The sequence below is a fragment of the Pedobacter sp. V48 genome, assembly GCF_000523515.1.
GTDB lineage: Bacteria > Bacteroidota > Bacteroidia > Sphingobacteriales > Sphingobacteriaceae > Pedobacter.
Genome location: NZ_AWRU01000002.1, coordinates 173,015 through 288,357 on the forward strand (window position 1 = coordinate 173,015; position 115,343 = coordinate 288,357).

The following is a 115,343-nucleotide window of genomic DNA, read 5'->3' on the forward strand; positions in this document are numbered from 1 at the left end:
ATAAACATTTAGCGGCGCCTCAGGCAGAGGTGCCGGTTTCGGGGCCACATAAGGTTTTATCACCGTTTGGGCTGTGTCTCTTGTAAAATCTATATTTTCTTTTTGAGGAGATGAACTCACTTTTACGCCTTTCTTGTTCAAGCCAAGTAAGGTCACCCTATTCTTAAACTCTTCAACTTCTGTGGCAGGCATTCCTTTTTGGATCATCAGCTTATAGGCTTCGCTTTCCGGAACCCCTGTTTCCTGTAGCTTTTTCCAGGCTTGTCCAATTTGCTCGTCCGACAACTGGCTTACTTTTACATTCTGAATATCACTCATGGATATAGACTGTGCGTTACTTCGGAAAGAAGTAGCCAGGAAGAAAATGAAAAGAATATAAAAGGGTAATTTATTGTTCATGTAGATATTATGATAAATGACAAATATAAGTATTCAGGGTTAAAAGCCATAAGATACGCCGAACTTAAACTCGTTTGGAACAGCGGATGTTTGCAGAGCAGGTCTTATTACCCCATCCTGGTGCATGAAAGAAGTTTTAACATATAATTTATTAAGCAATTGGTAATTTACCTGAAGTAAATATTGTTTTTGAGTTTCTACCGGGCCCTCGCTTAAGAATTTTGGCTGTGGTTCAGCAAAGTATTGATCATAAAGGTTTCCTTCCTGCCCTTTTCTAATGGCTGTGAACTGGAAACTGGCAATCATACGGGGGATAGGGGTGTAATTAACCCATGCAGTAACCCTGTCGGCATTTTGTCCAATCCAGTCGCCCATTAAATAACTCTGGTTGGTATAGGTTTGTGCAGGGATCAGGTTGTTGTAGGCATATGGGTTTATGCGACTGTATTCTCCTCCCAATGTTAAATACGGTACCAGTACATCTGTAACAGAGGCACCAATGCTGTAGCCAATCTGATTTCTGCTTTTTGAAGCATTAAAAATTGCCCCTGTTCTGATCTCGTCAATAAAAAGGGATCCGTATAAATGTGTTTTGGGTAAATGATTTCTGGAACTTACAGAAAAGAAGAACTGGCTGTTTGCTCCGGTCGAAAGCTTATAGCGGCTTTGGTATTGATCATATGCTTTAAAGAACATTACCGGGATTAGGTATCCTACGTCCAGATTATCACTATAAACTACCGATTCACCCACACTAAGGTCTAGGCCTTTAACCGGGATAAAACTTAGGGTATGTGAAGCCAGGAATTTAGGGATGTAAATTTCCCTGTTATTGCCAAAATGCGGATTACCCTTATCGTAAGATCTTGCTGAATCAACCAATGCTGAATTTAACCAGGCATGGATGTAATTAAAGCGAAGCCATTTAAGTGGCTGGTAATCAATCCTGATGTTTGGATAGGCTGGCGATTTGTCGGATAAGACCAATCGGCCACCTTGTCCATAGCCCCACAGCATTTGGTCTTTGCCAAAGCTGATTGCCCCATTTTCCCAAGCGTAAGTAATGTTTCCCCTGAAATCGCTGTAATTTACAGTCTTTGCATTTGGGTTTATGTTTGCCGTTCTTATGATCCCGGTTTCAGGAGTAAATATTCGGGTGCTGTCAATTCCTTTCCCGCGATCAGTAATGTCCTGAAAATAGAACTGAAAGCTAATGTGCTTTCCCGCATGGCCCCAAAAAGTTAAGCCGGTTCCTACACGAGCAACGCTTTTATTTTTTCCCTGAAAGGTTTCAAAAGTCAGCGCCGGATCTCCTCTTAATAGAAAATCGTCTTTGGTAACAGATAAGAACCGCCACCTGCCGGCAGGGTCTTTTTTAAAAAAGGTAGTGGTGTCTTTAACATTGGTGCTAAATTCACTGAACTCCTGTAAATAAAAAGCAAGTTCTTTTTGCTCGGTTGTGGTCAGTTTAGTTGATGAATCCTGTAAACTGGTCAATAACGATGCAATTTGTTTCCTGCTCACCGGTTGGATCAGGTCATTAAACTCGACATTTCCTTTTTGGGCCTGACGCGAAAGGTATTTATAAACAGGGTTTGTTGGGTTTTCGTATACAACCTGAGCATCACTCTTTAAAGCGATAAAGGAAAATCCAATAACAAGGACAGAAAAGAGGGCTATGATTTTCTTGAGATGTAAGCTATTCATTTTTAGATGATAGTTTTATGAAAGATATAATTGTAAATATGATTATAGAGAAGGAATAAGCGTTTGTAATCCTGTAAAATGTTTTTCGGTGTTGATAAGACCGCGAATATGTTTTTCTGCATTTGCTCCCATTTGCAATAACAGGTTCTTATTGTTGTAAAGCTCATTTATCTTTTCAGAAAGTTGCGAATAATTACCCGGTTCAAATAAGAATCCGGTATGCCCATCAATCACCATTTCAGGGATCGCACCAATTTTCGAGCCAATTACAGGTTTGCCCATGGCCATGGCTTCCACAACGGTAAAGCCAAGCACTTCGTACCATTCCGAGGGGCAGATTAAAAAGTCGGCTCTTCCAATCAGTTCCAGGGTTTCTTTTTTACTTTTTTTACCCATAAATTCCACGTTGTTCAGGTTGTTATTCGCAGCAAAGTCCATGAGCTCGGCCTGCTGTGTCCCTGTTCCAATAACTTTTAACCGGATCTCCGGTTGATCTTTCATGGCCGCCAATATCGTATGCGCTCCTTTTATCTTTTCCAGCCGCCCTACAAATACAATATAGCGTTCATCTGACGCTACTGCCATCTGTGCTTTTGCCGCTTCAATCTCTTCGTAATCATAGCCATGGTAAAGCTGCACAAGTTTCTCTTCAAAGAAGTTAAAGGATTTAAATTTCTCATACAGAAAAACAGAAGGGCACACATAGTGATCTACATAAGCATAGTAATTCAGATATTTATGAACATAGTTCTCAAGAGCAGCGACTATACTTGCCGGATAAGAGCCTTTTTTGCACTTATTGGTTACGCAATGGTGAAAGGCACCGCCAAAGCATTTTTCGCAGATCTTTCCATGGCTGATAAAGGTACTTTCAGGACAAATCGGTGTGTATTCATGAAGCGTCCAGATGATGGGGATTCCCCGGTCCTTTAGTGTTTTTAAAATCGCGGGAGTGATGTAGTGATGGATCACATTGATGTGTGCGAAGTCGATCTTAACCGTATCCAATAACTTTTCCAGCTGCTGCTGCGCTTCGGTAGAGAAAATGCTTTTCTTTACTACCTTAATCCCATCACTCAGGCTCTTTTTGTTTACTTTTTTATAATCTATGTGTTCAATAAAATATTCAGTATAGTCAGAAGGGAAATTTCTTGGATCCTTCATAGAAAAGGGGATTACCTGGTGTCCTTTTTCCTGATAAAGCTTCGTGACGTTATCAACATAGGTCCAATCTCCACCACTCGGATACCAGGTCCAGTTTGCAACAAGAATATTCATTTGTTTCTTCTAAATTAACACTTATAATAAACTGGCATAATTTTTATACACCATACGTTGTTAAACGTAATTTGCGCTCAAAGATGCTTGTATTAAATGAAATTTTACCAAAATGAACTCATTTTTGGTCATTTTTCAATTTTTTTAATGCAAAGTGCTGCTCTGCCAGGCAAGTTAAAATTGGACAGAATTAAAAAAGGTTGTACTGGTAATAAAAAAAAGTTAATTTTGGCGTCAACATCAAACCATTTAATCTCTTGCCATACAACTCTTTTAAAAGATTGAAAAATATGGCGTTAAAGTCTCTAATGAAGAAGAAAATTTATATTGCCGGTGCTGGCGGAATGCTTGGTGAAGCCTTTCACTCTGTTTTTAAAGAAGAATACGAACTTAAATGTACTGATAAGGACGTCAATGAAAATTGGCTTAGTTTTCTTGATTTCCGTGAGTTCGAACAATATAAAAAGGACGTAACCGACTTTAACCCCGACTATCTTTTTCACCTTGGTGCCTATACAGATCTGGAGTATTGTGAACTGAATCAGGACGATACCTATCTGACCAATACTACTTCGGTAGAAAATGCAGTATATATCGCAAATCAATTGAATATCCCTTTGTTGTACATCAGCACCGCAGGTATTTTTGATGGAAAGAAAGAATTCTATGATGATTGGGACGAACCTAATCCACTTGGTCACTATGCCCGCTCAAAATACATGGGCGAGCGTTATGTAAGGGAAAATGCCAAACGTTACATCATTTGCCGTGCAGGCTGGATGATGGGCGGCGGTCCAAAGAAAGATAAAAAGTTCATCAATAAACTCATCAAGCAGCTGGTTAAAGGTACCAGAGAGCTTCATGTGGTAAATGATAAAGATGGAACACCAACATTCACAGTTGATTTTGCAAAAAATGTAAAGCTGTTATTTGAAAAGGAATATTGGGGGCTATATAATTTAGTATGTAACGGCGAGACCAGCAGACGTGAAGTTGCTGAGGAGCTGGTAAATATTCTGGGCTTATCAGAAGAAGTAACTTTTAAAGAAGTCTCGTCAGATTACTTTAAAGACACTTATTTTGCGCCGAGACCTACCTCAGAGCGCCTGATCAATAAAAAACTGACTTTAAGGGATTTGAACATCATGCGTGATTGGAAGGTTGCTTTAAGAGAGTATATCGATAACTATTACGCTGAATACCTGGAAGAGAACCTTCCTGCTACAAAGGAAACCATCAGTCTTTAATTATGCGTATTGCGGCTTTTGGCTTCAGGTCGATGCCTCCCGCAAAAGGAGCGGCTGGTGCAGATAAATTTGCCATGGAGCTGTTTCCAAGGCTTGTTAAGCGTGGACACAGCGTTGTAGCTTATAACAGACAATACCCTGATGTTTTTGTAGACGTTAAAGAATACGAGGGCGTAAAAATAAAAACCTTCAAAACAACTTCAAGAACAGGTTTTGATACTTTACTGCATTCCTTTAAGTGTACCTGGGATATTATTGTAAACAATACTGCAGATATCGTTCACATCCAAAACGGGGGGAACAGTATCTGGGCATTGCCATTACGTATTTTTGGGAAAAAGGTATTTATCAGTCAGGATGGGGTAGACTGGAAGCGCGACAAATGGCCCTGGTATGGTAAGCTGTACCTTAAGCTTTCGGCCTATTTAACCGCTCACCTGCCTAATGAGGTGATCTTCGACAATGTGATTGCCAAAAAACTATTTGAAGAACGCTTTAAAAAGGAGTACACTTTCATCCCCTTTGGGAGCGAAGTGGCACCATGGGTAGATGTGCCTGAAATATTGACAAAGAATAACCTCGAAAAACAGGAGTATTATCTTTTTATCGGCCGGTTTATTCCTGACAAAGGCCTGCATTATTTAATACCGGCATTTAAAAATTCCAATTCCAACAAAAAACTGGTCCTTATCGGCGGATCGCCAAATCCTTCTCCTTATGAACAGCAAATTATGGATATGGGAGATGAAAGGGTGTTGTTCCCCGGATTTGTATATGGTGACGAGGTAAATACACTCATCAGAAATGCCTATTGCTATATCCAGCCTTCAGATGTAGAGGGCTTGTCGCCCGTTGTGCTGAGCGTAATGGGTTTAAATGTCCCGATGATTGTAAGCGATATTGAAGAGAATGAATATGCCGTACAGGATACCGTAAGGATGTTTAAAAAAGGAAATATCCTGTCTTTAACGGAACAAATCAATTATTGTGAAGATAATTATTCCGAAATGCTGACATTAGCTAAAAGAGCTCAGGAGCGTGCATTAAGTGTCTTTAATTGGGAGAATGTAGCCGACGAGCATGTAGAAGTGTTTTTAAATAAATAGCAGAAAAGCCTATGTTATTTAATTCTGTCCAGTTCATATTCTTCTTTATAACTGTAACCACCTTATTTTACGTATTGCCTCATAAATTCCGCTGGATGTTGCTTTTGCTATCCAGCTGTTATTTTTATATGGCCTTTGTGCCGATATATATATTGATACTCGGCTTCACAATTGTCATCGATTATTTTGCAGGAATTTACATCGAAAATAGTTCAGGGCACAAAAGAAAGGTATTCCTGATCGTCAGCCTGATCGCCAATATCAGTGTCTTGTGTGTGTTTAAATATTACAATTTTATAAATGACAACATAGGATCAGTATTTCCTTATTTAGCCATTTTGCTACCCATAGGGCTTTCCTTTCATACCTTTCAGGCCATGAGTTATACCATAGAGGTTTACCGTGGTAATCAGAAAGCCGAAAGAAACTTTGGGATTTATGCCTTGTTTGTAATGTTTTACCCCCAATTGGTGGCAGGGCCTATAGAGAGACCGCAGAACCTCCTGCATCAGTTCCATGAAAAGCATGAATTTAGCCTGGAAAGAGTGAGCTCCGGACTAAAGCAAATGCTGATCGGATTCTTAAAAAAGCTGGTCATTGCCGATAGAATTGGGATTTATGTAGATACCATTTATAACAACTCCGCTACCCAATCCGGCCAGTCGCTGGCATGTGCAACCGTTTTTTTTGCCTTTCAGATCTATTGTGATTTTTCTGCCTATTCCGATATTGCTATTGGGGCGGCGCGGGTGATGGGGTTTGATTTAATGAAGAATTTTAACAGACCGTATTTGGCTACCTCTGTCTCTCAATTCTGGCGCAGGTGGCACATTTCCTTGTCCACCTGGTTTAAAGACTATGTGTATATCCCGTTGGGCGGGAGCAAGGTCAAAAGTAAGGTTTTGGTATATCGTAATCTGTTAATCGTATTTTTAATCAGCGGGCTATGGCATGGTGCCAACTGGACCTATGTGGTATGGGGTGCTTTGAATGGGGTATTGCTGATTATCGAATCCATGATCCCTAAGTCATCAAAAAGAGATAACCTGATCAAAACAGGACTCAAAACCATATTTACCTTTTCTTTGATTTGCATTACCTGGGTATTCTTCCGCGCATCCAATATCTCCGATGCCATTTCTATATTGGGTAAGATCATCAGATTTGAAGGGCCGTTCTATCCCGGAAACCCTAAAGATCATTTCTACTATGCCTGTGTAGCCATCATGGCATTGATGTTTTTCGAGTTTATAACGGAATACAAGCCGCATTTATATAAATTATTGCCAAATAATCTGGTAACCAGATATTGTTATTATACCCTTATCGCAATGATCATTATGCTGTTCGGGGTATTTAGTGAGGGACAGTTTATCTATTTCCAGTTCTAAATCAAGGGAGATGAGCAAAAAAGTAAAAACACTTTTAGTTAAGTTATTGGTTTTAGCCTTTGCCTTGATAGTTGCGGATTTAGCGGGAGGGCAGGTGCTAAAGTACTTGTTTAATAAACAACGCAGCGGGAAATATTTTACCACTTCACATGCCATAAAGGACGGTAAAGAGCAGGTCCTTATTTTTGGTAACTCTCATGCCGCACAACATTTTGATGCGCCGTTAATGGCAAAAACCTTGTCGAAATCCGTTTTCAATTTTGGGAACCAGGGGCAAAGCCTTTTGTATACCTATCCATTAGTTAAGACCATTTTATCACGATATCAACCTGAACTCATTATCCTGAATTTAGATTACAATGAATTGCGTTATGATCCTACGGATTATGAAAGGCTCGCGATCTTATTGCCTTATTATCACGCTAATTCTGTAATTGATTCCACCATTTCCTTAATTCCGGATAGGGCAGCTTTAAAAGCCAAATCTCATTTATATAGGTTCAATTCCACCCTAGGCTATATCTTTTTAAATACCTATGGTCATTCCTATGGCAAAAGCATGAAGAGCTTGGGTTATGACCCGGTAGAAGGAGACATGTGTACAGGAACTGCTAATCATGAAGAAGCGGATAGGGGAAAAATCGCCTTTGATAAAAATAAGATCGATTACCTGATAAAACTGATCAGTTATATACAGTCAAAACAAGTGAAGCTATTGATTACGACAACTCCTTTAATAGAAGCGCATGAGAATGAGAAAAATGACTATAAAGAAAAGCTCACCCAGCTGCTGACAAAAATGAATGTTAATTATCTTGATTATGGAAGCAGTGCAGCATTTAAGGGTAAATGCAAGCTTTTTCACGACACCTCACATTTAAATGCTACGGGTGCCGCATTGTGGACAAAAACCTTATTAAACGACCTTTCTAAATACTTCGATCAATTCTAAGGCTGCCTTTTCCCAGGAGAAACCGGCCAAACGCTGCCGTCCTTTGTCCGCCATTTCCTTCCGGAGATGTTCATCATCTAGTACAGATTTTATCTTCAACGACATATCGGCGATATCAAAGGGATTAAATTGCAGCACCGCATCGCCACCCACTTCAGGAAGGCTGGTATTATTGGATACAAGCACGGGCAAATTATATTTAAAAGCCTCTAGTATCGGAATCCCAAAGCCTTCATTTATAGAAGGGAAAACATACATTAAAGCATTTTTATAAATCGAGGCCAGTTCCCCGTCCGACAAATAACCAGTAAGCACAACCTGGTCGCTGAGTCCGGAATTTTCAATGGTATCTACAATTAAGCCTTGATCACTTTCCTGGCTATTTGCCGGGAAGGAACCTGCCAGTACTAGCTTCAGCTCCGGATAGCCCGCTGCTTTAATCTGTTTAAAGGCATTGATCAGGGCAGGAATGTTCTTCCTTTTGAATAGGGTACCAACATGCAGCAAATAAGGGCAGTCAAGAGGAATGATATTGGTGTTTGATTTGGAGCCATGATCTTCAAGAAACTTTGGTCCCTCGTAAATCACGACCAGTTTTTTTTCAGCAATACCGGTATAACGGGCGATCTGATCTTTGGCGTATTTTGTTGGGGTAACTATAAAAGGAGAACGTTTGGCAGCAGGAATGGCCGTTTTTTTGTAGAGCGAAAGCCATAGGCGCCCATAATTCTCAGGATTTTCAAAAAAGAAGGCATCATGAAAAACAGGTATGGTCTTGTAACCCAAATGAATCAGCGGCACAAAGTTGTCGGTGCAGAAAACAACATTGCAATTTTTTGAGAATGCCTTTATCGGTAAGATCAGTTGTTTCCAGAGCTGATACCGGGTATGTTCAATAAGTTTGAATATCTTTTTATTGCCCATATAAACCGGAAAATCAGTGTCCAGGAAATGAAACTGAACCCCATTGCCATTCATTTTTTTAAATTCCTTGACCAATTCTTCCAGATAGGTACGGGTACCTGTTCTGGCTAATCTTAAGTCGCGGACATCTACTCCTATGATCAATGGCTTCGGCATCTTACACTCTGCTTTTAATAACCTTAGCCGGTACGCCTGCCACAATGGAATTTGCCGCTACAGATTTGGTAACCACACTCCCTGCAGCAATTACGCAACCATCACCAATGTGTACACCGGCAAGAATCGTGGCGCCACCACCTATCCAGCAATTGTTCCCGATCACTACCGGGTCCTTAATTACACCTTGTTCTTTTATCGTCAGGGTGGGGTCGGCAAAAGCATGATTTTCGGAAAAAACCTGCACATTTGGTCCCATGATCACGTCATTGCCAATGGTAATGCCACCCTGCCCGGCAAAGTAAGCACGGGCACTTATGCCTGTTCTGTCGCCAATGGTAATACCGGTACCTTTTTGGGCAATAATTCCGGTACAAAACAAGATGGAATTACGCGCAATAGAAACATGATCGCCCAGTATGATGCCCTGTTCAGATAAGGCATTGATGCTCACTCCATCCTCAAGAATCAGGTTTTTCCCTGCCGTAAGCTGATAAGCATGGCGTACTTTTACATTACTGCCAATAAAGATCAGGCCCGATGATTTCTTTAGTAAAGGTTTTAGGAATATTCCTCTAACTACCTGTACAAATCTGTGAAAACTCACATTGAATAGGTCTCTCGTAGAATAAGGGCTTTCCCATTTATAGTTAGGGTCTCCTTTTAATGTTCTTATCAATTTCTCAATGATCATCAGCAGGTTTAGTTTGGGTTATCACTGGTTTCATGATCATATTGATCAGCAAACCGGTTAAGAACCAGTTAATGTAAGAAATGTATGCTGAACCTTCAAATTCCGAGGTCAGTGATGGAATGATGAAACCGATTTTGATCAGTAACACGGTTAAACACACCTGTCTTTCTTTACCTTTCAGTTTAGGTAGCCATTTTATACCCGTTCTGATCACCATTACATATATGCACAGGTATAACAATAAAGCAATGATGCCGGCTTGGACACCAATGATGATGTATTGATTTTCGCCACCAACGTTTTCACCCAGGGTTCCCGCCACCCTTCCGGATGAACCTAAACCAAGTCCCATGGGGTTGTTGATTATCGCCAATACACCTTCTACCCATTGCTGAAGGTGTCCGATACTGGAAGGGTCACTAAAATCAATGGTGTTAATCAGAATTTGAATAATACCCTCATGATTTTGTTCAAATTGCCAGAATAAATAAGCCACATAAATGGCCACTACGCAAAAGCCAAGGTGAATAATGTGGGTTATTGCTTTTCTTTTGGTGAGCAGTGCGTATACATAAATCACCACAAAATAACTGGCCAATGGTGCTCTTGATAAGGCGAAAAGTATGGCTAAAAAGGAAGCGCCTAATCCCAGCATTCCTACGCTATTGATCCTCAATTTATTGTTGTCAGTAGTGTATAAGCCAGCTATAACAGCCAACGAAATTATGGAAGCCGCTGCAAGTTCAAGCGGGTTGGTGAAAAAGCTGGCGAAACGCCTGTAGCCACTGTCAGAATCAAAAGTTGTACTGATCCCATACTGTCCGCTGGGCTCAGCGTTAAAAAAATAATAATTGTATTCGGCATAGCCGGTGCGCAATTGCAATTGCTGGTACATCAGGAGTTCTACAACCAGTACCGCTCCGGCGGCGATGGTGAGCAGCACCAGATAATTGAAATATTTATTGATGTAGATCTCTTTTGCATCTATGGTGCGCCCAACAAAGTATACCATGATGTAAAAGGCCGTACTTTTAAGTGCAATTAGTCGGTCGAAAAGCCCCTGTTCACCTATCGGCAGCAATGCATACAGGATCAGATACAGCAAGAAGGCCATTATGGTGTAATCGATCAGGTGAAACCGGGGTCGATATTTTAAGTTGGCCAGATTTAAAAGGAGTACACCAAATATCAATGCCTCTTTAAAAAACTGCATGGTAGGAATAATGCTTTTCAGGCCCAGCATAAACGTAACCGACATGGTGGTGGTGTAGATGGAGAGGCCGAAGATCATGAACAGCAGCAAGCCGCTTGAATTTCCCCTTAAGATCTCTCTTACTGCCATTACAAAAGAACAAATAAAGATCAGGGGAAAAATAAACATAGTTAGCTCTTTGTTGAATTTACGGTTTCGGTGGCCAAATTAAGTTTTTCGGAGTGAAAAATCCATCTTTCAATCCTTTAAATAAATATTCAGCTTTTTTATTTCTTCCCCTTAGCTTAAAATAAGAATATAAGGCAAGGTAGTAGGGTGCATTGTACAAAAATACCAGGGGATAGAATAATGGTTTGCCATATCCGCGCAAAAACCAGATCTTGTTTCTATTTACGTAGTAATGAATAACAGGGCTTAAAGTGCCCTCATTGTTTTGTTTCGACTTTCCGGAAGCGCCCGCTTCGTGGTACATTTTACAGGAAGGAAGATAATGCAGTTCATAACTTTGTGCACGGAGCCGGAAAGAGAGTTCCACATCTTCATAGTATAAAAAGAACTGCTTGTTAAAGCCTCCTGTTTGTTTTAATACCTCGTTTCTTATCAGGCAACTGCAGCCCGTAACCCATTCTACCTTTTTATAGTCCTGCTCACCCGACGATTCAGGAGTATTCTTTTTGTTATAGGTAAACCCAAGTACAAAGTTTACATACGAATCGCCATTCCAGATCTTGTTTCTGTCGTGCATCCAATAAATAGCAGGCTGAACCGCGGCAGCTTCGGGATGGCTTTGGAGGTGCAGCAGCATTTTGCTGATGATATCGCTATCAACCAGCGTATCCGTATTCATGATCAGCGAGTAGGTATAGCCCTTACTGATGCTGTAATCAATTGCACGGTTGTTTCCTTCTGCAAAACCCAGATTTTCTTTATTGTCGAGATAAACGAGCTCGGGAAATTGACTTTGCAAAAGTTCCAGAGAACCATCTGTAGATCCATTATCGGTTACAATGATGTCAAAATGATCAGGATTGCAATATTCAAGTACAGATTTTATGCAATCAGCGGTGTACTCCGGAGTATTCCAGTTGAGCAGGATCAGGGCTACAGGTTTAGACATTTTGGATGGCGGGTTTCTTTACCACATATTGATACATAAACAAAGCGCAAAGTTCAATAATTACTGTAAATGAACCAAACCATTTATAATTGGCATAATGTAAGAGCAGGAATGCAAGAGCCACAGAAAATGCAAACATGATCATTGCGATCCTGAAAATGTAAACACTATTATTTTTGAGCAGTTGATCTAGTACATTTAATACGTTTAAAGCAGAAATAGCAGGGAATAATGCCATTGTCCTTAAATAGATAATGGCTGTTTCATTTTCCTCTCCTGAAAGAACCCGAACAGCAAAACCCGCAAAGAAAAAGAGAAGAACAGACCCGACAAAGAAAATCCCTGCGAGAATGAATTGCATTCGTTGTCGGTATACTTTCCATAATCTGGTACTTTCCTTATATAGCTGGGCAGATTTTGGATAAACGGCATTGGATACAGTAATGAGCAGAATCCTGGAAGAGCCGACTACTTTATCGCAAAGTGTATATGCTCCAAGCCAGGAGGCATTGCCCCATTTAGCAAGGGCAAAAATAATAATAGATTGTTGCAGGTTAGTAGAGATGTTATTTATTGTCAGGTAAAAATTGTCTCGGGTAATTCTCCAAATATCAGTCTTTACCGGAAGTTGAAAGGAGAGCCTAAACTTCGGGATTGCATTGAGCAGGAGGTATGAAAAAGTAACCACCGTGGCCATTCCCATAATAAAATTTACCCATTCCGCATCCTGGGCATCTTTTATAAAGAAGATGAGCAAAATAATAGACAATACTTTCGAAGCTAGATTTGAAATATTGTAAAACTTTAATTTTTCAATTCCTATGAAGAAAAAGAGAGGATTCAGTACCTCTGAGAGTACCAATGGAATGGCGTAAAGTATAAATAAATAATACTTGATGTTGAACCATTGCATTATATAAACAACCAGGATATATGCAATAAAGAATAATAATCTTATCCATAAGGTATTATAGAATACCGCTCTTAGTTTTTCAGGGTCTTTGAGATTTCCTGCGATGTCCCTTATTCCTGTTTGATTTGTGCCATAATTGACAATGATTCCAGCTAATGAAGAAAATGAATTGGCAAGCATTACAAAACCAAAGGCCTCGATACCAATTTTATGGGTAATGATCGGAAAGATAATAATTAACAACAGTATATTCGAAAGCTGAATGCTACTCAGATTCGCAAAATTTGATAAGATATTGGTGTCTTTTATACGGTTGTATGAACCTGTTAAAAATTGTTTCAAGTCTGATAGATGAATCGTCAAATTTAGCATATTTAAATCATAATCTAAATTTATGACTAAGTTTGCACTTATATATGAATGAACAGTACCGGACTTATTATAAAGTAATAAGTATATTGATTGATTTGTTTCTGATCAACCTGGCGGGTTATATTGGTTATGTGATGACCTATCAAAGCGTTAGCTTTACAGATCTTCAGCGTATCAATCTACTGAATGTCCTCCTCATCAATTTTGTATGGTTTAATGTAACACAGCTCACACGCTTGTATAGCGATATTTTTGTTAAGGATGCCATTCCAACCATTAAGCAGGCTTTAGGGTCCTTGCTTTTGTTTGCAGCCTTCATGGGCATATTGATCTATACAATCAAAGACCTAAACCAATCTTATCAATTGCTGTCATTTACTTTTGTCGTGTTTTCGGGCCTATTCCTTGTCGGAAAGATTGGGTTTTTGCTGTTTCGTCGTTCTAGGAGAGAAAGTTTAATCAATTACAAGAAGGTGGTTATTGTAGGAGCAGGCCCATTGGGTTTGGCGCTTAAAAAGCATATGGAGTTTGATACGCATCTGGGCTATAAGGTAGTTGGTTTTTTTGACGACCATATTGAGGATGATGATGAGGACTTTAATATTTTGGGTAAGGTAAGTGACTGTATGGATTTCGTTAAGGGGAGCAGTGTCAGAGAGATCTTTTGTGCATTGCCCGATAGTTCGCTCGATAAAATAAATTCCCTGATGCGGGAGGCGGATAAGGAAATGATCCGTTTTAAGCTTGTACCCGATATAAAACACTATTTTAAGAAGAATGTAAAAGTACAGGTTTATGGCCATATACCCATATTAAGTCAGCGGATGGAGCCTTTGGAGATCATGATTAACCAGGTGGTTAAAAGGATTTTTGATGTAGTGTTTTCGCTTATTGTCATTGTTTTTGTGATGAGCTGGATGCTGCCACTTATGGCAATTTTGATCAAATTGGAATCGAAAGGCCCTGTATTTTTTAAGCAGCTGCGATCGGGAAAGGATAACCAGCCCTTTTATTGCCTCAAATTCAGAAGCATGAAGGTGAATTCGGATGCAGATTGTAAGCAGGCAACTAAACACGATGACCGGATTACTAAAATTGGTGCGTTTATGCGTAAGAACAGCATTGATGAGTTGCCTCAGTTTTTTAATGTGTTGATGGGGGAGATGTCTGTGGTAGGACCCAGGCCGCACATGTTGCAGCATACTGCCGAATATTCAGCCATTATAGATCAATTTATGGTCAGGCATTTTTTGTTGCCGGGGATTACCGGTTGGGCACAGGTTAAGGGATTCAGAGGGGAAACTAAAATTGATGATTCTATGGCCGCCAGGGTTGAAGCCGATATCTGGTATTTGGAAAACTGGTCCTTTCTGCTGGATTTAAAGATTGTATTCTTAACGGCATGGCAAGTGCTTACTGGCCATGAGAATGCAAGGTAGTATTCTTTAGTAAGCCGCTTTCTATCAAACGGGCAAAGTGTTTACTGCCTGGAACTCTTTTTAAACCTTCCAGATGTCTAACATGATGGATATCTGTTCCAATAAAATCAATCATGTCTTTTTCGATTAACTTTTCCGCAATTGATTTGATGTGTTTACCATAATGTTCTGTTAGGGATAGTGCATTGACTTGTAATTCAACGCCCATCTCTTTAATTCGTTTATAGTAATCGAATTGCTTGTGAAAGAACAAATATCGTTCTGGATGTGCAAGGATAATCTGATAACCTTTGATGCCAAGATCAAAAAATACTTCTTCCAAATCATGGGGTCTTGAGATCTGGCTGAATTCAACCAATAGACGGTTGCCTGCTAATGGCATTAAATTGCCTGCATTTAGCTGATTTTGAAATTGTTCGTCAAGATAATATTCAGAAGAAAGGTTTAAGGTAATCCCATCAGGTAGCTTGCCCTCTAGTTTAGAATGTCCATCTCTTAACGTTTTGGTGGTGTTAGGATGGATGTCTTGTAAAGTATGCGGTGTGGTAATTAGATGATGAAAACCTAATTCTTTTAATCCGGAAATTAATTGAATACTGTCTTCTATATCCTTAGCACCATCATCCACTCCCGGAATTAGGTGAGAATGCATGTCAATGCCGATTGAGCTAAAATCAGCGTACTTAGATTTACTGGAACGATTGAAAAAAAACATGGGATCTTCTTTTATAATAATTAATCAATACGAAGCTAAGTATAAAATTTAAAACTTTATGGTATGGAATTTGTGAATGGGGCTGTGAATTGCAACTAAGGATAATTTGTACAGTATTGGATTCTAATTAATGATTATTTATCATCCACGAGTAAATCTTAAGTATTATCTTTGGGAAATTTAATAAATATGCTATACAAGCCTATGAGAAAATTCTTTTACTTGATTGTCGCTGTGCTCTTTATGAGCTCTTGTGGCGTGAAATATAAATCTGTTCCTTATTTTACAGATCTTCCGATAGATAGTACTTTGCAGGAGAAAATTTTGAATCAAACTATTTTGACGATTCAAAAGAACGATATTCTTGCTATTACTGTAAGTAGTTTAAATCCGGAAGCCTCTGCTATTTTTAATATGGGCAATACGAGTTCGTTACAAGGTCCGACGCCAACAGCAAATATAAATCCCGCAAATACAGCTAATGGATTTTTAGTTGATAACGAAGGCGCAATTCAGTTGCCTTTGGTAGGATCTGTGAAACTTGAGGGCCTATCTATAACAGAAGCAAGAAAATCAATACAAGCTAAATTAGTAACATACTTAAAAGAGCCAGTGGTTAGTTTACGATTAGTAAACTTTCGTGTCTCCGTTTTAGGAGATGTTGCAAGACCTGGGGTTTTCCCAATTACTAGCGAAAGAGCAACTGTCACTGAAGCATTGGGGATGGCAGGTGATTTAAGTATAACGGCAGTTAGAAATAACGTTCTACTGATTCGTGAGCAAAATGGCCAAAGGCAATACGCACGGTTAAATATGCAGAGTAAAGACTTATTAAATTCACCTTATTATTATCTTCAAAACAATGATGTTCTGTATGTGCAGCCAGGTAATGCAAAGTATGCCAGTGTAGATTCAAGTTATAGGAATGTTAGTATAGTTCTGTCTGCATTGTCAGTAATTGCCTTAATCATTAGTCGCTTTTAAAAGTATAAAATTTATGAGTATTGAAGTAAAAGAAAATAATAGCAATGGGATTGCGGAAGAAGATAATATAAGCGTTAGAGAGCTGGTGGGAAAATATTTTTATCATTGGCCTGTTTTCATTTTAGGGATTATTATCGCTCTTTTTTTTGCTTTTATATATTTACGGTATGCTAAACCAGTATACCAAATAAGCAGCACTTTATTGATTAAAGATGAGAAAAAGGGCCCTTCAGATGATATACTAGGGCAATTAGACCTTTTTGGAGCATCTAAAGTAGTTGATAATGAAATAGAAATTTTGCAGTCAAAAACCTTAATGGCCAGTGTCGTAAAACGCCTAAACCTTAATGTGAATCTGAGTGCTGAAGGACGAGTTATAGTTAAAGATATTTATGAAGAACGTCCAGTTAAAGTTTCAACATTCGATATCGATGAAGATTTTTTTGGTATAGAATGGAAACTTTCCTTTCCCAATAGGACGCACTATACCTTGGAAGACGTAGAGAGCGGGAAAAAAATTACGGGACTATTAGATAAAATTCAGCGTACTGAATTGGGTACATATAAAATAGATAAGACCGCTTATTTTAACAAAGAACAGAAAAACTCTTTCCTGATTGTTTTTAGTAATCCTGTCGCAGTTGTAAATAATTGTCTCTCTAATCTAACAGTTGAGGTTACTACTAAACAATCTACCGTATTACGTCTTAGCTATGAAAGCGTTGTTCCAGAAATGGGGACGGATATTCTAAATACCCTAATTCAAGTATATAATGAAGCTGCTTTGTCAGATAAAAATAGAACTACACAGAGTACTATTAATTTTATAGACGAAAGATTGGCATTAATATCTGGAGAACTAATTGAGGTGGAAAAAGATGTTGAAGGTTTTAAAAGTAGTCAGGGCTTGACTGACATAAGCAGTGAGGCATCTTTATTCTTGGAGAATGTAAAAGCAAATGATGCAAAGTTAAATGAATTTAATTTGAAACTCGGTGTAATAAAGAGCATCCGTAATTATGTTGATTCAGAAGGGAAAGAAGAGAAATTTCCAAGTACACTAGGAATCGATGACCCAATACTCTTGGCTCAAATTAAACAACTTGGCGATTTACAGCAAAAGAAAATTGCATTACTCGCTACAACCCAGCCAGATAACCCGATGTTTGAGCCAATTAATCAGCAAATTAATGCGACTAGATCAGATATAAAAGCTAGTATTAGAAATATTGAAGCTTCATTAGAAAGTACTTTAGCGGGATTAAATTCATACAATTCAAAATATGAAGGATCAATTAAAAGAATCCCTGGACAGGAGAGACAATTTATAAGCATAAAAAGACAACAAAGTATAAAAGAAAATCTCTATTTGTATCTTTTGCAAAAAAAGGAGGAAGCAGCTTTGTCTTATGCTTCTGCAGTCGCTGACAGTAGAGTTGTAGACGGGGCTTATTCGTCTTCATCTCCTATTAAGCCAAAAAGGACTTTGACATATCTTTTCGCTATTGTAATGGGTATTATTATGCCGATTGGATATGTATATAGTAAAGACCTTATGAATAACAAGGTGCAATCTTCTTCCGACATCTCTAAAGCAACAGCCGCCCCAATCCTAGGTGAATTAGTCTATGAAGAAAGTAATGAAGCTATTGTTGTTCATGCTAATAGTCGAAAAGCAATTGCAGAGCAATTTAGAGCTATAAGGACTAACTTGCAATTTGTGCAAGGGAAATCAAGATCAGAGGGATTTATTACTTTATTAACCTCAAGCATGTCTGGTGAAGGGAAAAGTTTTGTAGGAAGTAATATTGCTACTGCAATGGCTATTAGTGGAAAAAAGACTATCCTTTTGGAACTCGACCTTAGGAAGCCAAAAGTAAGTAAATATTTGAATCTGAGTAATAAGTCGGGCTTAAGTAATTACTTAATAGGTAAAGCTGAAATAGATAATATTATTCAACCTTCCGGAATAAATGATAATTTGTTTGTAATAGGCTCGGGGCCAATTCCACCTAATCCTTCTGAATTGTTGATTGGAAAAGAGATAGAAGATTTGTTTTCTTATTTAAGAAGAAATTTCGACGAAATAATTATAGATACACCTCCTATTGGTCTCGTCACAGACGCTCAAATACTTTCACGTTTGACAGATGCGAGTCTATATATTGTAAGGCATGGGGTTACTTTCAAACAGCAAATTGTTCAATTAGACAACTTATACAAAGCAAATAAATTTCCAAAACTTAATATTATACTCAACGGTGTCGCTATTGGCGGAAGTTATGGATATGGATATGGTTATGGATACGGTTATGGTTATGGATACTATTCTGATGATGTAAATCATCATAAAACTAATATTAAAACTATTTTCAAGAATATATTTAAGCGATTGTAATTAATAAATTATGCAGTTAAACATTAGCAATTCAAAAATTGCAGTTATTGGTCTTGGTTACGTTGGTTTACCATTAGCAATTGAGTTTGGTAAAAAGTACGATGTCCTGGGATTTGATATTAATCGAGATAGAGTTAAGGAATTGAGTAATAGCCAAGATAGAACTCAAGAGGCTAATTTGGAGGATTTAAAGAAAGTAATTAGTTTAAAAATTGAATCGGAAAAAATAGGTTTAAAGTTTTCATCAAATGTGGAGGATTTAAAGGGGTACAATACGTTTATTGTTACGGTGCCTACTCCTATTGACCAATTTAAGGCACCAGATTTGGGACCATTGTTGAATGCCTCAAAAATGTTGGGGTCTATCCTCAAAGAAGGTGATATAGTTATATACGAGTCAACGGTTTATCCAGGGTGTACTGAGGAAGACTGTGTCCCAGTTCTAGAGAAAGTCTCGGGATTAAAATTTAATACAAACTTTTTTGCGGGGTATTCACCAGAACGCATTAATCCAGGCGATAAGGTTAATACATTGACTAAAATTCGAAAGGTAACTTCCGGATCAACTCCAGAGGTTGCTGATTTGATTGATAACCTATATAAATCTATTATTACTGCAGGGACTCATAAAGCGCCTAGTATCAAAGTAGCTGAGGCGTCAAAAGCGATTGAGAATGCTCAAAGAGATGTAAATATTTCTTTTGTTAACGAGCTTTCTTTAATCTTTGATCGTATTGGAATTGATACAAATGATGTTATTGAGGCTGCAGGCACAAAATGGAATTTTTTAAAATATCAACCGGGTTTGGTTGGGGGTCACTGTATCGGAGTCGATCCATATTATCTCGCTCATAAGGCGCAATCTTTAGGGTATCATCCTCAAGTTATATTGTCTGGACGTCGTGTTAATGATAACATGGGCCCATTTGTAGCCGATAAGGTGGTTAAGCTAATGATCCAGAAGGATCATAAAATAAAAGGGTCTAAAGCCCTAATCATGGGCATAACTTTTAAAGAAAATTGCCCGGATGTACGTAATACGCGGGTTGTTGATATTTATCACGAGTTAGTTAATTTTGGGCTAGACGTAGATGTTTTTGACCCTTGGGCCGATGCAACGGAAGTTCTACATGAATATGGTATTAGCATACTTAATAAGCTCGAAGAGAGTATAGTTTATGATGCAGTAATTGTTGCTGTAGCACATAAAGAATTTTTAGAAATTGATTTTCAAAAGATCAAACGGAACAATGGGGTTATATTCGATACAAAAGCTTGTTTAGATAGAAGCTTAGTAGACGGAAGATTATAGAATCAAATTCTTTTATGAACATTTTAAATCTAATTGGTAGGGATCAAGAACTTTTCAAAGAGGATATTGGCAGTCACGAAGAGGAACTCATTACAATTGTTAGTCGGTCAAGGTTTCTGGTGATTGGAGGAGCAGGATCTATAGGTCAAGCTGTAACAAAGGAAATTTTCAAAAGAAATCCCAAAAAACTTCATGTTGTAGATATTAGCGAGAATAATATGGTTGAGCTGGTTAGGGATATTCGCAGTTCTTACGGATATATTGACGGAGATTTTCAAACCTTTGCTTTAGATATTGGCTCTTTCCAATACGATGCTTTTATAGAAGCCGATGGCGAATATGATTATGTGCTTAATCTTTCTGCTTTAAAACATGTAAGAAGTGAAAAGGATCCTTATACCTTAATGAGGATGATTGAGGTAAATGTCTTTAATACTGATAAAACTATTCAACAATCAATAGATAAGGGTGTCAAGAAGTACTTCTGTGTATCGACTGATAAAGCTGCAAATCCAGTAAACATGATGGGGGCATCTAAACGCATTATGGAGATGTTTTTGATGCGTAAAAGTAAGAATATTGACATTTCTACAGCACGTTTTGCAAACGTCGCTTTTTCAGATGGTTCTTTACTACATGGTTTCAATCAACGCATTCAAAAACGTCAACCGATCGTAGCACCGAACGATATTAAACGATATTTCGTTGTGCCAAAAGAATCGGGAGAACTGTGTTTGATGTCGTGTATTTTTGGCGAGAACCGAGATGTCTTCTTCCCGAAGCTTAGTGAAAGTTTGCACTTAATCACTTTCGCAGATATTGCTGTTAAATACCTAAAAGAACTTGGATATGAGCCTTATTTATGCGAGAGTGAAGATCAAGCCAGAGAACTCATAAAAACCTTGCCTCAGCAAGGAAAATGGCCTTGTTTATTTACCAGCAGTGATACAACTGGAGAAAAAGATTTTGAAGAATTCTTTACCGAAAATGAAGTGTTGGATATGCAGAGGTTCGATAATCTAGGGGTAATAAAGAATGAATTTAAGGTTAATGATGAACTGTTAGACTTGTTTTCTTCACGGATTAAAGAGCTGAAATTAAATAAGGCGTGGTCTAAACAAGATATTGTTGAATTATTTTTTAAAATGATCCCGGATTTTGGACATAGGGAGACCGGTAAATACCTGGACGCAAAAATGTAATATGAAAGACCTGAAAAATATTGTTTCATTTATTCAAAATTCATATAATACAAAAGAGTTTATTCCATTGCATGAACCCAGGTTTAGAGGCAATGAAAAGAAATATTTGCTCGATACGATTGATTCTACTTTTGTTTCTTCAGTCGGTGCATACGTGGATCGTTTCGAAGAAATGATGCAAGTTGCGACTGGTACCCAGAAAGCAATTGCTGTTGTGAACGGGACAGCAGCTTTGCAGGTTGCCCTGCGACTTGCAGGTGTTGAATCGGGAGATGAAGTCATTACTCAAGCGTTAACTTTTGTCGCTACTGCTAATRMKATYGNKWAKARYGNNGTGYARKRMMAGTTTTTGTTGACGTTGACCTTGATACGATGGGCTTATCTCCAAAAGCAATTGATGCATTTTTAGATGAATATGCAGAACTTAGAGAGGATATCTGTTATAATAAAAAAAGTGGCAGAAAGATTTCTGCGTGTTTGCCTATGCATACATTCGGTTTTCCTGTTCATTTGGACGAATTGATAACAGTGTGCGATAAATGGAACATTCCATTGGTAGAAGACGCTGCTGAATCCCTTGGAAGTGAATATAAAGGGAAAAGTACCGGAAGCTTCGGTAAGTTAGGAATATTCTCTTTTAATGGGAATAAAACAATAACCTGTGGTGGCGGTGGTGCCATTGTGTCCAATGATCTTGAGATTGGAAAAAGAGCAAAGCATTTAACAACTACTGCTAAGAGACCTCATCCTTATGAGTTCTATCATGATGAATTAGGGTATAACTATAGAATGCCCAATCTAAATGCTTCTTTGGCATGTGCACAATTGGAACAGCTCCCATTCATGTTGGGAAGTAAAAGAGAATTGGCAAACATATATCGCGATTTTTTTGCGGAACAGGGCGTGAATTTCAGAACAGAGCTTCCGGATACGAAAGTCAATTACTGGCTTATGTGTGTAGAACTGGAAAGTAAAGCAGAAAGAGATCTTTTCTTGAAAGTCACTAATGAAAATAAAGTAATGACCCGTCCTATTTGGCAATTAATGTATCGCCTGCCGATGTACAATCATTGTCAGCGTGATGATCAGAAAAATGCGGAGTTTTTAGAAGAGCGAATTGTAAATATACCAAGCAGTGTTCGATAAAATTCACATCATAAGAGTGTCGGGTCAAGGGTTTCTTATAGCTGATTTAGTTCATTTCATGTATGCTAATCATAAAAATTGTTTGTAATACGGGTAGAATGATATGAAAAAGGAAAATGTAATAATTATTGCAGAAGCAGGAGTAAATCATAATGGAAGTTTGGAAAATGCCTTTCGCCTTGTTGATGCAGCAGTTGATGCTGGTGTGGATTATATTAAATTTCAAACCTTTAAAGCAACTAATTTAGTTTCTATAAAGGCAAAGAAGGCTGAATATCAAATAGAAAATACTAAAAATAGTACAGAATCGCAACTGCAGATGCTTCAGAAGCTTGAGCTTTCCGAAGATGATCACGAAAAAATCATTGAATATTGCAATTCTAAGGATATTAAATTCTTTTCCACTGCATTTGATTTAGATTCTCTGGAATATCTGTCAAAAATAGGTATGGATATGGTTAAAATACCATCGGGAGAAATCACAAATCTTCCTTACCTGAGAAAGGCTGGCAATTTATTTAAGAAAGTCATTATTTCAACAGGGATGGCTACATTGAGTGAAATTGAAGATGCCGTTGCTGTTTTTGTCAAAGGTGAAATTAGAAAAGAGGATATTACAATATTACACTGTAATACTGAATATCCTACACCAATGAAGGATGTGAACCTGTTGGCGATGTTACATATTGGAAAGGAATTTAAAACTTCCATTGGTTATTCTGATCATACGCTGGGAATTGAAGTACCAATTGCTGCGGTTGCTTTGGGAGCTGTAATGATTGAGAAACATTTTACATTGAATAAAAATATGGAGGGACCTGATCATAAAGCCTCTCTTGAACCCGCAGAACTTAAAGCCATGACTTTGGCAATTCGTAATATTGAAATGGCTATTTCTGGCTCAGGATTAAAAGAGCCTTCAGAATCGGAGATGAAAAATATCGCTGTGGCAAGAAAAAGTATAGTGGCAAAAATAGATATAAACAAGGGAGATGTGTTTTCAGAGAATAATCTAACAGTTAAGCGCCCAGGTGACGGTATTTCTCCAATGAAGTGGGATGATCTCATGGGTAAGATTGCGATGGAAAATTTTGAAGCTGATGATTTAATTCGATAGGTATGAAAATCGGTGTATTAACAAGTTCAAGAGCTGATTATGGTATTTATCTACCCCTATTGAGACAAATAAAAGAGAGCCCCGATTATACACTCGAGATCATTGCATTTGGTACTCATTTATCTAAATTTCATGGATATACCCTAGATAACATTAAGTTAGATGGCTTTGAAAATATCTATGAAATTTCTTCTCTTCTTACAAATGATGATGAAACTTCAATTTCTACCGCTTATGGCTTAACTGCATTAAAGTTTGCAGATTTTTGGAGGAATCATCAGTTTGACTGGGTATTTTGCCTGGGCGACAGATACGAAATGTCTGCCGCTGTTCAGGCAGGGATACCTTACGGTGTGAATTTTGCGCATATTCACGGCGGGGAGACTACATTAGGGGCAATAGATAATATTTATCGTCACCAAATATCTTTGGCTTCTAAAAAGCACTTTCCTGCTACAGAGGCGTTCGCCAAAAGAATTGAAGAGCTAATTGGAACCCCCCGAAACATCTTTTCTGTTGGGTCTCTATCCATTGATGAGCTAGATGAGATGCCGATACCTGCAGAATTTGATTTCCGGGAAAAATATCAGATCAAAGGTAAGTTTGCATTATTAACTTTTCACCCTGAAACGGTTTCTCCGGAGAAGAATGTTGAGTATGCGACTGAAATGCTGAATGCCCTAAAGGAAATCTCTAAGGAAATTTTGCTGGTAATCACTATGCCAAACGCTGATACATTTGGAACAATTTATCGTGATGCGTTATTCAAGCTAAAAGAGTCGGCGACAAAACGTGTAATTCTGGTAGAAAACTTTGGCAAGTTAAATTATTTCGCTGCGATGCGTTATTGTACACTGATGATTGGAAATACTTCGAGCGGAATTATTGAAGCGGCTTCATTTGGTAAATATGTATTGAACGTAGGTGACAGACAAAAAGGGAGAGCACAAAGCGATAATATAATAAATGTTCCATTCTCTACCAGGGAGATGGTTGAGGCATTTTTATTTGCTTCAGAAAAGAAAGGTTTTAAAGGAGATAATATTTACCACCGTTCCGGTACAGTGAACTTAATACTTAATAATCTGAGAAGTTAGCAATATGAGAAATTATAAAGATCATTTAATTCCATTTAATAGCAAAATAATGCAAGCGCTTGTCCAGTTGGACTTTCTTGCTAAAGATGCAATATTATTTGTAGTAGATGAAGAAGATAAGCTAATTGGTTCGCTAACAGACGGCGATGTTAGGCGTGGTTTAATAAAAGGCATGGTAACATCCGACTCTGTGAGTAATATAATACAGACTAACCCGCGCTATCTTCGAAAAGGAGAAATGGATATAGATAAGGTTATTGAGTATCGGGAAGGCAATTTTCGGATTTTACCAATCCTTGATAAAGATAATAAGGTGGTTAATGTAATTAATTTTAGAGAAACCAGATCTTATCTTCCTGTTGATGCGGTGATTATGGCTGGAGGCAGAGGTCAAAGACTTAAACCCTTAACGGATACAACACCTAAGCCTCTTCTAAAAATTGGTAATAAACCGATCATGGAACACAATGTGGATCGCCTAGTGCTATATGGAATTGATGATTTTTGGTTTTCTGTTAAATATTTGGGAGAACAGATTGAAAATTATTTTGGCAGTGGAGAGAATAAGAATGTTCAGATCAGATATGTGTGGGAGGATGAGCCATTGGGTACAATAGGCGCTGTCTCAAAAATTAATGATTTTGAGCATGATTATGTACTAGTTACAAACTCCGATGTTTTAACAAACCTGGATTACGAACACTTTTTTTTAGATTTTATAAAGAAAGGTGTTGATTTTGCAGTAGTGACAATTCCATATGAAGTAAACATACCTTATGCTGTTCTTGAAACAACAGATGGACATGTACAAAGTTTTAAAGAAAAACCCACTTATACTTACTATTCTAATGGGGGGATCTACCTGATGAAAAAAGAAGTTCTAAAGTATTTACCTAAAGAGTCGTATTTTGATACAACAGATCTCATGGAAAAGCTGTTGTCTGAAGGTTGTAAAGTTCTATCTTATCCGCTAGCAGGTTATTGGTTGGATGTCGGAAAGCATGAGGATTTTGAAAAAGCTCAAAAAGACATTTTACAAATTAAATTTTAAAACGTTCATAATGTTAGCTATTATCCCAGCTAGAGCTGGCTCAAAGGGGCTGCCTGGCAAAAATATTAAATTGCTTCATGGAAAACCTCTTATCGCTTATACCATTCAAGCTGCGGTCTCATCAGAGAATATTTCAAGAATAATAATCAGTACAGATAGTAAAGAAATAGCGGAGGTTGCAGTTTCTTATGGAGCTGAATGCCCGTTTATGCGCCCTCAATATCTAGCCGATGATAATTCCCGCTCAATAGATGTGTATCAACATGTAATAGAAGAGCTGGAAAAAAGAGATGGCATCTTTATTAATGAATTTATTGTACTACAACCAACAAGTCCCTTCAGGACGGCAGAAGATATTGATAATGCGATCAATTTATTCAAGAATAAAAATGCAGATTCGGTTATAAGTTACTGCGAGGAACATCATCCTATTAAATGGCACAAATACATTGATAAAAATGGGAGGTTTGAAAATCTCTTCGAGAATGTTGCAAGTAATCGTCAATTAGAACGAACTTCTTACTTTCCTAATGGGGCTATTTATATCCTTAAAAGGAATTTAATTGAGAGTAATAATTATTACACAGAGAATTCATTTGCATATATGATGGATAAAACAAAGTCAGTTGATATAGACACGATTGATGATTTCAACTTTGCAGAATTTTTACTAGCAACAAAATGAAAAAAATTATTATAAAAATTTTTCGCGTAATAAAACGTTGGGAAGAAAATGATCGACAAAAAAACCTTCGAGTGAAATATCGATTACCTGATTCATTTAGGTTTAACGGTTTGCATATTGCCATTTATGGGTCTGGGAATTTAATTGTCGGAGATAACTCTTACATAGGGAGCTTTTCTACAATCCAATTACATCCAGAACACACTGTAAAGATAGGCGTCGGGTGCAGTATTAGCCATAATGTAAGATTATACACTTCGTCTAAAGTTCCTGATGGGAATTTCGAAAATWWWKYRGYYSTACWKSWAWWMWNGGGWRATATRNTAWTAKSWNATTNAWRYRKRRAYYSRTRMRWWYGYYKYYAKRMMCMYYWATRTTRWMMWKGRCKYKWRTTCAGTTATTGGAGCAAATTCAGTTGTGACCAAAGATATAGAACCGTTCTCAATTTATGGTGGCGTGCCTGCAAGATTAATCAGAATGAAAAAGGATGCTTAAAAAACTATTTTCTCATACTGCAATTTATGGATTGGCACCGCAGATTCCCAAAATTGCTAGTATTGTGGCCTTGCCAATAATAACAAAATACTTAACCGAGGTGGATTTTGGGGTTTATGGAGTTATTACGGCTATTGCTGGAAGCATAGCGGTTCTATCTAACTTAGGATTAAATGTAATTTTGTCCAATGTTTTTTACAAAAGTCCTGGACAATATAAATGGGCCTGGCGGCAAATTTATGGGTTTTTAATGCTTTGGAATATTCCTTTTTCAATTTTACTTTCAATTATTCTTTATTTTTTTATTCCCCCTGAAGCGATACATGATGCTGGATATATAATCTTACTTAATGTCTTACCCGTGGTTTTTTTTGGTCCTACATCTATTCTTGGTAATATGTATTATCAATTGAAACAGAAACCCATGCAAATAGCGATAAGATCAATTATTTTTGGCTTTTTATCAGTGGGATTGAACGTGTTATTTATTGCAGGGTTAAAGATGGGATACATGGGTTGGTTTTTATCTATATGTATTTCCGGAATGCTTAGCCAAATCTCATATTGGTGGCCTTTGAATCGTAAACTTGGACTAAGACCGATTTTTAATTTTAAAAGAAGGTATATTAGAAATTCATTGAAAGTCTCATTGCCAACTGTTCCACATTATTATTCGGCTTATTTGTTGGATGCTTCAGATCGAGCGGTGATGAAGATACTCAATGTAAGTACTGGAGATATAGGGAAATACAATGCTGCCTATATAGTTGCTAATATTATTCAAAAACTAGGGATTGCAGCAGGTCAAGCAGTTGCGCCAATGCTTAATCAATCCTACAAGAACAATAAGGAGATCGAGGCTAGAAGTCTAATTTTTGTATTACAGATCGCTTTTCTTTGCTTGACATTTATTTTGTCTATTTGGCTCAAAGAGATATTTGTGCTACTTATTAAGAATAAGGATCTTGCAAGTGTTTATCCATTGGGTATTATAATAGTGATGTCTTATAATTATAGACCGATGTATTTAGGGGCTAATGGCAAATTATTTTTCTATGAAAAAACAAAGGTGTTATTGAAAGTGACATTTTCTGCAGGTATCATTAATTTAATACTTAACTTTATTTTGATTAAATATTTCGGCTACAAAGCCGCCGCTTTTACCACCTTTTTTGCCCTTATGTACATGGGATACGCTGGATATTTTTCAAAAGAATACAAAGAAACCAAGAAAATTGAGTATTATCCACTTATTTGGCTTGTTTGTACAATCTTATTGACTTGTGTGGCATACTTTTCTGTTGAACTAAGTATTGGCTTCAAAGTCTTGATGTCGTTCTTGTTAATGTCGATAGCTTTAATTGCCCTAAAGAAAATTGTTTTAAATGAAAAGAGATGAGGTTATAAGGATCCTGGAGGAAATTGAATTAAGTATTCCTGTGGATCAATGGACATTTGGAGATATATCTGTTTGGCCAATCCTAAAAATGGATATTTTCTTCCAATGGATAAGAACTAACAGCGTGGATTCAGAGACTGCACATACAGCGGTTCGTACAGGGTTTGGTAACAGAATTCGTAATTTACTATCTGCAATTTATAACTACGGCAGATTATATTTTGGAAAAAAGAAGAAAATAGATGTGGTTTATTGTGGAACATCTTCACATAGAGTAGACTATGAGGGACTTTTCATAAATAGATATTTTCAACCATGGATCCAAAGTGAATCTAATAATTATGTCCAATTTGAATTTGAAAAGCCACTTGAAAAGGAATATGCTAATAAGCGTAATATTATTTACATTGATGAGATAAAATTACCTTACAGTGTTGTTAAGCCTTTTTTGAAGACTAATAGTTTGAACTTGCCAGAATGGAATAAGTTTCTTTTATTAATTGATGATTTAAAATTGCCTACAGCGGATTTGAAAAACAGATTATTGAAACGATTGGAATCGATCGTATCGTACACTTGCTTGTTCAAAATGTTGTTGAAGAAATATAGGCCAAATAAAATATTTGGCTTATGTTACTATAGTGCGCCAATGTTTGCCCTAAACTATGCAGCTAATATATTGGATATACCGACTTATGATATGCAACATGGTGGACAGGGGAAATTACATCCGATGTATAATTTTAAAAAAGTTCCCTCTTTAGGGTATAATACCCTACCTAAAACTTTTTTATGTTGGGATAATACGTCCAGTAATAATCTTCAACTATGGTTAAAAAATCAAAAATATCATAGCACTGAAATTTCAGGTAATCCATGGATAGATTTTCAACTCGCAAAGAATAACATTGATGGCCCTTCCTTTTCGCAGAAGAAAATTATCTTATTTACCCTTCAGGAAAGCAATTTAGAGCCATATATATTAGAGAGTATTAGCAATACACCAGACGGTTATGAATGGTGGTTGCGAGTTCATCCTCGTATGAAAAATGCTAGATCAAACATAACAAACCAATTGATGGAAAAAGGAATTTTACATAGAGTAGAATTTGATAAAGCCTTTGAAAGTCCTCTTCCAATTCTGTTGAAAAAAAGTTCTGTTCATATTTCTAAATTTTCGGGATCAATTATTGAGAGTGCACTAGTAAGAACCCCAAGTATTATAATTGATGAGATTGGGGTTGAGATTTTTGGTGACTATATAGTCGATGGCTTAGCAGTTTCGATTCTATCCAAAGAACCGGAAGATCTTTTAAAAGCAATATTAAACTTCAAATAGATTTTTATGATGAGTATTTTTCAAAAGATTAAAAACAGAATAGGACTGAAGCGCTGGATTCAGAATCAAAATTATATAGGCTCTAAGGTAATAATTGGAAAAAATACGATTGTAAAAGCGAGTTTCTTATCTGGTGAAATTTCAATTGGTAATAACTGTAAGATATATGGGGCTAGCTTAAATGGTAGAATTCAAATTGGAGATTTCACTTCGATTTGGGGGCCGAACATCGATATAAATTCTTCAATCAACTCTATTCGAATTGGGAAATTTTGTTCAATTGCAAAAAACGTTACTTTTCAAGAATTTAATCATGATCACACAAAATTTACAACTTTTTTTATTCATAAAAATATATTGAAAGATGAAAGTTTTGGAGCAGACATCGTATCGAAAGGAGAGATTATAATTGAAAATGATGTATGGATTGGTGCCCATTCTGTTATCTTAAGTGGAGCACATGTGTCTACTGGATCTGTGATAGCTGCTAACAGTGTAGTTACGGGATTTGTCCCTCCATATTCGATCGTTGGTGGAACACCTGCAAAAATTATAAAATCTCGATTTTCTCCGGATGTTTGCGAGAAACTATTGGAGTCTAAATGGTGGGATTTGTCATTCGATGAATTAAAAAGTAATATAGCACATTTGGAGAAAATTGTAGGTAATTGAAAACTAGATTTATGAAAGAACAATTTAAATTTGCAATAATAATTCCTCTTTTCAACAAGGAAGCATATATAGAAGAAACTATAAATTCAGTAAAACTTCAGACTTATAAAGATTGGCAGTTAATTATTGTAGATGACAATTCAACCGATAACTCTTACGAAATTGCTTCTTCATGTTTAGATGGCGATGACGCAAATAAATTTAAACTTATAAGAAGAAGTGAATACAGCGAGAACAAGAGAGGTGGTTCGGTTTGTAGAAATATTGGAATAAATCAATCAAACGCACAATATTTGCTCTTTTTAGATGCAGATGACATTTTATTGCCGTTTTGCTTAGAGCAGAGAGTTAAATATGTGGATACAAATCCGGGGTCGGACATGTTTATCTTTAACGTTGCCTACTGCAAGGGAGAAAAAAAAGAAGTCGTTGCAAAACAGAGACCAAAATATCTTTATATGCTGAGATACTTGCTGGCAGTTAATAAGAGGGATTTTTTCTTAAATGAGTTTCTCAAAACAAATATTCCCTGGCATACATCTGGCCCAGTGTGGAATACAGATTTTATAAAGCTCTTAGGTGGATTTAATGAGGATTTCGAAAGATTGCAGGATCCAGAGATTCATACCAGAGCTCTTATGCAGAATAAAATTAATATTGAATATTTAATGAATAAAACGGCCTTCGACACTCTGCATAGGACAGATGAAGATCGAATTGTTTGGGATGAAATGATATTTTATAGGAATAGGATCAATGCTATCAGGAAATATTTGAACTATTTTTCTGATAGTTTGATAAGAGAAGATAAAAAGAAAGCCGTCAAGAAATTACGAGGATATCTGATTTTGGCTGAAACGATGTATTATAGAAGCATTAGAGATTCAAAAGATATAAAAAGAATAGAAATTTTTCGATCCTTAACGGAAGAAGTTTATAATGTCAATCACATTGAGATGATAAACACGACATCATTTAAGAGATTTATCAACTTATTTAAGTCTTCAATGAGTAGTGCGATTTTGGTCAAATTTAAACTGCCTGGTGTTTTATTGTTAACTTACAAACGGAGCATTTAGATGAAAAAACGAGGTCTTTTTTCCAATTTATTTGACTCATTTTTGATTTTCATCTTTATTTACGGCTTAGTATTTAATGGTTTAGGTTTTGCAACGTCTAAAATAGCTTTATTTTACGTTGTTCTAGTGGTTAATAAGAAAGAGTTGATAATTCAAATTTCAAAAAATAAGTTTTTGAAATATTGTCTTGTAATTTGGATTCTGTTTAGCGTGTATTTCTTCGGTGTTACGGTGTTTTCTGGACGGTATCATTTTGGCTTTCTTCAACAGACATTTTGGTTTTTTTGGGAAGGGGTACTTGGATCTTTTATTTTTGCATTCTATTTACTTAAAAGATATGAAATTAAGCAAGTGCTTTATTTAGTATCTCTCGCAATTGCGATTCAAAGTGCCTTTGTTCTGTTGAGTTTTTTGAGCGGAGGATTTAGAGAATTTATAGATACAATACTTGTTAGTCAGGAGCGGGCGATATCTGCGGTGAGACTTAGGGGGATTTCTAATGGTGGAGGCGCGGGTTTATCCTATTTGCAATCGCTTGGTGTTTTTACATTTGGATATCTTTATTTGTCTAATTTTCGGGATGGTAGAAGCAATAAAATAATTATAGTATCTATTTTGTTAATTTTTGTTTCCCAAATATTTATTGCACGTACGGGAATGCTTTTTTCTGGTCTTTTCATTGCGGCATTAGTATTCCAGAATGCATTAAATAAGGGATCTTTAAAGCCCCTAATTATACAAGTGTTCTCACTAATATTTGTTTCGGCTCTTGTTTATAATTTCTATTCTTTGTTTATACCTAGAGATAAGATCGCAGTTTTTAATGAAAGAATTGTTTCTCGAGCATTTGAATTTATTGATAGCTATAATGAGACAGGCAACTTGAAGACTCAATCGACAACAGCCTTAAATAATATGTACTTTTTACCTAAAAGTGAGGCAGGGATACTGTTAGGAGAAGGTATTTGGGATAGTAACGAAAATAGAAAAGAGACGGGTAGAATAGTCAGTTCCGATGTTGGATATGTGAGAATTGTATTTGCTGTAGGGGTAATAGGGGCGCTGATTTTTTATTCTATATACTGTAGTTACATCAACGTATTATTAAAAACTAATATAACTACTGTTTTTAAATTAGGTATTTTTGCTCTTATCATAGTTTTTGCTTTAGGTGAACTTAAAGAGCCGTTTTTGGTTCGATCATCTGGTATAATAAAAATATTATGCCTTTGCATATTCGTCTTTATTCCTATTAAGAAAAACATCATTAGAAATTCTTTATGAGTTCTGTAATTATTTGCTTTACTGCTTCCTATCCATATGGAACAAAAGAAACCTATTTTGAAAATGAATTAATAAGCTTAGCTAGTGCATTTGACACCGTTCATATAGTTCCTACTTATAATCCATACGGGACAAAAATCTTGAGATCTACGCCAGATAATGTTGTTGTGCATAAACCAGTTGTAAATCAGGGGATAGGACGATTGTTCCGCGGATTATTTAATTTAAGCCCGTTCGTTGTTTATTTAAGAGATTTTTTTAGTAAAAAAGTTTATTTAAGTGGTAATAATAGCAAGAAATGGTTTAATTCCTTGTTGGTATATAGAATTTCATACGCTAATTTTTCTAAACTAAAGAAAAACCTCCCTACTGATGCAATAATGTATTCATACTGGGCAGAGGCTCCTATATTTGTTAATAACATTGCTAAAGACCATCTAAGAGTAGTTAGAATGCATGGCGGAGATTTCTACTTAAACAGGAATAATGGTTATTTGCCTGTAAGAAATAACATATATGAAGCTTCAGATTTGCTTTTGCCGATTTCTATCGATATCAAAGAAATTTTAAAGTCAGATTATAACATCTCTTCTCAAAAAATTTTCGTTAGTTATTTGGGGACATATAATAATTTTTTGGCCTCTGCTTTACCTGGTGACGATATAATTAGAATTGTATCGTGTAGTAACGTTTATGGTCTAAAGAGAGTTCATCTTATTGCCAACATATTAATGTTATTTAAATCGGATGTTAGGCTAGAGTGGCATCATTTTGGTGACGGTGAAGGTATGGGATTATTAAGAAGTCAAATAACAGAAATTAACAATCCAAATTTAAAAGTTGTATTACATGGGAATGTATTACAAGACCAACTTTTTGATTTTTATTCTAGAAATTATATTCATTGGTTTATTAATACAAGTAGGTTTGAAGGATTGCCCGTAAGTATCATGGAAAGTTTTTCATTTGGGATACCCGCTATAGCAACAGACGTCGGTGCTACAGGTGAAATAGTCAATTCGGAAAATGGTTTTCTTATTCCTGTTGACTTTAACCCGATAGACATTGAGAAAATAATCCTGTCAGCTAACGACGAACTGACTTATAAAAAGAAGAGAATTAATGCATATATGACTTGGTCTTTGAAATTTAATGCAGTAAATAATTATGGGCAATTGGTCGATGAATTAAAAAAAAATAGTTTAAACAGAAGAAAATGAAATTTAGAATTTTCGCATATGCAATATTATCATTTGCTTTTATCAACGCGAATGGTCAGTCAAGTTTTTTTAAATCAAGATTTAACAATACATTAAATTCAGGGAATTCTTATAATTCTAAAATAAGGATTAAGAAGTATTCTACTGATGGCAATACCTATAATTTTCTTTTACTCGGGTATTATTTGAATGCTAATAATATGATGTATAAGAGTACGAATGACATTAGTTATTTAGAAAATAATGCTGACGTTATAAAGGGTATTAGAGAGTCTGGTCTTCAAAATCCTAAGAATGGTAATTCAGCCTCTTATAGATGGACTGCGAAGATTAAGTCTAATCAGTCTAATTATTCAAAGAATAACCAGGAGTTTATTTTATATGAAGGTTATGTTTTTAGGTACATTGCAGAATACTACTATCTTGTGTCTAAATTACCCAACAAAAGTGGCCTGGAGGTCGATGTTGATTTTATAAAAGCCGATTTTTTTAAATGGTATAAATTATCTATGTCAAGTTTTGGAGATGATTCATTATTGCAATCCCTTCGTACGCATATGGGATCACATTGGGCTACTTTGGCTATGTATCTCTATATCTTAGATAATAATGACGCAGATAAGATAATTTATAAGAAAGTATATTCAAAATATAGTAATTCACTAAGAGCAAATTTAAAGGTGGTCGATCTCGATGGTAAGAAAGGATATATTTGGAATTCTACCTGGGATAAACCTTTCACCAAATATTTAGTCGATAAGAGTAAAAAAACAAAAAGTGAAATCCAAGATGTTAGCCATGGTAATCACATAGTGCAATTTGTTCTTGATTCATACGAGCTTCATTTAAATGATTGGTCATTAACAGATATCCAATATTTTGCGAATACACTCAAATATAGGATATGGGATGATAACTTAAATAAGTTTTCTGATAACGTGGATGGTACCTCCCTAGTTGGGAAATATAAAGGGTCAGGTTGGAAACAGTCGGATGGTTGGATGAAATTAATGATGTATGACAGAACTTTATACCCAATTTATAAAAAGTTTTATTTGAAAAATGCTAGTATAATTGATAGTTCGTCTCTTAATTTGCAGTTTTATTCAAACTTTACTAAATATGAAAACAAATTTGGAAAATAAAGGAAGTGCCACAAAATAGACAAAGTAAGTAGTGAAAAATAGAATTTTGCACTTAGCAAACGACTTTTCAGGGTCAACTGTATATAAGAATTTATTTCAAGAACTAGATTTTTTAGGCTTTAGCCAATCTATCTATACTGCAGTAAGATCAACGGAGCAATTTGATAGGAACCGGATAGATTTTAAGATTGATAGTTCAAAAATACTATATAGAGATATTTTAAGTAATTATACCCGAATTAATTATAATGCTAAAATAAAGAGGGTAGTGTCTGACGTTAATAAGTCATTAAGTCTCATCGATTTTGATTTAATTCATGCCCATACTTGGTATAGCGATGGAGGGGTTGCTTATGAACTACATAAGTTATATGATATTCCATATGTTATAACTATTAGAAATACTGATCTAAATTTATTTTTTAGATATATGCTGCATCTTAGGTCCTACGGGATCAAAATACTGCTTAATGCAAAGAGCATTATATTTATTTCACCTGTATATAGGGAACGATTCTATAGACACCCTTATATCAAGAATCATCTCTCTATTTTGAGTTCTAAGAGTATGGTAATACCTAATGGAATTGATAAATTTTGGTTGAAACAATTTGGTGTTCAAAAGCATTTGGACGAACATGCCGTTCAAATCCTTTACATAGGTAAATTTACTAAGGGTAAAAATGTCGAGGCATTAATTAGAGCTGTCGAGGTGGTTAGAGCTGGCGGAAAGAATTGCGTGCTAAACCTTATTGGAAAGGGGGGAAGTCAATTTGATAATGTTATGAAGCTTTGCAAAGCGAGAAGTTCTTGGATAACTTATCACGGGGAGATTCTGGAAAAAGAAGTTCTTCTTAACCATTATAAGCAAAATCATATTTTTGCAATGCCTTCTAAGAACGAAACTTTTGGGCTTGTTTATATTGAAGCCTTGACACAAGGACTTCCTGTATTATATACAAAAGGTGAGGGCATAGATGGTTTGTATGATAGTCATATTGGAGAAGCCATTAATGCAAGTAAGATAGATAGTATTGCGATGGGAATTGAAAACATCATAAGCAATTATCAAAAGTATCGATTTAGCCCAGAACATATTGGAGAAAATCATAATTGGTCGACGATCGCGTTAAAAATGCAAAAGGTATATAGTTAGGTAGTTTATGAGAATTTTATACATCCATCAGTATTTCAAAACACCAGCTGAGCCTGGAGGAACTAGATCTTATTGGGTAGCAAAAGAGCTTGTAAATGCGGGGCATCATGTGACGATGCTAACCACAAGTTCATCTATAATTTCAAAGAAAGAGACCAAAATCATAGATGAAATTGAAGTTGTATATCTTAAAGTTCCTTATGATCAAAAAATGAGTATTTTGGGAAGGATGAAATCTTTTTTAAGCTTTATGTATAAGGCTTCTGTGACTGCTTTGAAGACTAAAGATATCAATTTGGTAATAGCTACTTCAACTCCATTAACGATAGGATTTCCAGCTTTATTGATGAAAAAAATAAAGAATATTCCTTATGTTTTCGAAGTGCGAGATTTATGGCCTGAAGTTCCAATTCAGATGGGGGGGCTAAAAAATTCATTTTTAATAAGGATTGCAAAATGGTTCGAACGTACCATTTACTTAAACGCTGAGCATGTTATTGCACTATCTCCTGGCATGGCTGATGGTATAATCTCTAATGGAGGAGATAAACAAAATACTACAATGATTCCGAACATGGCAAAGATTAATGAATTTTGGCCAAGAGCAAAAAATTACGAATTGCTTAAAGACTTAGGCCTGCGCGTCGATAGCTTTAAGATAGTACATTTTGGATCTCTCGGCTTAGCAAATGGGGCGAACACTATTATTGAAAGCGCCAAACTTCTAAAAGGAATCAACGTAGAGTTTATTTTTTTAGGCGGTGGGTCAACTGAAGAATCATTAATAAAGCTGTGTGAGGAATACCAAATTGTAAATGTTCACTTTTTAGGTAAGTTCCCGATGGCTAAAACTTCAGAAATTGTTAATTTTTGTGATGTCTCAATAGTAAGCTTTTTAGACATTCCAATTTTATATACAAATTCACCAAATAAGCTTTTTGATTCTTTATCCGCGGGCAAGCCAATTATTGTAAATTCTGCAGGATGGACCAAGAACTTAGTAGAAGAAGAAGGCTGTGGATATTATGTGAATCCGAATAATCCGGAAGAGTTAGCAGATAAAATTGTTTTTTTGCAAAATAATCCAGAGATAGTGCAAAGACTAGGAGAAGAATCCAGAAAACTTGCAGAGCATAAATTTGATAAGTCAATTTTGTGCCGTGAGTTTAGTAATGTAATAAACAATTTAAATATTAATCAGATCAACTAGTGATGTATAAAAATATTATAAAACCAATTTTAGACTTCATTTTAGCTTTGATTGGATTCTTACTATTATCTCCTGTATTTATAATTGTTACACTTTTATTGTGTATAACGAATTCTGGAGCTCCGTTTTTTTTTCAAGAGCGCCCGGGTAAGCATGGTCGCATCTTTAAAGTTATAAAGTTTAAAACGATGAATGACAGAAAAGACAGAGAGGGTAAATTGCTTTCTGATTCTGATCGTTTAACAGGTATAGGAAGATTCATTCGTAAAACATCCCTGGATGAAATTACACAATTAATCAACGTAATAAAGGGAGATATGAGTTTAATTGGTCCAAGACCTCTTCTGCCAGAATATTTGCCATTATATAGCGAAATACAGTTACGCAGACATGAAGTTAAGCCGGGTATAACTGGTTGGGCGCAGGTAAATGGGCGCAATGCAATCTCTTGGGAACAGAAGTTTATATATGATGTTTGGTATGTGGATAATATATCTTTAATTTTGGATGCAAAGATATTTTGGTTAACTATACTTAAAGTTGTTAAAAGTGAGGGTATTAGTCAGGAGGGACATGTAACAGCTCAAAAATTTAGGGGTAATATTTAATGATATATTTAATTGGTGCGAGCGGCCACGCTAAAGTTATTTTAGAGATTTTGGAATTGCAAAATCGCCAAATTTTAGGATTGGTTGATAGCAATCAAACTATCGAAAAGCTTCTAGACTATAGTGTTTATCATGAGTTTCCAAAATCTTTTAATCAAACTGATAATGTTATCATAGCTATTGGAAATAATAAGATTAGAAAAAATATTGTTGCTAATAATTCTTATAATTACACATCAGCAGTGCATCCTAAGTCGAATATTTCTTCCAGATCGTATATTGGAATAGGGTCAATTATAATGGCTGGTGCAACTATTAATTGCGACGTTAAGATAGGTGACCACGCTATAATTAATACAAATTCTAGTATTGATCATGATTGCTTCATCGAGGATTATGTTCATATTTCACCTAATGTAGCCTTGGCTGGGAATGTATCAATCGGAGAAGGAAGCCATATAGGTATCGGCGCTTCTATAATTCAGGGTATAACTATTGGAAAGTGGTGCATTATTGGAGCCGGTTCAGTGATTATAAAAGATGTTCCAGATGGGTGTACTGTTGTTGGAAATCCAGGCAGGATTATTAAACAATAATTAGTCATTTGGAATGATTTTTGGTGATAGGGGCGAGAAAGATAATTTATATCGATAAGCAATAAATAGTCTTAAGCTTTAAAATTAAATATAATTAAATGATCATTAAAAAAATATGTTGTATAGGGGCTGGCTATGTAGGCGGACCCACAATGTCGGTTATTGCAAATCAATGTCCAGATATTAAGGTAACTGTTGTTGACTTGAACGAAGCAAGAATTGCTGCATGGAATGATGCTGATATCAACAATATACCCGTTTACGAACCTGGCTTAGGCGATATAGTTAATGAAGCCAGAGGCCGTAATTTATTCTTTTCAACTGACGTGGAAAAGGCAATTGATGAGGCTGACGCAATTTTTATTTCAGTAAATACTCCAACTAAAACTTATGGAGCTGGCAAGGGCCAAGCCGCCGATCTTAAGTGGATCGAACTCTGTGCCCGTCAGATTGCACGTGTTAGCACGAGTGACAAAATAATTATCGAGAAGTCAACACTCCCAGTTAGAACTGCAAGTACATTAAAAGAAATTCTTAAACACACAGGGAACGGAGTTAAATTTCATATTCTTTCTAACCCTGAGTTTTTAGCTGAGGGTACTGCAGTTCAAGATCTATTAGCCCCTGATCGTGTATTGATTGGGGGAGAACAAACGGATGAAGGGATTAAATCCATCAATGCACTGGTTGAGGTTTATGCGAGATGGGTGCCATTAGAAAAAATCCTTACAACTAATATTTGGTCCTCAGAGTTGTCAAAATTGACTGCAAATGCATTTCTGGCCCAAAGAGTATCTTCTATTAATTCTTTGTCGGAATTATGTGAGTACACTGAAGCGGACATTAATGAAGTGGCAAAAGCAATTGGTACCGATAGTCGAATTGGTTCGAAATTTCTGAAGGCGTCAGTCGGATTTGGAGGTTCATGTTTTCAAAAAGATATTTTAAATCTTGTTTATATTGCTCGTTCTTATGGATTGAATCAGGTAGCGGACTATTGGGAACAAGTGATTATTATGAATGATCATCAGAAACTCCGTTTCGCTAATAAGATCATAAAGAATTTGTACAACACAGTAAATGGCAAAAAAATTGCTTTTTTAGGTTGGGCATTTAAAAAAGATACGAATGATACCCGTGAATCAGCAGCTATTTATGTTGCAGATCACCTTTTATATGAGCAAGCCGAGATTTCGGTTTATGATCCTAAAGTTCCAGAGCAACAGATTTATGTTGATTTGGACTATTTAGCTACCCGAAGTAGCAGCGAAAATAAACAATTGTTGAAAATTGAAAATGATCCATATGACACGTGTAAAAACGCACACGCAATTGCGGTTCTTACGGAATGGGACGAATTTAATGACTATGATTGGCAACGAATATTTGATAACATGTTAAAACCTGCCCATGTTTTTGATGGCCGAAATATTTTAGATAAGACCAAATTAAAACAAATTGGCTTCTTAGTTAATGGTGTTGGCTCATAATTTGAGTTTATTTAATAAATAGTTATAATACAGGAAAATGAACAATAAAATATGGCTTTCTTCTCCTCATATGGGAGACAATGAACTTAAATATGTTACTGAGGCCTTCGAAACTAATTGGATTGCTCCTCTTGGCCCTCATGTAGATGGCTTTGAGGACGACCTCGTAACTTATACTGGTTCAAAATATGCGGCTGCCTTAAGTTCTGGAACTTCTGCTATTCATCTTGCTTTAATTATGCTTGATGTAAAACCAGGTGATGAGGTGATTTGTCAATCTATGACTTTTTCGGCAAGTGCGAATCCAATTGCATATGTAGGAGCAACACCAGTTTTTATAGATAGCGAAAAGGAAACCTGGAATATGTGCCCGGATTTGTTACGCGAAGCGATCATAGACCGAATTGCAAAAGGCCGCAAGCCTAAAGCGATCATCCCTGTACATTTGTATGGGATGCCCGCGCAAATGGATAAAATTATGGCGATTGCCAATGAATTTGAAATTCCAGTTATCGAAGATGCTGCGGAGGCTCTTGGTTCAAGTATCAATGGAAAAGCCATGGGCACCTTTGGCCTAATGGGGATTCTCTCATTTAATGGCAATAAAATTATCACTACCTCTGGTGGGGGCGCTTTAATTTCTGATCAGGATGATTATATTAAGCAAGCCCGGTTTTTAGCAACGCAAGCAAGAGATAAGGCACATCACTATGAGCATAGTGTTATTGGTTATAACTATAGAATGAGCAATGTTTCTGCTGGAATTGGGAGAGGGCAAATGGAAGTTTTGCAGGATCGCGTAGATAAAAGAAGATCAAATTTTGAATTTTATAAAAAAGAATTAACTGCCTTTGAAGGTATAAGTGTTTTGGAAGAGCCCGAAGGTTATTTTTCAAACAGATGGTTGAGTACAATTCATGTGAATCCTGCTAAAACTAATGGGATTAACAAAAAGAGCCTCTACAATATACTTTTAGAAGACAACATTGAAAGTAGACCACTTTGGAAACCGATGCATATGCAGCCTGTTTTTGCAAATAGTCCTTTTTATGGCAATGGAGTCTCTGAGGAGTTGTTCCGTAATGGTTTGTGTCTTCCTTCAGGATCTAATTTAACTGAAGAAGATTTGCAGAGAGTAATAAAAGGAATCTCAAGAGTATTTTAAATATTCTATTAAGTCTAAAAGCCTTAATTACTAGTTAATTAAGGCTTTTTGTTTTGCATTATTTATGGTTTAATAAATACCTATTTATGGGTATTTAAAATTTGGTTTAATTATTGTTAGTTTGCTTTTGGATAAAAATCGCCCAATGAATGTTCACTAAACTAGAAATTGTACCGCGCTGGATTATATTCACAATAGATATTTGCTTGAGTATATTTGCACTCGTGCTTGCAAAAGTTCTGAAGAATAACTTTATAATAGAAAATATAAATTTATTAGCATTATATAAATCGGTATTACTTGTTGTTGTTGTAAATACCCTTGTTTTTTTCAATATTAAGACTTTTGCTGGTATTGTTCGGTATACAAGTGCACAGGATTCGTTCAGAATTCTATTTGCGGTAGTGTTAAGTTCTCTAACAATTTTCTTTTCAAATGCAATAATTATCGTATTGGGAGGGGACCGGATTCTCAGCAATGTTACTATAATCATATACTCCTTATTTAGTTTTCTGTTCTTAATAACCTACAGAGTGATTGTAAAGTACTTTTTTATGTACATCAAAAACGCGAAACTGGATAAGATCAGAATAATTATTTATGGCGCCGGCGAGGCAGGCGTTGCAACCAAAAGAACTTTTGATCATGATGCCAAAGTAAACAAAACAATCATTGCTTATGTAGACGATGATTTGCGAAAAGTTGGAAAAACCATTGACGGAGTTAAAATCCTTGATGCGGCTACACTTGAAACCTTAATCATCAAACATGAAGTGGATGAAGTGATATTTGCTTCATATACCATCCCATCGGATAGAAAAGAGCAAATCGTTGATGTTTGTTTGGAGAATGATGTTAAGATTCTTAATATCCCACCACCGGATGTTTGGGCCCGTGGTGACGTAAGTACAGCACAGATTCAGAACCTGAACATTGAGGATTTACTAAACAGAAAACCAATTCAAATCGATACTGAAGGGATAAAAAAACAACTACAAGACAAAAGAATTCTAATTACTGGCGCTGCGGGATCTATTGGTAGCGAAATAGTAAGACAGGTCTTGAAGTTTGAATCTGGCCTGATCATTCTATGTGACCATAGTGAGACTGCGCTTCACCACCTATATCTTGAGCTTGAGGAAACCCATAAAGACATTAATTTCCACGCGTTTATAGGAGATGTGAAAGACGAGAAACGCATGAATTTCTTGTTTGATACCTTTAAGCCCCACTATGTATATCATGCGGCGGCATACAAACATGTGCCTATGATGGAAGATAATCCGGCAGAGGCAATTAAAACGAATGTATTGGGCACAAAAACAATTGCTGACCTATCGGTAAAACATGGTGTTCAAAAATTTGTTATGATCTCTACCGATAAAGCAGTTAACCCAACCAATATAATGGGTGCTTCTAAACGCATTGCTGAGATCTATGTGCAGTCATTAAATAACTCATTAACCACTAATGATTTTGTATTCTCAAATGGATTGGGGTACATTAATGATTTAAACGTAAAACCGATCACCAGGTTTATTACTACTCGTTTTGGAAATGTTTTAGGATCTAATGGGTCAGTAATTCCAAGGTTTAAACAACAAATAGAAAAGGGTGGACCCGTAACGGTTACTCATCCGGAAATTACCCGCTATTTTATGACCATCCCTGAAGCGTGTAGGTTAGTGCTTGAAGCAGGTTGCATGGGTAAAGGAGGTGAAATCTTCGTTTTCGATATGGGTAAGTCAGTTAAAATTGTAGAACTGGCAAAGAAAATGATTCGCCTTGCAGGTTTGGTGCCTAATGAAGATATAAAAATTACCTACTCTGGTTTAAGACCAGGTGAGAAATTATACGAAGAGCTTTTGAACGATAATGAAAACACCATGCCTACGCATCATGAAAAGATCATGATTGGCAAAGTGCGCGAATATGTTTTCAATGAAATAGAAGCCCAAATCTATAAATTGGTGGACCACGCTGTAATCAATGATAACAGAAAAGTAGTTATACAAATGAAAACTATTGTTCCGGAATTTAAAAGCAAGAACTCTAAGTTTGAAGAGTTTGATGTCGTTTCCTAATAATTCTTATGAATTAATTACCGGTATTTTATGTTTTTGAAGCACCGGAAATTAGCCTAAATATCTGCCGGGCCGAAAAAATGCTCAGTTTTAACTGCTGCGTTTCGGATACCCTTTTCAAAAATGATTGCTTAAAAGCATGCAAACGTTTGATTTTGCCATTAGAGCCCGATTTTTAGAAAAAATCATTATTAAATTTGAGTTTAAAGCCTTAAGTTTGACAAATTTTATTAACGTTTTTTTATTTATTTACCTATTGAAAAAATATGTGTGGAATAGTTGGTTACATAGGCCATAGAGAAGCCTGGCCTTTAGTTATTAAAGGATTAAAGCGGTTAGAATATCGCGGTTACGATAGCGCTGGTATAGCACTAATCAATAATGACGGCTTGAATATATACAAGAAAGCCGGAAAAGTACAGGAACTTGAAAATTTTGCTGAAGGCAAAAACCTTTCTGGAACCATTGGTATTGGACATACAAGATGGGCAACACATGGTGCTCCTTCTGACAGAAATTCGCACCCGCACACTTCGCATAGTGGCGATTTATCCATCATCCATAACGGAATCATTGAAAATTATGCTACCCTTAAAGAAATGCTGATCAGCAAAGGGCATGAGTTTAACAGTGATACGGATACCGAAGTATTGATTCACCTGATTGAAGAAATCTATAAAGAAGAAAACATTGATCTGCTGGAAGCAGTAAGGCTTGCCCTTCATGAAGTGAGCGGAGCTTATGCGATCGTAGTAATGGACGAAGCAAAGCCTGATCAGCTGATTGCGGCAAGAAAAGGTAGCCCTATGGTTATAGGTGTTGGCCAGGGCGAATATTTTATCGCTTCTGATGCTACACCAATTGTAGAATATACTAAAAACGTGATCTACCTGAACGATAATGAAATCGCATTTTTAAAACGCGATGAGTTAATGATCAAAAGGTTAGATAACGTGGTGCAGACTCCTTATATCCAGGAGCTGAATCTGAAACTGGAAATGCTTGAAAAAGGTGGTTACGATCACTTTATGCTTAAAGAGATTTATGAGCAGCCACGTTCTGTCAGAGATTGTTTAAGAGGTCGCATCTATCCTAACGAAGGAAGAGTACAGCTTGGTGGAATCAGTGAGTTCGCGCATAAACTGAAAAATGTAGACCGCATTATCATTGTGGCCTGCGGTACTTCTTGGCATGCCGGATTAGTTGGTGAGTACCTAATTGAAGAATACTCAAGAATTCCGGTTGAAGTTGAATATGCTTCGGAATTCAGATATAGAAACCCAATCATTACCGAAAAAGATGTAGTAATTGCCATCTCTCAATCGGGAGAAACTGCTGATACCATGGCTGCTATTGAAATGGCCAAAGAAAAAGGGGCAACTATTTTCGGGGTATGTAATGTGGTTGGTGCATCTATTCCACGTCTTACCCATGCTGGTGCATATACGCATGCCGGTCCTGAAATTGGTGTGGCTTCAACTAAAGCCTTTACTGCTCAGGTTACCGTGTTAACTTTGATCGCTTTCCACCTTGCACAGCAAAAAGGAACCTTAACAAGCTCAAAATTAACAGAGTTGTTAACCGAATTGGATAACATCCCTCAGAAAATTGAAAAAGCATTGCAATCAGAAAGCCTGATCAAAGAAATCTCCGCTAAATTTAAGGATTCACGGAACTGCTTATTCTTAGGTAGAGGAAGTGGTTTCCCTGTAGCACTGGAAGGCGCATTAAAGCTTAAGGAGATCTCATACATCCATGCCGAAGGTTATCCTGCTGCAGAAATGAAACACGGTCCTATCGCCTTAATTGACGAGGAGATGCCGGTTGTGGTTATTGCAACCAAAAACTCATCTTACGAAAAAGTAATCAGCAACATCCAGGAAGTTAAAGCCAGAAAAGGAATTGTTTTGGCAATCGTAACAGAAGGTGATACTGAAGTTAGAAAAATGGCAGATTACTGCATCGAGATTCCTGATGCCAGCGAAGCTTTCTTGCCATTGTTAGCGACCATACCATTGCAATTATTGTCTTACCACATTGCGGTAATGAGAGGCTGTAACGTAGATCAACCAAGAAATCTGGCCAAATCGGTTACTGTAGAATAACATAAAACATTTCAATGATGTTAAAGGGTCCCAATTGGGACCCTTTTTGTTTATATATATTTTTTATGTGGTTTATTTTAAGTTTTTTATGTTAATTTATGGTTGTTTTAATGTTAATTATGACTTTTATTAATGATTTTTCTTAATTTTTTGTAATAATCTCAGTATATTTGGTCAATCATTCCTCTTTTTATTGCAATTATTGTGCTTTTTGGGATGATTACGTAGTAATTACTTATGATTGCATGTGAAATGAAGATAAACTATGTATTAAGTTTCTGTTATGTTTGGATTTTTTTAATATTCATTCCTTTTTTCGTTTTTATTTTCATTTTTCTTCAAGATTTTGTAATTGCTTGCTCAAATAAATTACGCACCTCTTTTTGTCGGAACACTTTTTTAGAATCTACCTATTATAGACTATTGCTACCTACCTATGAGAAAAAGAAAACCCAGTATCCCTTTAAAGAATTTAGCAGGATTGCTAATTACATTGTTTATTACTTCCTGCGTCAGCACCAAGAACGTCCCGTACTTTCAGGACATTTCCCTCGCAGATAAATCTGCAATGGAAAAGACGGCTCAATTTACAGACCCTGTAATTCAGCCCGACGACATACTTGCTGTGTCTATTTTTACAATAGATCCCCTAAGCTCGGCAGTGGTTAATCAAACTACCACCGGACAGGCCTTGGGAGCAAGTTCCGCATCTACCATTGGTCAGCAGCAGGTTAGCGGTTATCTGGTTGATAAGAACGGAGAGATTGAACTGGCGGTTATTGGAAAAATCAAGCTGGTTGGATTGACTACTTTCGAAGCAAGAGATCTTATCAGAAAAAAAGCTGCCGAACTTTATAACAACCCCAGTGTTCAGGTACGCTTCGCAAATTTCAAAATTACCATATTAGGAGAGGTGGTAAGACCCGCAGCCTATACCTTGCCTAATGAAAAGGTTAACATTTTAGATGCGATTGGTCTTGCAGGCGATCTCACCATTTATGGTAAACGAGAGAATGTATTGCTTATCCGCGACAACAACGGGAAGAAAGAATTCGCCCGCTTTAGCCTGAATTCCTCAGAATTATTTAACAGCCCATATTTTTATTTGAAACAGAACGATGTGATTTACGTAGAGCCAAATAAGGCACGTATAGCTGCGAACAACGCATCGAGAACCCAGACTTTTGCAATACTCGGATCAGCGCTCTCCGTTTTAATTATTTTAATTACAAGGCTTTAATCATTTTTTCATTAGTAATCATCCCCTATGAGTACAAGATCAAATCAACTTCCAAAAGATGAAGGCCTGGATATTAGTAAGCTACTGCCCAAGATTATCAGAAAATGGCCATTAATATTGTTGTCGGTAATATTTTGTTTAGGCCTGGCCTATTTATACCTGCGATACACCACACCTATGTTCCGGATCTCGGCAAGGGTTTTAGTAAACGATGAAAAAAAGGGAGGTAGCGCGCTTGGTGCCGCTGCCGATGCTCTCGGTGATCTTGGCGGCCTGCTTGGCACCAAAAGCACCGTAGACAATGAAGCAGAAATTCTGCAGACCAGGTACCTGATGGAACAGGTGGTAAAGGACATGCACCTTAATATTACCTATATTAAAAAGGGTCGTGTTAACGACATAGAAATTTATAAAAGCCCGTTTACAGTTCAATTTGTTGTACCGGAAGATACCATTAAGGCAACAGGTTTTGATTTGGAACTGCTGAAAAATGGCAAAATCTCGCTAAAATCTGGCCTGTTAGATACTGTAGTAGAGTTTAACGGTAAAATCACTTTCCCTAAAGTCGGGACATTTATCATTACCAAAACACCCGGACAGCTTTTTGTTCAAGATGAGCGCTATAAGTTCTCTATTGTTTCCATAGATGAGAAGGTAGCCGGATTAATGAACGACCTGACCGTGTCAGTTGGAAATAAGCTGATCACGGTAATTGACCTGACCATTAATCACCCCATTCCTAAAAAAGGTGAGGATATTTTAACGGAGCTCATTCATAAGTACGTTCAGGGAAATATTGACGACAAAAATGAAGTTGCCGACAGTACCATTAAATTTATAAGGAACAGGCTGGCCTTTATCAGCTCGGAACTGGGTGATCTGGAAGGGAACATTCAGGGTTTTAAGCAGAAAAACAACCTTGCCGACATGACCGAGCAATCTAAATTGCTGGTGCAAAATACGAGCTCGTTTATGAATGAGTTGTCGAAGGTAGAAACGCAGCTGAGTATCTTATCGAATCTGCAGGATTACTTAAAAGATGAAAGCGGAAATCGTGTACTACCCAGTTCAATTTTGCCGGGAGATATGGTTTTTACTGGATTAATAGATAAGTATAATGCCTTACTTTTAGACCGCGACAGGAGATTGCTTGGTGTAACGGAAACGAACCCGGTGATTACCAATCTGGATAAGCAGATCAAAAATATGCGCACAGATATGCTGGCCAATTTGATCTCTACTAAAAACGGACTGGAGATTACCAAAGCGCAGTTACAAGGACAGATGAAGTCGGTTGAAGGACAAGTTCAGCAGATACCTGCTACTGAAAGAAATTATTTAAACCTGGCCAGACAACAACAGATTAAGCAGGAGCTATACATCTACCTGATGCAAAAGAGCGAGGAAACTGCGATTTCCAAAACCTCTAATATCGCGAATTCGCGGACTATTGATCCGCCAAAATCTGAATTTAAGCCTTTTAGTCCAAAGAAATCTGTAGTGGCGCTGGTTGGTTTGTTTATGGGTTTAGCCATCCCAATTGGAATCATCTATCTGCTGGATGTATTAAATAATAAAATTAATACCAAGGAGGACATCACTGAAGCCACAGAGGTTCCGATTTTGGGAGAAATTAGCCATAGTGATGATTCGGCTAACCTGGCCGTTTCCGACAATTCAAGGTCTGCCATTTCCGAACAGTTCAGGGCATTGAGAACCAATTTGTCTTTTTACCATAACGACAACGAAAAAACCAAGGTTATCTTGCTTACCTCCAGTATGTCTGGAGAGGGCAAGTCCTTTGTGGCAATTAACCTGGGGAATGTGTTGGCCATTACCGGAAAGCGTGTGTTGCTGATGGAGCTGGATTTACGAAAACCGGGTATGTCTGGTAAATTAAATACATCTAACGGTGTTGGTTTTACCAATTACATTGTCGACAAAAGCCTTACCGCTAAAGATATTGTAAAACCTCTGGATATCCACGAAGATCTGTTTATTGTAAGTTCGGGCCCTATCCCGCCGAACCCTGCGGAAACGTTGTTGAATCCGCGTACCAAAGAGTTAATAGATGAGCTTAGAACGCAGTTTGACTATATAATTATTGATGCCCCGCCAATAGGTATAATTACCGATGCCCAGTTGCTTGAGCCCCATGCTGATGTTTGCCTGTATTTAGTGCGGCATAAGTTTACGCTTAAAAACCAGCTGCATATTGTAGATGATCTGTTCCGCACTAAAAAAATGAAAAAAGTAGGAATAGTGATAAACGATATCGTGCTGTCTGATTCTTATGCTTATGGATATGGTTACGGCTATGGCAGTTATGGAGAGGAAATAGCGAAAAAAGGTTTCTGGAAACGAATTTTTAAAGGGTAATATGAAAGCCGCTAAAAAAGTTTTTTACAACACCGGTTTCCTTTACGGAAAAGTGGTGATTACCATGTTTATCGCATTGTTTTCGACCCGTTTGATATTGAAATCTCTGGGAACAGAGGACTTTGGTATCTTTAATTTGCTGGCCGGGGTTATTCTGATGCTTTCTTTTTTGAACGGTGCGATGACAGTAACCACACAGCGCTATCTCTCGTTTTTCCTTGGAAAGGGAGAGGTAGACAAAAACAAAGAGGTATTTAAAACCAGCATCACCCTGCACTTAATTATTGGTTTGCTGGTTGTTGCCCTGTTGGAAATTGCCGGACTGTTTCTTTTTGATGGTGTGCTGAACATACCCCACGGCAGGATTGAAACGGCAAAGTATGTTTTTCATTTTATGGTGGTGAGTACATTTTTTACCATAAACGCGGTGCCGTACGATGCGGCAATTAATGCAAATGAGGATCTTTTATTCGATTCGTTAAGTGGTATCCTGGAGGCGGTATTGAAACTGGGTATTGCTTATTACCTGTTGTATACGCATTTTGATAAGCTGATCACTTACGGGATTCTGATTGCAGCGGTAACCATCCTGATCAGGATGATCAAGACGATCTGGTGTTCGGTGAAATATGCAGAATGTAAGTTTAGTTTCGGTTTTTCGGCCAATTATACACTGCTGAAAGAAATGGCCTCTTATGCAGGATGGAATTTGTTTGGCGCCTTGTGTTATGTGGCCAGCTCTCAGGGGTTGAGCATCATATTGAACAGGTTCTATGGTGCCAAGATCAATGCATCTTATGCGGTTGCCAATCAGGTTAACTCACAAATGCAATCTTTTTCTGTAATGATGGTAAGGGCCTTTAATCCGCAGATCGTTAAAAGTGAAGGCGGTGGCGACAGGGAAAGGATGATCAGACTGGCTACTCAATCCAGTAAGTTTTCTGTTTTTCTGCTGTTGTTCATGGTTATTCCCATGCTCATTGAGATGCCCTTTATTTTGAAGTTCTGGTTATCTAATGTGCCTCAGTATACTGCTGCCTTTTGTACGATTGTGCTGATGACCAGTGTGGTTAGTCAGATGTCGACCGGATTGAAAACAGCGGTTCAGGCTACTGGCAAGATTAAGCTTTATCAGTCCGTTGTGGGCTCTACCGTTTTACTCACTTTGCCACTCTCGTATTTTCTGCTTAGGTCCGGTTATCCTGCTTACTCGGTTTTAATAGGTGGTTTGTGCCTGGAAGCGATTTCGCTGGTGATCAGGTTAAGGATTGTTCACACCTTAACCGGCTTGTCTATAAATGCTTTTTTCAAGAATATAATTTTAAAGGTTGCGGTGATTACTGCAGTAGGAATAGGGGTGTCATTTTTACCTGGACTTTTTATGCCGGAGGGCTTTATTAGGTTGGGTGTGGTACTGGCACTGAGCTTCTGCTCTACCTCGTTATTGATATGGAACCACGGCTTTGTGCAAGCTGAACGTGATATGGTGGCCGGAATTGCAAAAGGCCTTACAAAAAAGTTATCCGGAATTCAGGTGAAATTCGCCGGAAAATAAATAAGATAATAAAATTTAATTATATGTCTTTCATAAAAAAAATCGTCCCGAAAAAAGTTAAAATTATAGCCAAGTTGTCGAAACTTTATGCTTACGATTTTAATCGATTTATTAAGAATTCGAATGTTTATCAAACCTTCGATACTGAAAACAAACTTAAAGGTAAGCTAACCATCTATTACCATGTTTTGGAGAAGGGGCTGACTATGCCCGATACCAGGCTTGGATTTGGGGAGCCTGTTGTGCTTGAACTGATAGATATGATGAATATGTATTTGGATAAAAAATACAATTTGTCTAGTCTGGAGTTTGTTCATTCCATGAATGTGCTGGAAGAATATGTTGACTTCCACGACAAAAAAAGCTTTGCGTTAAAGCAGGCCATTACCGATCAGGTAGCCAAATTAAGGCTGAGAATTACCGCCTACCAGACGCCAAAACAATTCGAATTTGACAGAGACGTTTATTTTGCGCACAGGGAATCTTCGTTCGATAAGTTCTGCCTTTCGAGATACAGCTCCAGAAATTACAGCAACGTGGAGATCCCGGAAGAGGTGTTGATGAAGTGCGTAAGGCTGGCGCTAAAATCTCCTACTTCCTGTAACAGGCAGGTGAACCGGATTTATATGGTTAGGTCTGCTGAGATGAAACAGGAGGTGCTGAAACTGCAATATGGCAACAGGGGATTTGGACATTTGGCCGACACGCTATTTGTGATTACAGCTGATATTTCAGTTTTCCAGGGCCCAAATGATAGAAATGAATCTTTTGTGAATTCAGGAATGTTTGCGATGTCGCTATTGTATGCGCTGCACAGATATGACATAGGGGCCTGCCCTTTGAACTGGAGTGTGGAGGTGCACAGGGATTTAAAATTAAGACAGCTGCTGGGCATCCCGAACAATGAAAGAGTGGGTCTTGTGGTTTCCTGCGGATACCTGCCTGAGAAAATTAAAATAGCATCCTCGCCAAGGCTGGAAGCAGAAGAAGTGGTTAAAATTTTATAATATATGAAAGACCAACAAGCAAAGAATATTGGGTTAGTCACCTTCCATAATGTGTACAATTACGGAGGCGTTTTACAGGCTTATGGCTTATGCAGGGCGCTGGAAACACATAATATAGAGTGTATCGATTATCAACAGCAGGATCTTGATCTGAAATACAATCATAAACTGTACGACGGCAGAAGATCACTAAAGCAGAATGCGAAACATTTTGTAAAGCACTTTATTTTAAAAAAAGGTGTTAAAAAAGAAAATAAGATCAAAGAGTTTATTACCGAGTATATTCCATTGAGTAAGGGTTCTTATAAGAACCTTACCGAGGTGGATGTGAACAGTAAGCAATATGATGTGCTGATCAGTGGCAGCGACCAGATCTGGAACCCTCAGTTTACCGGAGGCAAACTGGATCCTGTGTACTTGCTGGCCTTTGGAAACGATAGGGTAAAAAGATTGTCGTACGCCTCCAGTGCGGGTGCGCATAAGTTCGCCAATGGCGACAGGAAGACTTTAACTGCATCTTTAGGTGCCTATAAGAACATCTCGGTAAGGGAGCAGTTTTTAAAGGATCAGATTTCAACCTTTATGGATAAAGATGTGCAGGTGGTGGTGGATCCGACATTATTGCTGACCGGTGAGCAGTGGAGGACGATTGCCAAACCGCTGTCGCGCGAAATGCCAAAGGACTATGTGCTGATCTATACCTTTGACAACAATAGTGTTTGCATTAACCTGGCGAAAGACATTGCTAAAAAATTAGGCTGCAAGGTGGTGTTCATCAGCAGTAAAAAACAGAAAGCCGATCTGGTGGATGTGTGCTTAGAGGATGTTGGGCCTAATGAATTCATCTGGTTGTTTGATAATGCCAGGTTTGTGGTAACCAATTCTTTCCACGGAACTACTTTCTCCCTTATTTTCAAAAAGAACTTTTACAGCATTTATAAGAATTCTAACCCTTACAGGGTATTGAACTTATTGGATGTGCTGGGGCTGAAGGATCGGTTGATCAAAAATGCGGACGATCTGGCTGATGTAACTGCGCCTATTGACTATACCATCCCGTCGAAATTATTAAGTGAACGTAGGGAAGACTCAATTAAATTTCTATTTGACTCCCTGTAATACATATTAAATGACAGTTACTGAAGAACTTTTACCCGAGCAGCAGATAGAAAACGAAGAGCAGATAGAGAAAAAGGCGAAACTCATCTCATTCATTCTGATCTTTAATCTTTCTTACTTCTTTTTTTTCAGGCCATTAAATTTAAATGATGACCTGTTAAAGGCATTCTATTATGTGCTGTTAGCCGGGATGATCTTCTATTCGAGAAATTACATATTCGGGTCGTACAGGGACAGGTTCTCTTATGTCATAAGGACGATGTCGTTGTTTACTTTCATCTCCGTATTTTGTGCAACGCTGTTCTGGAAACAGGGATTCCTGGATACCTTCATTTCGACTATACCTAATTTTTCGTTCCTGTTTTACTTCTATTTAGCAAAGAAGCGGCCTGAAATGAATGAGGTGGAGCGCTTTATCTGGGTGTTTGTGGCCATTTACCTGGTTTGCTTTTATGTGGGTCTGGCGGTTTCTCCGTTCAGGCTGTTTAAAGGCTATGGTGAGTTGGATAAGGAGATTGATACGAGTCGCGGGATTTCGAGAATAAGGCTCACCTTGATTGGGGCAGGTCCGCTTTACCTTGCCTATTTTCTGTCCATTTCGAAAATAAAGTATGCTTTTAATAAGAAATGGGTGGTGGTATGTGTGGTATTGTTTGTGACCATTGTGCTTCACCTGGGCAGACAGGCGATTATTTTCAGCTTCATTTTAGGCTTGCTGTATTTTCTGGATAACCTGAGTCTGATGAAAAGGCTTTTGGTTGTTTTTGGCTTTGTTGCAGCCTTTTGGGTGCTTTTGATCGTGAGTCCGGTGATCTCCGCTTTAATTGAAAAAAGTGAGACGGAGTATTCCGGTCAGAAGGAAGGAGATGAGAACCCAAGGGTAGGGGCTTACCGGTTTTATTTTACAGAGGTATCTCCAAATGTGATCACCGATCTGCTTGGCAATGGCAGGTACTCGCTTGGCAAATCAAAATATGGAGATTTTATAGATAAGTATGGCCGCTCTCAGGGCTATGTGGCTGCTGATGTGGGCTACGCGTCCATATTTTTATATTTTGGTTTTGTAGGGCTGTTCCTGTTTTTCAAACTCCTGATCTCTACTTTGAGAACCCGGGTGCCGAATGAATTTGCCTACGCAAAATATTACATTTTTTTCCTGTTCCTGGGCAATATTGCAGGGAGCACATTATTAGGAACTGTCCCCGTTTTATGCGTCGCTTTATATGTAATCAATATTTCCAGAGAGCTGGTTTATAAGTAATAAGTTTTAAACAATAAAATTAACGTATATGTGTAAAGTTAAAGTTGTCCACGTTGTCCATGATTTCCTTTTTGGCGGAATTGAAGCCTTTCTCTTTTATTTAACCCAGGCGCAGGCAAAAAATCCGGAGCTTGATGTGAGTATACTTTGCTGTCAGGATAAAGATGCGGTTGCCAATAAACGGATCGTTAATACCGGAATCCCGATTTTTTATGTGAAGTTAAATCCTTTTGACTATAACATAAGGACGTATAAAAAGATCCTGAAGATCACCAATACACACGACATTGTTCACCTGCATATTTTTAAACCGTTAATGGCCGAGGCGCTACGGTTTTCTAAGGCGAAGATCATCTATACCAATCATAGTGCGGGAGTAGACGGCCGGCCCGATACCATTTCTTTTAAAGCGAAAACCAGATTGCTGGTGCGCTTTCTGAATTCTATTTGCGATTCGGTGACCAATAATTCACTCTACACAAAAGATTTTTGGATTAAGATGGGAGTTAAAAACCCGTATAATTCGGTGATCTATAACGGGGTTTTGTTTAAGGACAGCTGGAATGAAAAACGGGCGTTGGAGGAATTCCCATCATTAAATGAAAAGTTCATTATCGGTACAACCTCCAGATTTATCAGCTGGAAGCGTGTGGAGTATTTGATTGAAGCGTTTTTTGAAATGCAAAAGAATAACGACGATGTGATGTTATTGCTGGTGGGAGATGGGGAGACCAGGGAAAAGCTGGAGGCTTATGTAGAAGAGTTGGGGATAACCAAAAAAGTAATATTTGCAGGCTTCCAAACCAATGTGATCGATTACCAGGCGGTAATGGATTTATGCGTGTTTGCATCGAGCTCTGAGCCTTTTGGTTTGGTTGCTGTTGAATGTTTGCATCTGGGTAAGCCAACTATTGTGTTTAAAGATGGTGGTGGCATAACAGAGATCATTGAAGGCATTGAAAAGGATTTTATTGTAGATGATATCCCGCAGCTTACCAACTTATTGCAGACAAAATATACGGAGTTTGTGGAAGGTGAGGTTGATGATTCGGCCCAAAAACGAATTGAATATGCGGAAAGGTTTAATGTTGTGGAGATCGAAAAGGAGTTTTATGATTTATACAAACAAACGGTAAATTTTTAGTTATGAAGAGCTTTATATATCCTTCGAGAATAAAGGATTCTAACCTGGGTGATGTTTTGATCAATGCCTTGCTGATACGCGAAATATCAAAATTCGGAAAGGTTTTTATAGATGGTAAAGTGCCTTCATTGTATGACCTGGTAACCTTAAATAATCCCTTTGCTGAAAACATCGTTATTGTTGAGGGAATTAAGGCTTTTGAGGGTAAACCGGTGCTGAGGTGGGTGAATTTAGCTTCGGTTATTGGTAAGGTTGACTTCGTTTTTGACCCTCCGGGTGCTTATTTTGAAGGCAAGGATGCGGCTAAGGCGAAGTTTAAGTTTTATAAGTATTTTTTGAGAGCGGTAGTATTAAAGACCGCCAAAATAGGCGTGCTGAGGTGGGGGGTTAGTTTAGGCCCGTACTCTGATGGCGGCTATGCTGATCAAAGGAAGCTTTCGAACGTTTATGCTGATATCGCAGTTAGGGATTCTAATAATTATGACCATTTGAAAGAGAAGGGTTTTAAGAATCTTTCTTTGATTGATGACCTGGCGTTTTTATATGATATAGGTGATTTTCAATCTGTAATTGACAGCGTTGAGCTGGATTATAAGGGCGATAATTATGTAGTAGTTTCAATAAGGGGCGACATTGAGGGCAAGGAGCTAAACAAGACTTACCTGGATCAGATTGCGGTGAACCTGGTGCGGATGTTTGCAGATACAATTGTAAAAAATGAAGAGATTGTTCTGGCCTACCAGGTGGTAGAAGACCTGGAGTCTTTACGGTACCTGAAAGACATTCTGGAAAGGAACAATTATACCTGTAAGCTGCTGGATAAGCAACTGAGCTTTGCGCAGGCTATTGGCCTGTATGCGGGTGCAAGATTTCTATATACAAACCGCTTGCATGTAGCCTTATTGTCTATTTTAAACAATACGGTACCTATTATTCTGACGGATCTGAAATTGCACCATAAGCTGGTAAACGTGTTTAAGGACCTGGATCTTGAAGCGTTGCTGATCGATACCAAGCCGGATACCGAGATTAAGTTTAGCATAGATGCTGAGCATTCTTATCTGGAAAAATTCAGTCATTTTAAAAAACAAAAAGCCAAGACGATTACCGATCACTTTGGCCGGCTTTTCCTGAACTAACGCTGCTCTACAGTTTACGTTAATAGGATACAATTTGAAATATTAATTATGAAAAGTATGAGGTTATTGGTTTTTTTTCTTCTCTGTTCATTCAATATTTTCGCTCAAAATAATGATAAGATTTTTTATGTTGCTCCTGGTGGAAACGATCAGTCGGCCGGAAGCATCGATCAGCCTTTGCGCAGCTTAAATGGCGCATTGCAAAAGGCTGCTTCAGTAAAAGGTGGAACCGTTTCCATCCTGATCAGGGGTGGCACTTATTTTACGGATAAAACGATAAGCATTGGCAATAACAGCAATGTGCAGCAACTGACCATTGCCAATTATAAAGGCGAAAAGGTGTTGCTTAGCGGAGGAGTTAAAATTGATAAATCTGCCGTGAAGAAAACTGCTGCAAACATTTATCAGATTGACCTGAAGAAAGCAGGCATCACCGATTATGGCGAGTTGCAGCAGCATGGCCACAGAAATGCCGTTACCGCGCCGCTGGAGCTGTTTTATAAAGGTCAGGCGCTGGAGCTGGCCAGGTGGCCAAATAAAGACTTTTTGCCTATTGGAAAAGTGACCAATCCGGGAATAAAGGATAAAAGTGTGACAGGTGACCAGGCGGGAGCGGTGTTCGCTTACAGTGGAGACCGGGCTGCAAAATGGAAGAAAACAGACCAGGTATGGGTGAGTGGTTTTCTGGCCAATGGGTTTGCGAACGATAATGTGCCGGTTAAATCTATCGATGGAAATGAAATTACTTTAGATGCTACTACAAGTTATGGGGTAAAAAGTACGGATGCTTCATCTCCTTTCAGGAGGTTTTTCCTTTACAATATCCCCGAAGAACTGGACAGTTCAGGCGAGTATTATTTAGACAGGGCAACCGGAATCCTTTCTTTTTACAATTCGGGTGATCTGGCAGATGAGCTCTTTGTTTCTATGTGCAGTACACCGATCATTTCCTTAATCAATTCGGACAATGTAACATTGAGCGGATTGGAAATTGGATATGGCAGGGATATGGGTATTTATGCGCAGGGCACCAAAAACATTAACATCAAGAACTGTACGGTGATGAACCTGGGTACGGTGGGTATCGGAATTGGAAAGAACACTGCTGATAAATCCTTGTATAAGAGTTATGAAGAGCTGATCTCTTTTGATAAGACTTCGGCCTTTGCCATAAAATCGTGCAAGATTTACAATACCGGAACCGGGGGTATCTTCATGACGGGAGGTGATAGACAAAATCTATTGCCGGCAGGGAACATAATAGATAATACCGAGATCTACAATTATGCAAGAAGGAATTGGGTAAGTTCTCCTGCTGTATTTTTGGGTGGGGTAGGCAATACCATAAAGAACTGCTTTATTCATGATAGCCAGGGGCAGGCCATTATGTACTGGGGAAACAATCATGACATTTCTTACAATAAAATTCAAGATGTGGTGCAGGAAATAAATGATCAGGGCGCAGTGTATACGGGCCGCGACAGATCATCCACAGGGACACGGATACATAACAACCTTTTTGAGGATTTGGTGAGCCCTCGAGGCTATATGGTTGCTGCGGTATACATAGATGATGGCAGTGGAGGAATTAAGGTGGACAGTAATGTTTTTAAGAACTGTGGATCTGTACAGGGAAAGCAGAAGTTTGGTGCGGTTCATATAAATGGTGGAGGGGACAATACCTTTGCCGACAATAACTTTGTAAACTGCGGACTGGCGGTTTCGATGACTTCCTGGACCGATGAGAAATGGAAGACCCTGATGGGTACAAAAGAGATGAGCAAGAAGTTGAAGAGTGATGTGAACACTAACTCGGCACTTTTTCTAAAGCGGTATCCCTATTTAAAGAAGCTGGCTTCAAATGATTACAGGCCGGGGCCAAATAAATTTAAAAATAGTTTATGTATTAATGTTGGCCGCTTTTCTTCGAATAAATCGGTATTAGACAGCAATACGGTTTCCCTTAGTAAGGACCCGGGGGCTGCGCGCTTAAAAGGATTAAAACAAATTAATGTTTCGAACATCGGATTGAGAAAATGAAAACTCATATCCGCAAAAAAATAATCAAACCCTATCTAAAAAAATGAACATAGCTCCAATTTTATTATTTACCTACAAGCGATTAGATACCCTGAAAACTACGGTTGAAGCGCTTGCAAAAAATGAACTCGCAGCGGATAGCGAGCTCTTTATATTCTCTGATGCTGCCAAATTTGAAAAGGATGAAGTGATTGTAAAACAGGTTAGAGATTTTATCAAAACGATAACCGGATTTAAGGCGATTACAGTAGTGGAGGCAGAGAAAAACAAAGGTTTGGCAAAGTCGATCATTGATGGCGTTACTGCTGTCTTTCAAAAATTTGATACAGTTATTGTGCTCGAAGATGACCTGAGTACCACCAGTAATTTTCTTACGTTCATGAACACCTGCCTGGACAAATACAAGTCGGATCCGGCAGCATTTTCTATTTCGGGTTATGCTTTTAACCTGGGGCAGTCTAAGGATGATCATGATGATGCTTATTTCTTAAAGCGTGGGTGGTCCTGGGGCTGGGCTACCTGGAAAGATCGCTGGGCAGATGTGGATTGGGCGGTTAAAGACTATGCGCTTTTCAAAAAGGATTCCAGAGCGCAAAGAGAATTTGCTGTTGGCGGTTCGGATTTAAATAAGATGCTGGCCGAGCAAATGGAAGGTCGCCTGGATTCCTGGGCGATACGTTGGTTCTACCATCAGTTCAGAAAGGGCGGGTTAACCATTTACCCGGTTTTCTCGAAGGTATTTAACAATGGCTTTGACCAGTTCGCTACGCATACCAATGGTTCCGGCAGAAGGTATTTGCCTGCATTGGATACCGAAGAACGGATGAGCTTTTCGTTGCCGCATAAAGTTCAGGTAAATCAATTTTATCAAAATAAGTTTATCCTTAAAATGGGATTGGTATCGAGGGTCATCTCGAAAGTTGAAACAATTTTTCAAAGGGTGTTCAAATGAGTGTAGTTGGCTTAATAAAGGATTTGAGGGATTTGTATCTGGCCAAAGTGAAATGGGCGAAATACGATATTGCTGAGGGTTTCCATGCGGGTGTAAGGGTAAGGTTGTGGGCGAAAAATCAGATTAAGATCGGTAAGCATTTTTACATCGGGAGAGATTCGTTAATAGAGACCGACTGTGTGATTGGCGATTACGTGATCTTTGGAAACAGGGTAGGGATTGTTGGACGATATGATCATCATTTTCAGCAGATAGGCACTCCGATAAGAATAGCTTCATCTATTCGTGAAGAAAGTTATGATTGGAAGGGGAAGGGGCTGGTGACCAGGATTGGCAATGATGTTTGGGTGGGTTATGGCGCAACGATAATGCAGGGGGTAGTGATAAATGATGGGGCAATTATAGCCGCGGGATCTGTAGTGACAAGGGATGTGGAGCCATATAGTATTTATGGGGGCAACCCGGCCAGAAAAATCAAGGACAGGTTTGATTCGGCAGAAGATTTGGAAAGGCATTTGAAGGGGATTAGCGGATCGTAATGCAAAAAAAAGAGGACGCCCAATGTGGTGCGTCCTCTCAGCTTAGGGAGGTTAGGTATTAATAGGGACTTAATTCCAATTCATTTCTTTTACTTCGTTGTATACTTTTTTGATTCCTTCTTCGAGGGATACTTTTGCTTTCCAGCCTTGTGCATTTAATTTACTTACGTCCATTAATTTTCTTGGTGTGCCGTCGGGTTTGGAAAGGTCTTTGATGACTTCGCCCTGGTAGCCCACAACCTTTACCACAAGATCGGCTAAGTCTTTAATCGAGATGTCTTCTCCAACACCAATGTTAACCAGGCCTGGTTCATTGTAGGTTTCCATCAGGTGGATACAGGCATCCGCAAGATCGTCTACGTATAGAAACTCTCTTTTTGGTGTTCCTGTGCCCCAGATGGTTACAGAAGGTTCTGCGTTGTTTTTTGCGGCAATTACCTTTCTGATCAAGGCAGGTAAAACATGTGAGTTATTCAGGTCGTAATTGTCGTTAGGGCCATACAAATTGGTAGGCATAACGGAGATGTAATTACAGCCATATTGTGACCGGTAAGCGTCGCACAGTTTAATGCCGGCGATTTTTGCGATGGCATAAGGTTCGTTGGTTTGCTCCAGTTCGCCTGTAAGCAGATATTCTTCTTTTAATGGCTGTGGTGCCATTCTAGGATAGATGCAGGACGAACCCAGGAACATCAGTTTGGTAACGTCATTTAAGTAGGAGGCATGGATCACATTGTTCTGGATCATTAAATTCTCATATAGAAATTCGCCCCTGAAAATGTTGTTTGCCATAATGCCGCCCACTTTAGCTGCGGCCAGGAATACGTATTCTGGTTTTTCGGTTGCGAAAAAGTCATTTACTTCCTGTTGATTCCTTAAATCTAATTCTTTTGAACTGCGTGTGATGATTTGGGTATAGCCTTGCTGCTGCAATTTTCTTGCTATTGCAGATCCGACCATACCGTTGTGACCGGCTATATAGATTTTTGAAGTGTGTTTCATGACTTGGTTTTCAGTTTTTCTTTGGCAAGCAAGTATAAAAACTTACTGTTTGTTGTTAAATACCTCTTAAAGAGTCTTTTTGGTTCCTGTACTAAACGATACACCCATTCCAGACTATTGTCCTGCATCCACTTTGGTGCCCGCTTTTGTGATCCTGTGAACACAGGTAGTGCGCCACCGATACCAATCATTAATGCAGGTACCTTGCCTTTCATTTCGGCCATCCACATTTCTTGTTTAGGGCAGCCCAGGGCAACAAAGATCAGGTGGGCTCCGGAATCTCTTATTCTTTGTTCATCCTCGAGCTTTTCTGCTTCAGTAAGCTTGCGGAAGGGTGGGGAATACAGTCCTGCTACCCTTAAAGTTGGATAGGCCTCACGGATATGTGTTTCTGCGGTGTTCAGTGTTTTCTGGTCACCACCATAGAAATAAACGGACAGGTCACTTTTCTCGCACTCGGCAAGGAGTGCAGGCAGCAGACTCATTCCGTCTACACGGTCCTGCTTCAGGTTGTATTCGTATTTGAAGCCTTGAGCTAAAGGCATGCCATCTGGAGTTACTATATCGGCTTGATTTACCACATCTGCAAATTTAGGGGTGTTGTGCGCCTCAATGAGCATATGCACATTGGCCACACAAACGTAAGAAGAAACCCTTTCTATGGCGTATTTAAGAATAGCGCCTATAAATTCGTTGTACGATCCACTTGATACATCAATGGAAAGAAGTCGTTTTTTTACTAACATAATGATGCATTTTATTCAAATTGATTTTTAACTGCATATCCCGATTCCTTTAGCATTCTTTCCTTTTGGAAGTGCTGTAAGTCTGAGTTCATCATATCGTTGACCAATCCTGCCAGGTCATATTTTGGCTTCCATTTTAATTTTTCTTTACATTTTGAAGGGTCACCGATCAATAGATCCACTTCTGTAGGGCGGAAGTAACGCTTGTCGACCGCGACAACTTCTTTTCCGATTTCTACCAGGTAATCCGGATTGCTGCAGGAAACAACTGTTCCTACTTCGTCTACACCTTCGCCGGTAAACTCCAGGGTAATGCCTACTTCATCAAATGCCATTTTGATAAAATCACGTACGGTTGTGGTGATTCCTGTTGCGATCACGAAATCCTCAGGAGTGTCGTGCTGTAGAATTAACCACATCGCTTCAACATAATCTTTGGCATGTCCCCAGTCTCGTCGTGCATCGAGATTTCCCAGGTATAATTTATCCTGCAATCCCAGTGCGATTTTAGCCGTTCCGCGGGTGATTTTTCTGGTTACAAAAGTTTCTCCGCGCAAAGGACTTTCATGGTTGAAGAGTATCCCGTTGCAGGCAAACATGCCATAAGCTTCGCGATAGTTGACTGTGATCCAGTAAGCATACATTTTTGCGACCGCATAAGGTGAGCGCGGATAGAAAGGAGTAGTCTCTGACTGAGGCACTGCCTGTACAAGGCCATATAGTTCAGAGGTTGAAGCCTGGTATACTTTTGTTTTCTTTACCAACCCCAGAATTCTGATGGCTTCCAGGATTCTGAGTGTTCCAATGCCATCGGCATTGGCGGTGTATTCAGGCGTTTCGAAACTTACCTGAACATGGCTCATTGCGCCTAAATTATAAATCTCATCAGGCTGTACTTGCTGAATGATCCTTATTAAGTTAGTTGAGTCGCTTAAATCTCCGTAATGTAATACGAAGCGGATGTCGCTTTCGTGTGGATCCTGATAGAGGTGATCAATACGGTCGGTGTTGAATAGTGAGCTGCGACGTTTAACGCCATGCACTTCGTAACCTTTTTTTAACAGCAAATCTGCCAGATATGCTCCGTCTTGTCCTGTAATACCTGTGATAAGTGCTTTCTTCATAAATAGGGATGATTTAATTGGGAATGATTTACTTGTTTTTTAAAATTTGAGGCAAAAACAACAATTTGGTGGTGTTGTTTGTGTATGCTTGCCTTATTTGTTTGTAAAAATAAGGTTATATGATGAGAATTGGTAATTATTTATGATAAAATAGTAAATTTTTTTATCTTTTTTAGTTTATGTGTGTTTAAGGAGCGACTTTTTGCCTTATATTGTTACTATAATGATATGTTATTATGAATAATTGGTTATTTTAATATTATTTTTTTGTTAAAATTGGGAAGTCCTGTTCTTTTTGTAGCTTAAATTATATATTTGTAAGGCATTTGGTTGTTTTGTAAGAAAAAAAGACGGCCAATGTTATCTTTTTGTTAAGTTTTATTAAAAATCATCTGAATCCTTATTGTTTTACTTAAATAATGTTAACTTATCATGCAAATTACAAACATATGTTGTATCGGAGCCGGTTATGTAGGTGGTCCTACAATGGCGATTATTGCTAAGCAGTGTCCTGAAATAAAAGTCACAGTGGTGGACCTGAATGAGGCCCGGATTGCTGCCTGGAACGACCAGGATATGGATAATATGCCGGTGTATGAACCGGGGCTTAGCGATGTGGTTGCTCAGGCAAGGGGTAGGAACCTTTTTTTCTCTACTGATGTGGATAAAGCCATAGACGAAGCGCAAATGATTTTCATTTCTGTGAATACGCCAACAAAAACTTATGGTTCGGGCAAGGGGATGGGTGCTGATTTGAAATGGATTGAATTGTGTGCAAGACAGATTGCAAGAGTTTCGAAGTCGAATAAAATTATTGTGGAGAAATCAACCCTGCCGGTAAGGACCGCAGAGGCGATAAAGGATATTTTGCAATACGCAGGCAATGATATCGAATTCCAGGTATTGTCTAATCCTGAGTTTCTTGCTGAAGGTACTGCGGTGGAAGATCTGCTGAATCCTGATCGGGTGCTGATTGGTGGGGATTCTTCGCCGGAAGGCAAGCGTGCTATTGAGTCGCTGGTTGAAATTTATAACAACTGGATTCCCAGAGAGCGTATTTTAACAACTAATGTATGGTCATCTGAGCTTTCTAAATTGGTTGCGAATGCATTTTTGGCGCAGCGGATCTCTTCGATCAATGCGATATCTGAGTTGTGCGAGAAAACTGAAGCGGATGTAAATGAAGTTGCCAGGGCGATAGGGATGGATAGTCGTATCGGTCCTAAGTTCCTGAAGGCATCTGTAGGTTTTGGCGGTTCGTGTTTTCAAAAAGATATCTTAAACCTGGTATATATATCGAGGTCCTTTGGGTTGACTGAGGTGGCTGATTACTGGGAGCAGGTGATCATTATGAATGATCATCAGAAAAAAAGATTTGCGCTGAATATTGTTCGTAAGCTTTACAATACAGTTTCGGGTAAAAAGATTGCGTTTTTGGGCTGGGCCTTTAAAAAGGATACCAATGATACCCGTGAATCTGCAGCGATCTATGTGGCAGATTATTTGTTGAATGAGCAGGCTGAGCTACGGGTGTATGATCCAAAGGTTGTCGAAAGGCAGGTTTATGCGGATCTGGATTATTTGGGTTCCAGAACTGCTGAGCAGAACAGGGCAAGTATCGGTGTTGGGGCTGATCCTTATGAGGTGTGTAAAGGTGCACATGCGATAGCTGTGCTTACTGAGTGGGACGAGTTCAAGGATTATGATTGGGAAAGGATTTATGACGGCATGTTGAAGCCGGCGAAAATTTTTGACGGACGAAATTTGCTGGATGCAGACAAATTAAGGGCGATTGGCTTTATTGTTCAGTCCATAGGAACCAAGTCTTTAAAGAAGCAGCTGGTTGCTGTTTAAAATCTATATATTCGTTAATTAACATCCCTAAGTTTATTATGTTTAAGTCGAAACCTTCTTTGGTAATTCTGGCTGCCGGTATGGCGAGCCGTTATGGTGGTAACAAGCAAATCGAATCATTTGGCCCTTCGGGCGAAACAATTATGGAGTATTCCATATACGATGCCATTAAGGCCGGGTATGGAAAGGTAATTTTTATTATCCGGGAAGAGTTTTCGGATTCCTTTAAGGCGGCAATTGAGCCCAAGTTAAAAGGTAAAATTGAGCTTGAATATGTTTATCAGCGTTTAGATAAATATAGTGGCGGGCGCACAATTCCCCAGTCACGTGTGAAGCCTTTTGGTACCCAGCATGCCTTGTTGTGCTGTAAGGATGTTTTGGATGCTCCTTTCTCGGTGATCAATGCAGATGACTTTTATGGGTTTGATGCCTTTAAGCAATCGTTCGATTTTTTGAGTAATGGTATTGAAGATGGCAAGTATGCTTGTGTTGGATATGAGTTGAAAAATACGTTAAGTGATAACGGGTCGGTTACCAGGGGAGAGATTAATGTGAATGCCGAAGGTAATATTATTGGCATTACAGAGCGGAAAGAAATCTACAAAAAAGACGGAAAAGCATTTACTAAAATTGCAGAGGCTGATCTAGAGCTTCCTTTGGATACCAAGGTGAGCATGAATTTCTTCTGTTTTACGCCGGCCTTTGTGAATTGGAGCGAATTGGAGTATTATAAATTCCTGGACGCAAACCTGGATGACCTGAAAGCAGAATTCCTGATTCCTGAGGTAACCGATGCGCTGATTAACTCGGGAAAAGCTGCGGTGAAAGTGATTCCTACCGAGGCCAGGTGGTTTGGTGTTACGTTTAAAGAAGATGCGCCCATTGTGAAGGCGCAACTTCAAAAACTTAGTGATCAGGGGGTTTACCCTGCAAATTTATGGGAGCAGGAAGTGCTTTCGGTAGTTGACCAGGAGGCTTAAAAGCCTTTAATCAACCGAATCGACGCTCCGAAGGAATTGTTTAAAAGTTTGCCCTGGTCCAGCGCTGTAGCAAAACCAATCCTGTAGTTATTTTTCAACGCCTTTAATCCTTCAAGGTAGACTGAAAATTGCTGAACCGGGATAAATATGTTGTTGGTACTGGGGCTGCTGTTGTTTCCTGTTGTATTTCCGTAAATACTTGTTCCGAAGGTTCCGTAGTTCCAGGAATGAGTGATTTTAGTTGCAAACGTCCAGGTGTTGATTTCGCCTTCAAAGCCCAGGTGTATCGCTACGACCCTGTTGTTGATAAAATAATCTGCCTTTTTTGATGCCTGACCTTCTTTTGCGTCGCTTGCGGGTGTGATTAAAGGGTTCCCGATTCCCGGCCCGAAGTAAGACCAGCCATTTCTGTAAAAGGCGTTATTGTAGTAATCCTCGTCGCCGGACTTGGTTTTTTTGGACCATGGATAGCCTGCCTGATCTTTGGAGTAAAAGAATTCCAGTAGCACTTTTTTCCATTTGAACCCGCTGCTTTTGGTGGTTTGGGCTGTGTTCTCGATGCTGACTCCATTTAGGCCGTCGGCAATGTTGGCGAGTTTTGCCAGTGCGCCAACGTCGTAGAAGTTCTGGCGATAGATCATGATCTTGAATTTCTCGAAACTGTATTCGGCACCCAGGTCCAGTGATCCGATCTGATTGCCGATCTTGGAGCGCCCAACGCCTTTACCCTTATAGGTTTTTCCGAGGAAGACATAATAAAGCGTTTCGAATTTGGACAGGTCGAAATCCGGGCCGTAAAGGTCTTTTTCGTTGCCCCAGAAAGTCTGATGGTTGAAACCTCCGTAGAGTTTTAATTTCCAGTCGGGCTTACCAAGTCGAATGTAAAGGGATTTTTGATGTAAATAGCTGCTTTCTGTGGAGCCTTTTATTTTTCCGAGCAAGCCGTGTGCGAAATTTCCCTTTATGGAAAAAAGGCCCTGGAATACCGGGATCGTATAGTAGTTAGGGATGGAGATTTCTAATTTAGGTATTCCCAGTGCGTTTCCCGACATGGTAAAATTACCTGAGCTTAATGAAGTGTCGCCGTTTAGTCCCATGACATCCTTACTTCTGCCTGCTTTTAGCTGGAATACGCCAACTCTTAATTTTGCGTAGGCTTCAATTAGGGTGAGGTTGGATTTGTTGCCTGCATTTCCTCTTCCTTCAAAGCCCATGCCCCAGTCGACCAGTTTCTTTCTGTTGTTATTGCTGTCAGTTTGCAGGTACTGGCTATAGGGTTTGTATGCTCTGAGGATAAGACTGCCGGATACGCCATCGAGCGGTACGGATCCATATTGATTTGAGCGCATCCAGAAAGGCACCACATCTCCGGTGGTTCCGGTGGCTTGCAGTTCGGCTTCTGTCTGGATTTTATCGAAAATTTGGGCGTTTGTTTTGATGACAAACGCAATGGTTATAAATAGAAAAAGTACTAAAGATCTGATAATAGGGTAGATAAAATTCATAGGGTTGATGTGATTTGTGTTTGATATACAGGATAAAACGAATTATTTTTTGATTTTCTTACATTTTTAATGTTATTTTTTGGTTAAATGTTGCTTTTAACAATTTATTTACATTTAGTTATCGATTATTTAATGTTAAAAGTATAGTTTTATTATTTTTTGGTTTGAATTTTGTTGTTTTATTAAGGTAAAATTCCTTTTTTACTGAAAATTATATCAAATATATTCTTTTTTCTGCTTAAAAATTTTAAATTTGTGTATGTTTTACACTAAGCCCTCTCCGTAATATGAATTAAACGACGAAATACCAGAAAATACCATTAATAACAGACATATAAATAAAAATCACTCCCTATGATAATAAAAAAAGTCTTAACAGCAGGAGGTGTCCGAGTGATCGGTGCCTGTATAGTCCATCGGCTTGTTAATAACCCTATGCACTATGAAATTATAATTGCGGATAATACTAATCCATTCTTCCTATGTTAACACGTTACATCTACCTCCTCAGGTATGTTTTGCTGGTTACAGACGTAATCATGCTGAACATCATTTATTTTAGCGCATATTATCTCTCTCTTAGTTTTGGAAAGTCAATTCCAGATGAACTTCACCAGCATTATCTTGTGGTTTGCAATTTAATCTGGCTATTTAATACCGCCGTATTTGGTTTGTATACACTATACGGCGCCAGAAAACTCACCAGGATCTATCGTGGAACCTGGAGAAGTGTGGCTTTACACATTGTCCTGTTTACGGGATACCTGATGTTGTCCAAGGATCATGACTTTTCGAAAACCTTCCTGCTAACCTTTTATGTAATGCTTTGCTTTTCTTTCTTATTGAACCGGTTTTTGGGGACTGCTATACAGTACTACTTCTTAAGCAAGTTTAACGGAGCGAAAAAAGTTGCCGTAATGGGCTCAAACAGAACTGCTGTCCGCATTTCAAATTACTTCCAAAAACAAAGAAACGTACAGTTTTGTGGCTTTGTTGGTGGTGATGAGCACATGTTTTCGGTGAGCGGGAATGAACTTTCTGAAGCGACTTGCACCAAGCTTGCAGAGGCTGCAGGTAATGGTGTAGTGGACCTTTACGTTGCCGTAGCGCCTGAAAGAATGACTGATGTGAAGCCGCTTATGCTAGAGGCCGAAAAGCATTGCATCCGGCTTAAATTTATCCCTGATTTCGGAGGATCTTTAGGAACTCCTTATACCGTAAGTTATCTTGGGGGCGAGTTTCCTATTATAACGCTGCGTAAAGAACCACTTGAAGAAATGAGCAGCAGGTTTAAGAAAAGGGTATTTGACGTGGTATTCAGTTCTTTGGTGATCATTTTTATTTTGAGCTGGCTTTATCCTTTAATTGCTATACTGATAAAGATGCAAAGCAAAGGGCCTGTTATGTTTAAGCAGTTGAGAAGCGGCAGAAATGATGAGCCTTTCTGGTGCTATAAGTTCAGAAGTATGAAGGTGAATGATGCCAGTGATAAGAAGCAGGCCACAAAGGATGATGACCGGATTACGCCTATTGGTAAATTTCTGAGAAGATCCAGTCTGGATGAAATGCCGCAGTTCTTTAATGTATTTATGGGTAGTATGAGTGTAGTTGGCCCAAGGCCTCATATGCTGAAACATACCGAAGAATATAAAGCGATAATTAACCAATATATGGTGAGGCAGTTTTTGAAGCCCGGAATAACCGGCTGGGCGCAGGTTAATGGATTTAGAGGGGAGACAAAAGCGACAGAGGATATGGAGAACCGTGTGAAATGCGATATCCACTACCTGGAAAACTGGGATTCTATGTTTGACGTGAAAATTATTTTTATGACCGTATTAAATGTGATGCACGGTGAGGATAATGCTTTCTAATTTTTAACCTATAAAATTAATGAAAAACACCTACGTTTTAATTTTGGCAGGAGGCATCGGAAGCCGTTTCTGGCCAAAAAGCAGGAATAACTTTCCTAAGCAGTTTATTGATATTTTAGGTACGGGGAAATCATTGTTGCAACTCACTTTTGAGCGATTTTCTGAGCTTTGTCCGCCCGAGAATATTTATATCTTAAGTAATGATCAGTATGCAGGTTTGATTGCCAAACAATTGCCAGAGCTGCCAGCCTCAAATATTATTGCAGAACCTACCAGAAACAATACTGCACCCTGCATTGCCTATGCATCATTTAAAATAGCCGACCTGAATCCGGATGCAAATATTATAGTTGCGCCATCAGATCAGCTGATATTGAAAGAAGATATATTCCTGGAGAAGATTCGGATAGCGCTTGATGGAGCAGATAAAGAAGACAGGTTATTTACTTTAGGCATTTCTCCAAGCAGACCGGATACAGGTTATGGATATATAAAATATAACCCGACCACCTCAGGTGAGATACATCAGGTGATTCAGTTTCTGGAAAAACCAAACCTTGAAAAGGCTAAAGAATTTGTTGCCAGTGGTGATTACCTGTGGAATGCCGGTATTTTTGTATGGAACGTAAAATCGATATTAAAGGCATTGGAGCTACATGCACCCCAGATCTATGATCTTTTCAATAAGGGAAGGGTTTTTTACAATACCGATGGTGAAAGAGATTTTATAAAGGAGTATTACCCATTGTCGCCTAATATTTCCATTGATTATGCCATAATGGAAAAGGCCGACAACGTTTATACCGTGCCGGGCGATTTTGGATGGTCGGACCTTGGCACCTGGGCTTCACTTTATGAGGTGCTGGACAAAGACCAGTACAATAATGTTTTCTCTGGTCACCGGGTAAACCTGGCCGACACAGAGAATTGCATGGTTCAGATTCCCAAGGATAAAGTAGCAGTGATTAAAGGACTGAACGATTATATTATCGTTGATGATGGCAAGATTTTGTTGATTTATCCAAAAGCCCTTGAACAGGAGATAAAGGCGGTATCCAACGATGTAATTGAAGTGTGTGGAAACGATTTTTCTTAAGGATTTCTAATAAGGTAAGATGAAGTATGTTTTAAGAACCGGCTATCCCAGCCGGTTTTTTTGTTTCTGTCCTATTATTTCTATATTACAAGTAAGTAATACCTATATTACTTTATAACTAACCAGATTGTTCACCTGCTAATACTACCGCCTATGTAGCATCCCCCGAGTATTAAACTAAAAAACTATTAACTAATCATTCCTAACCAAATATTTTATGTTTAAAACAGTATCTTGTCTCAAAAGGAAGGCTTTCCTTTTGCTGACTGGCCTGCTATTGTCTATAGCCGCCAGTGCTCAAACCAAAATCACCGGTAAAGTAACCGGAAGCGATGATAATCTACCCATCATTGGAGCATCTATAAAAATCAAAAACACAAATGTGGGAACAACGACAGATCCGTCGGGCGCTTTTGCCATCATGGCAAAACCAACTGATGTGCTGATTGTATCTTTTGTTGGCTACCAGGCCAAAGAAGTGCCGCTAGGTACACAAACCACACTTAACATAGTTCTTTCGCAGGACAATACCAGTTTGAGCGAAGTCGTTGTAACCGGTTATACCGCCCAGCGTAAAAAGGACTTAACGGGTGCCGTATCTGTTGTGGATGTGGCCCAGTTAAAGTCCCAGCCTGCAGCGAGTGCTGTTGAGGCATTACAGGGAAAGGCACCAGGCGTGCAGATCGTAAATGACGGGGCGCCGGGTGCAACGCCTCAGATCCGTGTGCGCGGGGTAACTACCATCAATAACAATGATCCTTTATATGTAATTGATGGGGTGCCTTACGAAGGAAAACTGAGCTGGTTAAATCAAAACGACATTGAGAGCATGCAGGTGCTGAAGGATGCCTCATCGGCATCAATCTATGGTGCCAGGGCAAATAATGGTGTGGTGATCATTACCACCAAGAAAGGACTTTTGGGTGCACCTAAAATCACGTTTGATACGTATTACGGAACCCAAACGCCAAGAAAAGGATCATTCCCGAAAATGATGGATCCGATGCAGTATGCAGAATATTTATTTAGTGCCTACCGTAATGCAGGAGAGACCCCCGCAACCGGGGATAATTATGGCAGCGGGGCTACGCCTACCTTGCCGGAATACCTGGTTGCCGGCGGTGCATCAGGACAGACGGTGACCCCGGCAGATGCCGATCCTTCTAAATATAATTACAGCAGGGACCCGGCTACGTTTTATCAGATTACAAAAGCAAACCAGCAGGGAACAAACTGGTTTGATGAAATTACGAAGAATGCACCAGTACAAAATTACCAGCTGGCTGCTTCGGGTGGTGGCGAAAACTCTACCTATAGTTTCTCTGCAGGCCATCTGAACCAAAAAGGAACCATTCAATACACCGGGTTTAAGCGCTATAACGTAAGGACCAATACCACTTTTAGTGCTTTAAACAAGAAGTTTCGCTTTGGTGAAAATGCACAATACAGTTACTCTGAGGGCTTTGGTGTGGGTGTAAACCCGAATGTTTCCGGAGAATACCAGGATGAAGGAAGCCCGGTTGGCTGGGCGTATCGGATCCCGAGCATCATTCCGGTTTATGACATCAGAGGGAACTTTGCGGGTAGCCGGGGTAGTCAGCTTGGTAACGCTGAAAACCCATTGGCAACCTTGTTTAGGGCTAAGGACAATAAAAACAAAAGCAATCTCTTTTTCGGGAATGTATTTGGCGAATTGGACCTTATAGCGGGATTGGTAGCTAAAACCAGTTTCGGGATCCGTTATGAAAACTATAATGGCATGACGATGCGTTATCCCAACCTGGAGTTTTCTGAAGGAAACAACTCAAACAACTTAAATGAAAGCCAGGGTTACAATACAGAATGGACCTGGACCAATACCTTGACCTATTCTAAAGTTTTTGCCGAGAAACACCGGTTAAACATTTTAGCAGGTACTGAAGCAATACGCTCGCGCAGCCGATTGCTGGAGGGTGGCCGTAATGATTTCTTTGTGCTCGGTAATCCGGATTACTATTATCTTGGTGCCGGTTCATCGAACATCAGCAATAACAGCAGCGGAGGCGTAGGCTCCTTGTTCTCTGTATTTGGACGTGTTGATTATTCATTTGACGACCGATACCTAGTCAGTGCTACGATTCGTCGTGATGGTTCTTCTAACTTCGGGCCGGAAAACAAATATGGAAACTTCCCGGCGGCCAGTGTTGCCTGGAGATTGTCGGAAGAGCATTTCATTAAAGACAATATAAAGTGGGTAACCGACTTAAAGCTACGTGCGGGGTATGGGGAGACCGGTAATCAGCGGATTCCTGGATTTCAGTACCTGAACAGGTTTCAGTCTTCACTGATCAATTCATCTTATGGTCTGGGCGGCGGAAACAATGTAATTCCGGGCGTTTGGCAGAACAACTACCAAAACCCGGCCATCAAATGGGAGTCGCTAAGCTCCGTAAACCTAGGGCTGGACTTTACCTTGTTTGACGCGGTGCTTGATGGTTCGGTAGACTGGTACAACAAGAAAACCAGTGATATGCTTTACCCGGTTCCATTGCCTGCCACGGCAGTAGGTATGGGTACTTCGCCTTATGTTAACGTTGGTGACATGAGCAACAAAGGGTTTGAAATAGCATTAGGCTATCATTACGGTAAAAAAGACAACAAGCCTTTTACGTTTGATCTGGGGGTTAACTTTTCGCGAAATGTAAACGAAGTGGTTAAACTTGCTCCGGGCGTGACCGAGCAGCCATACGGTGCATTTAGAACTTTACAGACCAGTATCCTTAAAGTAGGTGCGCCGTTTGGTTCATTCTATGGCTATGATGTAGTTGGCATTTATCAGGATCAGAACCAGGTAACTGCAGGGCCTTCTTATACGGGTGCCCGTATTGGAGGCTTTAAGTTCAGAGATGTAAACGGCGACAATAAGATTGATCCATCAGACAGGACGATTATCGGTAATCCGAATCCAGATTTTCTGTATTCATTTAGTGTGAATGCGTCTTACAAAAACTTTGATGTGGCCATGTTCTTTAATGGTGTGCAGGGTAATGAGTTGTATGAGGCCACCCGCTATTTTACAGACTTTTCTACATTTAACGGGGCCAGAAGTACCAGGCTGCTGGATGCCTGGAGCCCAACTAACACAGGAAGTTTAACGCCTTCTCCAAACATCCGTGCTTCTGATTTTGAATATGCTTCTTCGAGCTATTATGTTCAGGATGGAAGTTTCTTCAGGATGAAAAATTTGCAGATCGGTTATTCTTTGCCAACAGATAAGATTTTTGGGGCTAAGCTGGGCATAAGCAAAATCAGGATTTATGCCAGTGCCACTAACCTTTTCACGATCACCGATTATACGGGTCTGGATCCGGAGGTTAGTCAGGAAACAGAAACCTTTTCTGCACCTGGTGTAGATCGTGGTATTTATCCGAGCCCACGTCAGTTTCTGTTGGGTTTAAATGTTGGTTTTTAATTTAAAAAAAGAAGTCATGAAAAAGATTAATTATATCGTATTTATAGCATTGCTGTTTACGGCAATGGGGTGTGGCAAAGATTTTCTTGAGAAAAATCCACAGGCTGAACTCAGTCCGGAGCAATTGACCACGCAGGAAGGCGTTGAAGGGATGCTTACCGGGGCGTATGCCTTATTAAATGGAAACCTGAATGGTACTTTTGGAAATTATGGTGCCGCACCTAGTCAGTGGCTTTTAGGTGAGGTAACATCTGATAATGCACATAAAGGGAGTGATAATGGTGACCAGCCAAATATGAATTTGTTAGAGCGCCACTCGCCAACCAGCACCAACGATAACCTGTCCAATTTATGGGTGCGTTGTTTTGAGGGCATCCAGAGGTGTAACAATACTTTACGTTACCTGGCCGCATTGCAGGGCGGAAGCGGAATTAAATTTCCGGAAGCAAGGGCTATCGAGATTCAGGGTGAAGCCCGTTTATTAAGAGGCCATTTCTATTTTTTCCTTGCAAGGGTATTTAAGAATGTGCCGCTGATCACTGAAGCCACCAAAGAGAATGCAGTGGATAATAGGACAGATATTTATCCGCAAATTGTAGCAGATCTTAAATTTTCGGTCGACAATTTGGCTGCGGTAAACTCAAAGCAGCAGGTTGGTCGTGTGAATAAGGTGATTGCCCAGGCCTATTTAGGTAAGGTGTATCTCTATCAAAAGAAATACGCTGAAGCTTTGCCTTTGTTTAACAGCGTAATTGCCAGCAGGGCAAACATAGAGACTTTACCTTACACAGATAACTTTGACATTACTAAAGAAAATGGCCCTGAATCGATATTCGCGGTGCAACATTCTGTAGGAAGTGATGGTTCGGGCGGTGACAATGGAAATGTTGGGGATATCTTAAACTTTCCATATGGTACAGGATTGCCGATTACCTGCTGTGGATTTTTTCAGCCCTCAATTGACCTGGCCAATTCCTTTAAGGTAACCGCTGCCGGTTTGCCTTATCTGGATGGCACCTATCGTGCGGATCCTTATAAGTCGGATTTTGGATTGGCTGGGGCGGATAAGACCAATTACAAGGTTAACCGTACGCTGGCGGTAGATCCGCGGATGGATTATACAATGGGCAGAAGGGGAGTTCCTTTTCGCGATTGGGGAATCATGCAGGGCGATTCATGGATCCGTGAACCTTCTAACGGAGGCCCTTTTGTAGCGTATAAAAATGTAATTGAAGCGGCACAGGTTTCGAGCGGCACAGGCCCGGGAAATACCAATGTGACGGGCTTGAATGTAAATATCATCCGTCTGGCCGATGTGTATCTTATGGCCGCTGAGTGTGAAGTTGAAGCAGGTAGTCTTGGACGCGCGCTTACGCTGGTCAATAACATACGGACCAGGGCGGCTAAACTTCCGGGTAAATCAGCAGATGGCAGTCCGGTTGCCAGTTATAAAGTGAGCGTGTACCCATCTTTTCCTACTCAGGAATATGCGCGTACTGCGGTTCGTTTTGAGCGGAGACTGGAGTTGTCTCTTGAAGGACATCGCTTTTATGACCTGGTACGCTGGGGTATCGTTAAGCAGACGCTGGAAAGTTATTTTGGCTTTGAAGGGGGATATTTTGCTTACCTGAAACCGGTTTTGATAGAACCCAGGGATGAGTATTTCCCGATTCCGCAGGATCAGATAGATAGAAGCGGAGGGGTATTGAAGCAGAACGAAGGGTATTAATTGTTTCAGGAGGGTGTACAATGTCTTTAAGGGTGTGTACACCCTCTTTATTAAAATTGTGTAGTCGGTTGTTACCTGTTTTCTTTGATTTTACAAAAATTAAATATTACATTCTCAATTGAATCCAAAACGACCAGATCTCATTAAGCGCTATACCCCATAACAGAAGAATAAAGAAAAAGGGTTCAATTTCGAATTTTAAAAAATTACGGTTATGCTCTTTAACTCTCTCCACTTCTTCTTCTTTTTTATAGTGGTTACTCCGGCCTTTTTTCTATTGTCACATCAGCATAGGTGGAAACTATTGTTGGTGGCAAGCTGCTATTTTTACATGACTTTTGTTCCGGTGTATATCCTGATTCTGGGCTTCACGATCATCATAGATTATTTTGCCGGGATATTAATAGAGAATTCCAAGGGGAAAAGGAGAAAGAACTTCCTTATTTTAAGTCTGGTGGCAAACATTGGCGTGCTGGCCGTTTTTAAATATTACAACTTCCTTAATGATAACCTCTCCTTTTTGCTGGGAAATATCGGTTATCAGAACCGCGTACCTTATTTGGAAATTCTATTGCCCATTGGGCTTTCTTTCCATACGTTCCAGGCGATGAGCTATACCATTGAAGTTTACCGGGGAAATCAAAAGGCCGAGAAACACTTTGGGATATACTCTTTATATGTAATGTTTTATCCTCAGCTGGTTGCCGGACCGATAGAGCGGCCGCAAAATATCCTTAATCAGTTTCATACCAAACAGTATTTTAATTATACGAATGTGGTAGAGGGTTTGAAGCTCATTACATGGGGCTTATTTAAAAAGGTGGTGATTGCAGACAGGTTATCCATTTATGTAGACGCGGTATACAATAATGCGGATCAGCATAGCGGGCTGACACTTATTGTGGCGACCGTATTTTTTGCCTTTCAGATTTACTGCGATTTCTCAGGCTATTCTGATATCGCGATAGGCTGTGCAAGGGTTATGGGCTATAACCTGATGATCAACTTCAGGCGGCCCTATCTGGCGGGAAGCATAAAAGAATTCTGGTCGAGATGGCACATTTCCCTATCCACCTGGTTCAGGGATTACCTTTATTTCCCTTTGGGGGGCAGCAAGGTGGCGATACCCCGGTGGTACCTTAATCTTTTTATTGTATTTATGGTAAGTGGCCTATGGCATGGTGCAAACTGGACTTTTATTATCTGGGGGGCATTACATGGCATCTATCAGATTTTTAGTGTTTCATTTAAAAAATTCAATGAAAGGAATATTCTGGGTTATCGTCCCTTAACAAATGCGCTTCACGTTTTCATCACCTTCGCGCTCGTCTGCTTTGCCTGGATATTTTTCAGGGCAAATAATGTAACGGAGGCCTTTAACATCTGCAAGAGCATATTTACATTAAAAGGTGGAGGCTTATTTATTGGCACTCCTGAAGGTTTTGTATATGCGCTTATCTGGATTTTGTTTCTGCTGGTTGTGGAGTACATTACGGAATACCACTCGGATATCATTAAGGTATTTTATAGCTCAAACAGAGTGGTAAGGTATGCGGGATATACGGTTATTGTGTTGTTTATCATCCTGTTTGGCGTGTTTAACGGGGGGCAGTTTATCTATTTTCAATTCTAATTATGGAACCATTTTATAAACTATTGAGGAACGGGCTGATCATACTGGTTTTGTTATTTGCGACAGACAGGGCCCTTGGTGCATTAATTGAGCACTTTTTCTTTAATGAAAAACAAGGCGATTCGGCAGTTACCACCCATGGGATTCTGGACGCCAATGAAGACATCCTTATTTTTGGGAATTCCAGGGCCAGCCATCACTATATCCCCGAACTGATCACTGAAAAAACCGGACTATCCTGCTATAATCTTGGTAGGGATGGCATGAAGATGCTTTATTATGAAACCTTGTTGAAATCTGTTTTAAGTTATCATACTCCAAAAGTGGTGATATTGGATTTGAACCTGAACGATTTTGAGTATCAGCACCAGGAGGAACAAAAGCTAACGGCCGTTTTGATGCCGTATATTAACAAGAATAAAGAGATCAGTGAATTGATTTATACGCAGAGTAAAATGGAATTCTCGCTGGCACATATTTCAACCCTTTACCGGGTTAACTCTTTGCCCATGTCAATCGTGCAGCATCATTTAGAAATAGGCCAGAAGCATTTTAACGGATACGAACCGCTTTCTGGCAATATGCCCCAGAGCGCTAAAGTAAGACACATTGACAATGCGAATTATAAGGAATCGAAAGATCAGCTCACCGCCTTTGAAAATTTTGTCAAAGCAACAAAATCAAAAAACATAAAATTACATGTTTTGGTATCACCCGGAATGAAGATCCATAAGCACAATGCATTGAAAACTGCTGACCGTATTTTAAGTAAATATGATTTGAAGTGTTACAACTATTCGGAGCTATTTAATGCAGATGCAAATAAGCTATTTTACGATGTTGGCCATCTAAATGAGATAGGGGCAAAGGCGTTTACAGACGCTGTGATTGTTGACCATTTAGCGGAAATGCCTGCCACAGAAATCAATTAGCCTCAATTCTGCTGGCTGCAGAAACTAAAAATAATCTTGCAGGAAGTGCTCTTCGGTATTACAATACAGAGAAGAATAGATGTTAAGGTCCTGGATATTGGTTTTAAGCTTTCTTTTCATGTGCAGGATGGGATGGCTTTTTTTAATATCGAGCAAATCGCTGATGGTTTTATCGCCGAGTATGGCCCAGATTTTCTGCTCTCCCTCTTTTACTTCTATGTTGTAGCTTTCCCTTAAAATTTTAAAGAGCGAAAGGTTTTCTAATCCCTTGGAAATAAACCCAGGTAAATTGATGTTGCTGATGTATGTTTCTTCGTAGAGTACAGGAATGTCATTGATGCGGCGGAGCCTTGTAAAGTAGATACAGTCGTGTTTCAGTTCTCCTTCATTTAATGGAAAGAAGAAATCCAGTGGCCAGTCTTGCTTTACCTGCTTTTGCAAAATGGAAGTGCTGAGGTTTTGGCTGCCTACACCCGCGGTAACCCCGCTTAAGGAAAGAATGCCCAATCCCACTTTAGGCTCGGTAACGATACTTCCCTTGCCATGACGCCGGGTAATATAGCCTAGATTGGTTAGCCCTGATAATGCCTGCCTAACGGTAACCCTTGTGGTGTTATAGGTTTTGCAAAGGTCGTTCTCCGAAGGCAGTAATTCACCTTTTTGGTATATACCTTTTTCGATCTGCGCTCTCAAATCATCAGTTACTTTTTTATACAGGGGGCTTACTTTATCTGGTTTCATCTTGTATATACAAGTTGTTTTTTATATGTTTGGTTAGCCCATCTTGAATACAGAGGGGCGGACCAAATATAAAAGTATGAAAATATGAAGACATACAAACTAAATCGATTGTTTAACCGCAATTCAGGAAATTGTTTTGATGTAGCGATTGACCACGGTTTTTTTAATGAACATTCTTTTCTCAGTGGCATTGAAAATATCCAAAAAGCTGTTTCTATACTAGTTGATGCGGGACCTGATGCCATACAGCTTACCGTGGGACAGGCCCAATATTTACAGGCTATCCCTGGCAAAGAGAAACCGGCTTTGGTTTTACGAACAGACGTAGCCAATGTTTACGGAAAAGAACTGCCGAGAACATTGTTTAGCAGAATGATCGCTGACCCGGTGGAACAAGCTGTTCGGCTGGATGCAGCATGTGTCGTGGTAAACCTGTTCAGTATACCCGGAGAACCTGAAGTGACGGATCAGTGCATTCAGAATATCCTTAAAATTAAGCCTTTATGCGAACGATATGCGATGCCTTTAATGGTTGAACCATTGGTGTTCAGACCCAATACCCAGGCCGGAGGATATATGGTAGATGGTGACCCGCAGAAAATTATTCCTTTAGTGAGACAGGGTGTTGAACTGGGCGCGGACATCATTAAAGCGGATCCGACGGATAATGTTAATGATTATCATCGCATTATTGAGATAGCCGGAAATATACCCGTGCTGGTAAGAGGAGGAGGAAAAGCAACCGACCGGGAAATTCTGGAAAGAACATACGGCTTGATGAAACAGGGTGCCAGAGGGATTGTATATGGCCGAAATGTCATACAACACCAAGATCCCCCAGGGATGACCAAAGCATTAATGGCAATCGTGCATCAGGGTGCAAGCGCTGCGGAAGCAGCCACTTTAATAGGAATAAAGCATTAGGGGTGATGAAGAAAGTTAATATAGGGATTATTGGAGGCGGATTGATGGGCAAGGAAGCGGCAAGTTCTTTTGCCCGCTGGTTTGCGATAAGTGATTTACCGGTGCATGTTGAGCTCTCTGCAGTTTGTGACCTTAATGAAGACGTACTTTCGTGGTATAGGAATGTTCCCACGGTTAAGTTGCTGACGACCGACTATAAAGAATTATTAGCCGATGAGGAAATTGATGTAGTGTATGTTGCCCTGCCTCATCATTTACATAAACAGTATTACCTGGAGGTGCTGGCGGCAGGCAAAGATCTACTGGCCGAGAAGCCATTTGGGATTGATCTGGAAGCTGCTCTAGCGATAAAAAGCCAGGCCGACAGGTTGGGACGATTTGTGCGCTGCAGTTCGGAGATGCCCTTTTTGCCGGGGCCTCAACGGGTTGTTAAAGAAGTGGAGTCGGGCAGGTTAGGACAAATTATAGAAATTAAAGCCGGCTTTCTGCACTCAAGTGACCTGGATCCGAACAAACCTATTAATTGGAAAAGACAGGTGCCATTTTGTGGTGAAATAGGCGTCATGGGCGACCTGGGCATGCATGTGCTGCATATTCCATTAAGACTGGGCTGGAAGCCTGAACGGATATATGCGCAGCTTCAAAAGATCATTACCCAACGGCCTGATGGAAAAGGCGGAATGGCTGAATGTGATACCTGGAACAATGCAACCCTAAACACTGAAGTCAGTATAGCGGGTAACCTTGTTCCAATGACACTGGAGATGAAACGCATGGCACCCGGGGAGACCAATACCTGGTATATCGAAATATTGGGAACCGAAGGCGGCGTGAAATACAGTACCAAGGACATCAAAACATTATGGACTTTTAAACGTAGTGATGAACAGTGGTGGCAGCGGACTGATCTTGGATTTAAAGGGATGCCATTTACGACGATTACCGGTGGTATTTTTGAACCAGGATTTCCGGATTGTTTTATGCAAATGCTGGCCGCATATATTGCGGAAAGAGCAGGGGTGTTAAAGGGCCGGTTTGGTTGTGTAACCCCGGAAGAAGCACTAAATAGCCACTATATATTTGAGGCGGCATTGAGATCGTTTAACAACCAAACATTAGAAAAAATAACGTACTTTAAAACCGAAAAAGCATGAAAAGATCAGCAATAAATAAAGCAATAATTGATGCGGGTGAATGCTTTACGCGAAATGGCTGGTCTTTGCCACCGAACCCCAAATGGGACATTACTGATTTTGGTTTGGATTCTTTTTTAACTTCGGGACTGGTATTGGTGAACTTAGCCGAAGAAGAGGAGTACTGCGAAAAAATTATGTATGCGGTAAGGGGGCAGCTAACCCCTTGTCATGCACATAAAAAAAAGAAAGAGGATATCATTTGCAGATCAGGGCTTCTGGTTGTTCAGCTCTGGAGCGCAGATCCGGCTGTAGATGAAAATACAGATACTTTTAGTGTGAAAATGAATGGTAGTTACCGCAGTATTACCTCCGGAGATATCATACCAATACCTCCCGGTCAACGGATTACAATTGAGCCGGGTGTTTGGCATGCCTTCTATCCCGAATCTGATGAATGTATCATCGGAGAGGTATCTACCGCCAATGATGATGTAAATGATAATTTCTTTTCGGATAAAAATATTGGCAGATTTACCGACATTGAGGAGGATGAAGCCTTAATTATCAAATTAGTAAGCGAATACTAACTCATGAAAAACGGAATATTAGTTGGCGGTAACTGGATCATAGATCAGGTGAAGGTAATAGATGCTTTTCCTGAAGAAGAGAAGCTGGTTAATATTCTTACCGAGTACAGTAGTAATGGCGGATCTGCCTATAATATTTTGAAGGGAATGGCTAAACTAAAGGCCGGTTTTCCTTTATACGGCCTTGGTTTGGTTGGGGATGACGACAGGGGGGATCACATCATTAAAGAGTGTAAAGACCTTGGAATTGATCCCTCGGGGATTCAGAAAGCGCCAAATACCGCCACTTCGTATACAGATGTGATGACGGTAAAAGGTACCGGGAAAAGAACCTTTTTTCATCAGCGTGGCGCCAATGCCTTGCTTGATGTGGAGCATTTTGATTTTAGCTCAGCTACTGCAAAGATCTTTCATTTGGGTTACCTGCTGTTGTTAGATAAGCTCGATTTAGTGGAAAATGATGGAGAAACCCGGGCGGCAAAGGTTTTAAAAAGTGCAAAAGAAAATGGATTGATTACTTCGGTTGATATTGTAAGTGAGAAATCGGACCGGTTTAAGCAGTTGATCCCTTCTTCCTTAAAATACATTGATTATCTCTTTGTTAATGAATTTGAAGCCGGTATGATATCGGGCATAATGACGGTGGATGACGAGGGGGAAATCTTGCTTAATAACTGTTACAAGGCCGCTGCCGAATTGATACGGATGGGAGTGAACAAATGGGTTATCCTGCATTTCCCATCAGGTGCTATTGCTGTGGATCACCAGGGCGATACTTTGTTCCAGGCAAGTATTGACCTTCCGGAGGATAAGATTGAAGGTGCCGTAGGGGCCGGAGATGCTTTTGCTGCGGGCGTTTTAATCGGTGTCCATCACAACCAAGCAATGAGCACCTGTTTGGAGTTAGGCGTTTGTGCCGCGGCATCCAGCCTTTTTGCCGCTACTTCTTCTGACGGCATCACCTCAGCGGGAGAATGCCTGCTTTTAAAACAGCTTTACGGATTTCGTAAATAGCGGCGATAAATAGGGTAGCGCGCAGGCCTCGTCGATCTTCAGCCGTTGAGCCATTAGGGATAAAGGCTAATCTTGAGAAAGCATACGCCAGTGAATAGTTTCAGGCGAAGCTTCGCAAGCGAAACAATTAAGGTAAGCGTCAATTGGAAAGTATGCTTCTTCCAAAAATTTCCTAACTGTCGTTCCCCAAATTACTACATGTAGACATAGCTACTTTAATTCTCCTTACCTATATTAAGGTAAGAACAAATCGTGCATGGTGACCTGATTCTGGACCAGGCCAATAGAATAAACATTGTTTTTAACGCCATAGGTTGTGACCATGGCTAGAAACAATGCTTTTCTAGTCTTGCTCTGCTGACGAAATATATCAAGTTTGTACTGTAGTTCAGCAGCATAAGCTTTATCTATGACAAACTCCGTGTTTGAGAACTTTATTTCACATATGCTGACGACATTATCTTGCCTGTCCAGCAACAGGTCGACCTGAGCACCATTTCCGGTTTTTGGGGCATGTCGCCAGGCTGAAGTTTCTGTAAATACTCCGGAAATGCCCAGGGCCTGCTTAATATTATCTGAATGTTTCAGACAGATTCCTTCAAAGGCATAGCCACTCCAACTCCTCCATGAAGATGTCGATGATTTTTTTAGCCAGGTACCTGCCCCGGTGGCCCGGGAATGTTCGATAAATTTGAGGTAGAAAAGGCTGTATTGGTCACTGAGTTTATAGATACTCTGATTGGCATTTTTTTGGAAAGGCAGCTGGGGGGTAATAAAGCCAGACTCTACAAGTTCCTCGAGTAACAGCGTGGTAGTCCCTCCACTTTGTAGGTTACATGTGGTAATGATCTCGTTTCTTGTCAATCCCGATGGCTTGTCCGCGAGTGCTTTGACTACAGAAATGTGCCTGTCTGCGTTTTCGAACAGAGAACGGTAAAGGTTTGCGAATTCTGTTGAAAGGAGACCGTCCTTAGTGAAGCAAAGCCTGTCAATGGCCTGGGTAGCACTTTCTCCTTTTTTGAGTTCTTTTAGATAATGTGGCACACCGCCCATTGCCATAAAGATGGTCAATATCTGATAACGGTCAATATCGATATTTTTGCTTTTCAGGTATTGTTCTGTTTCGTGCAGTGTGAACGGTAAAAGGCGTATTTTCCGCGTTAACCGGTTGTGCAGACCTCCTTTGCTGTTGACAACTTTTTTGATCATCCAGGTGGCTGCAGATCCACAGATAGCGACGATCAGATTAGGCTGTTGTGATGCCCATTGGTTCCAGAAATATTCAAATGCCGAAAGAAAGCCTGATTTATGCGAGCTTAGCCAAGGGAATTCATCAAAGAAAATTACCGCTTTTCTTTTTTTAAGTATAGGGGTTGCAAATTCCCTGAGTTGCCAGAAGGCTTCTGTCCAGTTTTTAGGAGCTGCGAGAGTTAATGGAGAACCTAGCGCCTCTGCCATGGCCTTGCTGAAATTGAGCAGTTGCTCGGTAGCATTCCCGTCGTGCACCCCCGAAAGTTCAAAGATGAGCTGTTCCCGGAAGACCGAGCGTATCAGGAAAGTCTTTCCGACTCTTCGCCTGCCGAAAACTGCTAAAAGTTCCGACGAAGTCGACGCAAGCGCCTCCGATAGTATTTTTTTTTCCGCTATTCTTCCAATGAGCAATTCCATTTTTCTCCTTTTAATCATTAAAACAAATTTATCCGCAGCCAAAATCCATTTCAAATATATGGTTTTGGCTGCGGATAAAAAAGTATCCGCAGCCAAAACTTATGTAAATCATGTAATTTTGGCTGCGGATAAGTAGCTTTATCTGAACGCTCCTTTATACAGCTAGCGTTAAATCAGGCTTTTGCACAACAAGCGGTAGCCCTGGAATTTCCCGGCGTACCCGTTACAGTCTGTCTGTAAGTTACCTCTTTGCGGGTTGATATACGGCAACTGCGACTCTCGAATCAGCACATCCATAGTATAAAAACCATTTTTGCTGGTGGAAAATAAGCCCTTCTACAAATACAGTTCCTGCCGGGTATTGTCCGCTTTTTTCAAAAGATTCTGTGGGGACAAAGAAAGGCTTGTCAAGCCGGCCGATTACCTTTTCAGGATTTTTAGCATCGAAAAGAACTTGTCCGGCTGCATAGGTATTGGCCGTGTAATTTTTATCAGCATTGTCGCCAGATGCGTTTTTTCCATTGTACAATACCAGTATGCCTTTGTCGGTTAGCAAGGCTGGAGGGCCGGCTTCTGTGAGGTCGCTGTCGAAATAGTTTTTTCTTGGTTTGATCAGTTCCTTGATCTTTCCTTCTGCATCCAGTCTAGGTGCCCAGTTTATTAGATCATCGGAGGTTGCGGCGTTCAGAAACTTTTCACCCCAGTACATCATGTATTTTCCATTCACTTTTGCGATGACCTGTTTTCCATTGACCAGTTGGGTAACGATGGAGGCAGATTTGGTGAACATGTTATAAAATTTACCATTGTAGGCCTTTGCAAATGCAGGCCCGTGTTTGGTCCATTTAATGAGGTCTTTGGAAGTGGCAACACCCAGGCGGGCAATTTTTTTGTTCCACTGCGTGTAAAACATGACATAAGTGCCATCGCTGGTTACCGCTATTCTTGGATCTTCACATCCACCCGGATTTTCAAGTTCTTTTTGGCTATCGTTGCCGGGATAAAACACAGGTTCAGCTTTTCTTTTAAAGGTTAATCCATCTGTGCTATACGCATACCCAAGTCTGGATGTTCTGTGGCCGATTCCAACACCTGATTTGTCTTCTGCTCTGTAAAGCACCACAATTTCTTTTCCTTTTACAGTGGCTGCAGGATTAAAAGTGTCGTTAGATTCCCAGTCGACATATTTACCTGAAAGCGGATCAAGAAAGGTTGTGCTGGTGTTGGGTGAAATGATTGGATTTACACCGGCAGGTCTTAAAAATGGTCCTAAAGCCCATTCGGGCAATTTTTCGGCGACAGCTTGAGCCTTGGTTTTTTCTGCCGGGAGCAGGAAAAGGAAGCCGATTAAGGCATATGGAAAAAATTTCTTCATGTTATTTTGTTCCGAATTGTTTGTTTGGTTGTGCGCCCATGATCAGTTCCAGTTTACCGCCACGGGTAATATCTTGATGATCTAAATAGGCCTTGTTATAGGGCTTGCCGTTAAGCTTAGCGCTTTGGATGTAGATGTTTTGTGCGCTGTTGTTCTTCGCCTCAATAGTGAAGCTTCCGCCTTTATAAAAGTTTGGATCGAGTCTGATCTCCGTTTTGCTGAAAACAGGGCTGGTCAGCTCATATCTGGTGCTTCCGGGGGTAATAGGATGGAAGCCACTTGCAGCCAATACGTACCAGGCCGACATCTGTCCTACGTCTTCGTTGCCAACCAAGCCTTCAACAGCGTTGTGATAGGCACGGCTACAGATTGCCCTAGTCCATTTTTGCGTAAGCCATGGCGCGCCAACTCTGTTAAATAGAAAGGGTACATGATGTACCGGCTCATTGGCATGGTTGTAATAATCGTTCCACATCATGTTTTGAGGAACTTTCTCAAAGAAATTGGTCAGGTCTGCCAATACTTTTTCTTTACCACCCATTAGGGCGGTCATTCCCTCTATATCCTGAGGCACAAACCAGCCTTGCTGATATGGGTTGGCTTCTACAGATCCGTACCATTGTTTTAACCGGCCCTCCTGGGGCCAGGGTTGCCATTTACCGTCTTTATCTTTAGGCCTGAACCATCCTTTTTCGGGATCAAATATGTTTTTGTAAGATTGCGACCGCTTAAAATACTTTTGCTGATCGCCGGGCTTTTTCAAAGCTTCGGCTATTTTGGAAACACACCATTCAAAATAGGCATATTCGAGGGTATTTGAGATGCCAAACGGTTCATAGGCGTATCCCAGTTCCCCGTTGCCATATTTCTCCACACTGTTTACCGAAAGCTCATATGCTTTTGCAACATTGAAATTTCTTAACCCTTTGGCGTAAGCATCAGCAATTACCGATACAGCAGGGTTGCCAATCATACAGCCACTGTAGGCATTGAGAAATTCCCAGCGCTCCAGGTAGTTTTCCTGTTTCTCATCGGCCAGGGTAACCAATGAATTGATCATGTCGGTTACCACGGTGGGGTTAATTACAGTTTGTAAGGGCATCTGGCTTCTAAATACATCCCATCCGCTGAAGATGGTTCTTTTGGTAAAGCCGTCTGCTTTATGTGCCTTATGATCGCCACCGTAATATTGACCATCTGCATCCTGAAAGGTGCGGGGATCAATCTGCGTGTGATACAGGGCGGTGTAGAACACTGTCTTTTCTTCTTCAGTGCCGCCTTCGACTTTTATTTTTGAGAGCGACTGGTTCCATAGTTTCCTGGCATTGGCTTTTACTTTGTCGAAATCCCAGCCCTGGATGTCGGTGTTGAGGTTCAGTTTTGCACCATCTATGCTTACGAAGGAGATGCCGCTTTTCATGGTGACCTGTTCGTTTTCGCTGGTCTGGAATTCAGTGAAAAAACCTAAATGCTTTCCTTCTTTTTCGTTTACGTTGTTTAAAACAGCAGCCCCTGCTACCTTTTGCTGATATTTATCGCTGGTAACGTCTTCTAGCTTTCTTTTCCAGTCGGCGGGAATATCGGCCGACCATATGCCATATTGCGTTAAAGGCTTACTGAATTCTGCGTAAAAATAAACGGTATAGTCGGCCTTTCCATCACCATTTCCCCATCCACCACCGTCAGGAGTGCATTTCATCCATCCCTGGATGGTATTTTTATTGACAACTTTGATGTATTGAAGGGTAGAGGTTCCCCCAACCCTTCGGGCCAGGTCAATTTGTATGCGCGATTGTTTGTTCCCGGGAAAAGTAAAGCGCAGCATTCCGCTTCGTTTTGCTGCGGTAGCTTCTGCTTTGATGTGGTTTTCTGTGAGCATTACCGAGTAATAGCCTGCAGAGGCCTGCTCGGAATGCTTATCATAACTGGAGCGATAGCCGGATTTGGTGTCGTCTGGTTTGCCTGCGCTGGTTTGAAGTTTTCCGATGGTTGGCATCACCAGGAAATTTCCCAGATCTCCGTACCAGCCTATGCCACTCATTTGAGTAAATGAAAAGCCCTCAATGGAGGTATGCTCGTTACTGTAGCCGGAACCGTTATCGCCTCCGGTAATGGTATTGGGGCTTACCTGGACCATTCCGTATGGAGTGGTAGCTCCCGGGAAGGTTTTACCCAAGCCATGATAGGTGCCGGCAGCATCGGCACTGGTGCTTGCACCAATAAAGGGGTTAACATAATCGGCAGGCAGTTTTTTGTCGGGGTTTTTATAGGCCGAAAGGGCAACTGAAAGAATAAGGAGGAGAAAGAGTTTGAAGTGTTTCATTTGGTCATTAGCTGAATAGGGTACCCTGTTCATTTATATGCAAACCTAAATTAAGACAAAATAAAGCGTTTTAGCAAATCGATCAAATTTGATACAAAAGTTTTTATGGATTATCATTAAAAATTATTAACTCACACTTATTATGAGAAAAATAATTTTATTTCTGTTCGGTGTTTTGTTGTATGCCCAAGGTTTTGCCCAGCAGACGAGCTATGAAACAAAGAAAGACATTAGCTATTACCCAACTTCGGCCAAAGGGGATGCTTATCGTGAGCAAAGGTGTAAGCTCGATGTGTATTATCCTAAAGATAAAACGAATAGCTCAACAATAGTCTGGTTTCATGGCGGTGGCCTGACCGGCGGCAACAAAGAAATGCCAAGAGAATTGCTTGAAAAGGGCTTTATTGTAGTTGCCGTGGGTTACAGACTGTCGCCTAAAGCACTTGTAAAAGATATTATTGAAGATGCAACAGCATCTGTAGCATGGACCTTTAATAACATTGCGAAATATGGAGGAAATAATAAGCTGATTTTTGTTTCGGGCCATTCGGCCGGAGCTTACCTTGGGATGATGCTGACCTTAGATAAAAAATACCTTGCCGCGTACAACATAGATGCCGACTCCATAGCAGGATTGATTCCTTTTAGTGGACAGGCCATTACCCACTTTACCGTAAGACAGGAGCGCAAGATAAAAGATGTTCAGCCTATAATTGATGAATATGCCCCGCTGTATCACGTTCGTCCAACTGCACCACCAATGTTATTGCTTACCGGCGACAGAGAAATGGAAATGCTGGGGCGCTACGAAGAAAATGCCTATTTGGCAAGGATGATGAAATTAGCAGGAAACAAGACCACAGTGCTGCATGAGTTGCAGGGGTATGGACATAATATGGTTTATCCGGCGATTCCTTTGCTGATAGAAGAGGTAAACAGGCTTAGTAAAGAGATCAAGACAAAGAAGAAGATCAGTTTATAAAACTACATTTTATTATTCCATATGTTGTTTCTGTTCCTGGTCTTCGAGTCTTATGTAGCTTTTGGACAGAATCCTCAGGCCTAAGTTTTTGCATTTGCTGAAAAAATGGCGAAATTCCTGAGCATACATTGTCTCAACAAATCGCTGTGAATTACCCTTGTTCGTTAGGTAAAATTTACTAACCTGGAAAACTAAAAAGAACCGCAAACCGATGATTATCCGTGGAGCAAGGCAGGTCGGTAAAACATGGTTGATGAAGGCATTTGGTAAACAGGAATATGCACAAACTGCTTATGTTAATTTCGAAAGTAACAACTGCTTAAAGGAGTCTTTGAGGAAGATTTTAACATCAACAGAATCATCACCGCATTACAAATAGAAACTGGGATAGTGATACAGCCAGAAAACACACTGATTGTATTCGATGAAATACAGGGGGCGCCTGGAGCGCTGACCTCACTGAAATACTTTTATGAAAATGCACCGGAATATCATATCATTTCAGCGGGTTCATTACTTGGGGTTGCCTGGAATAGACAAACGTCCTTTCCTGTTGGGAAAGTTGAGTTTTTAGACCTTTATCCGCTGAACTATATAGAGTTTCTTAATGCCAAAGGCCAGCAAGCGCTGGTGGAAGTGTTAAATAGCCAGGACTGGAGCCTGATTAAGGTGTATAAAAATAGATATATCGACCTGCTGAGGCAGTATTATTATGTGGGCGGCATGCCTGAAGCTGTTCTTGCTTTTACACAAGAGGAAAATTTCACAGAAGTAAGGGCAATACAAAAACGTATTTTGGAGGCTTATGAGTAGGATTTTTCCAAACACGCACCTCATGAAATTGTGCCAAGAATCAGAATGCTATGGAATTCAGTTCCTTCTCAATTGGCAAAAGAGAACAAAAAGTTTATCTACGGATTAATCAAACATGGCTCCCGTGCCAAAGAATATGAACTGGCTATGTCATGGCTGATTGACTGCGGGCTTATCCATAAAGTATCCCGCGCAAGTAAACCTGCGATCCCCTTGAAAGCTTATGAAGATCAGAGCGCTTTCAAATTATTTCTGCTTGATGTTGGCCTGCTAGCAGCAATGGGTGACATTGATGTAAAAACCCTCCTGGAGAGGAATGCAATATTTGAGGAGTTTAAGGGAGCCTTGACCGAGCAATATGTACTCCAGCAATTGAAAACAACAAAGGAAATAACTGTTTACTATTGGTCAGCAGAAAATGCAACTGCAGAAATCGATTTTCTTGTACAATATGAGGATAACATTATCCCAATAGAAGTTAAAGCCGAAGAAAATCTCAGGGCCAAAAGCTTACGGAACTATGTAGATAAGTACGATCCAAAACTTGCCATACGAACCTCTATGTCCGATTTCAGGCGGGAGGCCTGGCTGAGCAATCTTCCTTTATATGCGATCAGCCAATTAACATCACTATAGCAGGATCACCTTTCCACATAGAATATACCAAGAGAAGGTAGAAACATATCGTCAGGTTTAGGGAATTGAATCCTGTGTAAAGCAAAAACGGGAGGAGATGTTGCCATCGGGACAGCCTAAGACATCCGAAGCCCAGCCCATTGGTGGTGCCCCTGGATGGCAGCTCACAGCCAGTTGCTGAGGAATTGCTTCATCGCCTCTTTATACTGTTCTCCGATGGCAATATTGATGCCGCCGATCTGTACGGTATTTTTGGTAACGGCATCAATTTTATCGAGAGAGATGATAAATGAGCGGTGTACCCTCATGAAAAGGCGGGTTGGGAGTTTATCCTCAAGCGATTTCAGGGTAATCAGGGATAACAGGGGTTTGGTTTCATTAGCGAGATGGACCTTTGCATAATCTTTTAATCCCTCGATGTAAACGATATCTTTTATGGCCACCCGAACCAGTTGATACTCGACTTTTAGAAAAATGTATTCCTCATTATCGGCGGCCGGTTGTTTGGCAGTTAACATCTCGGTATATGTTTTGGCCTTGCCCGCTGCTTTTAAGAACTCCTCATAATCATAAGGTTTTAAAAGGTAGTCGAGCGCATCCACTTTATATCCTTCAATCGCGTAATTGTTAAATGCGGTAGTAAAGATTACCCTTGGTTTTGCGTTTCCCGGTTTGCTTTCCAGTGTTCTGGCCAGTTGGATGCCCGTTAAATCGGGCATTTGTATGTCCAGGAAAATAAGGTCTATTTGCTGATCGTGCAAAGCTTCTAAAGCTTTTATGCCACTCGAAAAGCTACCCACCAATTTTAGGAAAGGCGTTTGCTCAATAAAACTACAGATCAAACCAAGCGCCAGTGGCTCATCATCAACTGCTATGCAATTCAGTATCATCGAGGGTTAGGTTTAAGTTAACAATAAATGCTTTGGTATCTTCTGTGGCATGTGCACTAAAGGTATGCTTACCGGGATATAACAATTCGAGCCTTCTTTTGGTGTTGCTTAAGCCAATTCCACCGTATTCATCAGCTGTTATCGAATTGTTTTTAAAAATGGAGTTTTTTACGACCATCGTTAGCTGATTGTCCTGCAATTCTAGCGATATAGCTATGGTAGAAGGCTCAGTTGTACTGACTCCATATTTAAAGGCATTTTCAATATACGGAAGGAACAGCATGGGGGCGATCTGAGGGTCGGACTTAAGTGTTGGCTCCTCAAAAACCACGGTAGTGGTATCATTTAAACGCAATTTCATGAGTTCAATGTAATCGACAATAAAAGAGACTTCTTTGCTGAGTGGGGTGATGCCCGACTGCGTTTCATAAAGCAAGTAGCGCATCATCCGCGACAGCTTGTGTAAGGCTTTCCTGGACTTGTCGACATCTACATGCGTTAACGCATAAATGTTGTTTAAGGTGTTAAAAAAGAAGTGGGGGTTGATTTGTGCTTTTAGAAAGGATAGTTCTGAACCTATTTTTTCTTTCTCGAGGGCCTCTCTGCTTTGTTTATATGCCTGCCATTTCTGAATTAAGGTAACGCTGGTACTGATACCTACCATAAACAAGGTCATAATGATCTGGAAGACATCAATTCTATCTGATCTTTTTTGGGGTCGGGGTATTCCCAATTCACTAAATGCCTTTGACATCAACTCAGGTAAATTCAGTGCGTTGTCTATGATCTTTACCAGGGGACCGGCTAAAATGGCTATGGCCAGAATAACCAATACAAAGGTGAGTGTTTTGTTTTTTAGCAGGAGCTGAGGGACAAGGATTTTGCTGTTTACATAAAATACAGCAATCAACATCAACAGGATACAGCTTTGCTTAACCCAGAATTGAGGAGGTAATGTGATATTCCATGATAAAGGCTGGTGAAAAAGAAGCACGAAAGCAAATAACATCCATGAAAATACATGGAGTAATATGCTAAGATAGGAACGGCTTTTTAGGGAAACCATTGGTTTAAAATTTAATGATTATTAAGTGTGTACAAGGTAGGGAACCTATCCAGATAAGTGCAAATGTTTCCGTCGATTCATATCTACCCTTGGTCGATGTGTTTGATATGCCGGTCTATCGCGTTTTTTTTAGAGGCTAAATAGCTGTTGATTTGATCAGTTAATATGGTTTTTTATATAGAGATATGTCAAAATTAACAATGAAAATTCTGCTGCTTTTATGCGTCACCTGCTTTAGCCTCCGGGGCTTTAGTCAGGATACCACATTAAAAGTTTTGCCGCCGATCTGGGATCTGGAAGCATGCCTGCAGTACGCAAAGACAAATAACATTCAGCTTAAGAGTTTGCAACTGGATAAGCAAAGCGCCCAGCAAGATAAGTTGCTGGCAAAATCGGCATTGCTGCCTGATCTTTACGGCTCGGCTTCGCAATCCTTTAACCATTATAACATGGCTACCAATGGGAATTCCGGCGGCCTTAATTATTCGGGGTCATATGGCTTGAGTTCTTCGTGGACACTATATAAAGGAGGTTATCTTAAAACAGATATAAAGCAAAAGGATTTGTCGGTTCAGTCGGCAAACTTCAGTATTCTGGAAAATGAAAACGACATTACCTTACAGATCACACAGGCTTACCTGAGTATACTTGTAGATAAGGAGAGTATCATTTACAATGAGGACCTGGTAAAAACATCCCAGGCTCAGCTTGAACAGGCAAAACGCCAGTTTGCTGCGGGATCGGTGGCCCGTAAAGTTGTGGCACAGTTTGAGGCGCAGCTTGCATCGGATAAATACAATCTGACGACTTCGCGGAATGCCCAGCGCCAGGATAAAATATCCCTAAAGCAGTTATTGCAGTTGCCGGATGCTAAAGATTTTGATGTCGTAAAACCAGATACGGTAATTTCGACAAGAAGGATCACCGATCTGAGCACCGTACAGCAATATGCTTTGCAAAACCGTCCGGAAATAAAGAATGCAGAACTGGGTGTACAGATTTCGGACCTCGGGCTTACCAAAGCCAAAGCAGGTTATCTGCCATCGTTAACCCTGGGTGCAGGGATGGGTACAAGTTATGCGAAAGACCCAAACTATAATGCCTTTAGACAGTTTGATAATAACTTTTACCAGCAGGCCGGTTTAACCTTGTCTATCCCAATTTTTACCCAAAGGCAAAATAAGACCAATGTTGCCAAAGCAAAGATTGATATCGCACAATCTAAACTAACGCTGGAAAACACAAAGACGACGCTGGCTTTGAATACAGAGAAAGCATACATCAATGCGCAGAATTCGCAGGGGCAGTTCGCCTCAGCAGCCGAGCAGTTGAAATTTAACCAGGAAGTATACCGTATTGCCAACCAGGAACTAAAGATTGGGGTTGCAAATATTGTAGACTTCTACCAGCAAAGGAATTTATATGTACAGGCAATGCAATCGTACATACAGGCAAAATATAATGCAGCTCTGGCTGCAAGAATCTATGAGTTTTACTTAGGAACACCCATTAAATTATAAGTCATGAAGTCCAGAAAAATTATTCTAATCATTATCTCCATTATAGTTGTACTTGGTTTAGTATGGTACTTCTTTTTAAGGACTAAGCAGCAGCCCGTAGTGCTGACCAAGGAGCAGCCTTCGAGAGGTTCAATTTCAACAAGTGTAACGGCTACGGGAACAGTCCAGCCGGTGGATACAGTTACCGTAGGTACGCAGGTATCGGGAACCATTTCTGCATTGTATGCCGATTTTAACTCAACCGTTAAGAAAGGACAGTTGCTTGCAGAATTGGATAAGACACTGATACAGGCAACAGTTGATCAGGCGAAAGCCAGCCTGGCACAGTCTCAAAGTAACCAGACCTATCAGCAGGCAAACTTTAGTCGTCAGAAACAATTGTTTGAAACAGGATCTATCAGCAAGGCAGAATACGACCAGGCATTAAACACCTTGCAGGTGGCAACCGCTAATGTAAGTAATGCAAAGGCACAGCTGAGATCGGCAGAAAGGAACCTTTCCTTTACCCAGATCTATTCTCCAATAGATGGGGTGGTATTAGGGCGAAGCGTTAGTATAGGGCAAACTGTTGCGGCAAGCTTTAATACACCAACAATTTTTACCATTGCCAAAGACATTACGAAAATGCAGGTTCAGGCAAAAGTGGACGAGGCAGATATAGGCAATGTTGTTAAAGGTCAGCGATCGACTTTTACCGTTGATGCCTTTATTGACGATACTTTTAACGGAACGGTAAAGGACATTAGATTGCAGCCATCCATATCAGCAAACGTAGTTACCTACGCCACACTGATTGATGCGCCAAATGACGATAAGAAATTAAAACCCGGCATGACTGCGAACATTATAATTTACACCAAAGAGGTAAATGATGCTTTGCTGGTTTCGGCTCAGGCCTTAAAATTTAATCCGGATTCGAGTTTACTTAAAGAATATGAAATTGTGCCATTGCCGGGCAGAGGAATGGGGAGGAAAGGCGGTAAAGGCAGGATGAGAAAGGATACCAGTGCGACTAACCAACTCAAAGCACCAGCCGGGGAAACGGAAAAGATGGAGCCTTCTTTTGTGTGGGTATTGCAAGGCAAAAAGCTTATCCAGAAAAGAATAAAAACGGGGCTGAATGACAATACACATGTAGAAGTACTTGAAGGGTTGAATGAAAATGATGTAGTGATCAGCGGAATGAATGGTGGCTCGGCAGGAACTCCGGCAGCAGCGGCAGCTTCAAGTCCATTTATGCCAAAAAGACCAGGAGGAAACAGACGATGAGCAACAAGATCCTTCAAATAGAAAATGTAAAGCGTGAGTTTAAAATGGGTACCGAAACAGTAAGGGCCTTAAAGGGGGTTTCATTTGATGTGGATTCGGGCGAGTTTTTAACCATAATGGGAAGCAGCGGGTCGGGTAAAACCACCTTGCTGAATATGCTGGGCTGTTTGGACAAACCTACAGAGGGTACTTATATGCTCGATAATGTAAACGTAAAAGAGCTGACCAGAGACGAACTGGCAAAATTAAGGAACCATAAGATTGGCTTTGTTTTCCAGTCGTACAACTTATTGCCACGTACCTCTGCGCTTGAAAATGTGGAACTCCCTTTACTGTACAACCCCACTATTGGTACGAAAGAACGGACCGAACGCGCTATTGCAGCCTTACAGGCCGTAAAGCTTGATGGGCGGTTTGATCATATGCCAAACCAGTTGTCGGGCGGACAGCAGCAGCGCGTTGCGATTGCCAGGGCATTGGTGAATGAGCCTGTTATGATCCTAGCCGATGAGGCTACGGGAAACCTGGATACACGAACATCTTACGAGATCATGTCGCTTATGCAGGAACTGAATCAGAACGGAAAAACAATCGTATTCGTTACCCATGAGCCGGATATCGCCGCATTTAGCACCAGAACAGTTATGCTAAGGGACGGAAAGGTTCAAAAAGATTCGATGAATAAACACATTCGCTGGGCTAAAGAAGCATTGGCTTCTTTGCCTGCAACAGACGATTACTAAGGAGGAAATATGAAATTTATTAATCTCATCAGACTGGCAATTAAAGCCCTGCAACGTAATAAATTACGCGCACTACTGACCATGCTGGGCATTATTATAGGCGTGGCATCAGTAATTACCATGATGTCTATTGGAGAAGGCTCAAAGCAGAGTATTAATGCTTCGCTTGCCAGTATGGGGTCGAATATGATTACCATTATGCCCTATAGCAACGAACCTGGTGGCGCGAGGATGATGGGCAGCAGCCTTAAAACGCTGACCATTAAAGATGTAGATGCCTTGAAAAAGAATGCAGTTAATATTGCAGAGATTTCTCCGCTGGCCTCGTCGAGTGGGCAATCTATTAATGGTGCGGCCAATTGGCCTACCTCTATTCAGGGGGTAAGTCCGGAATACCTGGATATCAGGAAGCTGTCAGTTAAAGAAGGGATCATATTTTCGGAGCAAGACGTGAGGTCGTCGGCCAAGGTCTGCTTACTGGGTAAAACGGTGGTGGATAACCTGTTCCCTAACGGAGAAGATCCGATCGGTAAGATCATCAGGTTTGGTAAAATCCCATTTCAGGTGATAGGAGTGCTTACCCCAAAAGGTACAAGTAACTTTGGACAGGATCAGGATGATATCATTATTGCCCCATACACAACAGTTCAGAAAAGGATTTTATCGTCCATTTATTTTGGACAGATCTATGCATCGGCAACCAGCGAAGCTGCTTCGGATGCTGCGGTTGCAGAAATAACCAGCATCCTTAGAGAAACACATCGTTTAAGAGATGCTGAGGACAATGACTTTCAGGTAAGAACACAGGCGGAATTAATGACGATGATGAATTCTACAAGCAGTATGATGACTGCGCTGTTAACTGCAGTGGCAAGTATCTCGCTGGTAATTGGAGGTATAGGAATTATGAACATTATGTATGTTTCGGTTACCGAGCGAACCCGTGAAATAGGTTTGAGAATGTCGATAGGTGCAAGGGGCATAGATATTTTATTACAATTCCTGATAGAGGCTATTGTGATTAGTGTAACGGGCGGGGTAATTGGCGTGATATTGGGGATTTCGGCAGCGCTGATTGTTCCGGCTTCCTTGAACTGGCCGACGGTAATTTCTGAATTCTCTATTGTAATATCCTTTTTGGTTTGCGCAATAACAGGAATTTTCTTTGGCTATTATCCGGCACTGAAGGCATCAAAATTAGATCCTATAGAAGCGTTGAGGTACGAGTAAGAGAAGATAGTGAGGTTAATTATCGCAAAAAACATAGACTTGTGTTTTAACAGCTGGGCAATACTACACCGTTATGGCAATAGGACTGGTACAACCGAATGATGTAGAGGAATCATTTAAATTGCAGCTATATACCCACAAATAAGCGGTGTTATTTTTCGTTTTTACCAACCATGTAAACCTTACGGCCACATGATCCGCATGCGTATCGTTTAAGATCGAGCCAAAATAAAAATGATTTAACTAAAGTGCCTCTTTTAACTCTCGAATCTAAGTCTCCTTGTTTGCAATAGGGGCATTTTTTGTAGGTTTTGTTGGCAGTTAACCAGGTTATTTCTGAGGTTTCCATTTCTTGGACGCAATAATTATCGTTGAACTTAATTATTTTGTATAAATAAGTTTATTAATTATTAACAAATATAATCAATAGGTTATCTGGCGGCAAGGAAAGGAAAGAGAATTAAGTCCTGATTTATAATGCAGGACTTAATTTTGTCCGGACTTGGCATATTCAGAAGGGGTCATGCCAGTGTGTAATTTGAATTCAGCAAAAAAGGCACTTCTTGATGAAAATCCACCTTCTTTTCCTAAAGCTTCTATGGTGAGGTGTTGCCATGCAGATGTATTGTGCAATTTGCTTCTGACATAATCCACTCTATAGCGATTTACAAAAGCAGTGAAACTCTTTTTGTAATGGAAATTTAATACATGTGACAGCTGATGGGTAGGAATCCTAAGGTCGGCCGCCATCTTAGGCAGGGTTAATCCGTGCTGTTTAAAGGCCTCCTGATTTCTCATGTAATCTTCAATTAACTCGAAATAAGTTTCTACTGAAGCCTCATTTGGCTCTTTTGCCTTTTTCAGAATCTTATTGAGTGTTTCGGGCTTTATATCCAGCAGATCGGCAATGTATTGAGGGGGAATTCTTTGTATATTATGATTTGTTGTGGTGAGGTAGAATTCATATTTCTCCTGGGCCGATCCCATTCTGACCAGATTAGACCTTTGGTGTGCAGATTTGTAAAAGGACTCGACTATTTTTCTGATGATGATGTTCAGTTCAAACGAGGTCTCCAGCCACTGCAGCAGGTTGTGTATGGGTAAACCGATAAGAAGGGAATCCTCTACGGCGTAAATACTTTCGCCGGAGGGCTCATCGCCGTACATTCCTTTTATAGCGGACACAGATTCACCTTCCAGACATATATAAGTGGTGAGTTTTTTATTCTTAAGTGTGGTATAGCCAACTACCAGACCTTTAATGATGAGGTACAAGTATTCACTTGTTTCGCCCTGCTTAAGCAGGTATTCATTTTTCTTAACCCGGACTTCAAACAAACACGCTTTAATTTCGTTTTCGAGTACTTTGGGAAGTGGGTGATGGGAAGAAAGATGATTGATGACCAGATCCATTAATTCCGGATCTGGCTTTACAAATGGTTGATGCCTTAACGTTGAGGCATTTGGCATTAGGAGGCCATTGTTTTTGTAGTTCTGCTTACAGCAATCTTTTTTACTGTATTAATAATTGCTGTGGTGTCATAACCGCATAAAGCCCATAACTCAGCCTGTTCACCATGCTCAATAAAGTTATCAGGAATACCTAAACGGATTACCTGAGCACTGTAGGCATTGTCGGCCATGAATTCGAGTATTGCACTTCCCACCCCACCTTGAATACATCCATCTTCAATTGTTATGATGTGTTTGTATCTTTTAAATACATCATGCAGCATGGCCTGGTCTAAAGGCTTGGCAAAACGAAGATCGTAATGTGCCGGATGTATGCCCTCGCTATTCAGTTCCTTGCATGCATCTACTGCAAAATTACCTACGTGACCAATGGTAAGTATGGCGAGGTCTTCGCCATCACAGATTTTTCTGCCTTTTCCTACCTCTAATGCTTTTAGCGGACGTTTCCAATCGACAATAACGCCGTTTCCTCGAGGGTAACGTATGGAGAAAGGCCCCATATTGTCTTGCTGAGCAGTATACATTAAATTACGTAATTCTTCCTCGTTCATTGGAGCCGCAACTGTCATTTGAGGGATAGAGCGCATGTAGGCCAAATCATAAGCACCATGGTGTGTGGCACCATCGGCACCGGCTAAACCTGCGCGATCCAGACAGAATACTACGTTTAAATTTTGTATGGCAACATCGTGAATCACCTGATCATAAGCTCTTTGCATAAAGCTTGAGTAGATATTGCAAAAAGGGATAAGTCCCTGAGTAGCCAGCCCTGCGGAAAAAGTAACGGCATGCTGTTCTGCAATGCCAACATCAAAGGCGCGGGCAGGCATTGCTTTCATCATGATGTTCATTGAAGATCCGGATGGCATAGCAGGAGTTACACCTACAATTTTTTTATTGGCTTCTGCAAGCTCAACCAAAGTGTGACCAAAAACATCCTGGTATTTTGGAGGTTGTGGTTTATCAGGAACAGACTTTTTAATCTCTCCGGTAATTTTATCAAAAAGACCAGGGGCATGCCACTTGGTTTGGTCTTTCTCAGCCAGGGCAAAGCCTTTGCCTTTTACGGTTACGCAATGTAAAAGCTTAGGACCGGGGATGTCTTTTAAATCTTTGATGACCTGGGTTAGGCGGACCACATCGTGACCATCTACCGGGCCGAAATATCTGAAGTTCAGGGCTTCGAACAAATTGCTTTGTTTCAGCAGTGTACCTTTTATGCTTTTCTCAATTTTCTTAACAAACTTATGTGCATTAGGCCCCAGCTCGGAAAGCTTGATGAGTACATTAGAAATGTCATCGCGGAAGCGGTTGTAAGATTTTGAGGTAGTAATATTTGTTAAATATTCTTTTAGTGCACCAACATTAGGATCGATAGACATGCAATTGTCGTTCAGGATCACCAATAGGTTTGAATTTTCAATACCGGCATGATTTAATCCTTCGAAGGCCAATCCTGCGGTCATGGCACCATCTCCAATCACTGCAACATGCTGACGATCGGTTTCTCCTTTATAGTGAGAAGCTACGGCCATGCCCAGTGCTGCCGAGATGGATGTAGAAGAGTGCCCTACACCAAAAGTATCGAACTCGCTTTCACTGATTTTAGGGAAACCGCTAATGCCGTTTAATATCCTGTTGGTATGAAAAACTGACCTGCGTCCGGTAAGGATTTTATGTCCGTAAGCCTGATGTCCAACGTCCCACACCAACTTATCATATGGGGTGTTTAATGCGTAGTGTAAAGCTACTGTAAGCTCAACAACGCCAAGACTGGCACCAAAATGTCCACCATTTACACTAACCACATCTATAATATATTGACGAAGTTCCTTGCAAATTTGTTCAAGGTCTTGTTCCTTATACTGCTTTAAATCAGTAGGATAGTTTATGTTGGGTAGTAATGGACCGTTAATATCTTCCATGCAGGGGTTTTATCAATAGAAATACAAAGTAAGGTATTTTGTTATCAAAGTAAGAAGGAAAATTGCTAATTTTACAAAAATATACTTCGATAAATGACTAGAGATACTTTAATTTTTGATTTGATTGACAGGGAATTGGACCGTCAGGAAAATGGACTTGAACTGATAGCTTCAGAAAATTTTGTAAGCAAACAGGTAATGGAAGCCGCTGGTTCTTGTTTAACAAATAAATATGCTGAAGGCCTTCCGGGCAAAAGATATTATGGTGGATGCCAGGTGGTAGATGAGGTGGAAACCATTGCTATTGAACGTGCAAAGAAACTTTTTGGTGCGGAATGGGTGAATGTACAACCACATTCTGGTGCACAGGCAAATGCTGCGGTAATGCTTGCGGTAATCCAACCTGGAGATAAAATTTTAGGGTTTGATCTTTCTCATGGTGGTCACTTAACTCATGGTTCTCCGGTTAACTTTTCAGGAAAATTGTATCATCCGTTGTTTTACGGTGTTAAAAAAGAAGATGGTTTAATTGATTATGCTAAACTTGAAGAATTAGCGTTAGCTGAGCGCCCGAAATTAATCATAGTTGGTGCTTCTGCTTACTCAAGAGAGTGGGATTATGCTTTTGTACGCGGTGTAGCTGATAAAATTGGCGCATTGGTAATGGCAGATATTTCTCATCCGGCAGGTCTTATTGCTCGCGGATTATTAACCAACCCACTTCCTCATTGCCATATAGTTACTACAACTACACATAAGACATTACGTGGCCCGCGCGGTGGTATGATTATGATGGGTAAGGATTTTGAAAATCCATTTGGATTAAAAACACCTAAAGGCGAGATCAGAATGATGTCCTCAGTATTAGATATGGCTGTTTTCCCGGGTACACAAGGTGGTCCTTTAGAACACATTATTGCCGCAAAAGCAATTGCTTTTGGTGAAGCTTTAAGTGACGATTATCTGATCTATATTAAACAAGTACAGGCAAATGCGCAGGCAATGGCAAAGGCATTTGTATCAAGAGGTTACGGGATTATTTCTGGCGGAACTGATAACCACCTGATGCTGATTGATTTGCGAAATAAAAATATCACTGGGAAACTTGCTGAAAATGCGCTTGAAAAAGCCGACATTACAGTAAATAAAAATATGGTTCCTTTTGATGATAAATCTCCATTTGTTACTTCGGGTATACGCGTAGGAACTGCTGCTATAACTACAAGAGGATTTAAAGAAAAAGAAATGGAACTTATTGTTGATCTGATTGACCAGGTAATTACCAACGCTGAGGACGAAAACAACCTTAAGCAGGTAAAACAAAAGGTAATTGAATTGGTAAGTAAGTTCCCCCTATATAAATAGAAAGGGAGTTATAAATTAAATGTCATCGAAGAGCCGGGATTCGTCTGCCAGTGAAAGCGAGCGTATTAAAGTATTGCATGAGTATAATATTTTGGACACCCCTTCAGAGGAGAAGTTCGACAATATTACCAAGCTTGCAACTTTAATATGTAATGCACCTATTGCGGTTATTGTTCTGGTTGATGAAAGCCGGCTCTTTTTGAAATCCTTTATCGGTATCGGCAATGGTGATGTTGCAAAAGACGTATCTTTTAGTGCAGAAACGATTAAAGGACATGAGATACTTGAAATACAGGATACGTTAACCGATAAGAGATTTAAAGATCATCCCATGGTTACCGGTAAACCCGGTGTCCGTTTCTATGCAGGTGCCCCACTTCTGGATGAAAATGGCTTTAAAATAGGTGTTATTGCAGTGTTTGATGTAATAACCCGATGTTTAACCAATGACCAGAAAGATGGTTTGGTAACGCTTGCCAATGAAACCATTACCCATATTACTTTAAGAAAAAAAACAATAGAGCTGGAAGCCAAAACCAGGCGCTTTGAGGAACTGCTAAATCTTTCGACAGTTTCGCCCGAGATCCATTGTATTCTAGATTATTCAGGTAAAATCCTGTTTATAAACGATGCGGTAACCAGTATACTTGGTTATTCGGTTCCCGAATCTATAGGACTAAGTATTTGGAAATTTTGCAATAAAGAAGACATCAGCAGGTTGGTGGATATTATTGAAGAAGGACTAAAGAAAAAGGTTAAAGAATTCAATGTAGAATTCAGGGTAAAGAGCAAGCATGGCCAGGTGCGTTGGCTGAGCTGGAATATGGTGGCCCGCGAGGGACGCTGGTATACATATGGAAGAGACATCACCGAAAATAAACGGGTAGAGAGTGAATTGGTAAGGCTGTCTTTTGTAGCGAGTAAGATCAATAATGCTGTGGTGATCAGCGATGCCAATAACCATGTAACCTGGGTGAACGATGCCTTTGAAAAGATCACCGGATTTACCATTAATGATTTAAAGGGAAAACGCCTGGGTGATTTGATCATTGGCCCCAAAACGGATTTGGAGCTATTGAAAAAAGCAAGGCTCCTGATCAAGCAAAACAGGTCCTTTACGGTAGACCTCCTTTCATACAGAAAGGATGGCCAACCCATTTGGCTATCTATTTACAATACAGTAGTGCTGGATGATAAAGGGAAGGTTGATATGGAGGTGGAGATCATTATAGATATTACTGAAAAGAAAAAGGCAGAAGAAGAGTTGCAGGTGCTGTCATTGGTAGCAAGTAAAACCAATACCGGAGTCAATATCTCAGACGCTGAAGGTAAAACTACCTGGATAAACCAATCCCTTAAAAAGTTGACCGGCTATTCTTTGGCCGAGTTGAAGGGTAAGGAGCTGGGCGATATTCTTTCTAAAGATGAAGCACATAAAGAGCTGATCTTAAGCTCCAGGGCAAAGTCGCTGAAAAATGAATCTTATCAGATAGAGGTACAAGCCAAAACCAAGGATAGCCAATCTATCTGGCTTTCGGTTTCTAATACCCCGATTATAAATGATAAGGGAGCGCTTGAGCGCCAGATTGATCTGATCTCGGATATTACTCAGCGCAAGCAGATAGAGCACGAGCTTCTCGAAGCTAAAGAACAGGCTTTGCAGTTGAGCGAGGCTAAGGAGATGTTCCTTTCTGTAATGAGCCATGAGATTAGAACGCCGTTAAATGCAGTAATTGGAATGACCCACTTACTGATAGATAATGACCCTAAAGCATCACAGCTAGAAGATCTGAATGTGCTTAAATTTTCTGCAGAGAACCTTTTGCATATTATTAACGACATCCTGGATTTTACCAAAATTGAAACCGGTAATCTGCAACTGGAAGCTATACCATTAGACATAAAAAGTCTGGCCTGCGATATTGTGAATTCCTTACAAATTAATGCTGCACAAAAAGGAGACAAGCTGACATTGGAATGCGATGATCAGCTACCTGTGAATATTCTTGGGGATAAAACCAGGCTTTATCAGATCCTGATGAACTTACTTGGAAATGCCATTAAGTTCACAGATTATGGGACAATAGAATTAAAGATTGAGCTTGTGAGTGAAAATGAAGAAGCTGTAGTAATGCGCTTTGTGGTAAAGGATAATGGTATTGGAATTCCTGAGGATAAGCAGTCATACATTTTTGAAACTTTTACTCAGGCTAAAACGGATATATCACGAAAATACGGAGGCACAGGTCTTGGTTTGGCCATTACCAAGAAGCTGTTAAAGTTGTATAAATCGGATATTACGGTAAAGAGTAAGGAGNNNGGAAGMGSRWCNYGWAKTCTCTTTCGATATTCAATTTAGCAAAGCAACACAAAAGACCAGACCAGTTAAATCAGCAGAAGCACCAGCCTCATTTATTGGGAAAAAGATACTGGTTGTTGATGACAATGAAATTAATATTCTAATTGCAAACCGCATACTTAGTAAATGGGGCTTTGAGCTTGAATTTGCCAGAAATGGTAAAGAAGCTATTGAGAAGGTAATGACCAGGACCTTTGACCTTATTTTTATGGATATTCAAATGCCCGGTATTGATGGATTTGAGACGACAAGTATTATAAGGGAGTTAGATGACGAGTATTTTAAAACTATTCCTATAATTGCGCTTACCGCCTCTACGCTGCAGGATGAAAATAGCAAGTTCAAAGCTTGTGGGATGAATGGACATATATTGAAGCCATTTAAGCCTGAGGAAATAAAGAATATTATTTCTATAAACTTCTCTAAGTAGTAAAATTTAACTGGATTTTTTATAAAAGATAAAGGGCCGATAGCCCATTTGCATGGAATTATCGACCCTTAAATTAACGCTCTCATAACAAAGGAACGAATTATTTCTTAATTGCCAAAAAATAAAAGACTTATTTGAAAATAAAAAGTAAAGGGCCGGTATTTCTATTAAGAATACCGACCCTTACCATCTAAATTAACGCTCTCAATAACATAAACGACCTTATGTTGAAATTGTTATAATTGATGTGTATTTTTTTAATTATGCTCGTAACACCCGAGTTCGGAAGGGAATATTCTGGGCAGATTATTAAGGTCTTTGTTTAAGAAAAGATCAAAAGCAGGGTCAGCACTTAGATTGCGGCCTTTATTTAAGACCGCGCTATTGTTCTGAAGCATAAAGTTGTATCTGAGCGGATCTACAAAGCTGGGATCAATATTTAACAGGTTAGAATTGCCCTGATAGGTTTTGAACATTGTTTTGATGGCGTTGTTGCTCAATTCTATTTCGATAGCCGCAGTGCTTTTTTTATCAACCAGAAGCTCTTCAGTTAAGCTTCCCCAAATGATATTATTGACCATTAGGATTTTCAAGTTTTTGGAGGGATATCCACTGCTTGCATCAGAGAAATACAAAGATGGTGTTCTGCGCGGTAACTTTGTATTGTAGCCGGCAAATGTATTTTGTTTAAGGTTATAGCGGCCACCGGAAACGCCATACAAAAGATATTGGCCGGCATTGTAAAACAGGTTGTTATAGGCATCAAGCTGAGCGGTGTAACCTACAAATCCGGCGATGGCCATGTTTTTTATGGTGCTATTGGTAAGAGCTAGCTTGGCGGTGCTGTTTGTGGAAAGAGAGTCTACAGTGATCCCAATTACTGCATTTTTAATCTGGGTATAATGGAGCTTTGAATTTGAGCTGCTGCTGTAAAAATGGAGCCCATTCCATTGCCCTGGTTCTTCTGCGTACATGCTTTCTGTCCGGTCTCCCGAAAACAAAACAGGATCTGCGGGTGTGCCGGTTGCTATCAGCTTCCCCCGAATGTTCATTCCTGAATTTCCATGGAAAAGCACTTTAGTGCCGGGAAGAATTGTGAGCGTAGTTTGCGGGGCAACCGTTACAGATTTGTAGATGATATAAGGCAGGGTGCTATTCCAAGTGGTGTTTGAGGTGATGGTTTGGTTGTTGATGAAAACGGCATTTTGTCCGTAAGCGATTAACGCAACGGATTGCCTGTTGCCATTTGTATTAAACAAAATAGAATCCTGGGCAATAAATGGCTCTGTTTGGTTATTTGCATCAATGGTAGCCTTTACGTAGATGCTGATAGAATCTTTGCCATCAATTTGAAGGTTTGACTTCTGGTTAACAGATTGTCCATTTATGATGAGACTAAAATAAGAGCCTGCACCACCACCGAGTTTGATTTCTTTGATGTTAACCGGTTTTACATTGGGGTTGTAAACCCTGATTCGTTTATTGGTAGATCCTGCAGTGGTAAATACGGTATCGAACAGGAGGGTATCTGTAGAAAAAGAAAGCTTTGCTTTMCKATCNKTAGNTTATTTCTTCAGATTTACGGCAAGCCGTAAATGCCAGGAAAAGGAGCGCAAAAAACAGAGGAGACAAACGCATTGAACAAACTTAGATAAATTTATTCTGCAAAGACAGCGATGTTTAATTAAGTTCATGCGCTAATTTTCCCTTTTTAGGATTTAGGTGACTGACCCCGGTGATTAATTTTGCTGTTTTACGGCGAGCTGACCACAGGCGGCGTCAATATCTTTACCACGGCTGCGTCTGATATTTGTGGTGATGCCCTGGCTTTTCAGGTAATTAGAGAACGCATCAATTTTATCACCCTCAGCATTCACAAAATCAGCAAACTGAATCGGATTGTATTCAATCAGGTTAACCTTGCAGGGAACATGTTTGCAGAACTTTGCAAGCTCCATGGCATCTTCAATTTCATCATTGAAGTGATTAAACACAATGTATTCGTAGGTTACTGCATTTTTGGTTTTGGAATAATAGTATTTTAATGCTTCTTCAAGCGCCTTTAAGGTATTGTGCTCATTGATCGGCATAATCTCATTGCGCTTTTTATCATTGGCAGCATGTAATGATAGGGCAAGATTGAATTTAACGCCGTCATCGCCTAGCTTTTTTATCATTTTAGAGATGCCTGCTGTAGACACCGTGATTCGTTTGTACGACATATTTAAGCCGTCGGGAGCGGTGATCCGCTCTATCGACTTTAATACATTGGCATAATTAAGCAGGGGCTCACCCATACCCATATAAACGATATTTGTCAACGGGGCATTGTAATTTTGCTTGGCCTGCTGGTCAATTAATACGACCTGGTCATAAATCTCATCAGCATTGAGGTTACGTTTACGATCCATATAGCCTGTTGCACAGAATTTGCAAGTTAAGCTGCAACCAACCTGAGAGCTTACACAAGCGGTCATGCGGTCGTCCATCGGAATTAAAACGCCCTCTACAATGTTTCCATCATATAGCCTGAATGTATTTTTGATGGTATGGTCATTACTGAATTGAGAGTTGTTAACCTCAACTACGTTGATGGCATAATTTTCATCAAGCTTAATTCTAAGCTCTTTTGAAAGATTACTCATCTCTGCAAAAGTGCGTGCTGATTTTTCCCAAAGCCATTGGTAAACCTGTTTGGCCCTGTAAGAAGGTTCTTTCATGGCGGTAAAGTGCTGTTGCAGCTGCGCCAGATCTAATGAACGTATATCAGTTTTCTTTGTAATAAGCATTTGGCTGCAAAGTTACCTAAAAAATATTCTTTCCCCGTCATTGATAATTCATTTCAACACGGCGGGGAGTTGTTGCCAATAACAATTATCGTTTGGGACTTCTGGTTTTTGCTGCAGGAGCGCCGGATCTACCCTTTGTTGGCCTTACCGGTCTTTTGCTTGGTCCGTTGTTTTTGTTCCAGTCCGTGCTTGAAGCAGCCGATTTGAAACCTCCGGCAGATTTTGGTGCTGATTTACCTTTGCCACCAGCGGGACGATCTGCTCTGCTTACCGTACCTGAAGAAGCCTTGCTATAAGGTTTTTTAGGGCCTCCGGGTTTGCCTGAAGATTTTCTTGGAGTTACATTTTCGGATAAATCCTCTTCTGCCCTGGCTTTAGGTTTTTTATTTACTCTTTTGGGAGCAGCACTTTCGGAACTTGATTTTGCAACCATGTTAAATATCTCAGTCTGCTCTGCAGGAGTAAGTTCACGCCATTCGCCAACAGGAATGCCTTTGATGCTGATGTTCATGATCCTGACGCGTTCCAGCTTGGTTACTTCAAAACCAAAATGCTCGCACATCCGTCTGATTTGTCGGTTTAGACCTTGAATCAGTATGATCTTAAATACAAAAGGACTTTCCTGAGTTACCTTACATTTTTTGGTCATTACGCCCAATACCGGTACACCTTTGGCCATTCCGGTTAAAAATGATTCCGTAATGGGTTTATTTACGGTAACGATATATTCTTTTTCGTGGTTGTTACCGGCTCTAAGTATTTTGTTTACCAGATCTCCGTTATTGGTAAGGAAGATCAAGCCCTGAGAGTCTTTATCCAGACGTCCGATTGGGAATACCCTTTCACTATGATTTACGTGGTCAACAATATTGCTTTTTACACCAGCCTCAGTAGTACTGGTTATGCCAACAGGTTTGTTGTAAGCAATAAGAACAGAGTTCTCGACCTCTTTAGGTTCAATAGTTTGTCCGTTAACCGTAACAATGTCTCCAAAGATGACCTTGTCGCCAACCTTAGCCCGCTTGCTGTTGATAAATACATTGCCCTGCTCAATATATCTGTCGGCCGCTCTACGAGAGCATAAACCGCTTTCACTAATGTATTTATTTAATCGGATGCTAGAATCAGACATGGATATTAGAGTTATAAATTGATTTCTTTTTTACAAAGGAATCAATTTATAACCAAATATGCTATCAAAATATTTTTAAGCAACTTATTTTAGAAAGAAAAGCATGGTCATTCTGATCACAAATTGACCCCATTTTAAAACAAAGCAAATCATTTTAAAAATCCATTTCATCGGCACTGGGACCAAAACTTCCCGGAATTGGGATGTTAAGAAGTCTTAAAAATACCCCTAATTGAGCCCTGTGGTGGATAATTTGATTAATACTCATTCGGATTACATCTGCTTTTGGTTCCACACTATAAATCTGTTGTCCATTTCTTAAAGTCCAGTCCTTATCTAAAAGACTTTCGTTTTCTTCTTTAAGCTCAGATCTGCCATCGGCCAGTGAACTTTCAAAATAAGCCAATAGTTCCTCAGTAGTATTTACATCAACAGGTTGATAGGGGTTATCGGCGAAGTCAAGCTCATCGGTTTTGATGGCCATCGTAATCCAGGTTGGCAGTTCAGCAATGTGAGTGGCCAATCGCTTAACGGTCATACTTTTTTCATGTGGCTGCCAGGCAAACTTATCGGTTGGCACTCTTTGCAACATTTTACGTGTGGTTAAAGCCTCTTGCTCCAGTTCTTTTAAATACATTTTAATTCTGCTCATAACTTTGTTTTTTGTTTTGTAGAACAAAGTAAACGGGCGCAACTGACAACCCTATGGCAGTCTGTTTTGAGAAAGAAAATTTATTTTAATAATTGACCGGAAGGAGCTTCATATACTCACTTAATTGCATGTGCTCGGTTTTTCGGAACGGGATTTCTAAATTTTTTACGGATTCAATTCGGGATACCTTGAAATCACGGTATTCGCAGCGGAGGTGGCACCATGCGATTAAATGCCAGCTGAATGCATAAAATATGAGTCCGATTGGTTCCAGCTCTCTTTTAGTGGTTTGCACTTTGTTGTTTGTATATGCAATTTCTATGATGCACTGCGAGGAAATGGCATTTTGTAAGGCCGAAAGGTATTCAAATTCATTTTTTATAGAATCTGGCAGTTGCAGTATCATGTTGTTGTTTAGTAGCTCCAGTTTCTCCTTCTGATTACTGCGCAATACCGCTTTGACCTTATTTAATGCAGTGGTATAATGTTTAAGAATAGATTGATCGGTGAAGCCGGAAACCAGGCGTTCCATTATTAATAAAGCATTTGCTTCTTCCGAATTAAACGATACGGGTGGGAGAAAGTATCCCTGGACAATGAAGTAGCCTTTTGGCTGCTCGAAACTAATTGGAATTCCCTGTTCAGTAAGTGCTTTAATGTCGCGATAAACTGTACGGATGCTAATCTCAAATTGATCCGCAATTTTGTCGGCTGTAACATATTTTTTTGTCTGAAGTAGAACAAGTATTCCAAAAAGTCTGTCTATCCGATTCATTTATAGGGTTGTTGATGTTTTGCAAACTTATATAAAATAGCTTTTAGCGGCTACTAATTTATAGATTTCTGCGCTTATTATCCGTTCTTTGTAGTTATGATTTCTTATATATCTGCGTCTTACGTATTTCCTGTGGTTGGCCCCCCAATAAAAAATGGGGTGATAGGAGTTGAAATTGATGGTACAATAACCAGTGTTTTAACACCTGAAGAAGCTGAAAATGAGAAAATAAAGGGCATAACCCATTATGAGGGTTTATTGGTGCCGGGATTTGTGAATACACATTGCCATTTGGAATTGTCGCATTTAAAGGGCCAGATAGAAACACGTACCGGGTTATTGGGTTTTGTGCAGGCCATAATGAAATTGAGGACCTCTGATGAAGATGCGCTGGATCTGGCCATGCTAAGAGCAGACAGAGAAATGTTTGAGAATGGAATAGTTGCCGTTGGTGATATTTCAAATCAGATCATTTCAAGGGGAACTAAGCTTGGAAGCCCTATTTATTACCATACTTTTCTGGAGGTTATGGGTTTTAATCCCTTGACGGCAAAAGAATCTATAACGCGTGCACTTGAATTTAAGGAGAAATTTGAACCCCTTAAAGTTTCAATTGTTCCGCATGCCCCATATTCGGTTTCAGCTGAATTATTTAAGGAACTGCGCGATAATGGTGAAACGAAGGCTGAGTTGCTGAGTATTCATAACCAGGAAACGGAAGATGAGAATCTATTTTTTGAGCATAAAGAAGGAGGTTTTTTGGAATTGTATAAAATTCTGGGACTTGATATTGACTTCTATGAAGCCTCTGGTAAAACATCTTTACAAACATTTTTACCAATGTTATCTGGCCAACAGAAAACGCTGTTGGTTCATAATACTTTTACTTCAAAAGCAGATGTTGAATTTGCAGAAGCATATCATCCCAATTTGTATTGGTGCCTTTGTCCGAATGCGAATTTGTATATAGAGAACAGGCTTCCAGATGTAGATATGCTGAGGAATGCCGGGGTAAAAATTACGTTGGGAACGGATAGTTTAGCCAGTAATAACAGACTGAGCATATTTGCAGAGATGCAGACCCTGCAAATCAACTTTGGAATTGACTTTGATGATCTTTTAAAGTGGGGCACCATTAATGGAGCGGAGTTTTTGGGGGTTGAGGAACGTTACGGTAGTTTGGAGCCAGGAAAAAGGCCGGGTATAAACCTTGTTGATTTTGAAGAGATAAGCGGGATAATAATGCTGGGATCGAGAGTAGAGAGATTGTTTTAAGTTTTATTTAGATAAATGTCTTTTCTTTGCATCTGATGAAGAATAGAATTGCAGCTCTTTTTGGTATTCAATATCCAATTATCCAGGCCGGTATGGTTTGGTGTAGCGGATGGAGGTTGGCTTCTGCGGTATCTAATGCAGGTGGATTGGGCATTATTGGTGCCGGGTCTATGTATCCTGATGTTTTGCTGGAGCATATACAAAAGTGTAAAAAGGCAACATCAAAACCGTTTGCGGTAAATGTTCCGTTGCTTTATCCTAATGTGCAGGAGGTAATGGATATTATAGTTGCAGAGGGGGTAAAGGTGGTATTTACATCGGCAGGAAACCCTGCTAGCTGGACGGGGTTTTTAAAAGAAAAGGGGATCACGGTGGTACATGTTATTGCCAACACAAAATTTGCATTAAAAGCGGAGGCTTGCGGAGTAGATGCCATTGTGGCCGAAGGGTTTGAAGCAGGTGGGCATAATGGAAGAGAAGAAACTACGACAATGTGTTTAGTACCCATGGTTAAAGCTGTGGTTAAAGTTCCGGTGATTGCTGCCGGGGGGATTGGAAGTGGTAGTGCAATGCTTGCGGCTTTTGCATTGGGTGCCGAAGGCGTGCAGATAGGATCCGCATTTGCTGTTGCAGAGGAGTCCTCAGCGCATCCCAATTTTAAACATAGGATAGTACAGGCAGTGGAGGGCGATACTAAGCTGACGATGAAAAAACTGGTCCCTGTACGGTTATTGAAAAATGAATTTGCAGAGGCAGTAGCCAAAGCAGAGTCGGAAGGTGCAAATGTCGAGGCATTGGCGCATCTTCTGGGAAAGGCACGCGCTAAACTGGGTATGTTTGAAGGAAATATGGATGAGGGCGAGTTGGAAATAGGTCAGGTATCGGCTATGCTACAAGATATTAAGCCGGCAGCAGTGATACTGCACAGTATTTGGTCGGAATTTTTAGAAGAAAAAAATAGGTTAAGCGCATTAGAATTTAGCGATTACCGTTAAAGGTTTAAAGTTTACATGGAAACGAAACATATAGATATTAAAATAACAGGAAAGGTGCAAGGAGTATCTTTTAGAGCTACCACTAAGGCTGTAGCTGATCAGATGGGCATTAGAGGTATGGTAAGGAATGAAAAAGATGGTTCATTATATCTGGAAGCAGAGGGTGATGATACTTTACTTGAAGTTTTTGTAGAATGGTGCAATGAGGGGCCAGACAGAGCCAAAATTGAAAATGTTGAGGTAACATCCGGTGAGGTGAAAAACTATCAGAATTTTGAAATCATTAAGAAGTAGATGTCGGTATTAAAGAAGTTTCTGGGGCAAACTGCGGTTTATGGTTTAAGTACTGTATTTTCCCGGCTGTTTAATTTTATACTCACACCAATTTATACCAGTAAATTTGCTGCAGGTATTTATGGCATATTTACCACAATGTATGCCTATGCTTCATTAATTAATGCGGTATTGGCATTTGGAATGGAGAGTACTTATTTTCGCTACCTGAATAAGCATGAGGATAAAAAACAAGAGGTATATAATAACTCCTTTCTGTGTATAGCCTTTATCTCCATTTTGTTTTTAATCACAGGTTTGGTGTTTTCCAATCCCATTGCGTCATACTTGACAGACGATCCCAATCAGCTTGGTGATTATAAACACTACCTACAGTTCTTTATCTGGATTTTATTTGTAGATGCTATATGTGTAATTCCATTTGCTAAATTAAGGGCAGACGATAAAGCATTTAAGTATAGCCTGATTAAATTTTCGAATATAGGCTGTTTTGTAGGGTTCAACCTGATCTTTATCTATATCATTCCCTTAATTATTAAACATGATTGGCCATTGGCTGAGTGGTTTGGTTCCTGGTACAGGGGTGTTTGGGTGGGCTATGTTTTTTTAGCGAACCTAATTGCCAGTTTGGTTACTTTTCTGCTGTTGCTTCCTGAGTTTCTTAAACTTCAGCTAAAGTTTGATAAAGAGTTGTTCGGTAAGATGTTTTCTTATTCATGGCCTATTCTGGTAGCTAATTTATCTTTTATAGTTAATGAGAACTTAGATAAAATTGTATTGAGCAGATTATTGCCTGATGCAATTGCCGATCATCAGGTTGGGATTTATGGCGCTGTCTGTAAAATTGCCATCTTCATCAGTATTTTTATTACGGCTTTCCGGCTGGGTGCTGAGCCTTTCTTTTTTAGTCATGCTAAAAATGCAAATGCGAAAAAGACTTACGCTCTTATCCTGCATTATTTTGTGATTGCATTGGCTTTATTATTTGTAGGGCTGATCGCCAATATCGAAATACTGAAGTATTTCATCCGGAAAAGTGAATACTGGGTAGGTTTGCCTGCTGTACCATATCTGCTATTTGGCTATGTATGCTTGGGCATTTACATGAATCTTTCTATTTGGTACCGCCTTTCTGATCAGACCCGTTTTGGTTTGTATATTTCTATCATTGGAGCATTCATTACCATTGTTTTGAATTTTGTATTAATTCCTAAGTATAGTTATATGGGCTCGGCATGGGTATCTATGCTGGCTTATTTTATAATGATGGTAATATCTTATGTTTTAGGACAAAAATATTATCCCATTCCTTACGATCTGAAAAAGATTTTGACATATTTGCTTATATCCGTGGTTCTTGTAATACTTTCCTTTTGGGTATTTAACAGGAATATTTATATTGGTAATGCATTATTACTCGCGTTCCTTGGGGGCATTATTTATTTTGAAAAGGATCAGTTGAAATCTATATTATTTAAAAAATGAACATAAACATCATAAACAATTCCGGACATCCATTGCCTCAATATGAGACTGAACATGCTGCCGGTATGGATATCCGCGCTTTTATAGANACTRARANTMSGAKTMRWSYTTTACAACGTATTTTGATTCCAACAGGTTTACATATTGAACTTCCTGTAGGTTATGAAGCGCAGATACGTCCACGTAGTGGCCTGGCTTATAAACATGGAATTAGTATTGTGAATTCGCCGGGTACTATTGATGCAGATTATCGCGGTGAACTGAAAGTTTTATTGGTTAATCTATCTGATACAGATTTTGTGGTGAATGATGGCGATAGGATTGCACAAATGGTTATTGCAAAACATGAAACGGTGAGCTGGAAATCGGTAGGCGAGTTGAGCGACACAACGCGCGGAGCCGGTGGTTACGGGCATACAGGGAAATAATTTGTTATGAGAAGAGGTAAGTGGCTTTTAATGTTATTGCTTTCTGGCAGCACCACGGTGTTTGCCCAGGAACCTGTGGTTTCTGCAATGGACAGCATGGCTATAAAAACACTCTTCTTTGCGGGGTTAAAGGAGAAGCTAAATGAAAATTATCCGAAGGCAGCGGAGAACTTTGATAAGTTATTAAAGATCGACCCTGATAATTCTGCTGCTTATTTTGAGATTGCTACGCTGAATTTCAGACAGAATAAACTGATGGAGTCGGAAATGGCCATTAAGAAAGCTACTTTTCTGAACCCCAATAACATTTGGTACTGGAAATTGCTTGCGGAGCTTTATAAGCGAAAAGGAGATATGGATAATCTGGTTGGTGTTTTTGATAAGTTAATTGCGCTTTCTCCTGATGAAGACTCGTATTATTTTGACAAATCCAATGCCTTGCTTCTGGCGGGTAAAGAAGAAGCGGCTTTGAAAGGATATGATGTGCTGGAAAAGAAGTTTGGCCCTTCAGATGCGTTAACTGAAGCCAGACAGCGCGTTAGTATGGGGAGAGGTGACGGGCTTGATAAGAAGGAGGTGGAGAAGATCCTTGCTGAAAATGTAAGTGATGTTAAGAGTTTGCTATATACAAGTGGAGTACTGGTACAAAAAAAACAGAACGCTGAAGCTTTAGCCGTACTTAAGAAAGCAAAGGAACTGGAACCTGATAATTTTGAGGTGGATCTGGCCATGGCTGATGTTTATAGCGCTTTAAAGAATAATACAGAAGCTCATATCTCCCTAAAAAAGGCTTTTGGGAATGTTATGATGCCTGTTGACCAAAAAGTTAAAATTGTAGTGATGCTTTTGGGAGGCAAGAAAGATCAGTTAAGGGTAGATGCTGCCGCTGAGCTTGCAATGATTGCAACGAAAGTTCATACGGATGATCCTAAAGTTTTTGCTTTATATGGTGATGTACTTTATCAGCAAGGAGATCTGCAGGGCGCACTGACACAATTCAAATCTGTATTAAAGATGACCGATCAGCTTTATGCGGTATGGGAACAGATGTTGAATATACAGACCTCGCTTGGTTTATATAAAGAG

92 protein-coding genes and 4 pseudogenes (2 of these 96 running past the window's edge) are annotated in these 115,343 nt (G+C 39.7%); 70 read left to right on the top strand and 26 right to left on the bottom strand.

Translation table 11 applies throughout. The annotated features are described in order from the left end of the window. The 3 genes in view from N824_RS02125 to N824_RS02135 are tightly spaced (at most 42 nt apart) and all read right to left on the bottom strand, a layout consistent with a single transcriptional unit that may run on beyond the window. Nucleotides 1-399, bottom strand: partial view of an SLBB domain-containing protein gene (locus N824_RS02125; RefSeq protein ID WP_048903494.1) — the 5' end (the start) only. The gene continues 1,938 nt to the left of window position 1, outside the view; the window shows 399 of its 2,337 coding nt (coding positions 1-399); its start codon is at nucleotides 397-399; the stop codon falls past the left edge of the window. A 39-nt stretch (nucleotides 400-438) separates the two neighbouring features. Further along, a complete protein-coding gene (locus tag N824_RS02130; RefSeq protein ID WP_048903495.1) occupies nucleotides 439-2,106 on the bottom strand; it encodes a capsule assembly Wzi family protein in 1,668 nt (555 codons plus the stop codon). Nucleotides 2,107-2,148: 42 nt separating this feature from the next. Then, nucleotides 2,149-3,384 (bottom strand): glycosyltransferase family 4 protein, encoded by a 1,236-nt coding sequence (locus N824_RS02135; protein ID WP_048903496.1) that lies wholly within the window; start codon nucleotides 3,382-3,384, stop codon nucleotides 2,149-2,151. Nucleotides 3,385-3,692: 308 nt separating this feature from the next. Here N824_RS02135 and N824_RS02145 point away from each other — a divergent pair, with 308 nt between their 5' ends. The 4 genes from N824_RS02145 (at nucleotide 3,693) to N824_RS02160 (ending at nucleotide 8,080) form a co-directional block, all read left to right on the top strand. Next, entirely contained in the window at nucleotides 3,693-4,631 is a 939-nt protein-coding gene (locus N824_RS02145) for an NAD(P)-dependent oxidoreductase (protein ID WP_048903498.1), read from the top strand. 2 nt (nucleotides 4,632-4,633) lie between these two features. Further along, on the top strand, nucleotides 4,634-5,737 hold the full coding sequence (locus tag N824_RS02150) for a glycosyltransferase (protein ID WP_048903499.1): 1,104 nt from the start codon (nucleotides 4,634-4,636) through the stop codon (nucleotides 5,735-5,737). Nucleotides 5,738-5,865: 128 nt separating this feature from the next. After that, nucleotides 5,866-7,128, top strand: coding sequence for an MBOAT family protein (locus N824_RS02155; protein WP_235206972.1), 1,263 nt, complete (start codon nucleotides 5,866-5,868; stop codon nucleotides 7,126-7,128). 10 nt (nucleotides 7,129-7,138) lie between these two features. After that, a complete protein-coding gene (locus tag N824_RS02160) occupies nucleotides 7,139-8,080 on the top strand; it encodes a hypothetical protein (protein WP_048903501.1) in 942 nt (313 codons plus the stop codon). On the opposite strand, the gene N824_RS02165 is transcribed toward N824_RS02160, so the two are convergent. The 5 genes from N824_RS02165 to N824_RS02185 are packed head-to-tail and all read right to left on the bottom strand — an operon-like array spanning nucleotide 8,045 to nucleotide 13,460. Next, nucleotides 8,045-9,160 (bottom strand): glycosyltransferase family 1 protein, encoded by a 1,116-nt coding sequence (locus N824_RS02165; protein WP_048903502.1) that lies wholly within the window; start codon nucleotides 9,158-9,160, stop codon nucleotides 8,045-8,047. The genes N824_RS02160 and N824_RS02165 overlap by 36 nt on opposite strands. Before the next feature lies 1 nt (nucleotide 9,161). Beyond that, nucleotides 9,162-9,854: a DapH/DapD/GlmU-related protein gene (locus tag N824_RS36385; protein WP_048903503.1), complete on the bottom strand. Its 693-nt coding sequence runs from the start codon at nucleotides 9,852-9,854 to the stop codon at nucleotides 9,162-9,164. Then, the gene (locus tag N824_RS02175) at nucleotides 9,844-11,235 is read right to left on the bottom strand and encodes an O-antigen ligase (protein ID WP_048903504.1); all 1,392 of its coding nucleotides are present in this window, start codon (nucleotides 11,233-11,235) and stop codon (nucleotides 9,844-9,846) included. Before N824_RS02175 ends, N824_RS36385 begins: the two co-directional genes overlap by 11 nt. 19 nt (nucleotides 11,236-11,254) lie before the next feature. Next, nucleotides 11,255-12,184 (bottom strand): glycosyltransferase family 2 protein, encoded by a 930-nt coding sequence (locus N824_RS02180; protein ID WP_048903505.1) that lies wholly within the window; start codon nucleotides 12,182-12,184, stop codon nucleotides 11,255-11,257. Beyond that, nucleotides 12,177-13,460, bottom strand: coding sequence for an oligosaccharide flippase family protein (locus N824_RS02185; RefSeq protein ID WP_161662250.1), 1,284 nt, complete (start codon nucleotides 13,458-13,460; stop codon nucleotides 12,177-12,179). Before N824_RS02185 ends, N824_RS02180 begins: the two co-directional genes overlap by 8 nt. A gap of 53 nt (nucleotides 13,461-13,513) precedes the next feature. Between N824_RS02185 and N824_RS02190 the strand changes: the two genes are divergently transcribed. Next, nucleotides 13,514-14,908, top strand: a complete 1,395-nt coding sequence (locus tag N824_RS02190) for an undecaprenyl-phosphate glucose phosphotransferase (RefSeq protein WP_048903507.1) — start codon at nucleotides 13,514-13,516, stop codon at nucleotides 14,906-14,908. Here the strand turns inward: N824_RS02190 and N824_RS02195 are convergent. Then, the gene (locus N824_RS02195; RefSeq protein ID WP_152541966.1) at nucleotides 14,883-15,560 is read right to left on the bottom strand and encodes a tyrosine-protein phosphatase; all 678 of its coding nucleotides are present in this window, start codon (nucleotides 15,558-15,560) and stop codon (nucleotides 14,883-14,885) included. The two genes, N824_RS02190 and N824_RS02195, sit on opposite strands and share 26 nt — an antisense overlap. A gap of 267 nt (nucleotides 15,561-15,827) precedes the next feature. On the opposite strand from N824_RS02195, the gene N824_RS02200 reads away from it, so the two are divergent. From N824_RS02200 to N824_RS37210, 36 genes and pseudogenes are all read left to right on the top strand, one after another. Then, nucleotides 15,828-16,607: a polysaccharide biosynthesis/export family protein gene (locus N824_RS02200; protein ID WP_048903611.1), complete on the top strand. Its 780-nt coding sequence runs from the start codon at nucleotides 15,828-15,830 to the stop codon at nucleotides 16,605-16,607. A gap of 13 nt (nucleotides 16,608-16,620) precedes the next feature. Next, a complete protein-coding gene (locus tag N824_RS02205) occupies nucleotides 16,621-19,005 on the top strand; it encodes a polysaccharide biosynthesis tyrosine autokinase (protein ID WP_048903509.1) in 2,385 nt (794 codons plus the stop codon). A gap of 10 nt (nucleotides 19,006-19,015) precedes the next feature. After that, a complete protein-coding gene (locus tag N824_RS02210) occupies nucleotides 19,016-20,317 on the top strand; it encodes a nucleotide sugar dehydrogenase (protein WP_048903510.1) in 1,302 nt (433 codons plus the stop codon). Nucleotides 20,318-20,331: 14 nt separating this feature from the next. Next, complete coding sequence (locus N824_RS02215; protein WP_048903511.1) at nucleotides 20,332-21,519, top strand: UDP-N-acetylglucosamine 4,6-dehydratase; 1,188 nt, start codon at nucleotides 20,332-20,334, stop codon at nucleotides 21,517-21,519. A 1-nt stretch (nucleotide 21,520) separates the two neighbouring features. Then, nucleotides 21,521-21,928, top strand: a pseudogene (locus N824_RS35360) (DegT/DnrJ/EryC1/StrS family aminotransferase). Continuing rightward, complete coding sequence (locus tag N824_RS02220) at nucleotides 21,892-22,665, top strand: DegT/DnrJ/EryC1/StrS family aminotransferase (protein ID WP_255327401.1); 774 nt, start codon at nucleotides 21,892-21,894, stop codon at nucleotides 22,663-22,665. Before N824_RS35360 ends, N824_RS02220 begins: the two are co-directional and overlap by 37 nt. Nucleotides 22,666-22,768: 103 nt before the next feature. Next, entirely contained in the window at nucleotides 22,769-23,782 is a 1,014-nt protein-coding gene (gene neuB / locus N824_RS02225) for an N-acetylneuraminate synthase (RefSeq protein ID WP_048903512.1), read from the top strand. Nucleotides 23,783-23,784: 2 nt separating this feature from the next. After that, entirely contained in the window at nucleotides 23,785-24,879 is a 1,095-nt protein-coding gene (neuC, locus tag N824_RS02230; protein ID WP_048903513.1) for a UDP-N-acetylglucosamine 2-epimerase, read from the top strand. Between the two features lie 4 nt (nucleotides 24,880-24,883). Next, nucleotides 24,884-25,930, top strand: coding sequence for a nucleotidyltransferase family protein (locus N824_RS02235; protein ID WP_048903514.1), 1,047 nt, complete (start codon nucleotides 24,884-24,886; stop codon nucleotides 25,928-25,930). A gap of 10 nt (nucleotides 25,931-25,940) precedes the next feature. Then, nucleotides 25,941-26,615 carry a cytidylyltransferase domain-containing protein gene (locus tag N824_RS02240; RefSeq protein WP_048903612.1) on the top strand — a complete coding sequence of 225 codons (675 nt, stop codon included), beginning with the start codon at nucleotides 25,941-25,943 and terminating at the stop codon, nucleotides 26,613-26,615. A gap of 487 nt (nucleotides 26,616-27,102) precedes the next feature. Continuing rightward, on the top strand, nucleotides 27,103-28,509 hold the full coding sequence (locus N824_RS02245) for a lipopolysaccharide biosynthesis protein (protein ID WP_048903515.1): 1,407 nt from the start codon (nucleotides 27,103-27,105) through the stop codon (nucleotides 28,507-28,509). Next, a complete protein-coding gene (locus tag N824_RS02250; protein ID WP_048903516.1) occupies nucleotides 28,496-29,848 on the top strand; it encodes a hypothetical protein in 1,353 nt (450 codons plus the stop codon). Before N824_RS02245 ends, N824_RS02250 begins: the two co-directional genes overlap by 14 nt. 6 nt (nucleotides 29,849-29,854) lie before the next feature. Next, nucleotides 29,855-30,520: a CatB-related O-acetyltransferase gene (locus tag N824_RS02255; RefSeq protein WP_084498157.1), complete on the top strand. Its 666-nt coding sequence runs from the start codon at nucleotides 29,855-29,857 to the stop codon at nucleotides 30,518-30,520. A gap of 11 nt (nucleotides 30,521-30,531) precedes the next feature. Next, the gene (locus N824_RS02260; RefSeq protein WP_048903518.1) at nucleotides 30,532-31,599 is read left to right on the top strand and encodes a glycosyltransferase family A protein; all 1,068 of its coding nucleotides are present in this window, start codon (nucleotides 30,532-30,534) and stop codon (nucleotides 31,597-31,599) included. Beyond that, nucleotides 31,600-32,883 carry a hypothetical protein gene (locus tag N824_RS02265; protein ID WP_048903519.1) on the top strand — a complete coding sequence of 428 codons (1,284 nt, stop codon included), beginning with the start codon at nucleotides 31,600-31,602 and terminating at the stop codon, nucleotides 32,881-32,883. Further along, nucleotides 32,880-34,103: a glycosyltransferase gene (locus tag N824_RS02270; RefSeq protein ID WP_048903520.1), complete on the top strand. Its 1,224-nt coding sequence runs from the start codon at nucleotides 32,880-32,882 to the stop codon at nucleotides 34,101-34,103. Before N824_RS02265 ends, N824_RS02270 begins: the two co-directional genes overlap by 4 nt. Then, a complete protein-coding gene (locus N824_RS02275) occupies nucleotides 34,100-35,248 on the top strand; it encodes a hypothetical protein (RefSeq protein WP_048903521.1) in 1,149 nt (382 codons plus the stop codon). Before N824_RS02270 ends, N824_RS02275 begins: the two co-directional genes overlap by 4 nt. A 31-nt stretch (nucleotides 35,249-35,279) precedes the next feature. After that, nucleotides 35,280-36,404, top strand: a complete 1,125-nt coding sequence (locus N824_RS02280) for a glycosyltransferase family 4 protein (RefSeq protein ID WP_048903522.1) — start codon at nucleotides 35,280-35,282, stop codon at nucleotides 36,402-36,404. A 7-nt stretch (nucleotides 36,405-36,411) separates the two neighbouring features. Beyond that, nucleotides 36,412-37,614 (top strand): glycosyltransferase family 4 protein, encoded by a 1,203-nt coding sequence (locus N824_RS02285; protein ID WP_048903523.1) that lies wholly within the window; start codon nucleotides 36,412-36,414, stop codon nucleotides 37,612-37,614. Nucleotides 37,615-37,616: 2 nt separating this feature from the next. Continuing rightward, nucleotides 37,617-38,222, top strand: coding sequence for a sugar transferase (locus N824_RS02290; RefSeq protein ID WP_048903524.1), 606 nt, complete (start codon nucleotides 37,617-37,619; stop codon nucleotides 38,220-38,222). After that, nucleotides 38,222-38,818 carry an acetyltransferase gene (locus N824_RS02295; protein WP_235206966.1) on the top strand — a complete coding sequence of 199 codons (597 nt, stop codon included), beginning with the start codon at nucleotides 38,222-38,224 and terminating at the stop codon, nucleotides 38,816-38,818. Before N824_RS02290 ends, N824_RS02295 begins: the two co-directional genes overlap by 1 nt. Nucleotides 38,819-38,916: 98 nt before the next feature. Then, nucleotides 38,917-40,308, top strand: coding sequence for a nucleotide sugar dehydrogenase (locus N824_RS02300; protein WP_048903525.1), 1,392 nt, complete (start codon nucleotides 38,917-38,919; stop codon nucleotides 40,306-40,308). A gap of 37 nt (nucleotides 40,309-40,345) precedes the next feature. Further along, nucleotides 40,346-41,473 (top strand): DegT/DnrJ/EryC1/StrS aminotransferase family protein, encoded by a 1,128-nt coding sequence (locus N824_RS02305; protein WP_048903526.1) that lies wholly within the window; start codon nucleotides 40,346-40,348, stop codon nucleotides 41,471-41,473. Nucleotides 41,474-41,622: 149 nt separating this feature from the next. Next, nucleotides 41,623-43,557, top strand: coding sequence for a nucleoside-diphosphate sugar epimerase/dehydratase (locus N824_RS02310; protein ID WP_048903527.1), 1,935 nt, complete (start codon nucleotides 41,623-41,625; stop codon nucleotides 43,555-43,557). 266 nt (nucleotides 43,558-43,823) lie between these two features. Then, a complete protein-coding gene (glmS, locus tag N824_RS02315; protein WP_048903528.1) occupies nucleotides 43,824-45,662 on the top strand; it encodes a glutamine--fructose-6-phosphate transaminase (isomerizing) in 1,839 nt (612 codons plus the stop codon). Between the two features lie 436 nt (nucleotides 45,663-46,098). Further along, the gene (locus N824_RS02320) at nucleotides 46,099-46,902 is read left to right on the top strand and encodes a polysaccharide biosynthesis/export family protein (protein WP_048903529.1); all 804 of its coding nucleotides are present in this window, start codon (nucleotides 46,099-46,101) and stop codon (nucleotides 46,900-46,902) included. Between the two features lie 27 nt (nucleotides 46,903-46,929). Then, on the top strand, nucleotides 46,930-49,281 hold the full coding sequence (locus tag N824_RS02325; RefSeq protein ID WP_048903530.1) for a polysaccharide biosynthesis tyrosine autokinase: 2,352 nt from the start codon (nucleotides 46,930-46,932) through the stop codon (nucleotides 49,279-49,281). Between the two features lies 1 nt (nucleotide 49,282). Then, nucleotides 49,283-50,836 carry a lipopolysaccharide biosynthesis protein gene (locus N824_RS02330; RefSeq protein WP_048903531.1) on the top strand — a complete coding sequence of 518 codons (1,554 nt, stop codon included), beginning with the start codon at nucleotides 49,283-49,285 and terminating at the stop codon, nucleotides 50,834-50,836. 23 nt (nucleotides 50,837-50,859) lie between these two features. Beyond that, entirely contained in the window at nucleotides 50,860-51,843 is a 984-nt protein-coding gene (locus N824_RS02335; protein ID WP_048903532.1) for a nitroreductase family protein, read from the top strand. A gap of 3 nt (nucleotides 51,844-51,846) precedes the next feature. Beyond that, nucleotides 51,847-52,962, top strand: coding sequence for a polysaccharide pyruvyl transferase family protein (locus N824_RS02340; protein ID WP_048903533.1), 1,116 nt, complete (start codon nucleotides 51,847-51,849; stop codon nucleotides 52,960-52,962). Between the two features lie 10 nt (nucleotides 52,963-52,972). Beyond that, nucleotides 52,973-54,223, top strand: coding sequence for an O-antigen ligase family protein (locus N824_RS02345; protein WP_048903534.1), 1,251 nt, complete (start codon nucleotides 52,973-52,975; stop codon nucleotides 54,221-54,223). A gap of 28 nt (nucleotides 54,224-54,251) precedes the next feature. Beyond that, on the top strand, nucleotides 54,252-55,367 hold the full coding sequence (locus tag N824_RS02350; protein ID WP_048903535.1) for a glycosyltransferase family 4 protein: 1,116 nt from the start codon (nucleotides 54,252-54,254) through the stop codon (nucleotides 55,365-55,367). A 2-nt stretch (nucleotides 55,368-55,369) separates the two neighbouring features. Further along, a complete protein-coding gene (locus N824_RS02355) occupies nucleotides 55,370-56,506 on the top strand; it encodes a polysaccharide pyruvyl transferase family protein (protein ID WP_048903536.1) in 1,137 nt (378 codons plus the stop codon). Nucleotides 56,507-56,563: 57 nt separating this feature from the next. Continuing rightward, entirely contained in the window at nucleotides 56,564-58,546 is a 1,983-nt protein-coding gene (locus N824_RS02360; protein WP_048903537.1) for a right-handed parallel beta-helix repeat-containing protein, read from the top strand. A gap of 28 nt (nucleotides 58,547-58,574) precedes the next feature. Next, nucleotides 58,575-59,498 (top strand): annotated as a pseudogene (locus tag N824_RS02365) (hypothetical protein); the annotation flags it as partial. Further along, nucleotides 59,495-60,037, top strand: a complete 543-nt coding sequence (locus tag N824_RS37210) for a CatB-related O-acetyltransferase (protein WP_048903539.1) — start codon at nucleotides 59,495-59,497, stop codon at nucleotides 60,035-60,037. The pseudogene N824_RS02365 and the gene N824_RS37210, both read left to right, overlap by 4 nt. 69 nt (nucleotides 60,038-60,106) lie before the next feature. Here the strand turns inward: N824_RS37210 and N824_RS02375 are convergent, their stop codons facing one another. Genes N824_RS02375 through gmd form a run of 3 tightly spaced genes read right to left on the bottom strand, consistent with a single transcriptional unit; the run spans nucleotide 60,107 to nucleotide 62,909 of the window. After that, complete coding sequence (locus N824_RS02375) at nucleotides 60,107-61,039, bottom strand: GDP-L-fucose synthase (protein WP_048903540.1); 933 nt, start codon at nucleotides 61,037-61,039, stop codon at nucleotides 60,107-60,109. After that, nucleotides 61,036-61,785 (bottom strand): WecB/TagA/CpsF family glycosyltransferase, encoded by a 750-nt coding sequence (locus tag N824_RS02380; RefSeq protein ID WP_048903541.1) that lies wholly within the window; start codon nucleotides 61,783-61,785, stop codon nucleotides 61,036-61,038. Before N824_RS02380 ends, N824_RS02375 begins: the two co-directional genes overlap by 4 nt. 11 nt (nucleotides 61,786-61,796) lie before the next feature. Next, entirely contained in the window at nucleotides 61,797-62,909 is a 1,113-nt protein-coding gene (gene gmd / locus N824_RS02385; protein WP_048903542.1) for a GDP-mannose 4,6-dehydratase, read from the bottom strand. 432 nt (nucleotides 62,910-63,341) lie between these two features. Here gmd and N824_RS02390 point away from each other — a divergent pair, with 432 nt between their 5' ends. Together N824_RS02390 and N824_RS02395 are read left to right on the top strand one after the other, a co-directional pair. After that, nucleotides 63,342-64,763 (top strand): UDP-glucose 6-dehydrogenase, encoded by a 1,422-nt coding sequence (locus tag N824_RS02390; RefSeq protein ID WP_048903543.1) that lies wholly within the window; start codon nucleotides 63,342-63,344, stop codon nucleotides 64,761-64,763. Nucleotides 64,764-64,801: 38 nt separating this feature from the next. Further along, entirely contained in the window at nucleotides 64,802-65,743 is a 942-nt protein-coding gene (locus tag N824_RS02395; protein ID WP_048903544.1) for a sugar phosphate nucleotidyltransferase, read from the top strand. Here N824_RS02395 and N824_RS02400 read toward each other — a convergent pair. Next, nucleotides 65,740-67,248 (bottom strand): capsule assembly Wzi family protein, encoded by a 1,509-nt coding sequence (locus N824_RS02400; RefSeq protein ID WP_052334037.1) that lies wholly within the window; start codon nucleotides 67,246-67,248, stop codon nucleotides 65,740-65,742. The genes N824_RS02395 and N824_RS02400 overlap by 4 nt on opposite strands. Before the next feature lie 482 nt (nucleotides 67,249-67,730). Between N824_RS02400 and N824_RS02405 the strand changes: the two genes are divergently transcribed. The 6 genes from N824_RS02405 (at nucleotide 67,731) to N824_RS02430 (ending at nucleotide 77,963) form a co-directional block, all read left to right on the top strand. Further along, nucleotides 67,731-69,122 (top strand): undecaprenyl-phosphate glucose phosphotransferase, encoded by a 1,392-nt coding sequence (locus N824_RS02405; protein WP_048903545.1) that lies wholly within the window; start codon nucleotides 67,731-67,733, stop codon nucleotides 69,120-69,122. Nucleotides 69,123-69,141: 19 nt separating this feature from the next. Continuing rightward, on the top strand, nucleotides 69,142-70,218 hold the full coding sequence (locus N824_RS02410) for a mannose-1-phosphate guanylyltransferase (protein ID WP_048903546.1): 1,077 nt from the start codon (nucleotides 69,142-69,144) through the stop codon (nucleotides 70,216-70,218). A 217-nt stretch (nucleotides 70,219-70,435) separates the two neighbouring features. Further along, a complete protein-coding gene (locus N824_RS02415; protein ID WP_084498159.1) occupies nucleotides 70,436-73,669 on the top strand; it encodes a TonB-dependent receptor in 3,234 nt (1,077 codons plus the stop codon). A gap of 16 nt (nucleotides 73,670-73,685) precedes the next feature. Continuing rightward, nucleotides 73,686-75,398, top strand: coding sequence for a RagB/SusD family nutrient uptake outer membrane protein (locus N824_RS02420; protein WP_048903616.1), 1,713 nt, complete (start codon nucleotides 73,686-73,688; stop codon nucleotides 75,396-75,398). Between the two features lie 214 nt (nucleotides 75,399-75,612). After that, nucleotides 75,613-77,031, top strand: coding sequence for an MBOAT family protein (locus tag N824_RS02425; protein WP_048903547.1), 1,419 nt, complete (start codon nucleotides 75,613-75,615; stop codon nucleotides 77,029-77,031). Nucleotides 77,032-77,033: 2 nt separating this feature from the next. Next, nucleotides 77,034-77,963, top strand: coding sequence for a hypothetical protein (locus N824_RS02430; protein WP_048903548.1), 930 nt, complete (start codon nucleotides 77,034-77,036; stop codon nucleotides 77,961-77,963). Between the two features lie 24 nt (nucleotides 77,964-77,987). Here N824_RS02430 and N824_RS02435 read toward each other — a convergent pair whose 3' ends face one another. Then, the gene (locus tag N824_RS02435; protein ID WP_048903549.1) at nucleotides 77,988-78,704 is read right to left on the bottom strand and encodes a GntR family transcriptional regulator; all 717 of its coding nucleotides are present in this window, start codon (nucleotides 78,702-78,704) and stop codon (nucleotides 77,988-77,990) included. Nucleotides 78,705-78,788: 84 nt separating this feature from the next. Here N824_RS02435 and N824_RS02440 point away from each other — a divergent pair, with 84 nt between their 5' ends. From N824_RS02440 to N824_RS02455, 4 genes are read left to right on the top strand one after another with little or no spacing between them, the layout of a single operon-like run. Beyond that, nucleotides 78,789-79,628 carry a class I fructose-bisphosphate aldolase gene (locus N824_RS02440; protein WP_048903550.1) on the top strand — a complete coding sequence of 280 codons (840 nt, stop codon included), beginning with the start codon at nucleotides 78,789-78,791 and terminating at the stop codon, nucleotides 79,626-79,628. A gap of 5 nt (nucleotides 79,629-79,633) precedes the next feature. Continuing rightward, nucleotides 79,634-80,782, top strand: coding sequence for a Gfo/Idh/MocA family protein (locus N824_RS02445; protein WP_048903551.1), 1,149 nt, complete (start codon nucleotides 79,634-79,636; stop codon nucleotides 80,780-80,782). Beyond that, nucleotides 80,779-81,351, top strand: a complete 573-nt coding sequence (locus N824_RS02450) for a D-lyxose/D-mannose family sugar isomerase (RefSeq protein ID WP_048903552.1) — start codon at nucleotides 80,779-80,781, stop codon at nucleotides 81,349-81,351. The genes N824_RS02445 and N824_RS02450 overlap by 4 nt, the downstream gene beginning before the upstream one ends. 3 nt (nucleotides 81,352-81,354) lie before the next feature. After that, nucleotides 81,355-82,365 carry a carbohydrate kinase family protein gene (locus tag N824_RS02455; protein WP_048903553.1) on the top strand — a complete coding sequence of 337 codons (1,011 nt, stop codon included), beginning with the start codon at nucleotides 81,355-81,357 and terminating at the stop codon, nucleotides 82,363-82,365. A 234-nt stretch (nucleotides 82,366-82,599) separates the two neighbouring features. On the opposite strand, the gene N824_RS02460 is transcribed toward N824_RS02455, so the two are convergent. The 3 genes from N824_RS02460 to N824_RS02470 form a co-directional block, all read right to left on the bottom strand. Continuing rightward, nucleotides 82,600-84,051: an ATP-binding protein gene (locus N824_RS02460; RefSeq protein ID WP_235206967.1), complete on the bottom strand. Its 1,452-nt coding sequence runs from the start codon at nucleotides 84,049-84,051 to the stop codon at nucleotides 82,600-82,602. Between the two features lie 223 nt (nucleotides 84,052-84,274). Next, nucleotides 84,275-85,408 carry a glycoside hydrolase family 130 protein gene (locus N824_RS02465; RefSeq protein ID WP_048903555.1) on the bottom strand — a complete coding sequence of 378 codons (1,134 nt, stop codon included), beginning with the start codon at nucleotides 85,406-85,408 and terminating at the stop codon, nucleotides 84,275-84,277. Between the two features lies 1 nt (nucleotide 85,409). Further along, nucleotides 85,410-87,731: a GH92 family glycosyl hydrolase gene (locus tag N824_RS02470; RefSeq protein WP_048903617.1), complete on the bottom strand. Its 2,322-nt coding sequence runs from the start codon at nucleotides 87,729-87,731 to the stop codon at nucleotides 85,410-85,412. A gap of 142 nt (nucleotides 87,732-87,873) precedes the next feature. On the opposite strand from N824_RS02470, the gene N824_RS02475 reads away from it, so the two are divergent. The 4 genes from N824_RS02475 to N824_RS32955 all read left to right on the top strand — a co-directional run bounded on the left by N824_RS02475 (nucleotide 87,874) and on the right by N824_RS32955 (nucleotide 90,162). Continuing rightward, nucleotides 87,874-88,713, top strand: coding sequence for an alpha/beta hydrolase (locus N824_RS02475; RefSeq protein ID WP_048903556.1), 840 nt, complete (start codon nucleotides 87,874-87,876; stop codon nucleotides 88,711-88,713). Nucleotides 88,714-88,966: 253 nt separating this feature from the next. Further along, the gene (locus tag N824_RS38180; RefSeq protein WP_373419273.1) at nucleotides 88,967-89,092 is read left to right on the top strand and encodes a hypothetical protein; all 126 of its coding nucleotides are present in this window, start codon (nucleotides 88,967-88,969) and stop codon (nucleotides 89,090-89,092) included. Between the two features lie 11 nt (nucleotides 89,093-89,103). Further along, nucleotides 89,104-89,526: an AAA family ATPase gene (locus N824_RS32950; RefSeq protein ID WP_200869799.1), complete on the top strand. Its 423-nt coding sequence runs from the start codon at nucleotides 89,104-89,106 to the stop codon at nucleotides 89,524-89,526. A gap of 30 nt (nucleotides 89,527-89,556) precedes the next feature. Continuing rightward, nucleotides 89,557-90,162 (top strand): DUF4143 domain-containing protein, encoded by a 606-nt coding sequence (locus N824_RS32955; protein ID WP_235206968.1) that lies wholly within the window; start codon nucleotides 89,557-89,559, stop codon nucleotides 90,160-90,162. A 164-nt stretch (nucleotides 90,163-90,326) separates the two neighbouring features. Here N824_RS32955 and N824_RS02485 read toward each other — a convergent pair whose 3' ends face one another. Together N824_RS02485 and N824_RS02490 are read right to left on the bottom strand one after the other, a co-directional pair. After that, entirely contained in the window at nucleotides 90,327-91,052 is a 726-nt protein-coding gene (locus N824_RS02485; protein WP_048903557.1) for a LytTR family DNA-binding domain-containing protein, read from the bottom strand. Then, nucleotides 91,027-92,118: a sensor histidine kinase gene (locus N824_RS02490; RefSeq protein WP_048903558.1), complete on the bottom strand. Its 1,092-nt coding sequence runs from the start codon at nucleotides 92,116-92,118 to the stop codon at nucleotides 91,027-91,029. The genes N824_RS02485 and N824_RS02490 overlap by 26 nt, the downstream gene beginning before the upstream one ends. Nucleotides 92,119-92,303: 185 nt before the next feature. Here N824_RS02490 and N824_RS02495 point away from each other — a divergent pair, with 185 nt between their 5' ends. Genes N824_RS02495 through N824_RS02510 form a run of 4 tightly spaced genes read left to right on the top strand, consistent with a single transcriptional unit; the run spans nucleotide 92,304 to nucleotide 96,880 of the window. Continuing rightward, a complete protein-coding gene (locus tag N824_RS02495) occupies nucleotides 92,304-93,638 on the top strand; it encodes a TolC family protein (RefSeq protein ID WP_048903559.1) in 1,335 nt (444 codons plus the stop codon). Nucleotides 93,639-93,641: 3 nt separating this feature from the next. Then, nucleotides 93,642-94,907 (top strand): efflux RND transporter periplasmic adaptor subunit, encoded by a 1,266-nt coding sequence (locus tag N824_RS02500; RefSeq protein WP_048903560.1) that lies wholly within the window; start codon nucleotides 93,642-93,644, stop codon nucleotides 94,905-94,907. After that, nucleotides 94,904-95,650 (top strand): ABC transporter ATP-binding protein, encoded by a 747-nt coding sequence (locus tag N824_RS02505; protein WP_048903561.1) that lies wholly within the window; start codon nucleotides 94,904-94,906, stop codon nucleotides 95,648-95,650. Before N824_RS02500 ends, N824_RS02505 begins: the two co-directional genes overlap by 4 nt. A gap of 9 nt (nucleotides 95,651-95,659) precedes the next feature. Beyond that, nucleotides 95,660-96,880, top strand: coding sequence for an ABC transporter permease (locus tag N824_RS02510; RefSeq protein WP_048903562.1), 1,221 nt, complete (start codon nucleotides 95,660-95,662; stop codon nucleotides 96,878-96,880). A gap of 486 nt (nucleotides 96,881-97,366) precedes the next feature. Here the strand turns inward: N824_RS02510 and N824_RS02520 are convergent, their stop codons facing one another. After that, nucleotides 97,367-98,350, bottom strand: coding sequence for a helix-turn-helix domain-containing protein (locus N824_RS02520; protein WP_048903564.1), 984 nt, complete (start codon nucleotides 98,348-98,350; stop codon nucleotides 97,367-97,369). Then, complete coding sequence (gene dxs, locus N824_RS02525; protein ID WP_048903565.1) at nucleotides 98,350-100,278, bottom strand: 1-deoxy-D-xylulose-5-phosphate synthase; 1,929 nt, start codon at nucleotides 100,276-100,278, stop codon at nucleotides 98,350-98,352. Before dxs ends, N824_RS02520 begins: the two co-directional genes overlap by 1 nt. A gap of 93 nt (nucleotides 100,279-100,371) precedes the next feature. On the opposite strand from dxs, the gene glyA reads away from it, so the two are divergent. The 3 genes and pseudogenes from glyA (at nucleotide 100,372) to N824_RS28850 (ending at nucleotide 104,432) form a co-directional block, all read left to right on the top strand. Beyond that, nucleotides 100,372-101,643 (top strand): serine hydroxymethyltransferase, encoded by a 1,272-nt coding sequence (gene glyA / locus N824_RS02530; protein ID WP_048903566.1) that lies wholly within the window; start codon nucleotides 100,372-100,374, stop codon nucleotides 101,641-101,643. Between the two features lie 19 nt (nucleotides 101,644-101,662). After that, nucleotides 101,663-104,002: pseudogene (locus tag N824_RS02535) on the top strand (PAS domain S-box protein). Between the two features lie 70 nt (nucleotides 104,003-104,072). Further along, nucleotides 104,073-104,432, top strand: coding sequence for a response regulator (locus N824_RS28850; protein WP_255327406.1), 360 nt, complete (start codon nucleotides 104,073-104,075; stop codon nucleotides 104,430-104,432). A gap of 257 nt (nucleotides 104,433-104,689) precedes the next feature. Here the strand turns inward: N824_RS28850 and N824_RS02545 are convergent, their stop codons facing one another. The 5 genes from N824_RS02545 to N824_RS02570 form a co-directional block, all read right to left on the bottom strand. After that, the gene (locus N824_RS02545) at nucleotides 104,690-105,691 is read right to left on the bottom strand and encodes a hypothetical protein (protein WP_048903569.1); all 1,002 of its coding nucleotides are present in this window, start codon (nucleotides 105,689-105,691) and stop codon (nucleotides 104,690-104,692) included. A gap of 480 nt (nucleotides 105,692-106,171) precedes the next feature. Beyond that, nucleotides 106,172-107,221: a 23S rRNA (adenine(2503)-C(2))-methyltransferase RlmN gene (gene rlmN, locus N824_RS02555; protein WP_048903571.1), complete on the bottom strand. Its 1,050-nt coding sequence runs from the start codon at nucleotides 107,219-107,221 to the stop codon at nucleotides 106,172-106,174. Nucleotides 107,222-107,306: 85 nt separating this feature from the next. Further along, on the bottom strand, nucleotides 107,307-108,353 hold the full coding sequence (rluF, locus tag N824_RS02560) for a 23S rRNA pseudouridine(2604) synthase RluF (protein ID WP_048903572.1): 1,047 nt from the start codon (nucleotides 108,351-108,353) through the stop codon (nucleotides 107,307-107,309). A 154-nt stretch (nucleotides 108,354-108,507) separates the two neighbouring features. Beyond that, a complete protein-coding gene (locus N824_RS02565; RefSeq protein WP_048903573.1) occupies nucleotides 108,508-109,005 on the bottom strand; it encodes a DinB family protein in 498 nt (165 codons plus the stop codon). Between the two features lie 85 nt (nucleotides 109,006-109,090). After that, nucleotides 109,091-109,780, bottom strand: coding sequence for a YafY family protein (locus N824_RS02570; protein WP_048903574.1), 690 nt, complete (start codon nucleotides 109,778-109,780; stop codon nucleotides 109,091-109,093). A gap of 96 nt (nucleotides 109,781-109,876) precedes the next feature. On the opposite strand from N824_RS02570, the gene N824_RS02575 reads away from it, so the two are divergent. The 6 genes and pseudogenes from N824_RS02575 to N824_RS02600 all read left to right on the top strand — a co-directional run. Then, on the top strand, nucleotides 109,877-111,055 hold the full coding sequence (locus N824_RS02575) for an amidohydrolase family protein (protein WP_048903575.1): 1,179 nt from the start codon (nucleotides 109,877-109,879) through the stop codon (nucleotides 111,053-111,055). 35 nt (nucleotides 111,056-111,090) lie between these two features. After that, the gene (locus N824_RS02580) at nucleotides 111,091-112,050 is read left to right on the top strand and encodes a nitronate monooxygenase family protein (RefSeq protein WP_048903576.1); all 960 of its coding nucleotides are present in this window, start codon (nucleotides 111,091-111,093) and stop codon (nucleotides 112,048-112,050) included. Between the two features lie 15 nt (nucleotides 112,051-112,065). Continuing rightward, nucleotides 112,066-112,344, top strand: a complete 279-nt coding sequence (locus tag N824_RS02585) for an acylphosphatase (RefSeq protein ID WP_048903577.1) — start codon at nucleotides 112,066-112,068, stop codon at nucleotides 112,342-112,344. Further along, nucleotides 112,345-113,829 carry a polysaccharide biosynthesis C-terminal domain-containing protein gene (locus N824_RS02590; RefSeq protein ID WP_084498161.1) on the top strand — a complete coding sequence of 495 codons (1,485 nt, stop codon included), beginning with the start codon at nucleotides 112,345-112,347 and terminating at the stop codon, nucleotides 113,827-113,829. Beyond that, nucleotides 113,826-114,257 (top strand): annotated as a pseudogene (gene dut / locus N824_RS02595) (dUTP diphosphatase). The gene N824_RS02590 and the pseudogene dut overlap by 4 nt, the downstream one beginning before the upstream one ends. 6 nt (nucleotides 114,258-114,263) lie before the next feature. After that, a protein-coding gene (locus N824_RS02600) for a lipopolysaccharide assembly protein LapB (protein ID WP_084498162.1) crosses the window boundary here: on the top strand, nucleotides 114,264-115,343 show its 5' portion. The gene runs 294 nt beyond the window's last position; only the first 1,080 of its 1,374 coding nucleotides appear in the window; the start codon lies at nucleotides 114,264-114,266; the stop codon falls past the right edge of the window.

Coding starts and splice junctions, on each gene's coding strand:
- N824_RS02130 (WP_048903495.1), bottom strand. CDS start 2,106: ATGAATAGCTTACATCTCAAGAAAATCATAGCCCTCTTTTCTGTCCTT.
- N824_RS02135 (WP_048903496.1), bottom strand. CDS start 3,384: ATGAATATTCTTGTTGCAAACTGGACCTGGTATCCGAGTGGTGGAGAT.
- N824_RS02145 (WP_048903498.1), top strand. CDS start 3,693: ATGAAGAAGAAAATTTATATTGCCGGTGCTGGCGGAATGCTTGGTGAA.
- N824_RS02150 (WP_048903499.1), top strand. CDS start 4,634: ATGCGTATTGCGGCTTTTGGCTTCAGGTCGATGCCTCCCGCAAAAGGA.
- N824_RS02155 (WP_235206972.1), top strand. CDS start 5,866: ATGGCCTTTGTGCCGATATATATATTGATACTCGGCTTCACAATTGTC.
- N824_RS02160 (WP_048903501.1), top strand. CDS start 7,139: ATGAGCAAAAAAGTAAAAACACTTTTAGTTAAGTTATTGGTTTTAGCC.
- N824_RS02165 (WP_048903502.1), bottom strand. CDS start 9,160: ATGCCGAAGCCATTGATCATAGGAGTAGATGTCCGCGACTTAAGATTA.
- N824_RS36385 (WP_048903503.1), bottom strand. CDS start 9,854: ATGATCATTGAGAAATTGATAAGAACATTAAAAGGAGACCCTAACTAT.
- N824_RS02175 (WP_048903504.1), bottom strand. CDS start 11,235: ATGTTTATTTTTCCCCTGATCTTTATTTGTTCTTTTGTAATGGCAGTA.
- N824_RS02180 (WP_048903505.1), bottom strand. CDS start 12,184: ATGTCTAAACCTGTAGCCCTGATCCTGCTCAACTGGAATACTCCGGAG.
- N824_RS02190 (WP_048903507.1), top strand. CDS start 13,514: ATGAATGAACAGTACCGGACTTATTATAAAGTAATAAGTATATTGATT.
- N824_RS02195 (WP_152541966.1), bottom strand. CDS start 15,560: ATGCATTCTCACCTAATTCCGGGAGTGGATGATGGTGCTAAGGATATA.
- N824_RS02200 (WP_048903611.1), top strand. CDS start 15,828: ATGAGAAAATTCTTTTACTTGATTGTCGCTGTGCTCTTTATGAGCTCT.
- N824_RS02205 (WP_048903509.1), top strand. CDS start 16,621: ATGAGTATTGAAGTAAAAGAAAATAATAGCAATGGGATTGCGGAAGAA.
- N824_RS02210 (WP_048903510.1), top strand. CDS start 19,016: ATGCAGTTAAACATTAGCAATTCAAAAATTGCAGTTATTGGTCTTGGT.
- N824_RS02215 (WP_048903511.1), top strand. CDS start 20,332: ATGAACATTTTAAATCTAATTGGTAGGGATCAAGAACTTTTCAAAGAG.
- N824_RS02220 (WP_255327401.1), top strand. CDS start 21,892: ATGGGCTTATCTCCAAAAGCAATTGATGCATTTTTAGATGAATATGCA.
- neuB (WP_048903512.1), top strand. CDS start 22,769: ATGAAAAAGGAAAATGTAATAATTATTGCAGAAGCAGGAGTAAATCAT.
- neuC (WP_048903513.1), top strand. CDS start 23,785: ATGAAAATCGGTGTATTAACAAGTTCAAGAGCTGATTATGGTATTTAT.
- N824_RS02235 (WP_048903514.1), top strand. CDS start 24,884: ATGAGAAATTATAAAGATCATTTAATTCCATTTAATAGCAAAATAATG.
- N824_RS02240 (WP_048903612.1), top strand. CDS start 25,941: ATGTTAGCTATTATCCCAGCTAGAGCTGGCTCAAAGGGGCTGCCTGGC.
- N824_RS02245 (WP_048903515.1), top strand. CDS start 27,103: ATGCTTAAAAAACTATTTTCTCATACTGCAATTTATGGATTGGCACCG.
- N824_RS02250 (WP_048903516.1), top strand. CDS start 28,496: ATGAAAAGAGATGAGGTTATAAGGATCCTGGAGGAAATTGAATTAAGT.
- N824_RS02255 (WP_084498157.1), top strand. CDS start 29,855: ATGATGAGTATTTTTCAAAAGATTAAAAACAGAATAGGACTGAAGCGC.
- N824_RS02260 (WP_048903518.1), top strand. CDS start 30,532: ATGAAAGAACAATTTAAATTTGCAATAATAATTCCTCTTTTCAACAAG.
- N824_RS02265 (WP_048903519.1), top strand. CDS start 31,600: ATGAAAAAACGAGGTCTTTTTTCCAATTTATTTGACTCATTTTTGATT.
- N824_RS02270 (WP_048903520.1), top strand. CDS start 32,880: ATGAGTTCTGTAATTATTTGCTTTACTGCTTCCTATCCATATGGAACA.
- N824_RS02275 (WP_048903521.1), top strand. CDS start 34,100: ATGAAATTTAGAATTTTCGCATATGCAATATTATCATTTGCTTTTATC.
- N824_RS02285 (WP_048903523.1), top strand. CDS start 36,412: ATGAGAATTTTATACATCCATCAGTATTTCAAAACACCAGCTGAGCCT.
- N824_RS02290 (WP_048903524.1), top strand. CDS start 37,617: ATGTATAAAAATATTATAAAACCAATTTTAGACTTCATTTTAGCTTTG.
- N824_RS02295 (WP_235206966.1), top strand. CDS start 38,222: ATGATATATTTAATTGGTGCGAGCGGCCACGCTAAAGTTATTTTAGAG.
- N824_RS02300 (WP_048903525.1), top strand. CDS start 38,917: ATGATCATTAAAAAAATATGTTGTATAGGGGCTGGCTATGTAGGCGGA.
- N824_RS02305 (WP_048903526.1), top strand. CDS start 40,346: ATGAACAATAAAATATGGCTTTCTTCTCCTCATATGGGAGACAATGAA.
- N824_RS02310 (WP_048903527.1), top strand. CDS start 41,623: ATGTTCACTAAACTAGAAATTGTACCGCGCTGGATTATATTCACAATA.
- glmS (WP_048903528.1), top strand. CDS start 43,824: ATGTGTGGAATAGTTGGTTACATAGGCCATAGAGAAGCCTGGCCTTTA.
- N824_RS02320 (WP_048903529.1), top strand. CDS start 46,099: ATGAGAAAAAGAAAACCCAGTATCCCTTTAAAGAATTTAGCAGGATTG.
- N824_RS02325 (WP_048903530.1), top strand. CDS start 46,930: ATGAGTACAAGATCAAATCAACTTCCAAAAGATGAAGGCCTGGATATT.
- N824_RS02330 (WP_048903531.1), top strand. CDS start 49,283: ATGAAAGCCGCTAAAAAAGTTTTTTACAACACCGGTTTCCTTTACGGA.
- N824_RS02335 (WP_048903532.1), top strand. CDS start 50,860: ATGTCTTTCATAAAAAAAATCGTCCCGAAAAAAGTTAAAATTATAGCC.
- N824_RS02340 (WP_048903533.1), top strand. CDS start 51,847: ATGAAAGACCAACAAGCAAAGAATATTGGGTTAGTCACCTTCCATAAT.
- N824_RS02345 (WP_048903534.1), top strand. CDS start 52,973: ATGACAGTTACTGAAGAACTTTTACCCGAGCAGCAGATAGAAAACGAA.
- N824_RS02350 (WP_048903535.1), top strand. CDS start 54,252: ATGTGTAAAGTTAAAGTTGTCCACGTTGTCCATGATTTCCTTTTTGGC.
- N824_RS02355 (WP_048903536.1), top strand. CDS start 55,370: ATGAAGAGCTTTATATATCCTTCGAGAATAAAGGATTCTAACCTGGGT.
- N824_RS02360 (WP_048903537.1), top strand. CDS start 56,564: ATGAGGTTATTGGTTTTTTTTCTTCTCTGTTCATTCAATATTTTCGCT.
- N824_RS37210 (WP_048903539.1), top strand. CDS start 59,495: ATGAGTGTAGTTGGCTTAATAAAGGATTTGAGGGATTTGTATCTGGCC.
- N824_RS02375 (WP_048903540.1), bottom strand. CDS start 61,039: ATGAAACACACTTCAAAAATCTATATAGCCGGTCACAACGGTATGGTC.
- N824_RS02380 (WP_048903541.1), bottom strand. CDS start 61,785: ATGTTAGTAAAAAAACGACTTCTTTCCATTGATGTATCAAGTGGATCG.
- gmd (WP_048903542.1), bottom strand. CDS start 62,909: ATGAAGAAAGCACTTATCACAGGTATTACAGGACAAGACGGAGCATAT.
- N824_RS02390 (WP_048903543.1), top strand. CDS start 63,342: ATGCAAATTACAAACATATGTTGTATCGGAGCCGGTTATGTAGGTGGT.
- N824_RS02395 (WP_048903544.1), top strand. CDS start 64,802: ATGTTTAAGTCGAAACCTTCTTTGGTAATTCTGGCTGCCGGTATGGCG.
- N824_RS02400 (WP_052334037.1), bottom strand. CDS start 67,248: ATGAATTTTATCTACCCTATTATCAGATCTTTAGTACTTTTTCTATTT.
- N824_RS02405 (WP_048903545.1), top strand. CDS start 67,731: ATGTTAACACGTTACATCTACCTCCTCAGGTATGTTTTGCTGGTTACA.
- N824_RS02410 (WP_048903546.1), top strand. CDS start 69,142: ATGAAAAACACCTACGTTTTAATTTTGGCAGGAGGCATCGGAAGCCGT.
- N824_RS02415 (WP_084498159.1), top strand. CDS start 70,436: ATGTTTAAAACAGTATCTTGTCTCAAAAGGAAGGCTTTCCTTTTGCTG.
- N824_RS02420 (WP_048903616.1), top strand. CDS start 73,686: ATGAAAAAGATTAATTATATCGTATTTATAGCATTGCTGTTTACGGCA.
- N824_RS02425 (WP_048903547.1), top strand. CDS start 75,613: ATGCTCTTTAACTCTCTCCACTTCTTCTTCTTTTTTATAGTGGTTACT.
- N824_RS02430 (WP_048903548.1), top strand. CDS start 77,034: ATGGAACCATTTTATAAACTATTGAGGAACGGGCTGATCATACTGGTT.
- N824_RS02435 (WP_048903549.1), bottom strand. CDS start 78,704: ATGAAACCAGATAAAGTAAGCCCCCTGTATAAAAAAGTAACTGATGAT.
- N824_RS02440 (WP_048903550.1), top strand. CDS start 78,789: ATGAAGACATACAAACTAAATCGATTGTTTAACCGCAATTCAGGAAAT.
- N824_RS02445 (WP_048903551.1), top strand. CDS start 79,634: ATGAAGAAAGTTAATATAGGGATTATTGGAGGCGGATTGATGGGCAAG.
- N824_RS02450 (WP_048903552.1), top strand. CDS start 80,779: ATGAAAAGATCAGCAATAAATAAAGCAATAATTGATGCGGGTGAATGC.
- N824_RS02455 (WP_048903553.1), top strand. CDS start 81,355: ATGAAAAACGGAATATTAGTTGGCGGTAACTGGATCATAGATCAGGTG.
- N824_RS02460 (WP_235206967.1), bottom strand. CDS start 84,051: ATGATTAAAAGGAGAAAAATGGAATTGCTCATTGGAAGAATAGCGGAA.
- N824_RS02465 (WP_048903555.1), bottom strand. CDS start 85,408: ATGAAGAAATTTTTTCCATATGCCTTAATCGGCTTCCTTTTCCTGCTC.
- N824_RS02470 (WP_048903617.1), bottom strand. CDS start 87,731: ATGAAACACTTCAAACTCTTTCTCCTCCTTATTCTTTCAGTTGCCCTT.
- N824_RS02475 (WP_048903556.1), top strand. CDS start 87,874: ATGAGAAAAATAATTTTATTTCTGTTCGGTGTTTTGTTGTATGCCCAA.
- N824_RS38180 (WP_373419273.1), top strand. CDS start 88,967: ATGAAGGCATTTGGTAAACAGGAATATGCACAAACTGCTTATGTTAAT.
- N824_RS02485 (WP_048903557.1), bottom strand. CDS start 91,052: ATGATACTGAATTGCATAGCAGTTGATGATGAGCCACTGGCGCTTGGT.
- N824_RS02490 (WP_048903558.1), bottom strand. CDS start 92,118: ATGGTTTCCCTAAAAAGCCGTTCCTATCTTAGCATATTACTCCATGTA.
- N824_RS02495 (WP_048903559.1), top strand. CDS start 92,304: ATGTCAAAATTAACAATGAAAATTCTGCTGCTTTTATGCGTCACCTGC.
- N824_RS02500 (WP_048903560.1), top strand. CDS start 93,642: ATGAAGTCCAGAAAAATTATTCTAATCATTATCTCCATTATAGTTGTA.
- N824_RS02505 (WP_048903561.1), top strand. CDS start 94,904: ATGAGCAACAAGATCCTTCAAATAGAAAATGTAAAGCGTGAGTTTAAA.
- N824_RS02510 (WP_048903562.1), top strand. CDS start 95,660: ATGAAATTTATTAATCTCATCAGACTGGCAATTAAAGCCCTGCAACGT.
- N824_RS02520 (WP_048903564.1), bottom strand. CDS start 98,350: ATGCCAAATGCCTCAACGTTAAGGCATCAACCATTTGTAAAGCCAGAT.
- dxs (WP_048903565.1), bottom strand. CDS start 100,278: ATGGAAGATATTAACGGTCCATTACTACCCAACATAAACTATCCTACT.
- glyA (WP_048903566.1), top strand. CDS start 100,372: ATGACTAGAGATACTTTAATTTTTGATTTGATTGACAGGGAATTGGAC.
- rlmN (WP_048903571.1), bottom strand. CDS start 107,221: ATGCTTATTACAAAGAAAACTGATATACGTTCATTAGATCTGGCGCAG.
- rluF (WP_048903572.1), bottom strand. CDS start 108,353: ATGTCTGATTCTAGCATCCGATTAAATAAATACATTAGTGAAAGCGGT.
- N824_RS02565 (WP_048903573.1), bottom strand. CDS start 109,005: ATGAGCAGAATTAAAATGTATTTAAAAGAACTGGAGCAAGAGGCTTTA.
- N824_RS02570 (WP_048903574.1), bottom strand. CDS start 109,780: ATGAATCGGATAGACAGACTTTTTGGAATACTTGTTCTACTTCAGACA.
- N824_RS02575 (WP_048903575.1), top strand. CDS start 109,877: ATGATTTCTTATATATCTGCGTCTTACGTATTTCCTGTGGTTGGCCCC.
- N824_RS02580 (WP_048903576.1), top strand. CDS start 111,091: ATGAAGAATAGAATTGCAGCTCTTTTTGGTATTCAATATCCAATTATC.
- N824_RS02585 (WP_048903577.1), top strand. CDS start 112,066: ATGGAAACGAAACATATAGATATTAAAATAACAGGAAAGGTGCAAGGA.
- N824_RS02590 (WP_084498161.1), top strand. CDS start 112,345: ATGTCGGTATTAAAGAAGTTTCTGGGGCAAACTGCGGTTTATGGTTTA.